The following is a 115,343-nucleotide window of genomic DNA, read 5'->3' on the forward strand; positions in this document are numbered from 1 at the left end:
AGTATTGAATAAGCAATTGTTAAAACCTTTTGTAAAAATTCTTCCGTATTTTCATCTTTAGTAGGAATTGGTGTGATTTTTATTCCATCTTTACCAGAGTATATGTTAAACTTACAACTGATAAAATCTTCACACAGTTCGAATTGAATTCCGTACTGAATATCTTTACAAGTTTCAATCTCAATATTTTCTTTATCAAGTTTTCTTTCAAACTCATCATAAAATTTTCGCAACTTTGAATCATGAAACTGAATGGCATCCTTATGTTTTCCAAACTTGGAATATACTTTTTTAAACTTATCATAAAATTCGTTTACTGAAGAAAATCTGTTTTGTTTATCTAATCTTATTGCTTTCAAGATAAAATCACACAAAAAATATGGAGGTTTTTGCGGGCAGCTAATTAATTTTTTCGATGCATTTTCTTCAGCCTCAGAAATATTGATACGAGAAAACCTTCCTATGCCATAAGGTAACTCGCTTGTTAACAATTGATAAAATGTAATCCCTGTCATAAAAACGTCCCAACTTTCATCACCTCGTCCCATCCAAACTTCAGGTGGTGTATACCCCTCAGTTCCACCAATTGACATATCATGTGTTAGCGGATAACTTTTTATTCTAGCTAAACCAAGATCCAATATTTTAATTGATTCTGGTTTGCCATTAACCCAAATAATATTTTGTGGTTTAATATCTCTATGCCAAGCTACTTTTTCTATCTCATAAAGTCCTTCTAGTATGAATTTCATAACCTGAATAGCTTCAAATAAATCAACTCTTCTTCTTTGAATTATTTTGTCGAGGGTTTCTCCATCTATGAACTCACTAATAATGAAATTATAATGTTCATTGAATGGCATAATATCAAAGACACGAACAACATTAGGATGGTTGACATCCAATAACACTTTAAACCCACGATGTTCTAAGGGAAATTTTTCGGTGGGAATAAATTTAAGTGCAACAGGTCTCTCAAAAGTTCGATCAAAAGCTTTATATACTTCACCGAATCCTCCAAAACCAACTGCTTCAATTATATCCCATCTGTCAAAAACTGTATCACCCTTTATGAATCCTAACTGAAACATTTTATAACTCCATTGCTTATGCTACTAATTTTCTTGTTAACTCAACTAATTCATTCACATCTTCTTCAGTAAAAAGTTTATCAACCGCATCTTTACCAAAGTTTGTAAATGGTTCTTCGTACAAATCTGCCGGTTCAAGTTTTCTTCTTTGCACAAATACATTCTGCACTGCTCTTAAGAAACGGGACTGGTCAGCGTTGTAATTGTGCTCAAGTATAAAAGCATCAAAAGCTTTTTTAACAATGTCCTCATAGCTGGGTATTTTTTCTATGTTCAATGCGTGCTTAAGGAAATCCACAAAGCTTCCGACTTTCACTCCGTAAGCTTTAAGCATATTCTCCTCATCGAGAGAAATTTCTTCTGCTTTAAGTTCTTTGCTTAGTGTGTTTTCAAGATCAAGCAAATCATCAATGCTTAGTTCTTCACCTTTTTTCAGCTTTATTATTGCAGAGTGTTTATCGGCAAGTTCAAATATCTTTTGTTCAACACGTTTCCGGTATTCTTCAATGTAAACTTTTTCATTATCTTTTCTTACTATTACCCATTTGCGGGATTCAATAATGTCATCAAGTCCAAGCTCAATAACCAGTGAAGGTCTTGACTGTTTGTATTTCATTATCGGCGCAAGAGTTTCTTTTATCTCATCAATCTTTGCAAGATCAGCTTCCTGCAAGAATCTATTTGTCAGCACATCATTTATAACACGGATATGCTGTGCAACCTGTGTAAGGTTTGTAGGCAGCAGGGAAATATCTTCTTTAACAGATTCAATAAGCGTGGTAAGATCTTTTCTCTGTAAGAAATGCAGTCCTGCTCTTTCCATTTTGCTGATAAAGAAAGCTTCGTCATTATTTATTCCAGGAACGAATCTTAACAGAGGTGCAACTTTTAACTTCAGGAATTCAATTTTATCTCTTGTAATGTAATTCCAGAAATCATTCTGCCAGGCATCTTTGACCTCTTTATAAACTTTTTTAACCGAGAATGATTCGAGCGGAATATCTGCAATATCAGAGCGTAAATCTTTTATTATTCTTTTCGTGTCGGGATTTTCCTGTTCGCCTAAAAACAACTGCAGTTTTGCAAGTCTTGTATTAAAAATAGTAACCCTTATCGGGATTTGCCTGTTGGTATCATCAATCTTTACTTTTTCAAAATTCTCCCAGTAGTCAATAATCAGGAAATTCTCTTTCTTACCATTTGGCAGCCAGTCATAAACTTTGCAGGCTTCGTTGTTCCTTGTTCCCCTTCCTATCATCTGCCAGAATTTTATCTGGGAGTTGACAGGTTTCATAAAAGCAAGGTTGACTATCTCAGGAATGTCAACTCCGGTATCAAGCATATCAACAGAGATTGCGATACGAGGCATACTTTCTTTTTTGAACTTCTCAAGAAGTGTATCTGCTCTTTCCATTTTTGAATCGATAACCTGGATAAGATTGGGGTATTGAGGAAACATTTCATTAAAAGTTTCAGCAAGTCTCATTGCGTGATTATGTGTAACAGCAAAGACAATAGATTTGCCCGGAAACTGTCCTGATTTATCTTTAAGACAATTATCCATAAACTCTTCCCATTGTGCACGGAGAGTATCTTTGTTGGTTACTTTCTTTTCTAGATCGGTTCCTTCAAAGTTCAGTTCATCTGGATCAATTCCGTTTGTACGGAGGATGGATTTTTCTTCCTCGGTTAAATCAACACCTTTGATCCCTTTTCTCTGGAAATGTGTTTGAGCAGAATACACATCAAAATCTACCAGGTATCCCTCTTTAACTGCATCATCAAATGGATAAAGGAATGTTGGCGATTTACCTTCACAATCGAAAAACTTAAATGTATCACGTTCAATAAACTCAGCAGGAGTTGCAGTCAATCCAATTTGAATTGCATCGAAGTAAGCAAGCACATCAGTAAACTTGTTATAAATAGAACGGTGACATTCATCGGAAATAATAACATCAAAATCTGCAGGAGTGAATTTATCGTAACATAGTTCAAGCGTTTGAAGTGTTGTTACATAAACTCGTTCGTCTTTAGTGATATTGTAAGTTCTTAACCTTGTTCTTGATTCATTAGGTAGATGAGTTTTAAATCCATCTGTCAGTGCCTGGTTAACCAGACTGTCTCGATCTGCAAGAAATAAAATCTTTTGTGCTGCATTTGCCTGAAGCATTACATCAATCAATGCCATTATTGTTCTGGTTTTGCCAGTACCGGTTGCCATTACAAGTAATGCTTTCCGTTTCTTTTTATCATCAACAGCTTCTGCAATTCTTCTGATTGCTTCTGCCTGGTATGAACGGTTTACAATTGATTCCTTTATTTTAATAGAGCCAAGTGGTTTTTTATTTTTCTTGATGTGGAGAAGCCGTTCAAGATTTTTTCTTGAGAAGAATCCCGCAACCTGTCTTTCTGATAAATCAATTGAATCCCAGAAGAAAGTAGTTTCACCGTTGCTCATAAATGCAAATGGTCGGAAGGATTGTTTCTTTTCAATTTCAGTCACATAATCCAGAACCTGCTGTTGTCCTACTCGTGGATCGCGGCTGGTCTTCTTTGCTTCCACAACTGCTAACACTTCGCCGTTAGTTCGGTATAAACAATAGTCAGTAAATCCGGTTACTCTGGTCTTATCATAATTTTGGACCGGGATTTCAAATCCTACCTGGGTATGATCGGCAAGATTCCACTCTGCCTTTTTTAGCAGTGGATCTATAATTGAATAGCGTGTTTCTTTTTCGCTGATGTTAGCTGCTGCCAATTGATACCTGAAATTCTTCAAAGATCATTAACTTATAAATGTACTTAATTGGGAATTCCATGCTCAACCGACTATCATTCAAATGCCCAGTTTAATTCATAGTGACATCATAAAATAAAAAATTAGATTGTTTTATTCTACAAAAACTTAGAATAAAATTATTTCGTCTCTACGGGACTTTGGTAATTGGGGTGTTATCATTTTACTAACAATATTAAATCCCTACGGGATTTTGATGTGGCAGGCATCTGGAATCTTGTACCCGCCTACCGTCAGGCAAGGTCCGGCATCCAGCTTCCCGCATTCATTCAATCAATCAATCATTATACTTCCACAATCGCTCATACTTCGGTGGCAGTGCCACTCAGTATGACACGTTGTATAGCAGTCTTTATTTTCATTATATCATTACGAACTTGATCACGAATCAGTTTACGAAAAGAACCTGAAACAAGTTCAGGTTGACAAATTCAATTGATGAGTAAAGGTATCAGGTATCTGGTATCCGGCATCCTTCCCCAGTATCAACTACCGCACATACTTCGATCCCAATGGCACTCAGTATGACAATTTGTTTTCCAGCATCCGGTATCTTGTACCCGCCTGCCGTCAGGCAAGGTCCAGCATCCAGCTTCCCACATTCATTCAATCAATCTTTCTTTCCATCATACGTCTTCCATCATACGTCTTACATCTTCTCTCATTCTCTCAATCTTCCCCAGCACTTCCTTTGTAAACGATTCAGCATCTATTCCGGCGTCCTTCAGATTTTCACTGATCTCCTCATCCGTATCAAACTCCGGGTTTAAATAGATACTGAGCAGAGTTCTGATCTCCTCATAGCCCATATATCCTCCGTTGACGATTTTTATTTCAGAGCTTTCTGTGCCTTGTATTTAATTCTTCGCACCGCGTTGTTAGCTTCGGCTATACTTACGCCTAAGTACTCGGCGGTTTCATTCACCCCGAAGCCTTCCCTCATGCAGTAAAAGACCAATTCGCACAGATCGTCTCCCTTAATTGATTTATGTACAATTTCCAGCATTTCATTTTTATCCTGCGTTGTTTCAATCTCCTCTTTGGAGATGTGATAAACATCAATATACTTATTATCAAATGAGTCACTCAAAGCGTTGTATTCATCTGTTGATACAAGACGCTTTTCTTTTTTAGCGAGTGAATAAACGTGACTTCGTATGTTGTAATACATAAATGTATTGATATTTATCTTATCCGGTTCCCACCTCCTTTCACCCAGGTGAATTTTTAATATCATATCGGTTACCACATCGTGTGCCGTCGGTTTGAATTTGTCATTCCTGAAAAATACTCTTATAAACTTTACAGCGTAGTTTATCCACACAGCCGTTGCTGTATTGTTGGTTCTGAGTACCTGTTCTATTTCCGGGTTATATACTGCAGGGAGATTTTTCATTGTCTGCCCTTTGCTGTTGTTATTTAATTACTCTCGCTAGCGAGGTTTTTTTTATGCACCCTATAGCATGGCTATTCAGGGCTTTATTCTGTCCGGTTTTTGATGCTTAATAATCCGCTTCTGCGGATAGTTTGACTAATCTGTAATGTGAGTTAATCATTAATACTCTCTTCCCGCCGTTTTTTACGAAAACATTTTATTTTTTTTTCTATCGCAAAATTCACTGCCCCGGGTGTATTAATGACTAATCGGAATTTGAAAAAAATTAAAAATGAAATCAATGACAGGATTAAAAAGAATTGTTCTAACCGTCTCAGGCATTCTTAAAAAGTTATGCGCCGGATGTGATCTACACTTACACTACGCTTATACTACGCTTACTCTGCTCTTACCGAAATCTTATTATCATCCTGAAAGTAACCAAAATAAAAAATTGTGTCATTGGAGATTTTTATTCACTGAGTCATCATCACAGAATAAAGATCCGCCTTTTAATGAATGTTTTTCTCAGTCATTAAACAAAAAATTTTAATAAATAATTTAAAGGAAATTCCCGATGGCAAGTGTAAAAAAAGCAATCCTCGGTCAATTGAACGGCGGCATCGCTGATGTTGTGTTCAAATCAAAAAACGGAAAAGGTTATGTCGCTTCAAAACCGGCTAGTATGAAAGTATCCAATAGTCCCCGCAGTGTTGAGATACGTTCCAAGTTCAGGATAAGCATTAAGTTCGCGCAGATGATCACATCAAACCTGATGCTTAAGGATTTATGGAAATCTGTTAAACCGCAGAATATGTCCGCGGCAAATTATATTGTCCGTGAAAACTATCCATTCATCACCCAGACCGGTATAAATAACGGAGCGCAGATCGTACCCGGGTTTGGCTTCACAGTCGATGGTCCGGTAATAAGCTTAACAGGTGAAAGACTGCGTGTGGATATAAACGCTCTCGGTAATGACACAGGTATTGTTCCCGCCTCCGAACCAAACCTCAGGCTGCTGTCGGTGATCATGCTTACATCACCTGTAAATGTGGGACAAAAACCTGTTGAGTTTATGGCGTTAAGTTCGCCTTCAGTTCCCACTGTGGTTGATGCGGCACTTAATTTTACCGCCGATCTTTCCAACCAGCAGGAAAACTTATTCAGTCTTTACCAGACGAGCAAAGCATTCTGTATAATTGTATCGCTGTCCCCTGAACAAAACATTGTTCACTACTCTTCAACATTTACGGATTAATATGGATACTCCGCCGGCTCAGTGATGGGTCGGCGGAGGTTTTTTTATAACGTCTTAATGTCTCTGATGTATTTCGTCCCTACGGGACTTGGGTAATCAGGGTGTTATCTTTATTCTAACAATATTAAATCCCTACGGGATTTTAATACTAAGGCATCAGGTATCCGGCATCAAGCTTCCCGCATTCATTCAATCAATCATTCATCCATTCTTTGATTTTCCACTCTCTCATTTATCATTTAACACTTGTCATTCAACATTTCCTTTCCCCTTCCCGCATTCATTCAATCAATCATTCATTCTAAATTTATCCACTTCGCACATACTTCGGAGGGCTCAGTATGACACGTTGTTTTTCCAGCATCCGGTATCTGGTATCTGGTATCTGGTATCCAGTATCCAGCTTCCCGCATTCATCCAATCATTCATCCATTCTTTAATTTTCCACTCTCTCATTTATCATTTAACACTTATCATTCAACATTTCCTTTCCCCTTCCCGCATTCATCCAATCATTCATCCATTCTTTAATTTTCCACTCTCTCATTTATCATTTAACACTTATCATTCAACATTTCCTTCCCCCTTCCCGCATTCATCCAATCAATCATTCATTCTTAATTCATCAGCTCCGCACATACTTCGGTGGCAGTGCCACTCAGTATGACACATCGTTCTTACCACTTTCTAAATCCACTCATTCAATCATTCTTTCAATCTTTCAATCTTCCTCACAATTTTTTCCAGTATCCAGTATCTTGTATCCAATATCATCTTTCACCCCATTCACTCTCTCAAATAAAAGTATTAATTTTCGATTATAACATGTTCAAAATATTTAGTTCACATTTTTTTTGAATTAAATCAAGAGATATTTATGCAAGAAGAAAAACTTGGGCACCTTTTAATTTTTATACTCCTCTCTTTGCTCATCGGTTGCGGCAAGAATGATTCACCCAATAATCCCGGCACTACGAATACCGGTGACACCTGGTCAGTCGTCGGAAATCTTAATGCAAACAATTCTGTTTATACCTTAACCTCTGATCCTGCAGGTAATATTTATGCCGCCGGAAGCTTTAAGAATACCGCCGGCTTCTATTATGTTGCAAAATGGAATGGGACTACCTGGACAGACATAGGAATGGAAGCAAACGACAATATCAGAACTCTGTGTTCAGATGTCCTCGGTAATGTTTATGCAATCGGAGATTTTACCGATGCAAACAATCACTACTACATTGCAAAATGGAATGGCAGCAGCTGGTCCAGAATTTATAACACTTTATATCAGTATGCTGAAACAAGACAGTTTCATGCAATCTGTACTGATCTTGCAGGGAATGTTTTTGCATCTAATGGCGATCTGACTACTTCTAATAAGTACTATGTTACAAAATGGAATGGTTCGGTTATGTCACAAATCGGAAGTATAAATGCAAACTGGGGTATCCATACATTAACCGCTGATTTAAATGGCAATCTCTATGCAGCAGGAAGTTTTACAGATAATAGTGGTAATTACTATGTAGCTAAATGGAACGGCGCAGCCTGGTCTGATATCGGTCTGAATGTAACAAGTGATATAGATGAACTCTGTTCTGATAAACTTGGTAATGTATATGCTATTGGAGGATTTAAAAATGCAAACCAAAAATTCTATGTTGCAAAATGGAATGGCAGCAGCTGGAGCGATATAGGCTTAAACGCAAACGCATATATTTATGAAATTTGTACGGATGTAAACAACAATTTATTTGCGGTTGGTGGATTTACTGATGGTTCAGTTTATACCGAAGGCAAAAATTACGTTGCAAAGTGGAACGGTACCTCGTGGACAAATTTAGGCGGTTTGGTAGGAGTTGGTAACGGCGGCGCTCTCTGTACAGCCCCTGATGGTAAAGTTTATGTCAGTGGTTTTAATAGCACAAATGGCGTTCACGTAGCTGTCCATAATTAATTTTTTATAACCTGATTCATTCCTAAAGACGAGCAGTGACTCGTCTTTATTTTTTATAGTATTAATTAATCAGTAAATATTCTATCAATCTTTCAATCTTTCCATCTTTAAATTTTTCAATCATTCATTCTTCCATTCCCTTCGCCTCAGCCTTAGCCTCTTTCCTCACCTCGTGCTCACCACTGCCGGACATACTTCGGCGGGCTCAGTATGACACGTTGTTTTTCCAGCATCCGGTATCTGATATCCGGCATCAAGTTTTCCGCATTCATTCAATCAATCTTTCCCTCTTCCATCACACATCTTCCATCACACATCTTACATCTTCCCTTTCCTGCTCATCAGCTATTATATATCACCGGCATTTTGAATTTCCATTTGTTCCACAACTCTTCATTCATCAATAATTCAATCATAAAATGACTGACATTTATTCTGCTTGTATTTCCTGCATCAAAAATGGGACTGCGTTTCGGCGATTCAATAATTTCATACCCGCTTACTTTCTCTTCGTTCGTTAGTGAGTCCGGCCGCACAGCAGTCCATTCTATATTTGGATTATTCTCAGTAATATTTTCAGAAAGATACTCAGCGGCAGTTACATTATCTTTATGCGGCGGAAGAATAAAATACAGGAGAGACATCACTATCCTATCTGCTAATGAATAGTTCTCTTTTATTTTTATGTTCATGTTTCCTGTTGTATTCATCAGGATCAGTTTCACATTTTCTTTTTTGCTTTTTGTGATTGCCTCACAGATATTTTTTAAAGAATCTGTTACAAGCCTTCTCGGTTTTCCATACAATCCCTTAAAGGAAATATTATGTCCAAGACAGCAAACAACAGCATTGCAATCACTGATCAACTCAAGATTCTTATTTAAATCAAATTCAGAAATGTTCCCGATTATAATTTGTAAAAGATCATTATTCTTTAATTCATTTAGTTTCGGGCTTTCAGCGCGTGCAACAACCTTGACACTAACATTTCTATTCAACAGTTGTTTTACAACCAGTATGCCTGTTGCGCCGGTAGCACCAAGAACTAAAACTTTCATAAATATTCCTCAAACTTTTTTTGTTTTTAATTTAAAGTTATTCTGTTCTAGAACTGTCAAAACATATTATTTAATGACCGGTAAGTTCATAAGTCGCTATTACCATAAGCTGACATAAAATACTTACCGTAAAGAAGTAACCAATATGTTTTAAATCTACCTTGAGTTTGTAACTTGCTCTTATAACGATCAGAATCAAAATTAGATGAACAATTATTGCTGCTGTATATTTTCCAATTCCCATAAGTCTTGATATTCCTGCTTCATCCTGCTGACTAAATCCTCCGAAGACAAGCGAAAAAAAACGGATTTCAAATTGAAAAAATAAAACCGGGTAAGCATACACTGATGAATATTCTTCCAGGATGAAAAGTGAAATCAAAGCCAACAGTATTGTAAATGCAGAACCGCCAATACTTACATATAAATCATCGCTTTCATTCATATAGTGTCCGGCTTTGGGCCAAACATAGTTTAAACTATAATACATATCATTCCCTAATATCTCGCCTATACTCCAATGTCCGAATTCGTGAAAGAGATATGAGAAATAAGCGATTGGAATTAGCAACAAGTAAAGTCTGACTAATATTTTATTTTGAACTAACAAAATTTTATCAATCTTTTATCTCTAAAAAAGTGTAGAAGTCGTTCTCTATATCAGAAAAATTTTTATTATAAATAGATGCAAAGACATTATCATTTTCTTCAATAGACTTCCATAGATTCGCATAGTTATCAATTCCATAGGATGTTATTAAGTATTTTATAAATGCACCGCAAACTATTGCTTTATCCTCATAATCATCATTGCTATTTTCTTTTATTATTTTTGATAACCGGTATGTTTCATCACTCAGTATTTCTTTGGCTTTTTTATAAAAGTCGAACTTAAAGAATTTTGTTTCATCAATATAAAATGCAAAACCTTCCTGCATAAGAAAATCATATTTCTTTGACTTCAGATAACCCCAGAAATGCTGGCTCATAAGATGACCAATTTCATGAGCTCCCGTGGCATTATCTTTATTATAATAAGTTGACCAGTATTCTGTTAACGTATGAGCATTTGAATTAACCTGCGTCTTAAGGTATTTCTCCTTATCAGAATTAAATATCCAGAGATTAATTTTGGGCAGAGTATCAATATTGTTTACAGACATTATTCCGGCTATGTGACTTATATTGTTTTCCTGGCTTTCAATTATTGGCTGGATTAAATCACTGTCCACTTTCTTACTTGCATAGTAAATAAAATGTTTGCTTTCATATTTTTTCCAGAACAATGAATCTTTAAGAAGGTACTTAGGGTTATTCATTTCCATTAATGATGCGGGAAATTTTATTTGCCCATTACAACTTTGTAATAAAGCCGAGAATATAATTACTACTATATAATTGACTGCCTTTCCCACTATTACTCCAAACGAAAATTAAATATCATAATTTATTAAAATCAAATTGAGTGATTTATTCTTTTACTAAAAGCGAATAAAGATCCGCTTAATGCTGAGAGTAAAATTATTGGTGCCAGAACTTTGAAGGAAAAAGGAGTTCCGAAGAAAAAGTACAATGGGAATATCTGCTCTGCGATTAATCGTACTATCAAAAAATAGACTGTTAGTCCAAATGCATATAATACGATTTTCATTACGTTTGTTTTAAAAATAAGCTTTGGTGTTAAACAATAGAATGACCAGTAAAATACGGGAACAGAACCGAGTAGTGATATTACTATTAAATCGAAATTAGTAACAATAATCTCACTGTAGCTTTGCGAGCTGCTTACAGTGATTCCGGGTAGCGAACTTATATCATGTAAAGCCCATTTAAAGTAAAGTATGATTGCCGGGACAGCTGTCCAGAATAAAAGATGTAATCCGGCTTTAGTAATTGTTTTCATAAGATCTCCATTTTTAGTCTAATATTCTATCTGTTGATATTACTTCATTACCACCATTTTCTTTTGATCGCTAAAAGTATTTGTCTTCAGTACGTAAAAATATATCCCGCTTGCTAACTGTTTGCCCCCAATTACCGAATGGAAATTAACTTCATAATTCCCCGCAGGCTTGAACTCATCAACTAAAGTCGCAACTAATTTTCCAAGAACATCATAAACCTTAAGTGTTACGTTTTGTAGAGACGCATCGCGATGCGTCTCTACAGAGGGTATACTAAATTTTATTTTTGTATCCGGGTTAAAAGGATTGGGATAATTCTGAAAAAGTTTATAATCATTTAAACTCTGCAGATCATCCGAAACATCAGTTAATGGGTTTTCAATTTTGATATTGAATGTGCATGATGTTTGAGCATTTGCAGTATCGGTAGCTATGATCTTTATTGAATTGTTTCCTGCTGCTGCCGGTACACCTGATAGCGTTCTGGAAAATGGATCAAAGCTTAACCAGGCAGGAAGCGGACTTCCGTTACTTAAAGCGGCGGAGTATGTCAGCGTATTATTACCATCATCATCAACAAACGTTGTATCCGGAAAAGTGTAACTGAAATTAGCACCAATTGAATCAGTCTGATTAGGAATCTGAAAGTTTAAATACGGTGTGTAGTTTGTATGCTTCAGACTATCAATAATGTTATCGATCCTTATCCAGTAAGTATAATATGACGGCCAGCTTAATCCGCCGGAGGTAAAGAAAAAGTACTTACCATCACTTGAAATGAATTGCCCGTATTCCCAGTTATTTCCAGGGGTATTGATTGGTTCTTCCAGTTTTTTAGGGTTTGTCCATTTCCCATTCTCACTCTTAAAACTTAAATACATATCGGCTGTTCCGCCGTTTGGTGTTCTGGAGACTATTAAATATGATTCGTCGGCGGCAATTAAAAAATCATTTTCCTGCAAAGAACTATTTAATGGTCTGCCTAAATTTTGAAAAACAGTATCACCGTTTTCCATTATTAACTTGCATATCTCGCCGTCTGAAGCAGAACCTTCGTAATATGTAGATATGTAGAAATTATCTGTCTCTGTTTTCTGCAGATAGTGTGTCTTGAGGTTTTGTGATATCAAACGAACCGGAACGCTCCAGCCATTGCTTACTCTTTTCGAGTAGTATGCGTGAAAAGTATTATCCTGCAGGTATATGATGCTGTCATCAGGAGATAATTTCGGTGCCATAAATCCTTCAAATAAATTTTCAGGACCTTGCCACCTGTTATCCTGGTACTTGAAATATTTTATTCTGTAACTGGAAGCCGGGTAAGTATTAAGTTCACCATAATATATTTCCGTTCCGTCAGAAGTAATCGCAATTCTTTCACATGCCCGATGACCTGCTGTAACAGGTAAATTAAAAATCTTAGGAATATTTCCCGGAGGGGTTTGCCCCAGGTATAAACTGTCTTGTGGTATTTCTTGCGGAAATAAATTGATTGATGAGCTAATCAATAGCGTAAAAAATATATTGAAGTATCTTTTCATAATGAAATCCTTTGAAACTATTGTTAAATCTTATACTGGAAAAAACATTAATTAATTCCGGAAGAAAAATAGTTGGGATTACCAGGTTATTTTAGAAATCTCTTGTTAAGTGCACCAGCAGCTTGTGAAGTGCATCTTTGATTTACAATTGAGAAGTTATTTTAGTTGGGATTAATGATTTGATTGTAAAAATTATTCTAAAGATTAATTAAGCATTTGGGTGAGTCTGGTAAATCAATAAACTTACAAGCGGGTACTAAACCATTATCAATTTGAATTATTTACGTTTGCCTTTTTGTTATCCGTCCATCCGGAATTTAGATTTTGCAATATCGATCGAATGCTTATTCAAAAAGATAAGTTTCAGATTCCATTTTGTTTTTAAATATTTTGATGTGTCCTAATTCATTTTTGAGTTGACCAGTTGCTTCATTAAACTCATAATATTCATCATGGTGTATATGCATCAATACAATGTTTTTAGCTTTGATATATTTTTTTGCTATTTCATATCCTTTGCATCCAGGCTTCAACATAAAACCTCTTCCTAAAAATGCGATATCTATATCTTCCTTGTCTAATCTAAAATGTTCATACTCTGTTATTCCATTCTCATCTGAATCACCGGAATGAAATATTTTTATTCCATCTATATTAAATAAGAATCCAACATTTTGGACATTTTGATGTCTGTTAACTTTTTCACCGGATACAGAGTCGCTTGTGTAGTAAGGTCCATGAGCTAATCGATAAACTCTGACTCCAATTCCGTTAATGTTTGTGTCTGAATAGAAAGAATAATCGGGTGTAATTTCAATTAAATTCTTTTTAACCTTTTCATAGTTCTCTTGTTTTTTCAGGACATCAATAGTTTGTTTACAAGAAATAAATTTTCCATTTGTATTATTTATTAAATGCTCAATTACAAATGGCGGGTAGAAATGATCAACGTGTGCATGAGTCGCTGCTATTAAATCTATATTTTTATAATCATCTTCATTTTTTAGTATTGAATTCATTGTTGCTTCAGTTGGAATATCACAGAAACCGTAATCTTTATCCCCAAATAATGCATCGATTAATATTTTTTTATCACCAACCGTTATTAAAAAACCTTCATTGGCTATATAAGTAACTTCAACGTTCTTTACATTATGTTTATTGCTACTTGAATAGCTCATTCCTATGGCAACCGCAATTACAATTATTATTGAAATCTTTTTCATGATTTAATCTTTATCAGTATTGTCAAACTGATAATGTTATACTGTCATTCTTTTGTGTTTAATATACTTTGAGCTTGATTATATTCTTCAATGTATTCTTTGTTTTCTGAATTATTATCATACAATTCAATACACCTTCTTAAATAATTTATAGCCTCTTCGTTTTTATTATCATTTAATAATTTTCCAAATGAATAATTGAGCAGGAATGAATTTGGATATTCCTTAATGCCAAGTTCGTAAATCTTAAACCACTCATTTTTCAATCCCCAATAATTCAATTCTTTACCACCCCAATAATGTAATTCTTTACCAAGCTGATTGAAGTCGTTATCATCTATAAAGTATTTTTTATCTTTTTTAAGTGAGTAATATTTTTTAATAGCTGCATCAATGCCATCATGACCGATGATATAACCCATTTCTTTAGCCAGAGATTTTTTAGGTAGTAAGTACTCTTTACCATAAAGTATGTCAATAATCTCATTTGTTATGAAGTAATCAAACTTAACTCCCAGTTCAGTTCGGTAATAATTGTTTTGACACATGATAATATCGATAGAATCTTCAACAATTCTTGTTAAATAGGCCTTATATCCATCTGTGCTTCCACCATGATTTATAATTGTTAAAGAATCGCCGTTAATATTTTTATTTCTAATCCACCAGCCATAACCATAATATTGCCAATCTTTTATGTAAGGTGTAAACATTTTTTTGTATAAATCTTTTGATAGAAGCTTTTGTGTATTAAAACATTCATCACTGAATTTTGCCATATCTTCAACTGTAGATAGAATACCTCCAGAACCTTTAACGTGGCACATTTCAATATATGATGGATTTATATAGCCTTCTAACAGGTGATACTCATAACCATTTGCCCGTTTTGTATCTATATCAAGATTTTTATCATGTTTCGTGTCTTTCATTTCAAGTGGAATAAAAATTCTTTCTTTCAATAAATCTCCAAAATCTTTTTTGGTTACCTTCTCACAAATTATGGCAAGAATGTTATAGGCAATTCCACTGTACTGAAAACCTGTCCCCGCCTCAAATTTTGATTCAACTTCATTTATTAATTGCAAATATTCGTCTGAACTATAAATCCATCGAACACGCTTCTTCGATAAATTTGGTATAGCACCATGATCAGGAATACCGGATGTATGTGTTAACATCTGATGAATTGTTGCTTTTTTTTTCCCCGGTCCAGAATATTCAGGAATGTATGTGTTTATTGTCGAATCTAAATCTACTAAACCTTCATCTACCAATATCAATGTCATTAAAGCAGTAAAAGGTTTTCCAATAGAACCAATCAAGAATTTAGAATCTATTGTATTTGGTACATTCCATTCACGATTTGCCAGCCCAAAAGCATTCTTATAAATAACATTTCCCCCTTTTTTAACCAGTATTGTCCCATTGAATTGTCCGTTATCGGCATAAGCATTCATCAACTCATGAATTTTGTATTCTATATTTTGCGAGAATAAATTCGGAGTATTTACTAACACGATAAGAATAGCTGCAAATAATTTATTCATTTTTTTCACTCTACTTTTTTTGACAGATGTAAAAAATAGTTTAAGACCAATTTATAGACAAGAAAATCCTTGTGAAGTGCATAGAGAGTTGGTTAAGTGCATTTAATGTTGATGTGAATTGACTTATTGAAATCTAAGAATCTTAATAATTGCGGAATGTAAAATAAAATGAAGCTAAATACCGGTGCTTTTTAACAGGTGAATTTTATGCCGGCTTACCGGCAAACACTCTTTGCTTTTTAATATAACCCGATATTTACCCGCACCAAGTGATTGAAAAGATTCAATTTTATTTCTATCAACAATAAACGATTTGTGAATACGTAAATAGTTTGATGGTAGAAGCGGAATGAGCTGCTTAATTGATTTATCGTAAATAACCACATGACCATTGCTAAGATGCAATTCCACGTAAATGTTTGCCGACTTGAAGTAGTTAATTTCTTCAAGTGGAATTACTTTTACTTCAAATCCTTTTTTAACGGAAAGATACTTTAATGAATGTCCATCTGACGAGTGACTTGATTTCAGTCTGTCGAACGCTGCTTTTAATCTTTCAATGTTATAAGGTTTGGGAATAAAATCTAAAACCCCGTATTCAAATGCTTCGATAGCTCTATTGATGTTTGCTGAGATCACAATGGTGTGGAATGACTGACTCACAACCTGTTTCAATATTTCAAACCCATCTTTGGCATTAAGATTCAGATCCAAAAGTAGAACATCGATAGGTTTTTCTCTAAGGTATATCAACGCGCTGTCAAGAGTAACTTCAATATGGATGGATGCGGATTCTTTTTGAAATAATTGTTCAACAAGAAGCTTTATATCTTCAGCGGTTGGTCGTTCATCTTCAACTATTAATATCCGCATTATGACATCCTTATTTCAATTTCCGATTCCCAGCCTTCATCAGTTTTGTTAGATTTGAAAATCCATCTATCCGGATAGCTTTCTTCTAGCCTGCCTTTAATGTACTTTGCTCCAAACCCGGTTGAGCCTTTTGTATCCGCTGAATTAAATTCACCATCATTTGTCAGAATATATTTAATACGATCCGAAGTCTTTACACATTGAAGTTTAAATGTACCGGAAATTTTGTTATCATACCCATGCGTTAATCCGTTTTCAATAAGGGTATGAAATATCATTGGTGGAATAAAATCACCGGCATCGATGTCAATTGTTTCTAATTTAAACTCAGCTCCTTTGCGGTAACTCATAATACTGAGATGTGTTCTGCATAAATCGATTTCCTGTTCTACTGGAATCAGTTTTAATGTGGAGACCTGGTTTATCATTCTGAATTCATGCGCCAATGCTTCGATCAGCTTAATCGCAGAACCAGCATCTTTTCTAAGCCACGCGATTATTGAAGTTAATGTATTTAAAACGAAATGAGGATTGATATTCTTCTTTAATAATTCATTCTCTAACCGCGCTGATTTTAGTTGTGCTTCTTTTTCGGAGCGTTCTGTTCTTGCAAACTGCCTGGCTATTGAAAAACTTGTGGCTATTACCATGGTCGTTGCCAGGCTGTTAAAAGCAAAATTGAAAAAGTATCCTGTCCATGCAGCAACGATTCCCAAAAAGATAATTAAACTCTCTTCCCTTCGTCTGTATAAAGCCCAAAGGGTGATCAGGCTGCATATTACAAGAACAACAATCGACATTATATTAAATACGTTTCCGATATTCGTGAAAAAGAAAAAAATGATAAGCTCTGATAACGCAACAAGTCCAATAATTTTTTTGGATAAAGAAAACAGGTAAATAAAAAATGCAGGGAATAATATTGAAAATAAAATAGTAATGATTTGATAGATATAATATTGCAAGTAAATAAAGGTAGACCGCATTTCTATAAGCGAAGGAAGCAGCATGGTTGTGGAATCTAGTATTACTATAAAACAAATAAGACCAAACAACAGGTGTTCGGTTCTCCTTTTTCTCGCGAAGTAAAGAAAAAGATTAAACAGGAACGGGATGAACAAAATACCTGCAGTAAAAAATGCCTGGGAATAAAGTTTAAATAATTTTCCTAACAGAGTATCATACTTTCCTATAATGAAATCAGCATAAAACCATTCCCATGATGAATAACTATTGTGGTTTGATATCCGGAGAACAAGAGTGTGTTCTCCTGTTTTCAACAGGTCAGGAAATAAAGGGAGACTAAAATTAAACTTTCCTGCGTCTTCCTCAACAATGTTACTACCAACGACTCCATTTTGAGCTATCTTAATTCCATCCCAATAAATTTCATAAGCAGTAACAAAATTTAATGGAAAAAACCCGAGTACATCTTTAATGTGCAGTGAATCATCTATAATAATTTTAGTCTTTATAAGCCAATTGCCGCCCGTGTGTTCTTCGTCATCCAATGAAGGCTCAAATTGTTTCCATAATGAATCGTGGTAAGTTGAAGGGTGAAGTTTCGGATTTACATCTTCAGTAATCTGCCAGTAGCTTAACCTGATTGCTCTATCGGAGGAAGTTAAAATGTTGGATGTCTGTTCTGCGGCTGACACTTTAATTGTAACTGCCGCAAAACAAATAATCGCAGTTCTAAAAACCGATCGGAAATATTTTTTTCCCACAGCTCAATATTCAATCGTTGCCGGAAAAGAAATTTAATTACTACAACAAACTAAGAAAAACTATTCATTCAGTCACCAGCACAATTTTGATAGTCGATCAAATCCTTCTTAATCCTAAGAACAGGCAACTCATTTCACCGATTTTAATATGATGCAAGAATGTGATAATAAGAAAAGGATTTAATGTGATTACAGAATATCGTATTACAATACCTTTGGCAATTGACCGTGAGTTATTGCTCACACATTATTTCCCGGGTGGTATCTTTTCAACTTTGCCAGCAGGTTTACTCTCGATATTCCAAGTATTTCCGCTGCCCTTGTTTTATTATTATGCGTGAACTTAAGTACAAAATCGATATGATCTTTTTCCATTTCAGAAAGTGAACACGGTGTATCATCCTCACTGTCATCAGGAATTACAGGAACATGATTGCTCTCTACAAAATATCCCGGCAGTGATTTCTTTTTCAGTTCTTCAGATGATTCAACAATAATTGCGCTGTTAATAATGTTCATAAGTTCGCGGACATTGCCAGGGAATGAATATGATTTAAGACTGTTCAAAACCTGTTCTGATATCCTGCATATCTCTTTTGAATATTTCCTGCTGAACATATCCAGAAAGTAATTGGATAATAATTCGATATCACCTTTACGCTCTCTTAATGGCGGCAATGCAATGGAATTAATGTTGAGACGGAAAAAAAGATCCTTCCTGAAATTGCCTTTCTGTATTTCCTCAAATAAATTTTTATTGGTCGCGGCGATTATCCTTACATCTACTTTTATATTTTTTGTAGAACCAAGCCTATAGAACTCCTCATCCTGTAATACTCTTAAAAGCTTAACCTGGATAGGCAAAGTCAGCTCGCCGATTTCATCGAGGAATAAAGTTCCTCCGTTGGCTTCTTCCATAAATCCAGCTTTATCTTTTTCCGCTCCTGTGAACGCTCCCTTCTCATAACCAAAAAATTCAGACGCAAAAAGTTCCTGCGCAAAAACTCCCGCGTTAACCGCGACAAACTTTTTTGATCTCCGCGAACTGATTTTATGAATGGCTTCGGCAATCAGTTCTTTTCCGGACCCGCTTTCTCCCCAGATAAGAACTGAGTTATCTGTTTCAGCAAATTTTTCGACAAGATGAAACAGCTTAATCATTTTTTCGTCCTGTGTAATGATGCTGCTGAAAACATCTTTATATTTCAACAGGTTGAGAGTTGCATGCGCCGCAAAATTATCATGATGATTAAGCTTCTGGTTTTCTTCAACAGCCGCATCAATTATACTGAATAGCTTTTCTTCATCGACAGGTTTTAACAGGTAGTCAAATGTTCCGAGCTTCATTGCAGATATTGCGAGATCAATATCTTCAACGCCGGTAAGCACAATAGTTTTAACCTTGATATCATTTTTTGATATGTGTTTAAGAATATCCAGACCTGAAACGTTCGGCATATCCATATCAAGTAAAACAACGTCGAATGAATCCTTGTCAAGAATTTTAAATGCTTTTGTGCTGTCCTGCAGAAGTTCAATCTCATACTTATTTTTCTGAAGCATGATTATGTTCAGAAAATTCAGTACAGACTGGTTATCGTCAATTGCTAATATCTTTGCCAACTAATTCCCTTTTAATGCCGGAAACCTGATGCTGAATTTTGTACCGGTACCCTTGGGAGATTCAACTTCAATTTTTCCGTGATGATCTTTTACTATTCCGTATGTGATTGACAGACCGAGCCCAATACCGCCTTTGTTCCTTTTTGTTGTAAAGAAAGGATCAAAAATATTTTTTATTATAGTCTCGTCAATTCCGGTTCCGTTATCTGAAATGATAAGTAAAATTTCATTCGTATCAGCATCGTAATCCGTCGTAATCCGTATTAGTCCGTTTCCGTTTTCAATAGCTTCCGAAGCGTTCATCGTCAGGTTAAGAAGTAACTGCTCTATCTTGTTTATATTACCTTTGAAGAATGGAATTTTTTCATTCAATTCTATTTCAAGCTGAGCATATTTTTTTATATGCTTTTGTGTAAGCGTAAGGTTATTCTTTATAATGTAGTTTAGATCAACTGTTTCATTGATCAGCTCTTCATCTTTCTTTGCAAAGTTCCTGAGATCCTCTACAATTTTTTTTGTCCTGTTCGCACCGTTAACCATATCCTTGATCAGTACACTGATGTTATCCCTGAACAACTGGTAATTAAGTCGTGCAACTTTTAATTCATGATTTTTTTCATAATGACTATCAAGAATCGGAAATATATCATCAAACGCTTCCTGGACAATTTTCAGATTTCCAAGTATAAATGTGTTGGGATTATTGATTTCGTGAGCGACGCCTGCAACTAATTTTCCCAGTGATGCAAGTTTATAAGACTGGAACATCTGTGATTCCATTCTTTTGCGCTCGGTTATATCGCGGCATACTTCAAGAACCCTGTCCACTTTTTCAGATGATCCATTATCTTCAAATATGGGATGAGCACTCAATGTAAAAAAGCGGTCTTCAAATTTCTTTTGTCTTACCGAATCAGTTGCAGTTTCAAAAGTTTTTATCGCCGGGCATTCTTCACATACAGAATCCGAATTGAACAGCTTAACATGACATCTGCCCCCTTCACCAATCTCGGTTTTATTGGACATCAGAATATTAAACTCCCTGTCAATCACCACAATTTTATCAGCGATGGCATGTATAAATGTTTTAAGCTGAACTCTTTTCTGACTGCATTCTTCAGTCATTCTGATCAATGCTTCGTTTTTTGCAGTGAGTATTTTTTTTTGTTTCTCCAGGTTCTCAGCTTCTTCGTTCTTCTCTAATATCTTTTTGAACTTATGAGCAATTTCAGTTATTAGATTTTGTTCCTCTTTAAGTATATCCAGTCCCTTCGTCAGATGTATCTTTATTTCACCGGCGTATTTTTTATTTACATTTATATTTGCTTTGATGGTATCAGTGACGTCACCGTGCGACCAATCAGTTCTTCCGTAAACTTTATCGTTGAGAGTTATGATGGCTATTGTCTCTTTAGGGTATTGAAATCCGTCTTCAATAATTCGCGGGCACTTTTCGAAAAAGGATTCAAGATCATTCATCGAATCATATTCACTTGATATTTTATACAGGCATTCGAGTTCTTTTACACGCTCTCCCAGATCATGTTCAATGCGGATGAAGTGGTATATATTTTTGCTTTTGCCGAAGCAGAAATTTTTATCGGAAGTTTGAAAGAGCAGAAAATCTTCTTCAGTGTGATTCAGTTTAACAACACAGGGCTGATGGGAATGATTTATTGAAGAAGCGGCATCCTCTAATTGTTTGAAGAAAGAATTGTTCTTAGAAGTGTCATCAGAGACGTACCCGAGGTCAAGATTGTTCTTGAGTAGTGATCTTTTTAGCAGACTCCCCTGATAAATCAGCTTTAGGTTTTGATCAAGAAGAGCAATGTTATCGTACAGTTCATTGATCGAAGTAAAGTTACTCTCTGTAACCATAACGTTCAAACCAGCTTATTTTTTACACTGCTAAAATAATAATTATCCTGGTAATGTATACTAAGTTTTGTGTTATCTGATGTTGTAAAGTCAACTTTGTGAATTGAAAAGTTCAGTATTTTTTTACTGTAACCATTGTTAAAATATTCTTTCATCCAGGAGTTTTCCTCAGATGAATATTTATAAAACCTGTTTATGTTTTTTATTTCATCCAGTATTTCTGAAGAAGAATTGAATCTGAATCCTTCCGCAAAGCGTGATGCGAAACCGGAAATCAACTGCCAGTTTTCATAATCGTTTACGCCGTTGATAACCTTACTGCTTTTCTGAACATAGTTATCGCATCTTGTATACGTCCCGCTCTGCTCAAGATGATTTGCTGCCGGCATTATTACATCCGCGTTTTCGGTAGTATTAGTATGATAAGCATCTGAAACAAGAAGGAACTCCACACCGTTAAAATATATTTCATTCTCATGTACGTTCAACGGATCTTCTCCGAAGATCAGCAGTCCTTTTATTTCACCCTTTTTTAATTTCAAAGCAAGGTCAACTGGTTTAAAAATGTTTGAAAGGTTTGTATTCCATGCATCACCGATGATATTAACCTGATCGGTTTCATCATACTTTACAAAACCGGGAAGATATTCCGGAAGTACTCCCATATCGATCAGACCGGTAGAGTTATTGTACTCACGCAGTATAATTATTCCGTTCTTATCCTTCCCTGTCCTGCCGGTAAGTGTAAGGAAATTAGAGATTGCTTTCAGATCGTTAACTGATTTGTCTGCCCTTGAATCAATATTATAAATAAAAATAATATTGGAGAAAGTTTTCATGGTTGATATAAAATCATTGAATACATTTTTATCAACACCAGAATAAAGCATCGCTTTTTTAATATCGATTTCTGAAAGACTTGCTCGCAGTTCCTTAAAATTTTTCGTTCTGCTGTTGATGAATGATTCACTTACGTATCCGTCTTCAATTAGAATTTTATTCAAGCTGTCTATTAAATAAGTATTGGTCCCTTTTCTGCTGTCGATCCAAAGGTCTGCATATTTTGTCAGTTTTATTTCAGAGGAATTAATCAAAACCAATTTGGCACCACGCTTCTGCGCCTCTTTGATCTTAAGTTCCATCACAAGGTTTTCTTCGGAAAGGTTCGAATTAATGACAACAATAACATCAGCATCGTTCAGATCATCCATCGATGCTGTTGATGATGTGAATCCCGTCATTGAATCCAGTGCGTTCAATTCATTCCCGTAAATAAGGTTTGAGAAACTTGAAATGTTATTATTCTTCAGACCAACACGGGCAAATTTTTGCAGCAGGTACAATTCTTCATTTGAAAGTTTAGGTGAAGCTAAAACAGCGACAGAATCAGGTCCGTATTTTTCAATCAACCCTTTAATTTTCTTTTCAGAATATTTCATTGCCTCGTTTGTATCTACGAAATCAATTATACCATGCCTTCTTATCTGCGGAAACAGCACGCGGTTTTTGTTCATTAAATACCTATGACCGAACCTTCCTTTAACACATAAATATCCTTTATTATGTGAGTCTTTTATTTCCTCAGTTGTGTTGGAGACATAAAAAATATCATCACTGATTTTCTTAAAATTAATTTTACATCCAACTGAACAGAAACTGCAGACAGTCTCAGTATTCTCCTTAGGAAGAGTACCTAATATTTTGAATGGAAATTTTTCACTTATCGCACCGGTTGGGCATGCATCAATACAATTGCCGCAGGAGATGCAGTTCGTATCCAGCAATGCTTTTTCCATTGCGGGTTTAACAACGGATTTAAATCCGCGGTTAATAAATCCAAGTGCTGAAACTTTTAGTATCTCTGAACACGTTCTTACACATCTTCCGCAATTGATGCATTTATTCGGATCAAGCATTATGAAAGGATGTCTTCCGTCAGCAAGATATTTTTTTGTTTCACCAGTAAATGTGGAAATGTTAACATCATATTCATCGCAGTATTTTCTTAGATCGCAGTCGTAATACTCGGAACATCCGCACTCAAGACAACGTTTAAATTCATCTGCGACCTGCTCTTCAGTTAATCCTTCTTCAACTTCTTTAAAGTTATGTATCCTGTCGGTAACCTCGAGTTCCTGCATCTTTTCACGCGCAAGTTTTTTAACCGTTTCATATTCTCTCTCATTTATCTTTGCGAGGTTATGTTTGAAACTGTAGAACTTTCCATTACCGCTTTTAGCTTTTCCGGTTGTCAGGTAGGACATGATCGCTTTCGCGGCTTTTTTACCCTGCGCAATAGAAGTGATTGCAGTGAATGGTCCTGTAACAACATCACCGCCAGCAAATACACCGTGAATTGAGGTTTCAAAAGTTTCTTTGTTCACACAAACAGTTCCCCATTTTTCAAGTGAACAGTCTTTATCAAACTTTGTGAATCCTGTATCAACAGATTGACCGATAGCACTAATCAGGTAATCACAGTTCACTATGAATTCGGAACCATCGATTGGAACCGGTTTAGCACGTTCACCTGCTTTTCCTTCAACCAATCCCATCTTCAAACATTCTATGCCGATGATTTTATGATCTTCAGTAACAATGTTTTTAGGATTTGTGAGGAATAAAATTTCAATGCCTTCTTTCTGAGCGGCTTCAATTTCTTCAGGGTTTGCGGGCATCTCTTTGATGCTTCTTCTATAGACTATTTTCACATTACCGGCACCGCATCTCAACGCAGTGCGAGCAGCATCAATGGCGGTGTTTCCTCCGCCGACAACAACTACGTTTCCTTTTAACTTTGGAATGAAGCTTAGTTCAATCTCTCTCAGGAAATCTATTCCTCTGAAAACTCCGAATGTTATATCCTCACCATCCAGACCCATCTTGCTTGCTTTGTGCGCGCCGACACCTAAGAATACAGAATCATAACCTTCTTCAAGTAAACTATGGATGCTGAAATCAATTCCAAGTTCAACTCCTGTTTTTACTTCAACACCAAGATTGATGATCCAATTAATTTCCGAGTCGAGAATTTTTTTCGGAAGCCTGTACTCGGGAATACCATAACGCAGCATTCCGCCAAGCATCGGAAGTTTTTCAAATATTGTTACGGAATAACCTTCAATGGTAAGGTAGTATGCGCAGGAAAGTCCCGCAGGTCCGCTGCCGATAACTGCGACTTTCTTTCCGTTGCCAGGTTTAACTTCCGGTGTCCATTTATTCACATTGTCATAGTCCGCGATAAATCTTTTGAGAGCATTAACTGAAACAGGTTCATCAATAAACTTTCTTCTGCATGCGGCTTCGCAATCCCTTACACATACACGACCGATTGAAAGCGGCAGTGGATTATTTTCCTTAACGAGTTTAAGAGCCTCTTTATATTTCCCCATTGATATTAATGCTATGTAAGTCTGCGCGTCAACACCGGCGGGACAATTGTTTGTGCAGGGACCAATGCAATCTGCATAATGATTGGACATTAACAACGCGAGTGCTGTTCTTCTCGATTCAACTATTTTTTCTGACTTAGTATGAACTTTCATTCCCGCACTAACTTTCGTTGAGCAAGCCGGAATAAGTTTGTTCACTCCTTCGACTTCAACTACACACAGGAAACAAGACGTAAAATGTTCAAGTCGTTTATCGTGGCAGAGCGTTGGTATTTCATCTAATTTATTCTGATGAACTGCTTCAAGAATTGTAATATCGAGATTAACAGAAATCTCTTTCCCGTTTATTGTTATTTGTATCTGTTCCATAATATTCTCCCTTTAAACTTTTACTATTGCATTCAGTCGGCATACATCATAACATTTGCCGCACTTGTTGCACAGATCGTAATTGATTTTATGGACTTCCTTTTTCTTTCCCGTCATTGCGCCTGTCGAACATACTTTCAGACAAACCATACATCCTTTGCACAACTCATCAATGATCTGGTAGGTTACTAAAGAAGCACAACTGTGAGCCGGGCATTTCTTGTTGTAAATGTGTTCTTCATATTCCTCACGGAAATATTTTAAAGTTGTAAGTACCGGGTTTGGAGCTGTCTGTCCGAGTCCGCAAAGTGAACCTGATTTTATGTGCTGTGCAAGAGTTTCGAGTTGTTCGATATCACCTTCTTTTCCATTGCCTTCAGTTATTCTTTCAAGAACTTCCAGCATGCGTTTTGTTCCTATCCTGCAGAACGTACACTTACCACAAGATTCAAGCTGTGTGAAGTTCAGGAAATATCTTGCGAGATCTACCATACACGTTGTTTCATCAAGAACGATCAATCCGCCCGAACCCATTATTGCGCCGGTCCGAGTAATTTCATCATAATCAATTTTCAGATCACCCATTGATGCGGGAATACAACCGCCTGATGGTCCGCCTATCTGTACGGCTTTAAACTTTTTATTGTCTTTTATTCCGCCGCCGATCTCATAAACGATTTCATTGATAGTCATTCCCATGGGTATTTCAACAAGTCCTGTACGTTTTATTTTACCGGCAAGAGCGAATACCTTACTTCCTTTACTTTTCTCCGTACCAAGCGCAGCATACTTTTCCCAGCCGTTGAGAATTATCCATGGTACATTCGCGAAAGTTTCCACATTATTAATATTGGTCGGCTTACCCCATAAACCACTTTGTGCCGGGAAGGGCGGACGTAGACGCGGAACACCTCTTTTTCCTTCAATGGATGCCATCATCGCGGTTTCTTCACCGCACACAAATGCACCGGCTCCTTCTTTTATTTTAATATCAAAACTGAATGATGAACCGAAAATATTCTTACCGAGATAACCTCTGCTGTAACACTGACCTATCGCTTTTCTTAATCGTTTTATTGCAAGTGGATATTCCGCTCTTATATAAATATAACCTTCATCGGAACCGATAGCGTAAGCTCCTATCATCATACCTTCAAGTACTGAATGCGGATCACCTTCAAGTACACTTCTATCCATAAATGCACCGGGGTCTCCTTCATCCGCATTACATATAATAAATTTTTTCTGTGATCTTTCTTTGTTAGCCAGTTTCCATTTTATGCCTGTAGAAAATCCGCCGCCGCCTCGTCCTCTTAACCCTGCTTTTATAATTATATCTATCACATTCTCAGGTGAATATTCCTTTAAGACTTTCTGGATCGATCTGTACCCGTCTTTGGAAATGTATTCATCTATTGAAGCCGGATTAATTATACCGCAGTTGCGCAGAACTATGCGAGTCTGGTTTTTCAGGAAAGATTCTTCCGTGCAATGATCTTTACTTTTTATTATCCAGTCTTTAACCGGCTGATTATTAATTATATGTTCATTTATTATTCTGCCGACTTTATCAACCGTCACCTTCGAATAAAGATTACTTTCCCTTTCATCTTCAACTTCAACAAGCACCTCTTCATAACACATTCCATTGCACCCGGTTTCATAAAGTTCCGCATCAATATGATGCACCGCCAGTTCGTGTTTTATCTTTTCGAATACTAATTCACCTCCGGCGGAAATTCCACAGGTGCCGAGACCGACTTTAATTTTTTTCATTGTGTACCTCAGCATTCTCCGTTGTTCTGAATTTGTTGATGGCTTTTTTAATCTTAGCCTGGTCAAGATTGCCGAAAGTTTCATCATTGATCATGATTACAGGAGCTAATGAACAGCATCCTAAACACGCAACTGAAACAAGTGAGAACAACCCGTCATCAGATGTTTCGCCGATTGAGATACCGGCTTCATCCTGTAATACTGATAACACTGTTTTTGCACCGTTAACGTGACAGGCAGTTCCTTCGCATATCCTTATTATATTTTTACCAAGTGGCTTCAACCGGAACTGCGCATAAAAAGTTATCACGCCGTATATCTCTGCAGGAGGAATTCCTACCAGTTCACTGATATAGTAAATTACTTTCTCAGGTATGTAACCGTATGAATCCTGAGCGGACTGCAGCAGCGGAATTAATGAACCGTGCTGATGGCGTTTATTTATTAAGTCAACTTTGAAATTCAGAATTTCTTTTTTCTCTTCACGGATTTCTACATTGATCATTTAATCACCTTGTTGATTTACATTTCGAAGATGTTGATTACTGGATACTCTTTTACTTTCAGTACTCCATCAAGACTGATAATTTTATTTTCAATGATCTTGTCGATTTCGCTGAACTGCGAACCGAATATCATCATTATAATATTGTATTTGCCTGATGTGTAATCGCAGTAAAGAATATTTTCGGTTAAGCGGAGAACAGGATAAACTCTTTCCAACTTTTCCCTGTCAATATCCAGAAGTACATAAGAGTAAACCGCTTTTTTGGAATCTCTTATTTTACTCATCGCAGGGTTATCTTCGAAAAGTGATATTCCGGCTGACTGAACAATCTCTTTTATATTGTCATTCAAAAGCGGAATGCTGACAGGAAGCAGGATGCTTTCACTTATTCCTTCAAGAGTAAGAATTTCTTTTTCATAGATCTCTTTGCATTTCTCCATTGAATCTGATTGCAGCAAAACGAAAATGTCTATATCACCGCGAGTGGCGTCGCAGTAAAGAACATTCTGCATAAAATATATTTTCTGATAAAGTGTGAAGTAGTTCACATCTTCTTTAACCTTTATCAGTGCATAAGCGGAAGTTGTTTTAGCTTCTTCTTTTATTACTTCTTTAGTTTGCCTGGGATGTTTGTTTAGTATCTTATTTATCTCAATGATAAGGTCGTCTGCAGTAAAAGGCTTTTCAAGTAAGCCGTCTTCTTTCAACTCTTCAATTTCCGTAACCTCAAGTTTATCGGCGTAGCCGGTAATGTACATCATTGCCGCATCGGGGTACTTTGATTTGATTATACGTCCAAGTTTTAATCCATTTATATCGGGCAGGTTAACATCAACAACGACGGAATCAAGGTTGACAGAATTTCTTTTATAAAGTTCAAGTTTGTTTAAGGCGGTTAAACCGCTGTCGCAAGGTTCAACATCATAACCAAGCTGGTTTAATGACAATGAAAGTGATCTTCTTATCGAGGACTCGTCATCGATCAGTAAAATTCTTTTCTGTTCATTCCGCGGGGATATTGTTTCGTTTGACATTTTTACTCCTGTTTTTTTGTAACAGCATAATCAATGAACATACCACAAATAAATTTCATTGAATTGAAAGCGCAATCGAGGTTTTGTTAAGTGTTAAATTTTGTAAGTGATAAATAATTTAACAATCTGTTTAAGTATAGCTTAAGACTGTTAAATTATTTTATAGCGGAGTTTACAGTGGATATAGAAATGTAATAACAAAAATGAAAGTGATAGAGAATTAATTCGACGAGCCCCCAAAATGATGAGCATAGGAAAGAAAGACGAATAATTAATTTGAATGGCTAATGTTATTACATCAAATCGATCGTCATTGATGTATCAATTAAATAAGATTGAATCCAGACGGACTATGGACAAGATTAATCTGCATGATAATGTCGTGTTGATACCTGCTGAATAAAAAACCCTCAAAACAATTTGTTTTAAGGGTTTCAAAGAGCTGGCTATGGGACTCGAACCCGCGACCTGCTGATTACAAATCAGCCCGAATGCTTATTTCCCCTCAATTTTCCACACTTTTTTCCCCTCTCCCTACTCAACTCCCTACTGTGTCAAAGGAGGTTTTATGTTTTTAGCACTCACAAAAAAATCGCCCTACTATCAATTAATATATAAAGTAAATGGAAGGCGAACACAAATCTCAACACAGAAAAAAACTCCGGCTGAAGCCGAAAAGTTTATGCAGCTTTTTCAAATGCAAAAAACTTTCCCGGTTTTCAATCAGCCTAAACAACCGCAGCAATCGAATAAATTAATTATACTTTCAAAATTTGAAGATGAATATGTAAAATACATTCAGCTATCAAAGTCTAAGCATTACGTCCGCTCAATAAAACTAAGCTTCAAACATTTCAAAAATTTTGCCGGAGATATTCCACTCACTAAAATTGATCTTAAACAAATTGATCAGTTTATCAGTTCAGTTTATTCCAGATCAGAAAATGGTGCGGCAATGTATTATCGTACTCTTAAAGCTGCATTCAGTAAAGCATTAATTTGGAATTACATCTCAGATAATCCATTCAAAAAAATTAAAGCTCCAAAAGTTTCTAAATCGTATCCCGTTTTTATTTCGGAAAACGAACTTCAATTAATCTTAGAAAAAACTTCACGCCAATTTTTAAAAGATATTTTTGTTATCGCATTTTATAGCGGCTTACGTATCAGCGAAATTCTAAATCTCAGATGGAATTGGATTGATGAATCACAAAACACAATCACAACAAAAATTTCTGATAACTACAAAACCAAATCAAAAAGAGAACGCATCATTCCCATTCATACTAAAATTCAGGAAATATTTTTAAGGCTAAAAACTCCTAAAGTTAAATCATCAAACTTTGTATTCAGGCAAAGAGGTGGTTTTAAATTCAACGAAGATTTTATTAGCAAGCAGTTTAAGGCTTCGGTACGTGCAGCCGAATTAAATGATTCAATTCACTTGCATACATTGCGTCATTCATTCTGTTCAAACCTGGTGCAAAAAGGTGTGTCGCTGTATGTTGTAAAGGAATTGGCAGGTCATCAAAATTTAGTTACGACCCAAAATTATAGTCATTTGAGCCAGAGTAATTTATCTATTGCTATTTCACTTCTATGAAAAATTTGGTTAGCTGTAAATCTAAAAAAAACATTTTTTTTATCAGTTCTACAGGTTATGAATGAAATGGTTTTTGGGGATTAAAATAAAAAAATTATTTTTCCAATTATGTGTATCGAATAGTAGTGTTATCCACATTTTTTACATTGGCTATTTTTTATAATGATTGTACCGGGTATAGATTGGGTTCTATATCGTGAGCAAAAACCAAAATATTCTTCTATAAAGGATTAAATGGTTTATAAAACGGAACTAGAAATGCTGTGGTCTTTCCGTATTTAGTTTTTGAGATTATTAGTCTTTAAACTCCTCTCCATTTTGACATAATCAACCACAAAATAGTTAATACAGTAGAATAAATAACTATTTTTTGCATAAACATCATTGCTCCGAACATTGCCCTAGTCGCTTTAGTTATAGTCTCAACTTCTTCGAGATTTTTTGATTTAGGATTATTAATAATTTTTTGTGGTTTGCTCATTTGTTCAGCAATTATTTGTTTTTTTTTATTTTCCAATGGCTTCAACTGAATTGGTATAAATAACATTGAAATAGCCGAAACAATTACTGAAATAAATATCATTTCAGTAGGGAGATTTGATTGTCTAATTACTGCCCTGAATTCATTTTGTAATTCACTGTTTGAAATTATTCCGGTAATTAACAATCCCTGAAATACTAGAAAATATGACATCGTTGTCCTTGCCTCACTAATCTGTTTTAGCAAAAATGTGGGTTCTCTTCCATAAAAATGCTCGGGATTTAATACATATCCCATATCCCACACAAAAAAAATTGAAATCATAATCCAATACAAAATTGGTGTTTGTGTAGCAAGAATTATTATCAAAAAGCTAAATGAGAGCACATATATTAAAATATTTGACCAGCTATTATAGATATTTTTAATGGATCGATCATTTATCTCTTTAAGTTTTATTTTAATTTTTTCAATCATTTAGATTTCTCCAAAATATGAATCTTTTTTCTATGGTATTAATAGAATAATAAAATATGATACCCAGAATCGAGGCAAATAAGATCCCAGCAAAAACCATCGCTGTCTCAATTCTTAGAGATGACACTAAAATTAAATGACCGATTCCTTCACTAGCTCCAACAGTTTCACCTACAATCGCTCCAACTACACTTAGAGTGCTTGCTATTTTAAGTCCCGCCATAAAAAATGGTAATGCGTTTGGTACCCTCAAATATTTAAATATTTGAAAATTAGTGGCTGAAAAACTTTTTAATAGTTCAATATGTTCATGATCCACATCTTTCAGTCCACGAATCAAATTAACAACGATTGGGAAAAAGGATATTATGGCAGCCATAATGGCTTTACTGAAAATATCTATTCCAAACCATAGTATTAACAAGGGGGCTATTGCTATAAGTGGAATAGCTTTCAACCCAATGAGAAAAGGCAATATTATTCTCGATGCTGTTTTTGAATAGGTAATATAAATTGCGACAATTGTTGACAATATACCTGCAATTAAAAAGCCAAGAAGTGATTCAAATGCAGTTACTAAAGTGTCGTAAATCAATGATTCGAAATTGGTTATTATTGCATTAATTATTTCTCTTAAAGGTGGAATCAAATATGGTGGTATTTTGAAAATATTTATAGTCGCCTCCCACAAAACCAAGATAAGTGCTACAAGAAAAATTACTATTATTTTATCTTTCATTTTTCAACTTAATTTTGTGGATCGTGATCTTTATAATAATTTATAACAAAATTATTGTTGAAACATTCTTCAGTTTTAACTTCTTTCTTTATTCCCCCATACTTTTTCCATATTTGAATTATTTTTTGCCATTTCTCATCATACATCCATCCAAATTTTTCAGGTTTATTTTCATTAATAACTAATTTTTGAATTTCATCCATCATTTGTTTCTCATGTTTATAGTTAAAGTTGGTTTGATATTTCTTTACAGTCATTATAGCTTTTTCTGAATTCTTTAAAGCTTCTATCCAACCAGATAATACACAATTTACAACGTTTTGAACAAGTTCTGGATTTTCTTTTACCATTTTTTCACTAGTAAATAACACATCACCGGGTACATCTAATCCGAGTGTATCCGGATCTAAGGTTACTATCTCAAACCCCTTCTCTTTTGCAGTTAATGGTTGGTTGATTTTATACCCGCCCCAAACTTGAACTTCACCTTTAAAGAACCGACCCATATCCGGTGTTACAGGTACTTCAGTTATCGTCTTCCTATTTATTTTAAATGAATCTAGAATTGCTTTGTACATGTACTCGTGATCGTATCCATAAAATACTGCAATTGTTTTATTCTCCCAATCTTGTACATTTTTAACACTATCCTTTAGCCAAAAAAATACGTTTGGATTCTTTTGAAATATGACAGCAAGTGCAACTACCGGCAATCCCTTATCACGCGCTTCTACTATTTGCCCCGCTCCCGCTATTCCGAAATCTTCATTTCCTGTTGCAACCCCTTGGATAAAATTGACTCCAGGCCCGGAAGTCCTTAATTCTACACTCAAATTATACCCATCAAAAAGTGCAAATTGATCTGCCCAATAAATTCCTGCAAACTGTGTTTGATGTAACCATCTCAATCTTAAGGATATATTCTTGGTGCCTTTTTCATCACCAGCTGTTGAGCGAACAAAGTATATTGTAACTGCTACTAGTATAATTAAAATAGCAAGATAAAGTTTGTCTAAATTTTTCCAAAATTTTTTCATTTTTTCAATAATCATAATTAACTCCCATTATTTTATGTTATTTTTATTTTGACTCAGATAATCTAAAATCTCTTTTCTCATTACTACTAAATCATTTTCAAATCTCGAATTCGCTGTTCTTGGTCGTGGTAGATTTATTAATAATTTTTGAATAATTCGACTAGGCTGAGAAGATAGTATAAATACTTCGTCAGATAGAATTATAGCTTCTTCTATAGAATGCGTAACAATGATTGTCGTTGCACTAGTCTTTTTTAAAATATCTAACAATAACATTTGCATATCTTCTCTTGTCAGAGCATCTAATGTTGCAAATGGCTCGTCAAGCAATAGAATTTCTGGGTTAAAGATTACAGCACGCGCCAAAGCAACACGTGATTGCATTCCCCCAGAGATTTGATGTGGATAATAATCTGCAAAATTAGTTAGACCAACTAATTTTAATATTTCATCAATTTTCTTATCATAACTTCTAGCATCGCTTTCGCTGAATAACAATTTTAGTGGCAAAGCAATATTTTGTTTTACATTTTGCCAAGGCAATAAATTTGGCTGTTGAAACATCAGACTTATTTTTTTTCTTAGATCAATATTTAAGGGATCCAAACCATCAATCAAAATCTCGCCACTTGTCGGTTTTAAGAGGCCTGCCAATAATTTTAAAAGCGTGGTTTTTCCACAGCCTGATGGCCCTAAGAGTGCAACAATTTGTCCCTTTTTTAGACTAAATGACAGATTAGTAAAAACTTCAAGTTTTCTTGGTTCATTTCTTTCAAATGATTTGTTTAGATTTTTAACAAGAATGTAATCGTTGTTCATTAGAAAATATTTAATTCATAGAATTATTGTACCTGTTTGTAAAGCAGTCACTTATATCGAATTTAACGTCACCTAGGAATCCATTTTCTGAGAGCTTATTATACATATATTGTAAAATGTTTTTGTCGATATTACCTATCGCTGCAGTATTCTCCAATCTAATTAGATTCTTTATCATTTCAATTTTTCTAAATTCATTCGCAAAATCAAGATTTTTGTTTTTCCTCAAAACTGAATTAACAGATTCTTTTTGATTTTCATAGACTAACATCCATCCTTTTAGCATCGCATTCACTAGATTATTGATTTTTTCAGGGTTTTTTTCTATGAATGAATCTGTTGCAAAAATACAGTCCGCATAAAAATTTATTCCGTAGTCCTTAGCTTGTATTATGTTCAAAGTCATCCCATGTTCCTCTGCAATTAATGGTTCATTAAAAATGTAACCGTTCCATACATCTATTTTATCTTCAAAAAATAATTGTAGATTATGACTTGTAGGAATCTCATTTATCAATAATTCATCAATTCCCAATTCTTTTAATAATATTGAATATTCAATTTCCACATTTGTGCCGTGTTGAACAGCTACTCTTTTACCAATAAAATCAAAAGGAGTCAATATTTGCTTATTTTTTTTACTGAAAAAGCATACTGGGCTAAATCTGAATATTACAGCTAAACACTTTACGTTTATACCCCGCGATCTGGCAATTAAAATTTGTTCAGCACTGGTGATTCCTATTTGTGCATCACCTGAAGTCACTGCAATTATCTCGTTTTTACCCAATCCACCTGGTAGGAATGTAAGATTGATATTATTGTTTCTGAATAATCCTTTTTCTTCAGCTACATATAAACCGGCAAATTGAGAATGATGAATCCATTTTAAAGCACATTTAACATTTACCACTTCTCTACTATTCGATTTACATCCATTACCAATTATCGATACAATTACTAAAATGATTATTGTACTTTTCAACTCATTCTCCTGACTTTTGAAATCCCAACGTCATGGTAAATCATATCATTATGAATAAGTGGTTTTTGCAATTCAATAATTTTTAGTAAATCATGTTTTGAATAATCAGTTAAGTCATTTAACAACACAAAATTTAAAAAATTAATATCATCTGCAGTTGGTGTTATATAATTAATTGCTCTGAAGCGACTATGAAGTGTTTTATACCGTAAAGTAACATTTAAATGATCTAACGCTACTCTGACTTCTTCATGTGTAAACCAATTTTTAAAGAAGGAAGATTGTGTATTTAATATTTCTTTACTTTGTACTATTATTTGATTTAATCCACGTTTCTCTTGCAGCACTATCCATAATTCACCTTGACTTTTCAAAGTTTGAATTATTTTATTAGTGAATTCTATAAAAGGTGTTTGAATATACTGCAAAACGTGAGATGCTAAAATAAAATCAAAGGTTGTTCCAATGTAGTCTTCAAAAGCAATTTTGTACAACTCCACATTATAGATAGTTTTCATTTTGGGAATAAGCAAATCAATGTAGTCTTTCGATATATCAATAGCGATAATTTTATTATCTGGGAACATTTTACTTAGAAAATTTGTATGTGTACCAAGTCCACAACCTAAATCTAGTATTTTTTTCCCTGTATCTCCTTTTTTAATTGGTAATTCATTATTGTTAAATGCTCTTAGTAATTCTTCCTGCAGCAATAGTTTTTCATTAGTTCTTTCAACATAGGCTAAATAATTTTTGGGAGAAGTAAAGGTATAGTCTTTTATCATAATTTCTGCAAAACTCATTAATAAAACATTTAGTATTAAAATTATAAAATAAAACTACTAAATAAGTTGTTGAGATATATCTTTTATCTTTAATTATTTTTTGATTATTATTTTTCCCTTCCCAAACTCCCTCTCCCACATCTCCCTAAATATCTCATCAGTAGATTTCATCACTGGTTTCTTCTGATTGTATACTGGAAATCTCTGATCTATCCTTACCGTATTCTCATCAATAAACTTTAATATCTCCCTGACTGCAATCTTAGGTCGATTCCCCACTCTCATAATTCCAACTTGCCATCTCTGATCAGTTTCTTTAGCGTATCCCTCCCGATTCCCATTCGTTTAGCAGCCTCACTATAAGAAAGCAAAGCAATCTCATCTGCACTTTCAGGATTACTATTCATCTACTTAACTTTTAATTTGGACACAAGGACGACTTTTATACCTTTTATAAATTACAAATAAATTTATATCAAAATCTCGTCCTCCCGTCCTTTTATTTTACTTCCCCCCTCTCTTTACCAAGTCTCTGCCGGCTTTACGGGGGAGAAGGGTTGGGGTTTACCCGCCTCTGGCGGGGTGAGGTTTTATGCAACCGCCTTCCCCTCCCTAAACTCAATCATCCTCTCCGCTCCCGACTTCGATTCATTCACGCGATAATCATTTATCTTCGCCCAAACCTTCAGCCACTTTGTGAACTTAATCTGTGTTACACTCAACTCCGGATTTTCTTTCTTAAAGCGTTCAAATATTTCTTTCTTATTATAAATTGTATTCGTTGAAAGTTCGGAACAGAACTCATAAAACTCCTCACACGTTTCATTGTACAATTGTTTCTTCTCTATATTAATATGTTTGTATGCCACGAGTCCATTCCCCAAATAGTACTGGCAGTATTCCAGCATCACTTGATAAAACTCATTCCACTGATTTTCATTCCACGATTCAAAAAACCTGTGACCGAATTCGTGTTCCGGCTGATGTCTTTTGTTGTAGTGCCCAGTATATTCGATAGGAAACTGCCTTGCCATTGTTGAATCATCAACCCCTTTAACTGAATAATTTGTCGTGATCGCTATTTTGGGTGACTTAGAGTAAGGCAGGTATATTTCATCTTTGCCTTTTCTTTCGATTGTTATCCCATCGGCTATTGTGGAAAAAAGTTTGTCGAATGGAAATTTCTCGTCCAGATCTTCAAAGGCAATTATGTTTGTATCTATATCCACTCTCTGAAAAGCAAAACTTTTTGTAGGATTAAAAGTCCTTCCATTTATCGGTTCAACATTTCTTAGTTCTGAGATTGCTTTGATAGTAAGTCCTTTACCGCTTCTTCCGGATGCACCTTCTGACATAATCTCATCAATTAATATAACGGCTTTTTCTTCTCCTCCCTTTTTGCATCTGTGCAGCAGAAATCCTATCCCGGATTTTAAAGCGTTCATTCTATCTTTATCATTACCGGTTGCATTAAATAGAAAATCCTCAAACTCACTCCTGTTGTTTGTGATGATATATTCTCTTCTTATAATATTTCGTTCCCATATACATCCCCTCAATTCTTTATAAGGTTTTGTGACTATCGCATCTTTTTTTACTTCAACAAAAACATTCTTAAAGAAAAAATAACTTGTTTCTGCCGTGTCCTCACAAAACTCCAATCCGCGAGTGATAAGGAATTCATAAAACCCATCACTGAATATTTGTGTACTCCCCTTCATCAGTGCATCGAGTACCGCTTCCCTTGTTGTGCCCTCAAAATCATCTGCAGGAATTTGATTTAAATACGCCAGGATAAATTCTTTTACCTCTGCACTTCGCATTTCATTAACAATATTATTTTCTACTTTCACAAAGATGTATTCATTGCCGATTTTAATTTTACCATACCCGTACTCTTCCAGCAGTCTCTTAACTTTAGTTCTTGAAATCCTGGTTATTTTATTATCTCTATACCAGAACTTCAGGTTAGCAGGCTTCCATCCTTTTTCCTTTGCTAAGAAAAAGATTGTGCCCGGTGTTATTCTCCCGTCATATTTTTTTTTAAGATCAGCAAATTTATTTCTTACCTCATCTTCAGTGTCGGTGTAATGGGGATTCCTTTTGCTCAATTGAACAAAAAAATCTTCTCCCGTTTTTTCCAATGGAACAAGTGCAAACCCGATTCTCAGCCAATCCTCGTAACAATTTTCACCAAGACTATCAGCAAGAAACTCTAATGCACTGAATAACTTGTCTTCATCATAGTAAGCATCAGCAGCATCTTTTATTGATTCACTTTCATTTATAACTAGCTTTGTGTTCTCTTTAATAACACAATACTCTTTCAGACATTCAATAAGTACCTGCGGTTCGATCTGAATAGGTTTTTCAAACGGATCATTTCCTAAAAAAGTATAAATCCCTCCGCTCGGATGAGTTGAATACGGAAGTACCGTATAACAATCCTTCCAGCGTAATTCGATATGCTTACAGTAGCCGTCAGTCTTGCTTTTGAATTTAATGACAGCCCGTTCAGAACCTAATAATTTTTCAAGCTCCTCATTCCACTCACAATAAAAATAAATATGATAACCCATTCCGCTTCCGCTTTGAACAAGCCAGTCATACTGTTCAGAAAATTTTAAAGCTTCTCTGAATTTCTCAACTAACTCAAAATTCTCAACACCATCAAAATCAAAACACCGTAGATTCTCTATTCCCATTACTGCACTAACACCGCTGCAGTTCCAGTCCATAGATTCAATATCATTGATTGATTGCTTTTCCGTTTGCCATCTTTCCCATTGAATAGTTGGCTTCTTACCATTTAATGGTAACACATTGAAACCGAAGTTTACAGCGAGCTTACTCGCGAGTTCCTTGAACATTTTTTTCTCCTTCTATTTTTTTATAATAATTTGTTTGTCACACTGAGTGGCAATGCCATCGAAGGGTGACTGTTTATATCTTTCCAGTATCAAGTATCCAGCATCTTCAAATCTTTCAATCTTTAAATTTTCTTCTTTATTTTATCCAGCATCCGGTATCCAGTACCAAAAACTCCCCTTTGCCTATTTACCCGCCTCTGGCGGGCTACCTATTCCCCATTTTCCATCTTCCATCACCCATCAACCATCTTACATTCTATTCACCGCCTCCCTCATACTATCAAGATCAGGATGCAGATAAATACTTAATGTACTTAATTGAGCGTGTCCGCTGATCCGCTGAACTACTGGTAGAGGTGCACCTTTTAAAATCATTCTGCTTAAAGCACTGTGACGCAGATCGTGGAAATGATAAGTATTTCCAAACCCTGCAGCCTTGCACGCACACTTAAACTGCTTGGAAAAATAATCCGGAGTAAAAGCAAACCCGTTCCCCTTACAAAACACAAATCCATTCCTATCCCCTCCTCGCCTCTTTTCTATCCCCTCCTTGGAGGGGATTAAGGGGTGGGTTTTTCCATCTAACATTTCCCATTTACCATTTACCATTATCCGTTTTGCCCTCGCGAGTAAAACCTCCCTCACCTTACTATGCATCGGCACTTCCCGTTGCTTGCGACTCTTCGTCTGAAAACTTTCACTCCCTATCACAATCACATTCCTGATAAAATCCACATCGCACCATTTCATAAAAGTTAATTCACTCAGCCTGCACGCTGTATAGAAAGCCAGCACAATAAAATCTTTTATCATATCGGTAGAGATATGCGAAAGAATTTTTTCAAACTGTTCATCAGTGATAAATTCTTTTTTAACAGACTGTCTCTTAGCTAACCTTATTTTACCCACAGGATTTTCCTGGACATAATTCCATTCCTTAGCTTTATTGAACATTGCTTTAAGCACACGTAGATAAACATAAACTCCCCTTGGAGCTTTCCTTTTTTGAATATCTAAGAACGTTTCTAAATCCTTAAGCATAATTGTATTCATAACACGATCAGCCGAATAATATTTTAACAGCTTTTTAGAAACGAGCATAACCCCGCGCAGAGTTTTAGCTGACCTGTTCATTCGCACAAAAGATTCATACTCATCCAGAAAAGTTTTAATAGTCACAACAGGAAATTGCGGAGTAAGTCTTTCAACTAATTTCTCAATAACCATTCCCGCTATTTTCTCAACCTGTTTCATTTATTTCTTTTTATTCCTTTGTCATATTGGGCTTGTCGAAATATGACAGCAATTCATAACTCATAATTCTCAACTAAAAATTATTTCTGTTTGTCATTCCGAAGGAGTCTGCGACTGAGCTTGTCCGCCTTTCGTGGTGAATCTCAATCATTAACCATTTAGCCTTACGCATTAAACATTCTTTTCAATTTCCTCAATAAGCTTTTCAACATCTCCAAGCCGCTTATTAATCTCATCAACCCGCTGGCTTAACGCACAGTTTACTTCATCTAAGCATTCAAGCTTTTCGATTTTTCTTAGTAAAGCAATCAGGTTTACTTTTATTGATGTTAGTTTGACTTTCATCTGTTTCTCTTGTTGTATATTATTTTCGGAAGGATAAATAAGGAAGAAATATTTTTATTGAAATTGAGAGGCTTAATAGCACGCTTAACTATTAAGGGTATTAACTCTATTAATTATTTTTCGATATTATACTCGCTGATTGTTTTTATAATATTAAGTATTAGTTCTCTATTTTTTGGTTTGCAGTTTTGATAGGTCACTGCAAGACTGCCTGGTTTCATTTCTTTTCCATCTTTACTTAAAAAACACTTGCATACTTTAGCCCAGATCTCATCACCGGCAATACACTTAAATTTTGAAAATGCCATTTCGCCGATGAACGTTACTAATTCAGTATTATTTTTACACCATCGTATTTTTTCTTTATGTGCTGCAGTAAACAAAACTCCGTCTTTATCACAAAAATTACTCATTACTTTTTCTGAATTGCTTTCCTCAATAAAGTGGTTTCCCTTCCATTCATTAATTAATCTTTGAAGAACTTCCTTGCTTGATAACCAAACAATTCTTTCTTTTTTGTTTTCAGCTTTGTCAGGTTTATGCTCAGCCAGCAATAATACATTCCTGTTCCTGAGCCTGGATTTTGGATATAGTTCATCAACATGAAGTCTTCTCATCTGGTGAGTAATCAGATTCTTTACCCGTAAAATGAATAATCGCTCTTCCATACTTAGCTCATCGCCGTATTCTTCTATTCTGTCCACGATACCAAGAATATCCGTCCTTTCATTTCTGCGGGTTTGTTTTAATCTCCACTCTTCTTGATTACCATAACAAATCTTTTCGACAACATAATTTTCAAATTTATAAAGCACATTCAATAAATACTCAAGACTTTCCTTAGCCAATGGAAATGTTAATGCTTTTTCTTCAATGTTATTAAACTGATCTAAATCTTCTTTTGTAAACTTTCGTGCTTGGTATTCATCGTCCATTTGAACTCACTTTTATTTTCCCGCCAATCATTATTAGCGCATTATGCAATAGATTAATTTTTTTTAATTAATTGTTTCGGCTTGCAAATGAGTTCTGATCAAATTCTCAGCGGTACGATTGTTCGGGAACAGAATAAAAGTAATTTTTTTGTTGGTGAGTAATTCTTTAATAGGCTGGGTTTTAAAATTATTTTAAAAATGGGTTTATAAATTAACTCGCCCGGAAGTACAAACCATTCCCAGAAGTTATTTTGGGGGTAGTAAGAATATTCTCTGAAGTAAGTATTAGGCGGGCTTACTTCAATAGAATAATTACTTAAATCTATTTTATAGAGATCAGCCCAAAGCTGGGCAGCCTCTGTTTGCGAGAATTGTTTTATTTCTTTCATTGTTTTCTTCTAAAAAATTAACTAATGGTAGTTTTGAATTATCCTTCATACTATTCTCCTTCAATGATGTGTTTGTAGATGATGTAATTATTTTAGTTTCGATTTTACTTGCTTTCCTGTAATTATTGGTCAGTAGCAATATTTACCACTTTTCTTCGACCTGAATATGATAATATTAATGATAAATAACAACCTATCCGTGGTATAAAATTTGTTTTTTTTATTAATATAATAATAGGTATGTATGAATAAGTTGTATTATATTATTTTCTTTTTTACATTGCTTATGCAAATCTCAATAATTGATGAAATCGAAGGTTTTCTAACTGAATTTAAACAAAAGCTGAAAGTCTTTGACATCGTTTATCATCGCTCTGATGATAACACAGAAGCGGTTGTCGAGTTAGATATAAAACCAGTAAATAGGAATGAAACACTACTTAAGCTGACTTCAAATGATTATTATAAAGGTCCGAATCCGGATCTTCACGATCCTTATGGATCACCCGTTTGGGAATTTGGTAAGGTCGTAAATAACAAGGAGGTCTATATTAAAATTTCACTTGGCTCACCAGGTAAACCGGTTATTTGCAAATCCTTTCATTTACCCAAACGTAAAATTAATTATCCTTATAAAGAAAAGAATATAGAATGAAACGAATTATAGACTGCCCTGTTTGTAATGATAAAGCACAGTTAAAAGCCGAACAAAAAAAACGTACTTATCGAAATGAAAAGTTTGACGTGGTGGAACATTATTACCAGTGCGATAAATGTAATTATTCATTTACTAATAATGAGATTGATCAATACAATTTATACTTACTGCACAACAAGTATAGAGAAAAATATCAGATCCCCTTTCCTGAACAACTTATTGCTATCCGCGAGTCTTACGGCTTAACTCAAACTAAAATATCTGAACTTCTCGGTTTTGGTCCGAATCAATATCGCCTTTACGAAAGTGGTGAACTCCCCTCAAGTGCTAATTCAATGTTGCTTAGGTTATTATTGCGTCCGCAATCTTTCAAAAATATTATTCTTGAAAACAGACAGGATGACCATGAAAAATTATTTGCCGAGCTCGTCAAAAAAATAGATAAGAGAATTAATGAGACTCGTAAAGCAACATTAATTAATATGTTATTCCGTAATGACATCATTCCTAATTCAGCCACCGGTTTCGCAGTTCCTGACTTTAAGAAGTTTGCTAATATGGTCATTTATTTCTTGAACGTAGCTCAATTCAAAACTAAATTAAACAAACTTCTCTTTTACGCTGACTTCACTCACTTCAAATATTTTGGAAGATCTATTTCGGGTTGTGAATATGCGGCTATCGATATGGGTCCGGTTCCTGATAACTACAAATTGATCTTTGGCTTGCTTGAGGAAGAAAATTTTGTCCATTCTAAAATTGAAACCATTAAGGAAAAAGAAGTCGAGAAATTTTTTCCTTCTCAGTCTTTTGATTCATCTCTTTTCACTGTTGCTGAACAGGATACTTTAAATTCAATTTGTTCTGAGCTGGGGAACTTGAATACGCAGTCTTTGATTGACTTATCTCATGATGAAGTAGCATGGCAGATTAATTCTGTTAACAAAATTACAATCGACTATTCATTCTTTGCCCCTCAGTTAAAAGCACTTTAGTCATTGTTTTAAACCCTTTCTAAAATCAGCAGGTTTTTTTGTATTTTTAACCGAATAATTTCAGAATCAGATATACGATGTCTGTGCCCCCTTTACTTTACAGGGTATTGAGTTGGTGGAAACTCTCTTGATGTATAATTAACAAAAATAAAAGTGTGATTATTTTCCACAAATTCTATGATTAAAGAAGCACAAATAGAAGAAAGTTTTATATCAAAGTTAAACGACCTGAAATATGGTTACAGACCGGAGATTAGAGACCGCGAAACACTTGAAAAGAATTTCCGTGAAAAATTTCAACTGCTCAACCGTGTTAATCTTACCGACTCTGAATTTAAACGCTTAAAAGAAGAGATTATCACCCCCGATGTTTTTCTTTCTTCTAAAAAACTGCGTGAAAGAAATACCTTTGAAAGAGAAGATGGTACTCCACTTCATTATACATTAGTCAATATAAAAGATTGGTGCAAAAACGAATTTGAAGTAATCAATCAACTCCGCATTAATACTGAAAACAGCTTTCAGCGTTATGATGTTATTATTTTGATTAACGGTATTCCTGTTGTGCAGGTTGAACTAAAGAGTTTAGAAATAAGCCATCGCAGGGCTATGCAGCAAATCGTTGATTATAAAAACGATACCGGCAATGGTTATACAAACTCACTTCTCTGTTTTATGCAGCTTTTTATTGTAAGCAATCGCACTACTACATATTACTTTGCAAACAATAACAACTCTCATTTTAGCTTCAATGCTGATGAACAGTTTTTACCTATCTATCAACTTGCAAGTGAAGACAATAAAAAGATAACACATCTTGATGATTTCTCAGATAAGTTTTTGAGTAAATGCACCTTGGCTCAGATGATAAGCAAATATATGGTGCTTGTTGTTAGTGAGCAAAAACTGTTAGTGATGAGACCTTATCAGATTTATGCAGTAAAAGCTATTGTAGATTGCATTCACCAGAACAGGGGCAATGGTTATATCTGGCACACAACAGGTAGCGGTAAAACTCTTACTTCATTTAAGGCATCAACTCTGCTTAAAGACAATCCAGATATTGAAAAATGTTTGTTTGTGGTAGATAGAAAAGATCTTGATAGGCAAACGCGTGAGGAGTTTAATAAATTCCAGGAAGGTTGTGTTGAAGAAAACACAAATACCGAAACTCTTGTAAGAAGAATGTTGTCGGAAGATTATGCTGATAAAGTAATTGTGTGTACTATACAAAAGTTAGGAATCATACTTGATGAAAATAGTAAACGCAATCTACAAAAAGCAGATAAAGGCATACCAACATTTAAGAAACGTCTTGAACCTCTCAAAAACGCAAGAGTAGTTTTTATTTTTGATGAATGTCATCGCTCTCAGTTTGGTGATAATCACAAAGCTATAAAAGAGTTTTTCCCAAATGCACAGTTATTTGGTTTTACTGGTACTCCTATCTTTGAAGATAATGCTTCTTACAAACAGGTTGATGGAACAGTCGGCTCGTACAAAACAACAAAAGATATTTTTCAAAAACAATTACACGCATATACTATTACGCACGCAATTGATGATCGAAATGTTTTGCGTTTCCATATCGATTATTTTAAACCTGAAAAGAAAGTTGAACCGGGAACAACACAGCACAAGAAAGCAGCAGTTGAAAAAATTCTTGATAAACACGATGCTGCCACACACAATAAAAGGTTTAACGGAATTTTTGCCACTTCCTCAATTAACGATGCGATTGAATATTATGGATTATTCAAAACAACTCAGGCAGAAAAACTAAAGGAAGATTCTAACTATCAAAGCTTAAATATTGCTTGTGTATTTTCACCGCCTGCAGAGGGAAATAAAGATGTTGAGCAGCTTCAGGATGATTTGCTTCAGGAAAAAGAAGATAATAAACAAGCACCCGAAGAAAAGAAAAAAGCTCTTGAAGCAATTATAAAAGATTACAATAGCCAGTACAGTACAAACCATAAATTAAGTGAATTTGATCTTTACTACCAGGACTTACAGCAGCGTATAAAATTTCAGAAATATACCAATGCCGACTATCCGCATAAAAATAAAGTTGATCTGGTAATTGTAGTTGATATGCTTCTCACTGGCTTCGACTCACATTATCTTAATACTTTATATGTAGATAAAAACTTAAAGTACCATGGTTTAATACAGGCTTTTTCCCGCACCAATCGTATTCTAAATGCTACAAAACCATATGGCAACATTCTTGATTTTCGCCAGCCTCAAAGTGAAGTTGATAAAGCTATAGCTTTATTTTCTGGTGAAGATATACAACGTGCTAAAGAAATCTGGTTGGTTGATCCTGCTCCTAAAGTAATTGTAGATTATGAAAAAGCTGTTGCTGAAATGAGCAAGTTTATGCAGAAGAACAATCTTGTTGCAGAACCGCAGGAAGTGTATAACATTAAAGGTGATACTGCTAAAATAGAATTTATTAACCGATTTAAAGAAGTACAGCGGCTTAAAACACAACTTGACCAGTACACCGATTTGAGCGAAGAACAAAAAACAAAAATTGAAACTGTTCTGCCTGAAGATCAATTGCGTTCTTTCAGAAGTTCGTACCTGGAAACAGCTAAGAAGTTAAAAGAATTACAGCAAAAAGATGGTGATACAAGCTCCGATATTCAGCAATTAGATTTTGAATTTGTTTTGTTTGCTTCTGCTACAATAGATTATGATTACATTATGGCGCTTATTGCTAAGTACACCCAGAACAAGCCAGCTAAACAAAAAATGTCACGCGAGCAGCTAATTAGTTTGTTAAGTTCAAGTTCTAACCTGATGGATGAGCGTGATGATATTGCAGAATACATTAAAAGTCTTGAAGCCGGTAAAGCGCTTAATGAAACTGAAATAAAAAATGGCTACCAGACTTTTAAAGCAGAAAAGTACACCAAAGAATTATCTGCTATTGCTAATAAACAGGGATTAGAAATTACTACACTGCAAAATTTTGTAGATGGCATTTTAAACAGAATGATTTTTGATGGAGAACAACTTACAGAACTTTTATCCCCTTTGGATTTAAGCTGGAAAGAACGCAGATTAAAAGAGCTGTCACTGATGGAAGACTTACTGCCTGTATTAAAAAGTTTAACACAAGGGCGTGAAATTTCTGGTCTTAAAGCTTATGAGTAAAGATGTGAAAAATAAGTTAGAGCCAAAACTTCGATTTTCTGAGTTTAAGGGTGAATGGGATGAAGAACAATTAAGTGGTCTTTTAAATTACGAGAGACCTGACAAATATATAGTTAATGACACTAACTATGTTTTGCAAGGCACACCAGTATTAACTGCAAATAAGAGCTTCATCCTTGGCTATACACAAGAGACTGAGGGGATTTGCGAAAATATTCCTGCAATAATTTTTGATGATTTTACTACTGATAAAAAATATGTCGATTTTCCATTTAAAGTAAAATCTTCTGCTATTAAAATTCTAAGACCTAAAGATGAAAACAATCTAAGGTTTATTCACGAATTAATGACTCTAATAAAGTTTGAAGCCAAGGAACATAAGCGCTATTATATTTCTGCTTACCAAAATTTATTGATTCCTGTTCCTGATCCAAAAGAACAACAAAAAATAGCCGATATTCTTTCTTCATTAGATGATTTAATAAAGGCAGAAAATCAGAAACTTGAAACTCTAAAAGCACATAAAAAAGGATTAATGCAAAACCTTTTCCCTGCAGAAGGAGAAATGGTTCCTAAGCTGAGGTTTAAAGAGTTTAACAAGGGTTGGAAAAAAGTGAAATTAAAAGATGTGTCCATATATTTTAACGGTGGTAGTTATGAAAATGATGTTAAAGAAGAAGGTAAGTATGAACTAATAACGCTAAAATCAATTAACACAAATGGTCAGTTGGTCAGTTCTAAGCGTTTTATCGATATTGAAGTTCCTACTCTAACCAAAGGCACTTTAGTTATGATTCTTAGTGAACAAGCCCCTGGGTTACTTGGAATGACAGCTATTATTCCAACCGATAATAAATATGTATTAAACCAACGTGTTGCTGAAATTCGTCCAAATCAAGAAGTTGAAAGCTATTTTTTATCAATGGCAATAAATAGAAATCAAGCCTATTTTAGTAAGCACGGAGCAGGGATGAAAGTCCAAAATATTTCTAAGCCAAATGTTGAAAAGTATGAATTTTTAATTCCTGAAATTCTCGAACAACAAAAAATAGCTGATTGTCTTTCATCTTTAGATAAACAAATCGAATCACAAAATCAAAAGATTGAAACATTAAAGCTTCACAAAAAAGGTTTAATGCAAAATTTATTTCCAAATTTTAGTGGGTAGAATTTATGAGTACTCTCGCAGAAATAGCACAACAACTTAAAAATAGTAAGGAAAATATCATTCTTGTATATGCTTTTAATTCAACTGGCAAAACTCAACTATCTGTTGCTTATAAAAATGTGACTAAAGCAGCTAATGGTGGTAAGCATTCAGGTGTTTATTACAATGCCTTTAGTGAAGATCTTTTTGTTTGGGACAATGATAACGTAAAACTTACAATTACTCCAAGCAGATTAAATAAATTTCACAACTCATTTACTGAACTCGATATTAGTAAAAAACTAACACCTTATAAGCCTAGATATGAATTCTTCTTTAATCCAAATAAAGATTCTGAAAAAGGTTTTGATTCAATCACCTTTTATAAAAAAGGAGATACAACCACTCCCATTAAAATAGCTAGAGGTGAGGAAAGGATTTTCATCTGGTGCTTCTTTTTAACTCTATTTGATGTGGAAGCCTGGTCCGGTGAACAGAATGCACATTTCTTCATTGATGACCCAGTTTCAAGTTTAGATGATCATAATATTTTTGTAACAGCCTCTACAATTTTTGAATTGCTTGAGAATCAACTTGATAAAAGAAAAATAATATTAACTTCGCACCATTTAGGTATAATTTCAATATTAGATGATTGGCTGAATAAAGGTGAGAAAAAAGATAAATTTAAATCTAAAAATAAAGTCTATATCTTAGAACGTGATGAAGAAGAACATTCATTAATAAATCCAAGAAATAGTGTACTCCTTTATAATTTAAGATTATTGCAATTATTGGACAGTGCGTTTAGGTCAGAAATATATTCTTATCACTTTGCTTTACTAAGGCAAGTGCTTGAAAATATAGCCTCCTTTCTTGGTGTGGGGCAATTTAGTTATGTATTGGAACAAATAGGAATTACACCGGAACAACGAGTTACAGATATTGTTAATGCTTTATCCCATAAAAAGGTTTACTATTTTGAATCAGATCTTTTGGTTGATGATAATAAAACAATATTTAAAGAAGTATATAGTAAATTAATTCAGAAGTATAATTTTGTAATTCATACAGATTAATTATGACAGCAATAGAACAACAAAAACTTGGTAGTACATTGTGGGACATAGCAGATAATCTACGCGGTGCAATGAATGCAGATGATTTCCGTGATTATATGCTTTCGTTTTTATTCTTACGTTATTTATCTGATAATTATGAAATCGCTGCAAAAAAAGAATTAGGTAAAGATTACCCTCAACCTAAAGAAGATAGTAAACTAACTCCGTTAGCACTCTGGTATGAAGCGAATAAAGGTGATGTAGATGACTTCGAAAAACAAATGCGTAGAAAAGTACATTATGTTATCAAGCCGGCTTATTTATGGAGCAACATTGGCGAACTTGCAAGAATGCAAAAAGGTGAGTTATTAAGTACTCTCGAGGAGGGTTTTAAATACATTGAAAATCATTCTTTTGAAAGCACATTTCAGGGTTTATTCTCAGAAATCAATTTAAGTTCAGATAAACTTGGTAGAACATACGAAGAACGAAACAGCAAGCTTTGTACAATCATTCAAAAAATTGCAGAAGGCATCGCAAAGTTTTCTACAAATACAGATATACTTGGGGATGCTTACGAATATTTAATTGGACAATTTGCCGCCGGCTCAGGTAAAAAAGCTGGTGAGTTTTATACACCACAACAAATCTCTACTATACTTTCAAAAATTGTAACACTTGATAGTCAGGATCCAGGTAAAGGCAAAAAGAAAAAGCTTGATAAGGTTTATGATTTTGCTTGCGGTTCAGGTTCTTTGCTATTAAATGTTCGTAAACAAATCGGGTCAAATGGCATTGGTAAAATATTCGGGCAGGAAAAAAACATTACTACATACAACCTGGCACGTATGAATATGCTATTACACGGTGTTAAAGATTCAGAATTTGAAATCTATCACGGCGATACACTTACAAATGATTGGTCAGTACTTAGCGAATTAAACCCCGCAAAAAAATTAGAATTTGATGCTGTTGTTGCAAACCCCCCATTTAGTTATAGGTGGGAAGCAAATGAAAAAATGAGTGAAGATTTTCGTTTTAAAAGTTATGGGCTTGCACCAAAATCCGCAGCAGATTTTGCTTTTTTATTACACGGTTTTCATTTCCTCAGCAAAGAAGGAACAATGGCTATCATCCTTCCTCACGGAGTTTTGTTCAGAGGTGGTGCAGAAGAAAGAATTAGAACAAAATTATTAAAAGATGGGAATATAGATACTGTAATTGGTTTACCATCTAATTTGTTCTTTTCAACTGGCATACCTGTTTGTATCCTTGTACTAAAGAAATGCAAAAAGACAGATGATGTTTTATTTATTAATGCAAGTGAACATTATGAAAAAGGCAAACGACAAAACAAACTGCGCGAAGGTGAGAATGGTGAACCAAATGATATTCAGAAAATAGTAGACACCTATCAGAATCGTCCGGGAAAAATTGAACGATACGCTCGTACAGTATCAATGGAAGAAATTGAAAAAAATGATTTCAATCTTAACATTTCCCGTTACGTTAGCACTTCCATAGACGAAGAAGAAATTGATTTACTGGAAGTAAATATAAAACTTGTAGAAATAGAAAAAGATATTGCTAAAGCAAGGGAAACACATAACAAATTCTTAGAAGACTTGGGGTTACCTCCGGTTTAATTTAGTGCAACTCTCAGTGATAAGGAGAAAATGAATTATTTATTCATAATACTTATAATAGTATTTGCGTTTTATTTTTTTCACAAGTTTAGACATAATAAAAACGTAAAACTTCCCACACAAAAGTTTGATTTTATTATAACGGATGAGATCAAAGAAATCATCAATCTTCTAAAAACCACAAATGAAAGTATATTTATAACTGGAAAAGCAGGGACGGGTAAATCATCCTTATTAAAACATTTTATTAAATCCACCAGGAAAAAATATGTTGTGTTGGCTCCAACAGGTATCGCAGCACTAAATGTTAGTGGTCAGACTATTCATTCATTCTTTCGGTTCCCACCTACTATCATAAATCCTGATCAAATTCAACCTGATTATGTTCGTGCTGAACTATTTAAAAATTTGGGAATGGTTATTATTGATGAAGTATCAATGGTTAGAGCAGATTTAATGAATGGGATAGATATTGCACTGAGAAAAAATCGTAATAGAATAAACGAACCCTTTGGCGGTGTTCAAATGATATTCATTGGTGATCTGTTCCAGCTTCCTCCCGTATTAACTGATAAGGATCGGTATCAAATTATAAGAACTTATGGGGGGCAATACTTTTTTGATGCACCAGTATTTAAATCCTTTAAATACAACTTTAGTGAACTCACAACAATATTTAGACAATCCGAAGAGCAGTATCAATTCAAAACCTTGCTTAATCACATAAGGAATAATGAAGTTTCTTTTGAGGATATGGCTTTGCTAAATTCTCGTCACAAAGATAATAAGGGCGAACATGTTGATTCAATTTTTCTGACTTCAAGAAAAAATATTGCGCGTCAGATTAACAAGGATAAACTTGAAAATCTTCCCGGTAAAAAATATTCATTGGTTGGTACACTTAGTGGTAAATACGCAAAAGATAAAGACTCTGATAATGATAAATTGGATGATAATTTACCTGCCCCTCATAATTTAGAATTAAAAATTGGGGCGCAAGTTATGATGTTGAGAAATGATCCTGCGAAACGATGGGTTAATGGTAGCATTGGCAAAATAGTAAAAATAGATGATAACAAAATTGTCATTAATTTATATGGTAACAGGTATAATGTTGAAAAGGAAAGTTGGAAGGAAGTTGAATTTGTCTTAAACAATAAGACGAAAGAAATTGAAGAAAAAATTATTGCCGGATTCAGTCAGTTTCCAATTCAACTTGCCTATGCAATGACAATTCACAAAAGTCAGGGGAAGACATTTGATAAAATCACCATAGATATTGGCTCGGGTGCATTCGCTCATGGTCAAATATATGTAGCTCTCAGTAGATGTAAAACTTTAGAAGGAATTATCTTAAACAATCCTATTCAGAATAAAGATATTATTGTAGATCCTCGTGTAATAGAATACTATAAAACCAATTCCACTCCAGTTCCAGTTATTAAACCAGAGCCACAAGATTTTCAACCAATCATACTTAACCAATTAAAATCGGCAATAGATAATGGCTCAACCGTAAAAATTTTATATGAGAATTTGAATGGCGAAACTACAGAGCGTATTTTAAGTAATCTTCAATTCACTGATGAGTTCAATACTTATGGCTATAATCATCAACACATAAAAGCATATTGCCATTTAAGAAAAGACGAAAGAAATTTTAAAATTGAAAGAATAAGAGAAATATCGGTTGTAAATCAATAGTAATTCTTTATACAGCTGTTATGCATAATTTCGTGACATCAACTCAACTATTTTAATAAAGTAAAAACACGATGCCAGACATAAAACTCTTTAACATAACTAACAACAAAGCAATCGAACTCGATGGTAGTTCTGTGAAAGTTGAAAAGACACTTCAAACTCTTATCGAAAAAAATCTCGATACTTTTCTTGGAGTGACATTCCTTCAAAGCGAATATTCAACCGGTCATAAAACTACCGGCAGGATAGACACACTTGGTATTGATGAAAACAATTGCCCTGTTATCATCGAATACAAAAGAGAAACTAATCAGAATGTCGTAACCCAGGGCTTATACTATCTCGACTGGCTCCTCGATCACAAAGCAGAATTCCAGCTACTCGTGATGAACAAAAAAGGAAAAGAATCTGCTAATAACATTGAATGGTCTAACTCTCGTCTGATCTGTATAGCGGGTGATTACACCCGTTATGACAGCCACGCAGTAGAACAAATGAACCGCAACATTGAACTCATTCGTTATAAAAAATTCGATAACCTTCTTCTCTTTGAACTTGTATCAGTACAATCAGAGGCATCAAAAGCCAAGAAAAAAACAAAAGAACAAGCTCCGGAAATAAAAAAATATAAAACAGTAGCTGAATTTTACGAAGGCTGTAGCGATGATTTAAAAAACAGGTTTGAAGAACTGACGCAATTTATAAATAACCTTGGTGATGGAATCCAGTTAAAAAAAATGAAATGGTATTTTGCTTTTAAGAAAATCAAAACCTTTGCATCATTTGCTTTTCAGCCAAGAGGTAATACAATACAGATGTGGGTACATGCTGATTTGCGTAAAATAAAATTCGAGAAAGGCTTCACTAAAGATGTATCAAACATCGGTCATCACGGAATCGGAAACCTTGAAGTAAGAATAAATAACTCCGAAGATTTAGAAAAAGCAAAACCCTTAATCCTAAAAAGTTATGAATTAAGCTGATAATACATTTTAATAAATACAGTCAAAAATTATATTAAAGAAGTCCGTTGAAGTGGAGTATCAATCCGTAAAAAACAATGGAATTTCTAAAATATCTATATCTTTAGAAAAAGTTTTGCAGAAGATATTTCTAAATTTAGTGCAGTTGTAAAGCTTATAATTGCGTTATAAATATTAATTTTAATAACTTAATTTTTGTATTATGGATTTGTATTCAACATTTAAGAATCACAACAACTTCAAAATATTTAATTTATCAAACAATTTTTAAAGTATGCCGCTAATCACTAATATCATTCTAATTTTTGCTATAATAATAAGTCTCTTTATTCCCTTTCAGCCTGATCCGAAAATTTATTTTCCAAGATTTCCATTTTTATCTAGATTTGAGAAATTTTTTTTCTATTCCTTACCTTGTTTTTTTTCAATTTATGTTTCGTACCTGTATACTTTTTTTTATCCATTTTTAAGTTTAGTTCTTTCGTTTCTAGCTTTAGTAGCTTCTTTATCATTCTTTTATATGTTTTGGTTATCCTACAATTTCGATTATGACTACAGAATTTATAGGCTGTACAAATGACTCTTCCACGTCAAAATCATATTTTAGGTATAATTATCATTTTTCTTTTCTTCTTTGTTTTCTATCCATTACTATACTTTAATAGATTAAATCAAATAGAAAATGATGATTCAATTCACTCTATATATCATTATAATCTAATCTTAAATAACAATTCGCTTAAATCTGAGCTAGTTGAGTTGGAGAATCAAATTGTTGAAATTGAGGCTTTGCTTTCAACTACACCATACCAACGGAAATTAATTCTTGATAACTATAGCCCAAATATTCTATTCATTATTTTACATTCGTTTGTTGTTGCTAGCACATTAAATTTTTTCTTTGGTACCCGCAGAAGAAGAAAACGCGTAGGGTTTAATGATAACAAATGATCTTTTTTTTGATTTTATTATTCTTTCAATTCCTCATTTGCTTCTCTCATTGCATTTCAGACTACGTAACTATCATGGATATTCAGCGCATCCAAGATATCCGGAAATACCTCCATATTATTTGCCCACACGTGTTGATCAATTTATTATGTTTTTTCTCTTTCCAATTCTTGCTCTACTTTTCTATCAAATACATCACCTTGTTTCCCATATCATATTAATATTTTATTATTTTTTACTTATAACAAGAACCATTTTTATTGAATTAAGTTATAGAAGAAAAAGTGATAAATATTTTTTATATGGTAATTATATAGCAATTATACAAAGATTTTCAATTTATGGGTTTCTTATTTACATATTTCTTCCTCAATCATCGGTTTCTAGTACTAATTATAAAGATCCTATTGCCATCATAGAAACACTCAATTATCAATTTAAAGATGAAATTCCACTTGATTCGTTGAGATATGAATATAATTTATTAAAAAATAATACTGAAGTTTTTAGATCTAAAATAGATTCTCTTTATTCTCAGAATCGGAATTTATTTGATGATATTAGTTCTTATAAGTGGGCAGAGTATGCACAAAACATTCTAATATCTTTGTTCACAGGGATTTTGTCTTTTCTCTTTTTTGCTGGTTATAATGTCAAAAGAAATAATAAAAAAATCTTATAATTAAACTATTATTTTATTTCATTTTTGATTTTATAGTCCTTCCATTAATTTAATTAATCTTCAGGACCTTTATGTCGAAAATAATTGCTTATTTTAGGATTGTAACGACAAACTCCATTACAGTTCTTTTATAGCAATCCAGAATTACAAATTTATTTAATCGTCAGGAAATATTTTTATGTTGAGGCAACCCCATCCATTCGATTCAACTGAACAGCAATTAGCTCACACAGAAATTCTTCAATTGCTAAATCAACAAAATAATTTAAAGCTCGTAAGCAAAAAACTTTTAATCGGTGAGACACTCTTTCAGTCTGATGTCTACTCAGCCTGTCCGCCGGTGTTTTTAACAAAGGCGGAAAAACCCGCCAATTATGTGCGCGATATATTCACGCATTGGCAAAATGAAAGTCGCGCAGCACAACAAGATTTGAAGGACATACTCAAAATGCTTCTTATAGAAAAAATGCAGAACAAAACAATCAGAAAGAGAATTGTATTCGCAGATGCAGAAGCCGCAAGCAGTTTTTCCGGCAGTGAATCCTGGTACTCAAAACTTAAAGATCATTTCAACATAGAAATAATCGTGATTGATATTCCACTTCAACTAAAAGAATCACTCATCAACGCACAAAAACGACAGTACAGATAAGTTTTTTAAATAAATTAAAGAGAATGCATTATGCCGTTAGTTTTGACCCGCCCATTAGTTTTTTTTGATCTTGAAACAACAGGCACAGATATATCACAGGACCGCATTGTTGAGATCAGCATACTAAAATTACACCCCGACAGCCGCGAAGAAACTCTTACCACCAAAGTTAATCCGGGAATTCCTATTCCTACCGGTGCAACTGCCGTTCATGGTATAACCGATAAAGACGTAGCAGACAAACCAACTTTCTCAGCCTTAGCCTCTGCCCTGCTTGAAATTCTTGACGGTTCAGATTTATGCGGTTACAACCTTCTTAAATTCGACTTCCCTCTTCTAAGAATGGAATTTGCAAGATATGGTGTAGAGTTTGACATTACAGGAATTAGATTGATAGACCCTATGCGCATTTTTATGAAAAAAGAACCAAGGGATTTAACATCAGCATTAAAGTTTTATTGTAATGAAGAACTAACAGACGCACACACAGCAGAAGCAGATACAATAGCAGCAAAAAAAATTCTACTCTCACAAACTGAAAAATACTCCGACCTGCCCACCGATGTTGAAGGACTCTCAAACTATACAACAGAAGGACAAAAAAGAAACGCTGACATCACAGGCAAACTCATATTCAACGAAACAAACGAAATAGTTTACAACTTCGGAAAACACATAGGTAAGAAAGTAACCACCCACCCTGACTACGCCGCCTGGATGCTCAACTCCGACTTCCCCGCCGACACCAAAACAATCCTCCGAAACTTACTTAACATCTGATTTGAAATTATTTCATCCCAAAACTTTTTCTAAATAACTCCACCTGCGTGTAATGCTTGTCCCTGTATGTTCTGTTTCATCCCAATGTCAAGCTGTAATGCCTGTCCCTCTGGGAGACCACTACTTACCAATTCCAGGCTGTAAAGGACCACTCCTTTACAGTTCATAACACGCTTAAAAATTCTAACTCATTTTCCAACGTTATACCCAAACCCATTCAACCCCACAACCACAATCAATTATGATTTACCAACAGCTGATTTCGTAACACTTGCAGTTTATGATATTTTAGCAAATGAAATAACAACCCTGGTAAACGAATTCCAACAAGCAGGCTCGCATAAAATAATATTCGATGCCTCAACCCTCTCCTCAAGCATTTATTTTTATATACTCAAAACTCAACAACACACTTCAACACAAAAAATGTTGTATCTAAAATAACTGTTCTTTGTGACAAATGGCTTTACTTCGTAATTAGATCAGTAATTCAAAGAACTCCATTCAAAAGATCGACCTGCAATATTTTTTTTCTTTTTACGGTATTGACTCTTTACTCATTAAAGATGTTATACAACTTTTAGCTTACATTTATTGATATATAATTGCTCCAAAATTCTGGGTCTGATAGAGAATAATCAAATAAATCATCATCATCGTCTCTATATTTTTCAACATACTTTTGTAAATATTTTTCAATTTCATCCATTATAGAAATTGCTTTTTTATTTCTTCGGTTTTCGGTATTCAATTGATAATATCCATCAGCAGAACCAGTTTCGATGAGATTTCTTTCATAAGTCGCATCAAAATTTTTACCTTCAAAAACATTCCACTTATCTTCCTCATCTCGCATATAAAGAAATAAAAATCTACCATACTCATATTCAGGAACGCCAGCCTCTCTAATAATAGTTTTTAAATCGGATATTTTATTTCTTACTTTTTGCCATAATTCTGATTTTTCATCTTCCTTTGAAGATGGGACTGCTTTTAGATTTTTATCTACAACTTCTTTTTTATCCTTTAATTTTTTTAATAATTCTAAATTCTTCGATTGGCAATCTTTGAGTTCAATTTCTAAATCTTGGTTACTACTGGTTAGTTCTTGAATTTGCTTTTTTAAATTATCAAAATGATTTTCTGCTATTTCCACTTTCTTTTCAATAATAACTGTTTTATCCCCAAATTGATATATCTTGGTTAATCCTAATCCCTTCAATTCTACTTCACCTACCATATTCCATTGTTTAGGATATGAGCATTCATTTAGGAATTCAAACGAAGTTAAAATTGTAGAAGGATTACAATATTTTCCAATACGTGCACATCTATCAACGGCTGTTCCTTGTGGATCTAATTCAGAATGTCCTTCATATTCAATTAGATATACGTCTCCATAATCTAATGCCATTTTTATTTTTGTGGCTTCATTTGTTACTTCATATAGATTCTTTTCCATATCTTTTATTCTCATAACAAAACTTAACGCATCATCAATCTTTGTTTTTCTTTCAAAAATTCCCATTAATTCATCTCCGATGTATTTTACAACCTTTCCGCCACATTCTTCAATATACTCTTTGATTATTTCCGAGAACTGCCAAACACGTAATATCCATTTTTCGGGCTCATCCTTTTTTTCAATTTTATACTTTGTAGAATCTACCATATCAACGAATACAACAACTCGTTTTTGAAAACCAGCTCTTATCTCACCAATAATTTTTTCTTCATCTTTAATAAGCTCATCTTTCTTCTGAATAACCTTTTCTAGATCATCTAATTTTTGATTTAAAGGATTTGCTGATTCCTCGTTAAAGACCTTTTTACTCATTATAATTTTCCTTATTACTTTATATAATTAAGTTGTATAACGGCGTGTTATGTTAAAACGCAACGCCGTGTTTATAATTATTTAATAGATTTCCTGTGGGTTTATCCCGATATAATCGGGACACTTTTAACTACTAATTAAACTCTCAACCAACCAAAACGGCTTTTCATCTAACAATTAAAAATTAGAAGTTCATCTGTCGAAGTCATACAATTTATTTGGGAACTTTATTCAACAGATCGACCAAACTATTTTTTTTCTTTTTACTGTACTGTCTCTTCAGTTATTAAAGTTGATTGGCTGTTACACTTTACCAAACTCTGACTCATCAACTTCCACTTCATTTAAATATATTCCATTGGCATCCATAAAGCCATTATAATTACATTTAACAGTGCGGGAAAAACAATCTGAATCAGAACCTGAACCATGGCACAATTCTAAGTGCAAAGATAATTGACCTTTAAACTTTATTTCTTCTAAAGAATCACTTTCATAATTAATATAATCAACATATACTTCATCAATTGTTGTATTGGTAGATAATGAATCGATATAGGAATAAAAATTATAATCACAACTATTCATAGTTATTTTTTCATCAATAACGGACATAATTTGATCATCGAGCAACATTGATTTTCCTTCATCATCAAGGTGTGATAATATCTCAATATTCACGTCAGGTGAGATTTCAAAATTATCAATTATGTATTTAACACAATTAAAAATAATATCTTGCTCTGTCAATTCTCTAATAAGTGTAAGTAAATATTCATAAGCTAAAGAATTCTCATATTCAGCTAGTCTTTCAACAAATAACATAAAAGCTTCGTATTCAATTCCGGGTGTTACATTGGCTGCATTAGAAAAATCTCCAATTGCCAAATATTTATTAATCTTATCAATAATATTTGATGAATCTGAATAAGGCCATACAGCATTTCCAGACGGTAATTCCTTTATTAATACTGTTTCTCTAATAATTTGTTGGATTTTATTATAAGAATCTTCGGGTAGCTTCTTTCTGAAAATACTTAGTGCACCATCTACAGAATCATAGAGTGATAAGTTTCTATAGCTCTCAGGAAGATATTGTTTTGTTATATCTTTAAATTCTTCACGACTTAGATAGCCAACCAACTCTGAATAATCCCAGACTTTGATAAATATTTCTCCTCCCTTTGATATATCGAGGGCTTCTAGTTTTTTCATTAAACCAGAACTTACTACAGTTGTTGTAGCTAACAAATATCCATCTGCTTTATGCTGTTTTACCTTATCCGTAATAGCCCCCACATCATTCTCATTTACAGATTTTCCAGTCTTACTAAAATCTTTACATTGAACTAACCATTTACTGACATTATTGCTAATCGCCCCCTTACGTATTTCTGTAAAAATTAAATCCTTTCCTTCATCCGCACCTCTTCCGGACCAACTTACAGATAAACCAAGTTGCTTGGCAATTTCTCTTATGAGAGCTTCAAAATGCTCTCCCTTCACATAACCCTTTAATTCTGTAAAATCTATTACACTCATATACTTTAACAGCATAACGCCTTGCGCCTAACCCGCTGTCAAGCACGACAACGGTAATCTTAAACAACAAAGCCAAATGTTAACAACTACATTTAATTTGTGATTAATGAATGCAGTATGAAAAATACTTAATTAGAATGGAAACATTATTTTCAGTGTCACTGATAGTGGCTGTCGAATTATTAAAGAACTCTAGTCAAATGTTCGAGCCACACTATTTTTTTTCTTTTTACTGTATTGTCTCTATAATTATTAAAGATGTTATAAAACATCATATAATAAAATCACTTTTATCAGTATCATAATTCTTAAAATATGCTTGAGACATCTCTCTTACACAGGAATTATGATATCTTTTTAACCACTTATATTTTGGTAGAACACTATCATCTTTATTATATAGCGCTAAATTAGCTTTTATATTATTTTTATGAGTCATTAAAAACGCTAAATAATCCTCTGGTTCGATTTCGCTTTCACTCGCTTTCATATAATCAATAAAATAAAAGCCAGCCACATCATATTTTAACAATCCATTAATATATTCTAACTCGTCATCAACTCCGTGATGAAATGCTTTCAATGCTGGTACATTCTTTACCATTTCCACAAGCTCTTTCGGCACTACAATTCTCGGATATATTGCTACTTTACTTTCTAATTCATAAGCTGATACTAAACCAGGTCCAAAAATAAAATTGTCTTTGTTATAGATTTCACCTATTGTAAGTCCGCCTCTTATAAAAATACCTTTATGAACTAATTCAAACTGCAAATGCAAAACATCAATCAATTCGTAGAATAGCAGTCCAACTGGCCTTCTTTTGTTTACTCTGCTTAATATTTTGGTCGTTCTAACTGCACAATCAGAAAAGTTAAAAAAACTTTGCTCATAGTCTTTAGCTATTTCGTGGTCAGGTTTTGAAAAAAATCTAAATTTGTCCAATATAGAATAAACATCATTTGCTTTATGACCTCGATTTACAATATTCTTAAAACCTAGTATATCGAAATAAGCAATTATTGAAATATCATATTTCATTTTTAATCGAGTGATTTATAGCTTATATATATCCTGCACTCTGGGACTTACATACGCACGCGGAAGCATACTTGTCCGCTTTTGTTGACTCAATCAACCAAATAACTTACACTATTAATTTCTCCCGAACTGCTTTTCATACGATCATAACCTGTACACCTGCCATCAAGCACTGCCCCGGGATATTTACGGTACTAACAAAGGGGCGTATAAAATCAACTCTAACTTATATTAATTCATAAGTACTTTCAATATTTAAAATAAAAATGCCCGGGACGCCGGGCAGGAACGTCACCGGGCTATGGGGGGGTTTACAGCAATTCCGCATTAAATGATTTAGTCAGTATTGGGGGGTTTGCAGAACTGCTATCCAACAATAAATTAATTCCAAACAAACGGCAACTATTTTTCTTACTTTGCGTTTATCTACTTATTGTGTCAACCTGAACTCGTTTCAGGTTCTTAAAATTATTTACCCGCCCTTCAAAAAAAATTCCCTGCACAATTCAAACTCATTAACACCAAATCCGGTTTTGATATCAGTCTTAACAAAATGGTTTCTCAAAATACCGGAATAACTATCTACATCATCTAAAATCAAAAAATTTTTCACATCAATACTTTTCTTTAACCAGGAATTTATTTCCTTATCTCTTTCATTTGCGCCAATCAAATCGGTCTTCCAGTTTTTATGCAGATACTTTTTCAAAGAATATCTGTTCAACTCTCTGTTAAGCATTTCGGCAGCACCAAACCTCCACGAAGAAGTTATAACAAGCCTTGCGTCAAACTCATCAAGCAATAACTTTAACAATCTCACAGACTCAGGATCAAACCGCGCCCAGTCCGGCGCTTTCATATTCACCCTTCTGTAATACCTCTCTGAATTCATAACCCCATCAATATCAAGAAAAATTATATTCATATAGCTTAATTAAAAACTCAACATTCATAATTCAAAATTAATCCTGTATGGTATTTCCTTTAATTTAACAGAACCATACATTTGTATGGTATGGAAAGAAAACAATTTAGATCAAGATTATTCAAACGAAAGATCGAACCGGAAAATGTCGACTACTGGTATTTACTGTATGCGGAAGTACTATTCAGAATGAATGAAATGGATGATTACAACTGCCCTTGCAGCTTCTGCCGGCAAGAACGTACACACCTTAAATATATGTTATTCAAACTTGTAAAAGACGGACACATCAAGCCCAACAGAAAACCAAATTTCACAGGCTACGGTGATTGCGGAAGAAGACTAAATCCCTTCATTGGCTAAGATCAACCTTGGCTGTAGAGGACCACTCCACTACAGTTTCTAATTATTAACAATCGGTTTAAAAAATGGATGCCCGCAACGCCGGGCAGGAACGTTACGGGCGGAGGTTCCAGGTAACTTTTTTATGACTGTCGCACGGGTAAGCGAGCAATCAGTTACCAAATAAAATCTAATTCATAAAATCATAAATATCAATCACTCTTAACTCATAACCTGTCTGCGGTCAGGCAGGCTTTAATCTCACAACTCTACAAGTGAGGGCTTCACAATGTTTCCCCACTCAAAGCAAATCAAAAAACTTTTCCTGCACTCTTCACGTCATTCTGAAAAATGTCATCCTGAATTCATTTCAGGATCTGTGCTCTTTTCAGAATCTTCTTTATGTTTCATTGTACATTATAAACTGTACATTATAAATTGTTCCTGCTTTTGCCATTAGCTCCATTTCGTTACGCTGACACTTCACTCCGTTACGTGACAGCTTCACTACATTTTGCTAATCGCCCGGTTTGCTGGTAAAGGTTGCTTTCTTTTATCATTGTAAATCAGTTCAACCAGTGTCATCTATGTGCCATTATTTTTCTTTTGTTAAGCAACCCTTACCTAATTTCGCAAACCTAAAAGCTGCTCAACTCTGGCGGGACTGCTTCAACGGTAAAAAGTTTTTCCAAATTTGCTTTCACAACACTCTTCATACGTAGCCCAATTATACTTTTATACACAAAACAACTATATTTAAATCACAAAAGTCAGGGAATTTTTCTCAATCATTCTGCTATAGTTTTTCTTTTACTCATCCCATTAAATGGTGTACAATCAGCTCATCCAAAAGCTGCTAATTAACATTTGTTTAACTTTACAAGGTGTTATACAATGTCACCAGTCACAAATGAAATTCAAATTGAAGACGATGGTTTAATAACCACCAAAAAAGGATTGACACTGTCTTCAATGGCTTTACTCATCTGGCTTCTTACAGGAATTCTTTACAAAATCATCAGCCTATTTTCTACTCCGGACTATGTCATTTTTTGCTTTCTTATTTCCCTTTCACTTTCAATATTGTTCGGTATTTATATCACGAACAAAATTATTAAGAAAACAAATTTTGTTACAAAGTTAATACTGATAACAGCCAATATTTTGTTATTGTATTCTTCTGCAAATGGAATACAATCCGGTGTATGTTTTGTTTACGGTACAGAGCCGAATGAAAAAATTCAAACCTCATCATTTCTCTCTTTCTTTGAAACCAAACCCTGGTTGCCGGATAAATATCAGTTTACTAAGATTCAAAATCTAAATACTGAAAAGAAATCGCTTCTGATAAGAATTGATAGACTTGAAAGTATTCCATCTGATAGATCAGAATTATTAAATCAAATACAGAAATACAGGACTGAAAATGACAGCTTACGCAGTTCATTGAATAAAATAAAAAGAAATGTTGAGTCAAGGAATGAACTTCAGAGAAATTGGAACAGCAGGATCACTTCGGATGAGAACCATAGACAAATTGAAAACCTGATTAAAAGATATTATGGCACTGAGTTCTATCAACAATATTTTAGAACACAAATTAAAACAGAATAAGTCATCCTGAGCGCAGTCGAAGGATCATTTTAACCTTACATTGGAAGGACTCAGTTAAACGGGACATTGTCAGCCAGATGTACATAACACACATTATGCAACTAACTAAGAAATTCTATCATTTACTTTGTAGTTCTATCTAAATCGCATAATGTGGGGTTATGCAAACTCGGCACAGAACCTTGTCAGTTAATCAACGTTCCGCTTGGGGATGCATGGCACTTCGTGCACCGCACCCCAAGCTACACTTTCATTGGTAGTGGAAAAGAAACCCGAAAACCAAAAACAAAATTATGTCTTTACATTTTCATCATTAACAAAACGACAAAAGAAGAAATGTCATTCCGAACCCCGCAACGCTATTAAATCCAGGGGTGAGGAATCTCATTCATAACTCAAAACTAGTAACTCATCACTACCCAGGGGGTGGCTCGCGCTCTCGCACACCCCCCACAATGTCACACTGAGCCTGACGAAGTGTGTCGATCATTCACCCATTCAAACAATCAGTCATTCCGAATAATGTCATCCCGAACTTGTTTCGGGATCTACGTTCATTTCAGAATCTTCTTTCATTTAACATTTATCATTTAACCTTCACCATTAATCATTCGCTCCCAGCGAGAAGTCCGATTCCGTAAGGTTATATCTCTTCTTAAAATATTCCTTCGTAAACTTCACACCAATTTCTGATAATATCTTATCCCGCTCCGCACTCTCCTCAATCACAGCCTCTTTTTTATTAAGCCTTATCTTTGGACAACTCACATCTCCATAATTCAACTCGCAGTAATAACGTATCAGTTTATTCAAAGTAGATTCAACAAGTTTCTTGTCACTAACACCTAAGTAAGACAACATCTCTCTATGAATATCACTTGCCTTATAAGAACCAGTTTTTTCAATCTCTGTTGTAAGCGTAACGGTTAAAACCGCCTTACTTATTTCCCGGTTATGAAACTTTACAAGATTTTCATACAACTGCCCTATATCGTATTGCGGGGATTCTTTAATATCAATCAAAAGATTTTCTTCAAAGATTGTAATGTTATCCTTTACCATATCCTGAAGCTGCTGCAGGAACTCATCTTTCTGCGGCTGAGTAAATCCAGTTGGATATTTGCCAATAAGGTAAGGCATACCATAACGCTCCATCATAAGCTGCCAATACTCAACTCCGCCTTTCTTTAACTGCACAGCCCAATAACACCGGCTCAAAATCTTTTCGCCGTAAGGATTAGTGAAAGTAGGTTTATGTTGCGTTAGTATAAATTTATACGGAGGTAATTTTTCACCTTCTTCAAAAAGATAAAAACCGTGCTTCATTTTTCTTAATCGTATTTCATTCTTCTTATCAAAGATAAACCACTCTTGAGGTTTGCCAATTATATCACACGGAAATAATTTATTCTCTTTCTTAACCCAGTTAATTTCCTGCACAGCAAAACCAAAAAAGATTGCGTCCATTATATCGCTTATAAGTTCGGAGAGATTCAACCTCACAAAAACATTTTCAATATCCGTTTTTACTTTAACGTCACCCTCATAGTCGATTTGATAATCCATTTGCATCACCTGCATCTTTCGCTGCTGAATGACAGAAATAAGGTGAGGATCATTTAACAGATCACGATAAATTTTATAATCATTATCATTCTCATTAAATATTGTATCCGGGTCCGGCAGAAAAGAATACATTTTACTCAAATCATCAAACCGTTCCCGAGTCGCTACCGGGTGCATCAAACTTCTATTCATCTTTTTTCCTTTTCCTTTCTGTCATTCCGAAGGAGTCCTCGACTGAGGAATCTGTTACATAAATCGATATTAAAATCCTCTGTGTCTCCGTGCCTCTGTGGTTAAAAGTTTTTCGCTCTTAACCTGTTCTTTATCTTACTTATAATCTTACTCTTCATCGCAATTCTACCTACGTGCCTTATGCTTCCATAATCTCCCGCACTCTTTCCCTTAATCGAATTCAAAAACTGACTAACCGAATCCACCACATCGTCAAACTCACCGCCGGGAAAATCCTCAGTCTCTGATAAAAAATACTCAAGCCAATGCGCAGACTCAGGCAGATAAACTTTCCCCGCTTCAATAACCGGAGTGACAGAATGCACACGCGCAATCTTATCACTTTCAACCTTAATAGGTTTAATAGGTAGTGAAGTATTCCGCTGTAACTCTTGTATTAAACTTTGTCCGCTTGCTTTATCTTCGATAAGAATTTCATTCACATTATGGATCTTCGCAAGCTCAACAACTTTACGTTTCAGTTCCGGGAACTCAACTCGTCCGCGCCATACATCAAGCAGATAATAACCGCCAAGAGCATAAAGCCAGGTAGTACAAACAGAAAAATCATTCTCCTGGTTTTTCTTAAAAGCAGTATCCCAGCTTTGAACTTTTTTATAAACAGGTTGTGTATAAAGATCATCACTTTGCTTATAATATCTCCACCACTCTCTTTTTATTATACCGGAAGATTCCTTATCAACAAACTTTCCAAAAATTTCCTGGTCTCTTAAAGCAGGTGAAATTTGTTTTACGAGTTCATCAATATCATTCTTATCCAATATCGGATTATCATAACTCGAATAATTGAAAGACCGCCATCCTTTCCCCTCTTGAGAGGGGAACAAAAGGGGTGTGTTGTTTTCCGTCTCACGTTTCACATTTGACATTTCACCCCTTTGAAACAGCTCATAAAACAAATGCTTCTCTCCAGTCCGCTTAACTGCCTTGCCCTTCGGAGTTCCACCAATCAGAACGTCCGCCTTATAATCAAGAATCATCGGCAGGATAGACTCATTCCACAAAGAACGATTCTTAAGAACAATACCCGCTTCATTGATAATGATTAACGCATAACCAAACCCCTCAATGTTTTCAGGATTATCAGCGCTTCTAAAATCACAAACGGAATTCCCAATACGCAATTCATTCCTGTTCTGTCTATACCGCCAACTCTTCTTAGGTAACTGCTTCAACACCGGATGAAAATATCTTTCGACATATCGATCAATGTTCCCATAAACAGTATCAACCCACAACACTGGAGAAACACCATTAAGCATCGACTCAATCACATACAAAGCAAACCCTCGGGTAAGTCCAAATCTTCGTCCTTTAGCAATTACCTTAAACCGGGAACTATCCTCAAATATCTCCCTCTGCTTCTCGTGATATGTTATATCTACTTGTATTTGTTTCTTCATTTGCCTATTTATCCGCCTGTGGTGGACTGCCTATTGCATACTGCCTATTTTCCCGCAGTCAGTTCTTTTCTATTGATAACGATTTCATACTCTCCATTCTCATCAAGTTTTTCAGCCTGCCCTAAATACTGTTTCCCAAGCCAGATAAGCATAGTCACATTTCCGCCCATTGCTACATCAATCTGTTTTCTCTTTAATCGTTGTTTGAGATTCATTCTCCCTTTTGTAAGAAAAATCTCAAATTTTCTTTTTAGGGTGTTGTCATCGTATCCCAAAGCTTCGGCAATTTCTTTATTCGTTAACCCGAACGTAGCCAGCTTCTCTATTTGCTTCTCTGTTGTAATTTCTTTCTTACTCATAGTCTCTTACCTAATTAAATAAGGAAAATAGTCTTCAATACCTAAGATTATAAGGTAATATAATAAATTATCTTGACATTCTAAAGTTTTATGCTTTTATTACCTAATAAGATTAAGATTTTTATTTGTTTAGCCTTAATTATTTATGTGAAAGGATTCGATACGATGAAATTTGAAGTGTTCAGTACAGGTACGCATACCAGCGACAAAGGAGTAACTAAAGACTACTCTCTCGAAGATTTAAACTTCATAGCACAGAACTACAAACCCGAAACAGATGAAGCCCCTCTTGTAATTGGACATCCACAGGATAACTCTCCCGCCTATGGCTGGGTATCATCTCTCGAAGTAACCCCGCAAGGAAAACTTGTTGCGGATGCACCTGATGATAAACTCCACCCCGATTTTCTTAACGCAATAAAAGAAGGTAGATACAAGAAAAGAAGTATCTCATTAACTCAGGATGGAAAGTTAAGACATATTGGTTTTCTCGGTGGTGCAGCCCCAGCCGTTAAAGGTCTTGCTGATATTCAATTCTCTCAGCCATCAAGTACAGTCTATGAATTTAACCTGGAGAATGAAAATGACTCTTCAAACATTTCTAAAACAAATGATACTCCTGCTAATGTCCCTGATACTACTCAGTTTAATTCTCTGATCTCAAAGCTTGATGAGTTAAAAACATCTATCTCCAATTTTAGCGCAACTGACAAAGACTCAAAATTCCAGTCTCAGTTAAAAGAAATTAACGATCAGCTAAACAGACTTCAGACAAAAGTAACTAAGAACGAACTCGATACTCTTCTGGATGAGAAATTAACTGAAGGTTCATTAACCCCAGCCGTAAAAGAAAAGATTCTGAACATATCAAACTATATGGAAGCTCAGAATTTCAGTGAAGGATTTATGCAGGAAAAGTTCTCTAAAGAAGTGAATGCATTAATGAAAGATTTGATCTACTCATTTCCGAAGTTAATTTACTATGAAAACTTCGCGGAGAAACCGGAGCAGGAGCACAATATATTAACAGATGAATTCGCCGGATATTCAGTCAATGAAGACTCAAAAGCATTACACAAAAAAGCACTTGGACTTATGAAAAAAGATAACCTTACATACGTCGCAGCTATAAAAAGACTGTCTGTAATGTCACCCTGAACAATGTCATTCCGAACTTGTTTCGGAATCTAAAATATGATGCGACATAACCAATTGAAAACTAAATACTTAACATTAACCATTTAACTTTGAAAATTTAACATTTACCATTATTTACCGGAGTTCCGATGTCTACTTTACTAAAGAAACGAATTGTTGACCCAGTTCTTACGAACATTGCCAGAGGCTTCACAAATGCTTCACACGTGGCAGTGAAACTCTTTCCAATTGTTACAGTTAGCAAAGAAGGAGGTAAGATACCTCAGTTCACAAAAGAGGCTTTCAAGATATATAATTCTGAAAGAGCCATACGAGCAAAGTCGAACAGGATAAATCCTGAGAACCGGACAGAGATTGATTTCGTCCTTACCGAACACGACCTCGAATATCCCATAGATTACAGGGAGCAGGAAGAAGATGTGTTCCCCTCAAGACTTCACGCTACTACTGTTGTCACTGATGGAATATCTTTAAGACTCGAAAAACTTGCCGCAGATATTGCACAGAACCTTGCCACATATCCCACGGGGAACAAGGTTACACTTGCTGCGGGTGATAAATTTACTAACACGTCCTCAAACCCATTTGTCATTTTTGATGCTGCTAAAGAAGCAGTAAGAGGTAAGATTGCTCAAAGACCTAATGTTTGTGTTCTTGGTCCTTCGGCTTTTAACGCTCTTAAAAATCATCCTGCGGTTCTTGAAAGAATCAAATACACTCAGCAGGCAATCATCACAGCAGAACTGTTAAGAGCATTGCTTGATTTTGATGAGTTGTATGTTGGTGATGCAGTCTATTCAACTGATGCTGGTGTATTCACTGACATCTGGTCTGATAATGCGATTGTTGCTTACGTTCCCAAAGCTAACACAGATGTTCCCCGCTCATATTACGAACCAGCTTTCGGATATACGCTCAGGAAAAGAAATAACCCGATGATTGACTCATATACTGAAGGTGGAAAAGTTGAGATCATCCGTAACACAGATATTTTCATTCCTAAAGTAGTCGGCTCTGATGCAGGTTACTTGATAAACGATACAAATGCTTAAGGAGAGAGAATGAAGACATACATAATTAAAGATACAGACCTTATGATTAATGGTTCGATAGTTCCTGAAGGTTCTAAGATCGAATTGAACGATGAAGATGCAAAATCTCTCTCTCCTTATTTAACCCTGCACGGTGACAATGTTGTTCAACCTGTCATTGTCCAGGAAAAGAAAAAAGTAAAAACTGAAAGGACAAAATAATGTTAACCGAACAACCAATTTTAATTGCTTCAATACAAGCAGCAGCTAACCTTGCTAAAAATCTTTTCATAGGTTTTGACGGGGATATTTGCGGCAATGGTGTTAAAGCCTTAGGAGTCTGTAACGCTGAAACAGATGAATTAGAACAAGCTCCGGTTATGTCAAAAGGTATTGCACTCGTAACTACAGGTGATACAGTCACAGTTGGTGATAAAGTTCAATCCAATGCAGAAGGTAAAGCAGTTACGTTCGCATCTGGTGAAGCAAATGGTTTTGCAATGGACACCTCATCCGGTGCTGATGAACTAATCCGTATTCTTTTAGTCTGATGTCATCCCGAATCCCCTCAATGCTATTGCAGTCAAGGGATGAGGGATCTCTTAATAGTGTCATGCTGAAAAATGTCATCCTGAACTCGTTTCAGGATCTTCATCTGTTTCAGCATCCTTTTAACATTTACCCGCCTATGGCGGGATAAAGCAATGTAACAATGAAACAATTAATCATCACAATCATTATAATACTCACAGTGTCTATTCCGTTGTACTCTCAGAACTCCGATAAACACGGAACCTTCCTCAACTTCAACCAGTCCACCTATGAAGCCTATATGACATCTCCCCAAGCATTCAGGTACTTTGAAGTTCCAGCACAGAAACAAAAAGGATTTACTTCAGTTGCATCAACTTCAGCGGACACTCTAAGCAGAAAAATATTCACAGGCTCAAACTCAGTTGATTCAGTATTCTCCTTCTGGTATCAATTCAGCATCCTCACTGATGACACTTTACAGATAAGCCATTCCGCAGCTTTTGGTTCCGCTGATATTATTATTGTTTTACCGTCAATTCCATTTACTTCTGTAAGATTGGATGCGACTCAGGTAAACAATCTTTATTACAAAGTTTATGGAACAGGCACACCATCAACGATATGGAGTTTATTCGGCTACTGATGAAACTACTTATTATAATCTTTGCGTTTTCATTTCTAAGTCACTGCCAGGACTTTAGAAATTTTGGTTATCAGAAATATCAGTCCTTTGTTCCTCCTTCTCCTCCCGGTTGCCCTGTTGAACTTGTAGGTGATATGTTCGCGTACGGCGCTGAAACAGGTGATGAATCTGAAATAAGTTTTATATTCAATGACGTCACAGCCTCACAGGATGTTGCATACTGCGGTGATTGGTCCTTCAAATGCTTTGTACCAACAAGCGGTTCTTACTACTCAAAAGGAAGTGATGGTTTTGCTGTTGACAGCCTCTACGCAAGCATTGCGGTTTACTTTCCTTCTTCAGTTGGTTGGCTTCCAAATACATCTTACTATTTCTTCTCTATTGCTGATAACACTTACACTTATCTTGCCGATATTCAGTTCAACATTGATGAATTCGGAATGTTCGAGAAGTTCATTTACAGCACTCAAGGCACATTCTCATTAGCTGATTTCTTTTTCTCATTCGATACCTGGTATCACTTTGAAATATTCTTTCGCAGGGATTTAGGAAGCGGTTCACATTGCATAGTCTGGAAAGACGGAGAAGAAATTTACAATGCTATAGGCACAGCCTCAGAAGAACCCCGCGAAACATTCTGGGGATTGGAACACAACCCCGGTGGTGTCCCCTCATTCGATGCCTGGCTCTACATAGATCAGGTACAGGTCAGCACCCAACGCATCGGAAACTGAACTCTCTTTTACATTATCATCTGAACATAACATTAACAACTAAACTCAAAAATAAACCTGTAAGCATTTGAATTAAAATTTTCTTTTGTACTTACAGGCTAATTTTTTACATCAGTCCAAGTTTAGGCAAACGCTCAGCCAAAATGCTGCGCCTTTTGAAATCGCTATTGCCCAAACTATTTGTCATATTTTTTAATAGTTAATAGGCCTTAAAAAAAATTAATTGACAACTATCCATTAATTTATTATTCTTAATTAGTTAGTTCATTAAACTTGAATATTATATGCTTCTTTTGGAAGGTTTCTATTATGTCTACAAAAATAGTCTTACCTCGCACAATATTATTCTTCTTATTAATCATATTTTGTTCATGTACAGCAAAGATAGATTTAAACGAAGAAGATACTTTAGTAATCAGAAAAAGCTTTGAAGACCTTAAAGCTGGTATGGAAAGCATTAGTAAAGTGGATCCTTTCGCATTAAATAAAATCCTTGATGAAAATAATACTCTTCGTCAGCAGCTTGAGTTATATCAAAAACAACTTAATTCATTTGGCGCAATTGGTGGCAGCGTAATTATTAATCCACAAAATCGTGTCTTTTTTAAAATTGTTGGTTATAGCGGTTCTTTTAGAATTGATGCTTGGGTAAATGATTCATCAAATAAGTTTATTAAAAATGGATATTTACTTGATACAGATAAGCACTTAGATTTGAAGTTTGATTTAGCCACCAAAATGATTGAAGTAGCGGGGATTGATGCTTGGCGGGAAGCTACAGGGAAGAGTATGGACGGTTGGTTATGGGATTGCAGAGACGGCTGTCAGGGTCATACTCAGGATAAGATTTTTGATGCCAAATCTCGCTTTACGAGTAAAGTAAACAATGTACGTCATTCAATAGATAATGAATATGAGACTAAAGTGGATGCAGCATTTACTCAATTTTTAAAATCCCCTTTTCCACTTCCATCGGGTTCACTTTCAGTTCCGCAAGCTATAGATAGGCGTTTGCAAAATTCTGGTGGTTATCATTCCATTTTTGTGCAGCTGACACCCACTGAATTAGATCGCAAACAAATGTGGGCAATTGAATTTGAAACTTATGTTTTAATTAATAACGAACGTTCTGAACTTATAGGCTTTACTCGGATAGATAGTTCCACAGATTCGAGTTGGGTTCTAAATACACCTTCAAACCCTGTAAATGTATGTACGTTTTTTGTCAAAGTAACCGAGTAAAATTTTTAGCAGTATTAAGGCTTTATCCCATTACAGTGTTTTCAATTTATCTCTTATTATTTTTATTTTTTTATTCTTTTAGCCAATCCAACTTTAATTTCCTACTTCTCCTCTTTATTATTCATTTTTCAATCTTGCGTTTTTTTATCAATTATAACAACACCAAAAATGTTTTTGCCCCTTACATACAATTTGTTATTAGGCAGTCCCAACTTAACATCTGTAGTTAGCGGCAGTCGTCATTCTAACCGAACCTGGTAAAGGCAAAAAGATAATACCAACCACTTTGTTCACCGGCATTACTTTTCGCCTTTACTTCTCTCAGTAAATCAAAAACAAAGGAAATGGTTAAGGGTCAAAAACAGTTTTTTTTGCACGGGTGAAGTGCACCCTTGCGGCGTTATCAACAAATAAAAAGGAGTGAGTTATGATGGAAGTAAAAGAAACAAAAAACACAGTTGATGAGAAGGAAATACCTTCTCACAACTGCAAACAGCACCGCAGAGTTTTAGAGGAAACCCACGGTTTAAATAGTTTGCACAATATCACTGTTGCGCGTGTTTGGCAGTGTGAAATCTGCGGGAAGAAATATGAACAGTATGATCCGAAGGGTTTATAATATGAAAGTTTATGAATCATCAATAGCCAAAAACATCGGGGACTTTAAAAAAGTCCCTGAGATTAAAATCAAAAATATTAAGCTGCTTAATTCCGGTTTTGAAATCGGGAAAGAGTATCAGGTAATTTATGAAGAAGGTAAAATTATTCTGGTGTTAGTTGTTACTCATCAGGAAGTGAAGTAATTTCAGTTTAAGTTTATGCAAATCAATAAATCACATATTTTAACAATAAAAAAAATCGACACAGTTAGGGGTTACTCCCTACTCACTCCCTACCCTGTCAGCCCGAATTTTCAAATTCTCAAAAATAAAAAACCCTCAAAACAATCTGTTTTAAGGGTTTCTAAGAGCTGGCTATGGGACTCGAACCCGCGACCTGCTGATTACAAATCAGCTGCTCTACCAACTGAGCTAAGCCAGCATTTTTGTGTGCCAAAACTAATATAATTTGTTGTGCTTTGCAAGAATCCGGTTTGGAAAAATTATTATTCCTTTACACTCTCGCTAAAATTTTTTGTGGTTGAGTAAACTTTAAATTGAACCATCTTCTGCCTCAATTTTTTTATCAGTTCAAAATTTAGTTCTTCGAATTCAAGTTTATCACCAGGATTAAGTATCCTGCCGCTTCGATAAGCAACAAAACCGGAAACAGTATTATACTCATCAGATTCAGGCAGGTTAATATTAAATACTTCATTGAAATCTTCTATGAACATTGATCCCAACACATAGTATTCGCCGGTTTTTAGTCTATTATATTCTGGTAGTTCTGATTTTGTATTATCACCTAGCTTGCCTACAATTTCTTCGATGATATCTTCCATTGTTATTACTCCTTCTGTACCGCCGTATTCATCTGTAACAATTGCAAGACGTTCACCACGCTTTTGCATCTCTTTCAGTATCTCAGATATCAGTTTTGTTTCCGGAATAAAATATACAGGGCGAATTAATTTTTTAAAATCGATTTCGTCTTTACTCAAAATTACTTTCATCAGATCTTTTGTGTGAATTGAACCCACGATATTATCGCTTGTTTCTTCAAATGCAGGAATCACAGAGTGACCGGATTTAAGAACTTCATTTACAAGATTTTCATTTTGCTCAGAAATATCAATCGCTATCATATCTGTGCGAGGTATCATAACTTCATTAGCACGCAGATCAGTGAACTCAAAAATATTGTTAATGATTTCATGTTCTGTTTTATCTATTGCCCCGGACTTAACTCCTTCGGATAAAATAATCCGTATTTCATCTTCTGAAAGTCTTGATTGTGAAAAATTTGTTCTTTCACGGAACAACATCAAAAATAAATTACTCACAAAGGTTACATACTTTACAGGCAGGTACATTAAAGCAGATAATAGCAGAAGGGTTTTTACTGATTTTCTTCCTATACTATCTGAGTATTTAAATCCAAGCGCTTTAGGGATCAGTATTCCACAGGTAAGAATAAAAAATGATGAAATTGAAATCGAAATAAAAAAGGTTATAAGCAATTGGTTTATTAATCCTATACCGTAATCAGATAGAAATGTTTCAGAATAATATCCCGCTAACAAAAAAGTTATAACAACATTGATAAGATGAAGCAGTGTTGTACTTACCTGAAGCGTTCCGAAAAATGCTTCGGGGTTTGCCTGAATTTTTTTGAATGAAACTGTTAACTTTTCTCCCCTCTCTTCCATTTCTTCAATTTTATTTGCACCGAATGATGCAATGGCAACTTCAGATGCCGATAACATTGCTATGGCAATAAGATCAATTACAAAAAATATTATAAGCAGGGTTGTATCCATCTCTTTGACTGATTATTTAAATATCTGCAGCAATAATAATGAATTTTTTCTTTTGTTTTAATCTCATTTACGGCTGATTGATTGACTTCCATTTATTAAATTCAATTATCAAAAATAAATTTTGTTATAATGTGAAACCTATACAGATAAAAATTGAAGAAAAAAAAATTCTTATCATTAAATGGGATGAGAGTTTACAATCGAAAATATCTTTAAAATACCTTAGGGACGAATGTCCCTGCGCCGGTTGTAAAGGTGAAACAATTTTATTACACACATACCGCCCGCCTAAGCCGACTATGTTTTCACCGGAAATGTACCTGATAAAAAATATTGAAGTCGTTGGTGATTACGCAGTGCAAATAACATGGAAAGATGGTCACAATACCGGAATTTATACCTGGGATTATCTTCGTCAGCTTGAGAAAGACCAGGATGACAACAAGAATCAAAACTATGATACTTTACTTTGATGCTAACAAATAATGAAATTAAATATTATTCATCACTGCTTCAGAAAAAATTCCGGCAGCAGGAAAAAAAATTTATTTTTGAAGGATTAAAAATCGTTGAAGAAGGACTGAACTCTGATTTCAAATGTGAGGTTGTTTTACTGACACATGCTTTTGTTGAAAGTAATCATGAAATTTTATCCTCACTTTCAAAAAAGAAAATTCGCGCAGAAGTTTTAAAAGAAGAACAATTCAGGAAACTTTCTGATACTGAATCCCCGCAAGGGATAGCTGCTGTATTTAATTTTTTCAAGCCTGATTATTCATCAGATAAAATCCTAAAAGAGAACTTAATTATTTACCTTGATAACATTTCAGATCCCGGCAACCTGGGAACAATTATTCGTACAGCAGATTGGTTTGGTGTAAAAATTATTTTATTAAGCCCGGATTGCGTTGAACTTTATAATCCAAAAGTTATAAGAGCAAGCATGGGTTCAATTTTCCATCTGGATATAATAGAAGATTTTAGAATACCCAAATTAAAATCACTTTCAGAAAAATTTAAAATTATCCTGACTGACACCTTCGGAAAGAACTTATATGAGGTCAATTTTCCCGAGAATAAAATCTTAGTATTCAGCAATGAGGGAAACGGACCTTCACTCGAAATTCAGGAAATTGCTTATGAAAGAATAACTATACCAAAGTACGGTAACGCCGAATCATTAAATGTTGCAAGTGCCGCAGCGGTAGTGCTGAGTCAAATATTGGGTACGAACTGATTGGAGGATTATTTTTTAGTTCTTTACAATTTGCATTTCACAATTACAATATCTCTTTAGCCCGCTTTAATGCTTCATCTATATTCGAGTGAATATTTTTTTCACCGATCATTTTCAACAGACCGGAATTTTCAAAAGCGATTAATGGTTGTGCATGTACTCCTGAAAAAATTACTTCAGTTCCATTTTTTCTTGATGAATGAAGAATATCTTCAAGTACATGTAAACCTGTTGAATCAATTGCGGGAACATTCCGCATCCTTATGATCATAATCTTTGGAGGATTTTCTATTTGTACGACTGCTTCTTTAAACTTCTCTACTGCGCCAAAAAAGAATGGTCCGTTAATTTCATATACTTCAACACCGTCTGGTACATTCTTTTTGTCAATTGCCATGTTGTCTGTTACTTCATCTTCATCATTAAGTTCACGAGTAACAACACCGACATTTGTAACCATTGCCATTCTTCGCATAAATAAAAATACTGCGAGCACCATTCCGATTTCAATCGCAACGGTCAAATCAATAATCACAGTTAAGCCGAATGTAGTAAGTAATACAACGACATCACTTCTTGGACTTTTCAATAAACTCCTGAACGTTCTCCACTCACTCATATTGTAAGCAACAATAACAAGTACTGCAGCTAGAGTCGCAAGCGGAATTAATTCGGCAAGTTTTCCAAAGAATAACATTATTAATAATAAAACTATTGCGTGAACCATTCCCGCTACAGGGGTTCTTCCGCCGTTTTTAATATTAGTCGCAGTCCGTGCAATAGCGCCTGTTGCAGGTATTCCACCGAACAACGGTGTGACAATGTTTGCTACACCCTGTGCAACAAGTTCCATATTTGATCTGTGTTTGCCGCCTATCATACCATCCGCTACAACTGCAGATAGAAGTGATTCGATTGCTGCTAACAATGCGATTGTTGTTGCCGGTTGAATTAAATTTTTAATTGTTGCAAAGTCAATAGTAAATCCGGTTGGTGCAGGTATTGATGACGGGATTGAATCAAACCTGCTTCCGATAGTTTCAACGGGCCAATGAAAGAAATATACAATTGCGGTTGTAACAATTAAGGCGACCAATGAACCGGGAATTTTTCTTGATACTTTCGACCAGAACATCATTATAAATAATGCAATGACGGCTATACTAATCGAATAATAATTTATAGTTCCGAAGTGATTAGCGTATGCGAAACATTTCTCAATGAAGTCTGCTGGAACTTCCTCCATTGTTAAGCCGAAAAGATCTCTTATTTGTGATGAAAAGATTATGACAGCTATGCCGCTTGTAAATCCTACTACTACTGGATGAGGAATGAATTTTATTACAGAGCCAAATCTTACCAACCCCATAATCACAAGTATGACGCCTGCCATTACAGTTGAAATGATCAAACCATTCAATCCATAATTCTGAACTATGGAATAGACTATAACAACAAATGCACCGGTAGGTCCGCCAATTTGTACGCGGCTTCCGCCAAGTGCGGAAATAATAAAGCCGGCAATTACGGCTGTGATTAATCCTTTTTCCGGTGATACTCCTGAAGCTATCGCAAACGCGATTGCAAGAGGTAGTGCAACAATTCCAACTATAACTCCGGCAGTAAGGTCGGAAAGGAATTGTTGTTTTGTATAGCCTTTAAGAGTTGTTAGCAGTTTTGGTTTTAACATTTTTAATTCACCACTAAGACACTAAGTTCACTTAGATTCACTAAGAGTAATTCAAAAAAAAGACGCTCATATGAGCGTCTTAAATTTAACTTAAATAGTAATACAAAATCAGTCTTCATATTTTTTGAAAATGACAGATGTATTATGTCCGCCAAATCCGAATGCGTTACTCAATGCAATTTTGATATCACGTTTTTGCGGTTTGTTAAACGTATAATTTAAATCACACTCAGGGTCAGGATTTTTGAAATTGATCGTAGGCGGAACCATTCCATTTTTAATTGCAAGTATTGAAGCTATGCCTTCAACAGCACCGGCTGCACCAAGTAAGTGTCCTGTCATACTTTTTGTTGATGATAAATTCATCTTGTAAGCATTCTCACCAAAAAGTTTTTTGATTGCTTTTGTTTCAGCAATATCACCAAGAGGTGTCGATGTACCATGCATGTTTATATAATCTATATCTTCCGCTTTTATATCTGCAGTCTGAATTGCCATTTCCATAGCGAGCAAAGCACCGATACCTTCAGGATGAGGTGCAGTGATATGATGGGCATCTGCAGATAGTCCGAAACCAATAACTTCCGCATAAATCTTTGCACCACGGTTTAAAGCATGTTCAAGTTCTTCAAGAACAACAGTTCCGGAACCATCACCCATTACAAATCCATCTCTTGTTGAATCGAACGGACGGCTTGCTGTTTCCGGTTCATCATTTCTTTCTGATAAAGCTCTTGATGCATTAAAACCAGCGATACCAATTTCATTCACACCAGCTTCACTTCCGCCGCTGACAATTACATCTGCTAATCCATTTTGAATTAATAAACATGAATCTATCATGTTATTATTTGCTGTTGCACAGGCGGATACTATACAATAATTCGGACCGCGAAATCCATACTGCATAGAAATATGTCCGGCGGCAATATCGGGTATCAACATCGGGATAAAGAAAGGTGAAACTCTTTTCGGTCCATCTTTATCATTCACTAAAGATTGTTCATAGAAAGTCTGCATTCCTCCAATACCGCTTCCGAAAATTACTCCGATTCTTGATCGCTCACTGTCGGATAAAGTATCGGTTTTTATTCCTGAATCTTTTACTGCTTCAACTGTAGAAGCAAGGGCGTATTGTGCGTATGGGTCTAGTCTTCTTGCAGTTTTTTTATCCATATAATTTGCCGCTTCAAAACCTTTAAGCTCACAGGCAAATTTTGTTGTTACTCGCGATGTATCAAATCCTTTTATCAACGCACAGCCGCTTACAGAATTCATCATGCTGTTCCAGAATTCATCTGCTGAAAGTCCTATTGGAGTCATTGCACCGATTCCGGTTATAACAACTCTTTTTTTATTTATGGGCATACATTTTCCTTCTGTTTGAAAATTATCGTGTCAAAAATATGGAATAAGCGTATAAGGTCAAAAGCAGTTTAGGGGTAGAAATAAGGAGTAAGAAGAAAGTAGTCAGAAGTAAGCAGTGATTAATTTTAGGGAAGTTTTTGAATATTAAAATTTATCTTCCGTTAATCTGAATACTATCCAGTCATTCATAGGTTTTGCGTCAAGTGATTTATAAAAATCAATTGCACTTTTATTCCAGTCAAGTACAACCCACTCCACCCGTTTGCATTTTCTTTGCTTAGCGATTGAGATAACTTCTTCCAAAAGTTTTTTGCCAATACCCTTTCCACGAAATACAGGACGAACGTATAAATCTTCAAGATAAATTCCGGGACTTGCCTTGAATGTTGAAAAGTTATGAAAGAAAATTGCCTGTCCAGCCGGTTGATTTTCATATTCAGCGATTATCACTTCGGCATATTTGTGTTCTCCAAAAAGAACTTCTTTTAAATTCGTTTCATTAGTAGTAACCTCATCAAGTAACTTTTCATACTCAGCCAGTTCATTAATAAGTGACAAGATCAAAGGTACATCCGCAGCAACTGCATTTCTGATTTTTATTTTCGGTTCATTCATAAAAAACTATTCTACATCAAAAGGAAGATTTGGTTTCAGGTACTCCTTAATTTTATCGAAAGCAATTTGAACTTCAATTTCACCCATTGCGTATGAGGCTATTTCATAAGGATCAAATTGAAGTACAAGATAACCGGGAACTATAAAAAAATCCTGCTCAGGTAAAATATAAATTGAATCTTCAAACATCCCGACATCAACCAAAGTTTCTGCTTTAAAATCTTCTAATATTTGAAGCCGCGTTATCTCAGACAGTTCACTCAGTTTTTGTTCATCAAAAATATTTGTAAGTGATATTACCTCTCCTGTAGAGGCACTTATGTTGAAAGAATATAATGCATAATTACCATGCGCTCCGCCTGTGTATTCGTAAATAAACTGCTGAATACAAATAAATTTTTGTGAATTGTACCTGACATTGAAACTGCATTCATAAGTGAACCCGATCTCCTTGTCACAATCATCAATATTTAGCCATTCAGGTGAATCAAGGAATTCAATTTTAAGAAAAGAGTTTATCTTTTCTTGCACCGACTTATTATTCATTCCTTGAATTACAGGATACTTTATGGAGACTGTGCAAAGTGAATCTTCTGAAGAGTAAAATACAGCTTCACTTTTTATAGTTAATGAATCTGAAATCACACCTGCTGCAGCACTGAGCCGGCAGGCTGCTATCAGTGTCATGATAGTCATGATCCATACTGATTTAATAATTATTTTCATTTGAACCTCACAAAGAGATTATTTTTTTTTCATCTTACGCTGTTTTTTTCTTGTTGATTAAGACTTCAAGTTTCAGCAGCCCAATCCCGAACAGGTAACCAAGGGCACTTCCGATTACAGCTCCGCCGATTATATCGGAAGGATAATGAAGACCAAGATACACTCTTGACAGAGCAACCAGCGACGCAGTAACAAATAGAATCCATTTCAATTTTGGAAATAATAGATAAAAGAAAAATGCCGCGGCAAAGTTATTTAATGCATGGTTTGAAGGAAATGAAAAAGTTCCTGTACAGCCAAGCGGCGTTATAACATCGGTAAGAATATCACAAGGTCGCGGACGTTGAAAAAATTCTTTTAGTATTCTGTATCCAAGCTGATCTGAAATGACGATGAGAAGTATGATCCCCACGACGGCAAGTTTACCTTTGAGTCCTCCTTTGAAGAACGAAATTCCCAATAAGACTACATACGCGATATACCAGTTATTAACATTCGTAATTATCGAAAAAAATTTATCCAGAAATCCAGTGGACAATGAATGATTAAAAAAATAGAAGACTGTTAAGTCTGCCTGGTATAAAAAATCCGTCATAAAATTTTCCTTTAAGCATGTGCAATCTATATAAAAATCAGATAGAGGACATAAGTTTTTTTCGATCTCTAAGTTGAAAAAGAATTCTGTAATTAAACCCGATTTTTTCTTATGTTGTACATGAAAATTGAGGCTCTGAATAATGTCAAAGACGCAAAGTAAATCAGTAGTTGATTTCCTGTATCGTAATAATATTCCTTTTGCAGCGCGTCATTATGAACGTGTTAAAAAAGAAGCGCGTGAATTTCTTATTTCACCTCTGAAAGTACTTGCTTTACTTGTTGCCATTGCAGGATTATTTGCAATGGTTTTTGAGGTAAGATATTTCAGTGAATTCTCTATTCAGATATATCTCACACGACTGATAGCAACTCTCATCGCATTTATTGTACTGGTACTTCTTCACACAAAGTTTGCGGAAAATAATTCTCTCACACTTGTTCACATTCTTTTGTTCACGATCATAATCTCATCAGGATATATGATCTACCTTCTTCCCACAACACTTGTCTTAAACTCACAAATAGTTGCTTTGATAATTTTTACCTCTGCACTTTTTTTAAGCTGGGATGTACGCAACCAGATCATCGTTGCCATCTATTATAATATTGTTTTTGCCACAGCAATACTTTTAAATGACAGGACGATCTATTTTCTTCCTAACCTGTTTGAATCAGTTTTATTTGTTCTATTCCTGAGTCTTATTTCTGTAGTGGGAAGTGCGGTTAATTTCAGGATACGTGTTCATTCCGCAGAAAAATCTTTCCAGGTAGAAATATCAGAAAGAAAGTACAGAGCAATATTTCACAACTCAGCAGAAGGAATTTTTCAATCAGGCGAAGACGGACATTTTATCACCGTTAATCCTGCTATGGTTAGAATATTAGGTTACCGTGATGACGCAGAACTTTTAACAGCAAATATCCAGGATGATGTTTACAAATTCAGTGAGGAGAGAAAAATACTTGTTAAAGAGCTTAAGGAAAAAGGTGAAGTAAAAAACTATAAAGTCACTTTAAAAAGAAAAGACGGAACAGACGTAATCGTACGGTTAAATGACAGGTTAATACGCGATGAAGAAAACAACAGGTTTTACTTTGAAGGTAATTTACAGGATATAACCGAACAGGTTACAGCGGATGCAAAACGCCGCGAAGCTGAGATAGCACTTAAAGAGGAAAAGAACCGTGCGGATAAACTTGCTAAACAGGCTATGGATGCTAACCAGATCAAGAGTCAATTCCTTGCAAATATGAGTCACGAAATCCGCACACCTATGAACGGTGTTATTGGTTACCTGACTTTACTTGAAATGGGTGCATTTGAAAATCAGGATGAACAAAAACAATTTATTTCCAGCGCAAGGCAATCGGCGGAATCACTGCTTGATATTATAAATGATATACTCGACCTGTCAAAGATTGAATCAGGCAGGATGAAACTTGAGGAAGTGAATTTCAATCTTAACACAATTATTGATGATGCGGTTGGCGTACTGCTTGCAAAAGCCTCTGAGAAAAATCTTATCATCACTAAGGATATTGATGCGGAAACTCCGGTTAGTCTTATTGGTGACCAGACAAGAATAAGACAGATATTTGTAAACCTTTTAGGTAACGCAATAAAGTTTACTGATTCAGGACATATCAACATTAAAATAACCTCATCAGTACCGGATGATGACGTGATAATTGTAAATGCTTCGGTACAGGATACGGGTATGGGCATACCAAAGGAAAAGATGAAAGATCTTTTCAAATCATTTTCACAGATTGAAGATATGTTCACACGAAAATTCGGAGGAACCGGGCTAGGACTTGTTATCTGTAAAGAATTCATTAATATGATGGGTGGTGACATTCATGTTGAAAGTAAAGTTGGCTCGGGAAGCAGATTTTACTTTGATATAAAACTTAAACTTCAAACTCCGACTGAAATCACTGCACAGAGAATTTACAGAACTTATTCCCTGCCGGTACATACAGCAGCTGCAAAGCAAAGTAAAGAAGCATCACGAAGACAAAGACTAAAACATAAAATACTTTTAGCTGAAGATAATCTCATCAATCAAAAAATAGCATTAAGAATGCTTAACGAAGCCGGATACATCGGGGATTCAGTTACAAACGGAGAAGAAGCTATCGATGCTGTTGTTGGAGGTAATTTCAGTCTCGTGTTAATGGATGTTCAAATGCCGCAGGTTGACGGATACCAGGCAACAGCCAGAATAAGAAAACTGCCTGAACCGAAAAATCAAATACCTATTGTTGCAATAACCGCGCACGCCCTGCCGGGAGACAAAGAAAAATGTATTGAAGCAGGGATGAATGATTATTTATCCAAACCAATCATTGCTGAAGAACTGATTAAGATTGTTGACGCGAATCTGGGTATTGTCAATGAAACCGAAACACCTGTTTCCGAGAAAGAACAAAAACAGGATGGCTTATTTGATTTTCTCCATCTTGAAAAAATCAGTGCAGGCAGCGCGGATTTTAAAAAAGAACTTTTAGGCGCTTACCTCGATGATATGGTCAAACGATACAGCAATCTTAAAAACTGGCTTGTTAATGACGATATGAATAACCTTATCAAAGAAGCACACACTATAAAAGGTGCAAGTTATTCTGTCGGTGCAGTAAGGATCGGAGAAGAAGCGCTTGCGGTTGAAATATCCGGCAAGCACAATGATATGGACAATCTCCGTGAAAGAATGATACTACTTGAACAGGCTATTGATGATACAAGATCATTGCTTAAGGATTTTGTGGTTTAATATCTTAGTAATTCCGGAATAATTTTACACAATATTAATTACTGTGCTATGATTTGTTAACTGAATTATGAAAAACATAGTTGGAATTTTACGCGAAGGGAAAAGTAAAAAGGGGGAAAAAAGAACTGCCATTACTCCTGCTGCTGCAAAAGAAATTGTTGAATGGGGACACAAACTAATTGTTCAATCGGCATTTCATCCTGAAACCGGAGAAGAAAAAAGAGCTTTCAGGGATTCAGATTATCGTAAAGCCGGAGCGGTAATAAGCGAAGATCTTTCCTCAGCAAATATTATTTTTGGTTTAAAAGAATTATTTCACACTAGAATTTTAAAGGGCAAAGCATACTTTTTTTTCTCTCATACTCACAAAGGGCAAATAAAAAACCGGCATATGCTTAAAATGCTGGTTGAAAACAAGTCAACTCTTATCGATTATGAATTAATAACAGATGAAAAGAATGAGAGACTGATTACTGCTTTCACATATAACGCAGGTTATGCAGGGATGGTTGATTCACTCTGGACGTTGGGTAAACGTCTTCAAATTTCCGGAATCCCAAATTTTTTTGAGTCCATTCCGCAAGCAGTTGAGGGACAGGATTTACAGTCCGTTAAGAATTTAATAATTAAGGTTGGTTCAAAAATCAGGAAAGATGGGACACCAAATACAATACCTCCGGTTATTGTCTGTTTCCTTGGCAGAGGTAAGACCGCATTTGGTGCGCGTGAAATTTTCAACCTTTTGCCATATCAGGATATTACAGTTGATGAGCTTGAGCAAGTATATAAATATGGCAGCAGAAAAAAAGTCTATGTTCTTCAATTAGGAACGGAGAATATTTACAAGTTAAAAAAAGATATAAATTTTAAATTCGGTGAATATGAAAAACTTCAGAAAAGAGGTAAGCGAAATTTTTATATGGAACACCCGGATTATTTTGAATCAAACCTTGACTTAGTTCTTCCCTTCATAACAGTTATAATGAACTGTGTAACCTGGTCTAATAAATTTCCCAGATCACTTACAAAAGTTATGGCTAAAGAAATCTGGATAAAAAATCCAACTTTAAAAGTAATTGGCGATATAACCTGTGATCCCAACGGATCAATAGAGTTTTCTAAAGAAACATGGATTGATAATCCCGTATATATCTATAACCCTTATAATGAAACAATCGAAGATGGTTTTAATGGTAAAGGAATTGCAGTTATGGCAGTGACAAATTTACCTTGTGAATTTTCGGCTGATGCATCAATTCAGTTCAGCGAAAATTTGCTGCCTTACCTAAGAAAAATAATCAATGCAAACTACACAGGTGCTCTAGCAGAATCAAATCTGCCGGAAGAAATTAAAAGAGCTGCGATATTATGGAAAGGTAATTTCACGCCCGGATTTTCTTACATGAAAAAATACATTTCCTGAAGAACAAATTGACGAAAGACAATTCTAACTTTCGGTGTCTATCTGAATTTTTATTCACCATTTCTTTAAACAGTTATTTGAGAAGTCTCTTCTCTAAATGTAATTCCCAGTTCAGCCAGTTCATTTAGTGCCGGTTCATAGATATCAGGATAAACCGGGATGATAACTCCCCTTTCGCTGATTTTATTATTGAGGATGAGTTTAACTCCTACACCCAATGGTAATCCTACTGTAGCTGACATAGCAGTATTAAAATTTTCTTTTCCGTAAATCACTAAAGTCGAAGTCATTCTTTCACCCGAGTCTTCAACAATGTATTCAAGCTCAGTATGCAGTATAACCATATCCTTGTCGTTCTCGGTAAACTTCCATTTTTTTTGCAAAAGTTCCAGAAGAATGTCAGCAGGAGTTGAATTATTTAATTCAATTTTTTCCTCAGAAAGTAATCCAAGCCATTCAATTTTTTTAATCAGTTCACCTGGTTCAGGTTCATTTAAAAATTCAGCAAGTTTTTCTTTTGTTGTCTTTCCATTACTGTGAGAAAGATAAAATGAAAGCCACTCTTGATATGTTAATCTGTCTGCGTCAGGAACAATATACCTGTTATCCGTCAAACCAATTTGAGTTAATGCATTCCACGCTTTACAGAACCCCGGCTTTCTTAATGACCCCCTGAATACATTAGGAATTCTGGGAACATTATAAATCCGTCTGTACTTGATTGAGTCCCTGTTTGGGTATGCTTCAAAACTTCCTACGCCAGGAATTTCTACAGGATAAGTATGAAGGAAAATTCTGTTATAAGGAACAATTCTTAATTTACCATCCTGAACATATCGCGCACCAGCCATACCAGCTGTAACCACATTCATTGGGTTCCATGTAATTTTATAACCCCACGGATTATCATCACTCGCAGGAGACACTAATCCACCGCCAAATGAGCGCAGTGAAACTATCTGCCCGCCTTTGTTTTCTATTTTAGAAATCAAACGCAGTGTATCCATATGATCAATACCGGGATCAAGTCCCATTTCATTTAAAAAAATAAGTCCAGCGTTTTTCACCTGAGCATCATATGAAGCCATCTGCTGAGAAACATATGAAGCTGTAACCAGGTGAACTCTATTTAATATACAATCCTTAACTAATTGGATATGCAACGCTTCCGGAAGTAACGATACAACAATATCATTTTTAGATATCAGCGATGCGCGTTCAGCTTCGTTAAAAATATCGAACTGAATCGCTTTAGTACGAGGATGATTCCTGGATTTACTTAAGGCAAGATCGGGTGATTGATCCGCAATTGTGATAAACCAGTCCTGCTCAACTGATTTACCGATAAGGTAATTGATCAACGATGTTGAAGTTCTTCCTGCCCCGATTATTAAAATATTTTTCATTACTAAAAAGGTTAAAAGATTATAGATAAAATAAACAGAATATATTTTAAATTCTTTTTACAGATCATAATATTGAAGTGTCCAATACGTTATCGATTAAAAGAGTTCAAATTATTTTTTTCGTACAAAAAAGTCTGTACCAATATCATGTGCACTCTGATCAAATTTCATAGAATCAGGGTGAGAGAATTTCAAAAGAGATGTAGATAAACCAGATTCAATAATTGTCGCAAACTCCGGATAGTCGGGGTGTATTTTATGTTTATAAATTTTATAATAAAAAGTCGCCTCGAGTTGATTATCCTTGTAGTACTGTAATACACTATCTGCATCAAAATTCATTTGTATAGTATAACCAACAGAATCGGGTGTAACATAAGCGTAAGGTCTTGCGACAATCGAATAAATCCACTCCCATTCTCCGGCTATCAATTCTTTTATTTCCTCAACACTTAGACTATCAAAGACAAATGGTTCGGGTGTCGGAGTAATTTCTTCAATAGGGTCAACATTATTTTTTACGCAGCCCGTGAGTAAAACAGAAATTGTGATAATAGTTAGGAATAGATCTCTGTAATTCATAAATCCTCCAAACCTCACTAATAATGATTCAGTGTACTAGTGATGTACTATTCTAGATTGACAGATTTTTTTTAGTTCGTAATTAAACAATAACGATCAAAGATATTTTCTCTTTATAATTGAATCCTGTATAATTCATTGATTAATATCCTTAAAACTCTACTGTTTTGAATTCAGTCTTTTTCCATAAATCTTTTTCTGTCTTAGCCAATTCGTATCATATATATTAGAATTAGAATCAGAATCAAAAAGATTTTTGTGTTTTCATTTTAATAACCCCAAAAGGTTTTTACCTAACAAAAATATTTTATTTACTAAGATGCAATTTGTTCCCGCAACACCTTCTCCTTCATCCATGCAGGTAAACACCCTCAAGCCATTTGGAACCTAGTTTATTACTCGGTCATTTTCAATACAAAAGAATAAACAGGCAGTTGCAGAAAATTGTTAGTTAATCTTTTTCTTATCCTCCGGTATCAAAGAGTATTATTGAACTGTCGATTAATATTTCACTTAAACACCAGCATCTGTTTAGATAGATGAATTCCTTTTATTATTCCCACTCATTGCCACAATGCTGACAGTCATAAAAATTTTTTCTCCCGCCGGTAGGTGTACTTGTTGATGAGATGAACATCATAAAAACTGCTTTCCAGTTTGTCTTCGATTTAACAAAGATGTTTGAAGAACCGCATTCAGGACAAACTGCTTTGTCCCCTTCTGGTTCATCAAAAGTTTCAGACCGAAGGACTTTGATTGCATCTTCATAATCCTCTTCGCGGACCATTAGTTTTATTCTTCCGACTGCAGTTGTAAGCACGGGATTTGTGTAAGCAATATTTTCATCGAATAAGCATGATTCGATTCCGTTTGATTCCAATAAACCTTTTATGATGTGTGCATCAATAGGATTATTGAATGACTGTATTAACACTAACCTGTCGTTCAATTTAAATACACTATAAATTTTGCTTTAGAAAAATATTGCGACACCCAGATTTACTCCTAGACCTCTTATCAAAAGCCTATCTCTTTCACCAGATTCCTTATAAATTCTTTCTGGACTTCCGTCTCGATAAATATTCTTTTCCAAGCGCTCCAAATCAGCTTTATCTTTGGATATTGATAATCCATATTCGCCTGAAACCACAATATTATCAAAAGGATTATACTCAACTCCGAGAAGCAGATCTAAACCATAACCTGTTCTGTCTTCTTTATCAAAATAAGTGTTGATATAATTTGTGCCAACATATCCCCCATTCCATTCATATTTGCTGAATGAAATAAACGGACCAGCCCCGACGATTATAGAAAAATCTTTATAGCTCAGAATGTTGTGAAGATATTGAAGTGAAATTTTGAAGTTATTGTTGTCATAATTTTCAGACGGATTAAATATAATGCTATCAAGCTGCAAGGTTGGTTCATATTCAGAATTCTCGACGGCTATAAGAATCCCAATTCGCAAACCTGATTTTTCATTTATCCTATATCTGTATGAAAAAGTGTACCCGCTGAAGTTTGTAAATTCCAACAAACTTCTCACCTGGAATTGAATTCCGTGTTTGAAGTGATTACAATTTGTTTTGGATGTATCCTGCGCAAATGAAAAATTGATGACAACGAAGAACAGAACGAAAGATAGGAAGTACTTCATGATTTCACCCCGATTATATATTGTGTTAATTTGCTGTTGTACTCCAATTCAAAATTTTTAATTTGACTGCGCACAACAGATTTCTTTTCAAAATAAAATTCAAAGAAAATTAGTTTTCCCGATACGCTCTCATACAACCTCACCCTGTACAACTGCCATCAAATAATGCCCCGGGGATTTAAAAAAGACATAAGGGGCACATAAAAACAATAGTAACTTAAAAACCTATTATCGACCGGAACAAACCATAAATCTTAGAGAGATTTGCATTATTCATATTACATTTTATTACTATCCACAGTCTGCTTCTAAAACGTAACACCAATCACTACTAATAAAACAGAGATAGGTACATCGGCAGATTGACCGTTTTCCGGATTAGTTTTGATTTTTGGAGTTCCTGTCAGATAACGAACACCTGCATTTACAAAATGATATTGGAATCCCGCACCAAGGCCAAATCCTAATGCTAAATTAGATTTGTATTCTTGTGTTGCCGTTTCCTCCTGGTATCTTATAGTTATATCAGGAAAACTTGAAAACAGTAACCCCAAATTTCCGGAGAGATAAATCCTGGTGTTTTCAAATGTTGCATGACTTAATTGAAGTCCGGGCAAAACCCACGTCGTATAATAACTGCAAGAGTTCACAAAAACCGGTGAGATAAATTGTGAGAGTGACTCTTCAATTTTATAAACATTCAGACCGTTATGGGCGACAGCTGTTAGCAATGTTAAATCTAAAATTTCAGACATCGGTTGTGTCAGTTCCAGCATTCCTAATAGACCGGGAGTTGCAAGCCCTGCTTTCTCGCCTGAAACAGATGCAAAATCACCCATCGGAATGGAAAGCCCAGTGGATAACCTCAATTTTATTTGAGAATATTCCCTCTCATGCTGTGCAAATAATGTTATGCTGATTATGCAAGTGAAAAAAAACACTAATACTAAATTTTTCATCATAACCCCTTTATTTTATTTCTTGTTTTCGACAGTTATTTCTTTTTAATACTTAGTTATTCGATTTTTCTCCATTCACTCTATAATAAGTTACAATGTCATCCCAACCATCAGGAGTAATTCTGAATTTGGTAATATTGCTTTCCCGGATTTAAATATTCCATTGCCGGTAATTTTTTGTGAATATTTTGCTGTACCTGTTAAGTAACGGATCGAAAAATTGTAATCCTTGTATTGAAAGCCTGTACCTATTCCATATGCAACTGCAATATCAGATTCAAATATGTTGACCAAAGTGGTGTCCCCATAACTATATTTAATATCGGGTAAACTTGAAAAAAGTAATCCAATGTCAGCTATACAGTATAATCTGGAATCATCGGATAGATATGAACCAATCTGAAATCCTGTTAAAAACCAAGTTGAGTAATAACTTCCGGATGAAGCACTATAAGGCACTACATTTTTAGTCAGTTCGGAAGCGTTCAATTTATTTATTGAAACATTTGAAAGCAGTTCCCATTCAACGTATTTAGAAAGCGGGACAGAACCTTCAAGTGCAACAAAAAATCCGAACATTGCATATCCCGCAGTATACCCTGAAGTTGAAGCAAATTCTCCTAGTGGAATTGCCGCACCTGTAAACAGCTTAATTTTAAATTCTGATGAATTTTTATTTTTTGTTTGTCCAAATGATGCTGTAAAAGAACAGAACAAGATTAAACCCCAGATCATAGAACATTTATTGATAGCTTTCACAAACACCTGCAAAAAATATTAATTGAATCGTATACTTTACCCGAATGATACTCCAAGCATAAGTAATAAAATTCCTAAAGAGGAGGCAGCACTTGTGCCTGGATACAAGATATTTCCAGTACCTGAGTATTCAGGAAAACCATGCAAATATCTTATTCCAAAGTTTAATCTTTCAAACTCCACACCGCTACCAATACCAAAAGCGAATGCAACAGTATTTTCGCTTGTATGCTTAATATTATTAACGATGAGTTCAGGAAAACTCACATACAATAATCCTATACTTGCAGAGAAAAAAATTTCAAAATTACTTTCACGTTCTGGTCCACCTTGTAAACCAGCTAACAACCAGGTTGAATAGTAACTTTCCGTTGATGCAGTGAAGTTCCAGGTTCTTTTGTCAAGTGTTTCAACATCTAACTGATTTATTGAAACCGCCAGGGAAAGCATCAGATTTAAATTTTCGTTTAGAGATTTCAGCCCTTCAACCGAACCAAAGAAGCCTGTATTCGCGTAACCGGCTGAATTGCCGGAACCGGATCCAAAGTTTCCCATCGGTAATGATAGACCTGAATAGAACTTCATTTTGATTGAAGGTTTAAATGGCTCATAATCCTGAGCAAGTAAAATAGTCCTGCCGCAAAACAGTATCGCAAATAATATCACAAATTTTTTCATATCAGCCCCAGGTTATTTTTATTAAATCCTGAACTATTATCAGTTGGGATTATCGTTCACTGAAATAATCTGTTTGAAACGGGGAATGGACAGTACTCAAGAATTTTTATGACCAATCCATCAATTACCATTGCCCAACTATCTTTTGTCATTCCAAATGGTATGGCGCATTCTTCATTTATTCTGCCATAAGAGGCAAGTTTTTGATTTTGATTATCCCAAAGTGCAAAGGTTAGCTCATGAAACAAAGTAGCGAAAGAACCGCCAGAATGTTGATTCCCTGTCCAATATCCGCTACTGCCGGAAATCCTTGACACATTAAGATTGTCGATGAATAAAATAAATTCCGCAGTTAGCGAATCGCTTTTAATTCCTTCATTCTCTTTGGGCAATAGAATTTTTAATTTTTCCTTATCAGAAACAACAAGTGTTTGTTCAGTTAAATCTGAACCGGAATATCTACCAAAATAATTTACTTCAGAGCAGCAGTTACTTGTGTTGAATGAATTAATAAAATTCTGTTTAAAGAATGAGATATAAACTTCTTCAGGAATGCCTTCACCTAAGTCATCCAGAACATCATCTTTATTTGATATCAAAGGTTTTTCAAAAAGCTGAACAATAGAAACAGTTTTATCACTTAGCTTTTGATTTGAATATTCTTTTGTTAAGATAGCTGTCGGTGCGCCGCAACCGGTTAAAAACAAAACAAATGAAATGACTGCCGTAAACAAGTAACCCTTCATGTAAACCCCTTATTATTTACAACTCAAACTTATATTGAATTGTTTTATGAATCAATTAAAAAGTTTAAAACAGTAAAGATGTGATATTGTATGTCCGGTTGTCTGAATTAATGAGAGTAAAAAAAAATTAGTCATCCCCTTAGTGCCTCTTAGTGTACTAAGTGTCTTAGTGGTAAAATCTCTTCATCATTTCTACATTCGTCATTGCTAGTTCGATATTCAAAATTAGTTTCAACAAAAAAGGCGATCATTCCTGATCGCCTCATTAAACATTTAGCATTAAGCCTTTAACATTATTCTTACTCCATCATCAGCACTTTTTCAATTCGTTCCATTGCCCAGTCTATTTCTTCTTTCCTAATTACAAGTGGAGGTGCAAAACGGATTACGTTGTCGTGGGTTTCTTTACAAAGAATTCCGTCCTTCATCAAAGCTTCACAGAATCTTCTTGCACCTTTTGCTTCAGGTTTAAGTTCAACACCAATGAACAATCCTTTACCTCTTATCTCTTTTACGTGAGGCGATGCAACTTTTTTTAATTTATCACGGAAGTATTCACCGAGCTTGTCAGAGTTTTCAATTAACTTTTCTTCAACTAAAACTTTAAGACTTTCTCTTGCTATAGCAGCACCGAGAGGATTTCCGCCGAATGTTGAGCCGTGGTCACCGGGATTAAATACACCCAGTACTTCTTTACCTGAAAGAACTGCTGATACAGGATAACATCCACCAGACAATGCTTTACCAATAATTACTACATCAGGTTTTATTCCTTCATGTTCGAAGGCAAAAAGTTTTCCGCTTCTGCCAAGTCCTGATTGAATTTCATCAGCGATGAAGAGCACATTATTCTTTTTACAAATGTCATAAGCTTTCTTTAAATATCCTGCAGGCGCAACAACAACTCCACCCTCACCTTGAATTGGTTCAACGATAAACGCGACAGTATTTTTTGTAATAGCTTTTTCAAGTGCGTCTGCATTTCCGTATTCAACTATTTTAAATCCTTCCGTAAATGGCCCGTAACCATCTCTGTACTGAGCTTCTGTTGAAAAACTGACGATGCTTATTGTTCTTCCCGCAAAGTTATTTGTGCAGGTGATAATCTCAGCCGAGTTTTCTGCAACCTTCTTTACTTTGTATCCCCATTTTCTTGCAGCCTTCAATGCTGTTTCAACTGCTTCTGCACCGGAGTTCATCGGTAGTGAAATTTCATATCCGGTAAGTTCACTTAGTTCTTTGTAAAGAAGAGGCAGCTGATCATTCCTAAATGCACGTGAAGTTAATGTAACCTTTTCAGCCTGCGTTTTCATTGCCTTGATAATTCTTGGGTGACAATGTCCCTGGTTAACTGCGGAATAAGCTGCGAGACAGTCGAGATATTTTTTCCCTTCAACATCATAAACCCAGACTCCCTGTGCTTTTTCTATAACAACATCAAGCGGGTGATAATTATGTGCGCCGTATTTTTCTTCAAGTTCGATATATTCTTTTGTAAGCATTTTTTCCTCAATAGTGATTTGATTTTTGTTGTTCAAAGTTAAGGAAAAAGATACAGAGTAGGAAAGCGATTCAGGCAAAGGTTGAGGCTAAGGCTAAGTGACAGCCTAACTGTCAGAGACAGTTCCCTTCATAAAATTGTTACAGATTTTTGACCGGAATTTCTGATAATCTTCACATAGATTATTTATAAATTAAGGCATTAAATTTTGTAAGTATACGATTAGAAAGGATAACAAATGTATTTAAGGTTACTGATATTATTTTTAATAACAGGATTTACATTTACGCATTCTCAGGTAATTGTTTCTGTGCCTGAATTCCCTACTGAAAATGATTCCATAAAAATTATTTTTAATGCGCAGGAAGGTGCCAACACTCCGGGTTTGCGTGGCTATACAGGAACTGTATACACTCACACCGGTGTTATAACAAGTACGTCAAACGGACAGTGGGCGCACGTAATTGGTTCATGGGGAAATAACACCACACAGCCAGCATTAACCAGGATTGGAACTGACCTCTATGAACTGGTTATCGGAAAACCAAGACAGTTTTATTCAGTAACTAATCCTTCTGAAAAAATACTAAAACTCGCTTTTGTTTTCAGGAGTTCAAACGCATCTCAGCAGACAGAAGATATTTTCCAGGATATGTACGAACCGGGTATTACTGTTATTGTAACTCAGCCAAATGTTATAACAAGTTTCGGTGATCCGCTGCGTTCGCCTGTTTTTGCAAACTCAATTGACACTATTGATATATCAATCGGAACCGCAGCAATTGGTACTGCAGTTGAATCATTAACACTTTTTGTAAATGGATCACAGGTTTCTCAAACAACTTCTGCTACACTTGACTATTCCTTCATTGCGGCTAATCACACAGCAGGTGTAAATTATGTTGATGCGGTTGCTGTTGATACTGCTTCTAACTCAGATACAGTTTCATTCGCCATAATGTTAAACCCGCCGGTGACAAACGCTTTACTTCCAGCGGGAATCGAACATGGAATTAATTATATAGATAACAATTCGGTCACACTGGCTTTGTACGCGCCATTTAAAAATTTTGTTTATGTGCTTGGTGATTTTAATGACTGGAAAGTTGACACAACTTATTTTATGAAACGTCACCAGCAAACATCCGATAGTACTATTTGGTGGCTGACTATCGATGGACTTACACCATCACAGGAATATATTTTTCAGTACCTTGTTGACGGAGAGATAAGGATCGCAGATCCTTACTCAGAAAAAGTAAGTGATCCATGGAATGATCAGAGTATTTCACCAACAACATATCCTGATCTTATAGATTACCCAACAGGAAAAACTGAACAGCCTGCAACAGTCATTCAAACAGCGCAGCAGCCCTATCAGTGGCAGGTAGCATCATTCCTAAGACCCGCTAAAAAAGATATGGTGATTTATGAATTACTGATACGCGATTTCCTTTCATTGCATGATTATCAGACACTTGAAGACACTCTCAACTATTTGAAGACACTTGGTGTAAATGTAATTGAACTTATGCCAATAATGGAATTTGAAGGAAATGAAAGCTGGGGTTACAATCCAAGTTTTCATGTTGCGGTAGATAAATATTACGGACCAAAAAATTCTCTGAAAAGTTTTATTGATAAAGCACATCAGATGGGAATGGCTGTAGTACTTGATATGGTTTTAAATCATGCTTACGGTCAATCTCCTTTAGTAAGATTGTATTGGGATGCGGCAAACAACAGACCTGCAGCAAATAATCCATGGTTTAATGTTACATCGCCTAACCCGGTTTTTTCATTCGGATATGATTTTAATCATGAAAGAAATGCAACAAGATATTTTGTTGATCGTGTGAATAAATTCTGGCTGGAAGAATACAGGTTTGACGGGTTCCGTTTCGATTTTACAAAAGGCTTTACAAATGTTCCCGGTGATGGAAGTAATCATGACCAATCCAGAATTAATATTCTGCAGAGGATGAATAACAAAATCCGAGAGTACGATTCCACTGCATACGTTATACTTGAACACTTTGCGCCAAACTCGGAGGAAACCATTCTTCAGAACAGCGGTATGATGTTATGGGGTAATATGAATTACAACTATAACGAAGCAACAATGGGTTATGCGTCGGACCTTACGGGAGTTTCATACAAAAGCCGAGGCTGGACTGAACCAAACCTTGTTGCGTATATGGAAAGTCATGATGAAGAGAGATTGATGTTCAAGAACCTGCAATACGGAGCTTCGGGTCCAAACGGATACAACATTAAAAATTTTAACGTTGCAATAAACAGGATTAAACTCGCAAGCGCGTTCTACTTCCCTGTTCCCGGACCTAAAATGATCTGGCAGTTTGGTGAACTCGGGTATGATATTTCAATTGATAATCCATGCCGTGTCTGCAACAAACCAATTCTCTGGAATTATTTTAATGATGACAGAAGATTGAAACTCTATAAGGTTATGTCTGAACTGATAAAACTTAAACATACTTATTCGGTTTTCAGCACTACTGATTTTACCGCGATGTTAAACGGATATGGAAAAAGAATTAATCTAAACAGTGATTCAATGGATGTGACGATAGTAGGTAATTTTCATGTACAGGATGTTTTCGTTAATCCATCATTCCAGAAAACAGGTATGTGGTATGAGTACTTTACAGGAGACAGTATAAATGTAACAAACCAGGTAGAACCGCTTCCGCTTACACCCGGCGAGTTAAGACTTTACACGACAGTCAGGCTGCCGGCACCCGAGCCTGATCTTTTAACTGATGTCGAAACTTTTAATAATGGTATCGTTGAAGAATTTTATCTCGAACAAAATTATCCGAATCCTTTTAATCCTTCAACAGATATAACATTCAGTATAAGAGACAGAGGAATTGTAAGTCTTAAGATTTATGACATACTCGGCAGAGAAGTAAAAACACTTCTTAATGAAGAGAAGGATAACGGCATTTACCAGGTAAGATGGAACGGTGATAATAATTCCGGTTCGCTTGTTAGCAGCGGTGTTTACTTCTTCCGTTTGGAAAGCGGATCATTCATACAAACACGTAAAATGTTGATGATTAAATGATGCAATCATTTAATCAGAAATCCCGCTTTGCGGGATTGATACTTGACGATTTAAACAATATAACAGAAATCCTTCGGGAATATTAATGAAGTAAGTAACCTATGAAATACTGTTTTATTTTCCTCGCTTTGGTCGCTTTAAATTGTACAACATCACAAAATTCAGGGTTATATGAAAAGTATAACCCTGATGACTTTTTATACTGGTCAGCAGATAAAACCCTGAAGTGGAGCGATTTTCATGGCAGCCCTTCTACATCAAATCAGAATTTACCTTCTGAGATTTTCATTTATAATCCTTCAACAATTGAAAAGTCAAACGTTCTAAGCAAACCCGCAATAACAAGTTTAATTGTGATGGATAAAAAGAAATCGTGGTGCAGAAAAGAAAAAATGACGGAGAAGTATCTTTTATATAACCAGGTCATTTTTGATCTGTATGAATTGAATCGAAGAGAATTTGAAATAAGATTTTCGCAGACAGATTTTTCGACTGAAGGATACAGGGAAGAATTCAAGAAACTTTCTGACGAGAACAATAAAACACTTCTTGCACGAATCGAGCAGTTCAGGATTGAAAGTAATCTTGGTGACGACATTGATGTCGTAAAAAGCTGGAATACAAGAATCAGGCTGGAGATTCTTACATTAAATTAAACCCATTTCGGGCTGTTGAAAATAAACTCTTTTCTGATATTGCCTTTAGAAAATAGTTGAACTAATTTTGTTCTTAGTAAAGGCAGGTGAAAGTATGAAAAAGTATTTGGTCGTAATTTTTATTGCAGTAATTAGTTTGCAATTAACAGCTCAGAATAAACTCTCTTTACTTTCTGATATTAGTGACATAAAACCCACCAACTATGAAGACATAGAAAACAATTATGTCGGATATTCTTCTTCAAACGCACTGGGACAAATTTTTCTTACACCATTAAGTGCGATAATTTTTGCTTTGCCTGGTGTTACAAGTTTAAATGACAACGGTGGAGGGATGACTGGTGCTCATGGCCCACAGGATGGCAATATAATATTGTCATATACACTTTATGTTATTGGTTCGGCTGTAGGCGCATTTACAATAGCTCAAATTGAAAATGACGATCTTTCATTCTGGAAAACTCTTGGTGCTTCAGCTATCGGCGGAGGTATTGGAACAGTGACTATACTTATAACATCTGTGATGAGCGAAACCAATAATCTTTATTTGCTTGCACTGTTCCCTCCGGTGATTGCGTCCGTTGCTTATACTCTGGGTATTGCAGATTTCACTCCGGTTACAAACAAGCCGCAAATGGATACATCAATTGAAATGAAAATTAAATCTCAGCAGGATTTAATTAATTTTGGATCAATGAAGGTTGAATTGTTCCGTATAAACTTGTAGCAGTAATAATTCTTTAACAGATAAGGGGAAGAAGGGGTTCATTTATGAAATTGCTGGCAATATTTTTATTCACTTCTACTTTAGTCTTTTCTCAGGGTGAACACGTTTGGAATGATGGCATAGGCATAGGATTGGGTTATCATTACGGTTATGCCGAAAACTTTTCTGGTAACGGTTTTAATATTGGATTATCTATTCTTGGAATTGCGGATCTCGCTTATAGCAATATGAGCGGCACAAATTCCACCACATCAGCAGGTGATAAAAAAAGTTCTTCCAGCACATATCATTTAGGGCTCAATCTAAAAACAACAGGAACTAATACCAAACTCATAATAGGTTATGCTACAGCATCTCTCAGACCTACTTATGACAGAGGCAGCAATGCTTCCGGAATGATCTTTGGATTAAAATTTAATTTCAAAGCGTTTGATGATAAATATGTTTTCCTTATGCCGGGTATTGGATTTACATACGGCTCATTGTCAAATTCAGGAAACAGTGGTGCGAGAGAAAAGGAAAAGTCAGTTGATCTGTGGAGTTTCGGAATAGAATTTAATATTGATATTCAGCCATCTGATTCTTTTAAATTTATTATTTCTCCAGCTCTATCAAAAGAGTTGCTGCATAATGTAAGTCCGGTAACAATTGGGATTAGTTTTGGTTTACTACTCAATCCGCGATTGGAAACTCAGGAATATGAATAGTCTTAATCAAAAACCTACTTTCAGCAATATTTGTAATGATATATCTAACGAATATCAGTAATTTTTTATGAAGGATTTTCTGATGAAAATTTTGACGGTCTTTTTATTCACTTCTGCATTAATCTTTTCTCAGGGTGAACATATCTATGATAATTCATTCGGGTTTGGTGCAAACTATCTTTATTCCGGCGTTGATAATGTCACCGGAAGTGGAGTAGCATTGGGTCTATCTGTGCTGGGGAAATTTGATGTTTCATTCTCACATGTTACAAGTCAATATGAAACCGGATATTCCGGTGAGAATTTTAAATCCAGTTCGAATACAGTAATGGCGGGATATAATGCAAAGTTTAAAGAAAAAGGTAATCTGAAAATTATGTTTGGTTATATGACCATTTCCACATCAGTACCCTACTCCCCCGATATCAGTGCGGATGGAATTGCATTTGGAATAATGTTCAACTATAAGGTTTTAGATATTAACAAATTTGTTCTTATGCCGGGGTTGGGAATTGTCTATGGATTTCTCTCTTCTTCATACGATAACAGTTCCACTTCGTCTACATTTGATCTTCGAACTCTTGGAGCGGAAATTAATTTTGTATTTACACCGGTGAGAGAATTCAAACTAGTATTTGCACCGTCTGTATCCGTAGACTTGAATGGAAAAGAAAATACTGCGACGACAGGGTTTGAAGCGGGCGTACTTATAAACCTGACTTCAAAATGAAATGCGGAAAAATTTATAATGAATAATGAAATTGAAATAATCGACATTACGGAAAACAACATTCTTAACTACGGTATCTGCGGATATAAAAGTCTTAAACGTGAAGGCTTTCCCGAAAAAGTTTCATGGATAAAGGAAAATTCTGCGAATGGACTTAAGATAAAATCAATACTGACTAATAATGATGGCGTTCAGGGAATGATTGAATATATGCCCGCAGAGTATGCCTGGCGCCCCGTTGACGCGAAAGGTTATATGTTCATTCAATGTGTGTTTACAGGGTTCACAAGTAAATATAAAAACAAAGGGTACGGTGGAAAGTTAATTGATGAATGTATTGCTGACGCAAAAGCACAGAAGAAAAACGGTGTTGTGGTTGTTACAAGGCAGGGTTCATTTATGATCGGTTCAGAAATTTTTCTCAAAAAAGATTTTAAAGTTGCTGATAAAGCTGAACCTGATTTTGAATTACTCGTACTTAAATTCAAAAAATCTGCGGATGATCCTAAATTTAAAAACACTGTTGAAGAAAATCCCGCGAAGTATAAAACAGGATTGACTATACTTCGTGCAAATCAATGTCCTTATACCGTCAAGAATGTAAATGAAATTGTCGAAGCTTCGAAATCACTTTTTAAAATCACTCCAAAAGTTATAGATATTAAATCTGCCGCCGAAGCACAAACTAATCCGTGTGCATTCGGTGCCTTCAGTATTATTTATAAAGGGGAAATAATATCTCATCATCCCGTTAGTAAAACTCGTTTTATCAACATCATGAATTCTATTCTTAATTAAATGCCTGTTGTCAATAATTTACAGCAGGATTTTGTACTGCTTTTCTTTGAATACATTTCTATTTTTGTAATGAATCATTATAAAAATCGGGGGTAATTGTTATGAATAAAAAATTATTAATAAACGTTTTTTTATTTGTCCTGGTTTATTTCAATTCTGTTTTTCCGCAGGAGCAATTAAAACAAAAATTTGTTTTACTTCCCTTCTATTCTATTGGTGTTGATTCAATCACATTGATTACGGCTGAATCAATACTCAGGACAGAAATCAGCAAGTTATCTTCAATGGAAATGGTCTCATCAAAACAAATAAAAACGGTTCTGGATGATGAGGCATGTAATGAAACAGAATGTATGCTTGAAGCAGGAAAAAAATTAAACGCTGATAAGGTATTATTGTGCAGACTTTCATCATTAGGTGAAAAGATTATCACACAATATTTTCTTATCGATGTTAAAACTGAAAATGAAATTTTAATTGATCAGATAACTGCTCTTAATGTGGAAGAACTCGAGATAGTCATGAAGCGGGTAGCTTCAAGTGTTGTAAAAGTTGAATCTGCTGTATCCAGTGCCGAAGTAGGAAACATCATTGAACAGGAATCCTTAGAGCCACTAAGAAGAGGTTCAAGAAAAAATATCGGGTTAGCATTTGGTTACCTTTTCCCGATGAGCGGTTATGACGGCAAGGATGAAAAAACAATGGTGTTTGATTTTCGTGCTGGGTATGAGCTTGAAGATGCAACAGTAGGAATGATGCTTGGTATCCGTAAAGGATTTGCTATGAATATTTATGGTTCATACTTGTTGACCAAAACCGATGTTTGTCCCTACATAGGCGGTGCTTTCGGGTTTCACTGGGTTACACACAACAACTGGGTAAACTATGGAGGTTTTCAGGATACTAAAAAGGATGATGGATTTGAGTTAACACTTCATTCGGGTTTAAGATTATTCAGGACATATAATTTCCAGGTAATGATTAATCTTGATTTCATTTATACACTCAATGATTTTAATGACAAGGCAGTAGTGCTGACAATCGGAATTCTTTAAAATAATTTCCCGGCGTAAAGCTGTTAAAAATCACGACTTTCTTTACCGGAGAAAAAGATTTTTAACAGCAAAGCCGGCTGTTTAAATTCTATCCGCCATTTATCAATTCATTCTTTCACCTTTAATGATTTAATTTTATTTTTGTTTCAATTACAAAACAGAGGAACAAATGAAAAATTTTCTTGCCGGTTTTATTTTTATAGTGTTGATGTCTAATAATTTTTATGGGCAGATCGAAAATCATCTCCTTAGGAACCCCGCTATCAGCCCCGACGGTTCGCGTATTGCGTTTTCATACCAGGGCGATATCTGGGTAGTATCAGCATTCGGCGGTAATGCCGACAGACTTACAATACATGAAGGTTATGAAACTTCTCCATGCTTTAGTCCTGATGGCAGTATGATAGCATTTTCAGGCGCGCGCTATGGAAATAGTGACGTCTATATAGTTAATGTCCTTAACGGTTCACCTGAACGATTAACCTATCATTCCGCGAATGATAATGTTACCTCATGGCATAAGGATAAAGGAATAATCTTTACAACTGTAAGAGACTTTAATCAGCTTGAACGGGAAGCAGAAATATTTTCAGTTTCACCTTACGGCGGAACGGAGTCAAGAATATTAAATTCACTTGGCTCAGATGCAGTAGTTTCACCTCAGGGAAGATTCATTGCCTTTACAAGACATTCAAATTCAATTTTCAGAGAATCATATAAAGGTCCTGCTAACAGGGATATCTGGGTGTATGATACACAGTCAGATAACTATCATAAAATTTCCACTTCAGATGCAAATGATTTCATGCCAAAGTGGAGCGGAGAAAATCAATTATATTTTATTAGTGCCGAATCCAATAAGTATAACCTGTATAAAGTATCAATCACCAGCGGCGGTGAACGATCCGGTACTCCCGTTCAGGTTACTTCTTACAATGATTATGGAGTGCGTTCATTTGATATAACTGCAGATGGTTCCAAAATAATTATGGAACGAGGGATCGATCTGTTGACCTTAAACACAAATGATAATTCCGTATCTCCGGTAAACATAAATGTTACTTCTGACTACAGGTTCGACCCGGTTGAGTTTAAATCTTTTTCAAAAGATGCTTCTGAATATGTTGTATCACCGAATGGAAAACTCCTGGCTTTTGTTGTTCGGGGAGAAGTTTTCATCAAAGAAGCTGACAAAGAAAAATCAAGAAGTGTAAATGTTTCTGATAGTCCGTTCAGAGACATGAACCCTTCCTGGCTTAGCGATTCAACACTTGTATTTATTTCCGACAGGGACAGCAGTCAGTATGATATTTTTATGGTAAGATCGGCAGATAAAAATCAATCAAACATTTTCAAATCTTTAAAACATGAATTGATCAAACTAACGAGTACAAGTTCTGACGAATCGAATCCATCCGTTTCACCTGACGGTAAAAAAATTATTTACACAACCGGCAATGCAAAAGTAATTGTCGCTGATATTTCCGCCGACGGTAAATTATCAAACGGAAAAATTCTTAACGCTAACTGGGCTGCATTCAACAATATTGTTTGGAGCCCCGACAGTAAGTGGATTGCTTATTCACAGGAAGATCTCTACTTCAATGAAGAAGTATTTATACTGGCGGCAGATTCTTCTAAAGGACCAATTAATGTGAGCATGCATCCTCGTTCAGATAATTCACCATTCTGGAGTAAGGACGGAACAAAGCTTGGATTCATTTCAGCCCGTAACAACAGGAACAATGATGTCTGGTTTGCATGGCTGACTAAAGAAGACTGGGAAAAAACGAAAGAGGATTGGGAAGAGAAAGAACCCGCGGCTGAAGATAAACCGGATAAGAAAGATTCAAAGTCTGAAGACAAACCAAAAGTAAAAGAAATAAAAATAGATATTGAAGGAATACATAACAGGCTTTTACAGGTTACTTCATTCCCCGGTGATGAAGGAAATGTAACCATCTCAAAAGACGGAGAAACATTTTATTATACAGCAGTTTCCAGTAATGCAAAAGGTCGTGATCTGTTCAGCATAAAATGGGATGGAAAAGATCTTAAAGAAATAACCAAGGGAGGTACAAATCCATCAGGAGTCTCAATCGATGCTGAAGGAAAATATTTGTACTATTTTAAACAGGGTGGTTCAATCAACCGTCAGGATTTAAAATCGGATAAAAGTGAATCAATCCCCTATTCCGCAAAAATGAAAATCGATTATGTAACGGAGCGTCATCAGATTTTTGATGAAGCCTGGCGGGCGATCAGAGACAATTTTTATGATCCGAATTATCATGGAAAAGATTGGTCATCATTAAAAGATAAATATGAACCATTGTGTATGGCTGCATCCACAGAAAATGATTTCAGAGATATGTTCAACTATATGCTTGGTGAATTAAATGCCAGTCATATGGGAATGTATGGAAGTGACCGGTCAGAAACTCAAAAAGATGTAACCGGAATGCTTGGTGTTGAACTGGTTCAGACTTCTGCCGGGATGAAAGTGATCCGTGTTATTCCTGATTCACCTGCTGATAAGATTTCAAGTAAGTTGAATGCTGATGATATAATTACTGCAATCGACGGTACTCCGGTTGATAGTCTTGAAAATTTTTATCAGATGCTGCAAAACTCAGCCGATGAAAAATTAGTGCTGACTGTTAAGGATAAAGAACTAAAGGAAAGAGAAATTGTTATACGACCTTCTTCAAATGTTCGTTCTTTGTTATATGAAGAATGGGTATTGAACAGGAAAAAGCTTACGGACCAGTATTCAAACGGAAGACTCGGTTATATACATATACAGGGAATGAGCATTCCAAGTTTTGAAGTTTTTGAACGCGCTCTTACCGAAGCTGGAAATGGGAAAGAAGGTTTGGTTGTTGATGTTCGATATAACGGAGGCGGATGGACAACAGATTATCTTATGGCTGTTTTGAATTACAAACAGCATGCATATACGATACCTCGAGGAGCTTCTGATAATCTTGAAGCCGACAAACTGAATTTCCGGAATTACTACCCGACCGGGGAAAGATTAATATTTGCGGCATGGCTTAAACCCTCGATCGCTATGTGTAATGAAGATAGTTATTCTAACGCTGAAATATTTTCACACGCGTATAAGACACTCGGCATCGGAACACTTGTTGGCAAACCGACAAATGGGTCAGTCATCTCTACAGGCGCAAAAGGTTTAATCGATGGTTCTTACGTCCGTCTTCCATTCAGAGGCTGGTTTACAAAAGCGACCGATAAAAACCAGGAACTTGGACCTGCAGTTCCCGACATCATCATTGAAAATAGTGCAGATGCAAAATCAAAAGATGTTGACGAACAGTTAAAAGCTGCTGTTGATCAACTTCTGAAAGAAATTGACAGCATGAAATAAAAGTTAGGAGTATTTCATCATATCTGCGTTGTGATTTTAAAAAGACTGCAACTGGTAAGGTTGCAGTTTTTCTTTTCTAAGTACAAAAAGTTTAAGTTATCTTAAAAAAGCAGATACGAGGCTCATCGTTTCAGAAAAAGCAAAATCAACTATCTGATTTATCTCTTTCTTCAACGGGAAGGGATTCTCATGTGTGTAGCTATAATTATAATCTTTGATTAATACTTTTCCAGATGAGTTATCAGGAAAAGTCTTTAATAAAGCGGATGGACTGAATACTTTATCTTTTGACAGGATTAATGTCTTAAGTCGATTCTTCATTTGCGATAACCGTTCTTCTCTGAACTTTTTGAATTTCTCAATACTCAGCATACTCATAAATGACAGCCCGCTGTCGTCAAGTTGTTTTAACCTGTCGGACAAAAGTTCATCGCGTTCAATATCTTTTTCAAACTCAGTGCTGTAATACTCTTTAAGTGTTGTGTCTGCCTCACTATCCATAATAGCTTTTGATACCGGCATTGTCAGATCCAATGTTGAGCCGCCGCAGAAATTAAAAAGTCTTGACCCTGAATAAAGATTATTATAGTCACACATAAAGAGTATTTCTGCCAGAAACGCGCCGATTGAGTAGCTGAAAAAATCAATCTCAGCATCTTTATCAACAAGATAGTTGTTCCCTGTTCGTATCTGTGAAATAAGTGAATTAATATCTTCGAATGTTTGAAGTCCGGACAGTAAAAATCTTTTGGGCAGAAACTGGATTCGCGTGCTCAATGCAGCATTTGCAAATGAAGAACACTGTATACCTGGAAGCAGGTTTGCTCTTTCAATCGAAACCTGCTGCATCAACCTTGGATCACTCCATTCTCTCGGAGCCCTGTTCATGTGGAACGCGAGCGGAAACATCAGGATTGATTTTCCTGTTTGACGATGAAGTTCAAAAGCCCATGGAAGATATTTGTCCCAGCTTCTTTCATTTAGTCCGTGAAGCAGTACAATCACAGACTTTGATTTCACCAGCTCATTTCGTCCTAATAAAAAATATCTGAACCGGTTATTCTCCATAACTGTTTCATCAGCTTTGTTGAGCACATTAAAAATATATTCTTTCGAAAACTTATTCCTTCCCAGGTAGTAATTAAGCAAAGAGTTGAACAGCCTTTTGCCGAATTTTTTTTCTTCATTTAACGGATTAAACAAAGCACTATTGGAAACAAATTCTACTGAGCTGATATGCAGTTCATTTTCGCCAATGACAAAATTATTGTTCCCAGCTTCATTTTCTTTTTTAAGAACTGAATAAAGATTTTCGTAAGTCACTTTTCACCTTTTTGTGTTTCTGCTTTTTATTGCGGCAATTTCTTTTTTCTTTTTCTTAAGAAGTTCTTCCCAGCGTTCAATCCCCTCTTTAAGCTTTGATGTTTTTACAAATAGCTTTTCGATTTCAGTTTGGATCAGTTCAAGTTTTTGGGACACATCATCCTTTTGATAAATCTCAAGACTATTCTGGAATGAAAGAAAATCCCTGAAATAATCGGAGATAACTTTTATTTCATCAAGGCTGTAACCGAAGTTTTGCAGATCAAGTATCAGATTGCAAAAGAAAACATAAACTTCGGAGTATAACCTGAATCCTCCTTCGCTTCTCATATCTGATTCAATTATCCCTTTGTCCTCCCAGTGTTTAATTGTCCTCGGTGATACTTCTATTTTTAATGCAAGCTCACCGACTGTTAAATATTTTACTGCGGAGTTTTTTATTTTTGAATCCGATTCAACGGGAAGCCCGACTTTCTTTATAATCTTCGAGATAGATGCAATTTCATAACCAAGTTCCATCAGCTTAAGTATCTTTTCACATTCATTATAAGTCTCCTGCGTATAGAAAGGGATTTTATCCTCATCCACGCCAGCCGGTTTAATAAGTTTTTCCTTTTCCCAGTCTAACAGTTGGGGTAATGATATATGAAGTTTGCTTATCAATTCTGCCTGAAGGTATATTTTTTGGTTCATCCTGTTCCTTAACGTTTGATATTACATAAACTATACGTTAACGTATAGTAACCTATAATTAATTAAGTATTTTGTCAATATGTAAAGTTTTTCCCCATAGTCTGAATTAAAATACCGGATTTTCCTCTTACAACTGCCATTCTATTTAATGGTCAATCCGATACTGTCTGTTTAGGTACAGCATTCCTGCTTTTAAGGTTAATTCGTTTTGTGGATTTTTAATGGTAGATTTGCAAGCCGGAATTAGTCCGGAATATAATCTTACATTATGTCAGGAAATTGATGAAAACGTTTAGTGAGTTAGGACTCGAAATAAAAATACTTAAAGCGATTGAAGAACTCGGATTTGAAACACCAACTCCCGTACAGGAAAAAGTAATACCTCTTTTAACTGCTGACGCAGGAAGTGATATAGTAGCGTTAGCACAGACTGGTACAGGTAAAACAGCGGCATTCGGACTGCCCATAATTCAGAACACAATTACTTATCAAAATGGAATTCAGTATTTGATATTGAGTCCCACACGCGAATTATGTCTCCAGATATTTGATGATCTTTCCTCATTCGCAAAATATATTGATGGAATTAAAATAGCCGCAGTGTTCGGCGGATCGAGTATCGAAAGGCAGATTCAAAAAATCAAAAGCGGAGTACATATTATCTCTGCAACACCCGGCAGGCTGGTTGACTTGATAAATCGAAATGTTGTAAATTTCTCTTCTGTTAAAACATTAGTGCTTGATGAAGCAGATGAAATGCTGAATATGGGATTCAGAGAAGAACTTGAAGCAGTATTAAAAGAAACTCCGAGATCAAAAAATACCCTTTTATTCTCTGCAACTATGCCGAAGGAAGTCGCCGCAATCGCGGGCAGGTACATGAAAAATCCAGTCGAAGTAACTATCGGCAGAAAAAATGCCGGCGCAGAAAATATTGAACATCTTTGCTACCTTGTTCATGCAAAAGACCGGTATCTTGCTCTTAAACGTATTGTTGATTTTAATCCCGACATTTTCGGAATAGTATTTTGCAGAACACGTAGAGAAACTCAGGAAGTTGCTGATCTTCTTATGAAAGATGGTTACAATGCCGATGCCTTGCATGGAGATCTTTCACAGGCTCAACGCGATACTGTAATGAATAAATTCAGAATTAAACATCTTAAACTTCTGGTTGCGACCGATGTTGCAGCACGCGGACTTGATGTTGATAATCTTACACACATAATAAATTATAATCTTCCCGAAGAGCTTGATTTATACACACACAGAAGCGGCAGAACAGCACGTGCAGGCAGAAAAGGTGTATCAATCGTAATCGCGAATTTGAAAGAGAAAGGAAGATTAAACCAGATTGAAAAACACCTGAACAAAAAGTTTTCTTTTGTTGATGTGCCTTCCGGAAAAGAGGTATGTGAAAAACAATTATTCCATCTTATTGACAGAATGGAAAAAGTGGAAGTTGACTACACTCAGATCGATCCACTGCTTCCCGATATTTTCAGAAAACTTGAATGGCTCGACCGTGAAGAACTTATTAAAAAATTTGTGTCGGTAGAGTTTAACAGGTTTCTTGATTATTACAGGAATACCCCCGATCTGAACTCACCATCAGATAGAAAAAGTACAGGCAAACACAAAGACAGTGTTGAAGGATTTACACGGTTCTTTATTAATCTTGGCAGAACTGATGATCTTAAACCCGGTTCATTAATGGGACTTGTAAATGAGTTCACAGGAATTAAAGATATAGAAATAGGTGACATCGAAATTCTTAAAACATTTTCATTCTTTGAGATAGATTCTGAATTTGAAAAACTTGTGATCAGTTCATTTCAGAATAAACAATTCAAAAAACGACCGATAGTTCTTGAAGTAGCTGAATCTAAAAGAGGTGAAAAGAAACGCGACAGGTCTGAAAAGTCTGAAAGAAAAAGATTTAAACACGAATCAAAACCATTCAAACACAGAGATAAAGAAAGAGTATTCGCGAAAAAGAAAAAGAAGAGAAAATAATCTCAGCAGGCTTAATTCCCTATGATTTGTGGTTTCATAATTCTATCTTTCGGCTAAATAAATTCAGCAAATGATCCTGCGGTAGATTCCACATTAATTATCTATCCTGCTGATTTCCCCGGAATCAAATTCACTGTAAATAGTTAAGGAACTGAATGGATATTATAGTCCCCAATAGCAACAACCCTGTTAGTGAAACTTTGGCAAAATCTGAAGCGTTAAGTTTCCTTGAATCAAAAGTTAAAAACTGGATTGATGCCCACATCTCAAAAAGAAAACTATGGTACTCGAGTGATTTTCTTCCGTCAGATGAAAAAATGGATGATGATAAAATATCCAATGCGATAAAGTTAAAAGAAAGAGCGCGAAGTCTTCATGATTCCGTTAGAGTTGCGCTCGCTATAAATCTGCTTACCGAAGAAGGTCTTCCGCATTTTCACAGACTGATTTCAAAATATCTTGGCGACGACAGCTTCTGGGCTAAGTGGACAAACATGTGGACCGCGGAAGAAGACAGGCACGGAGGTGTGTTACGGGATTATGTACGTGACAGCAGGATTTTTAATTTCAAAGAAATAGAAATCATGCAGTATCATTACCAGGAATCCGGATTTAATCCTGACTGGGATAATGATCCATATAAAGTTTTTGTTTACACAACACTGCAGGAGCGTGCGACTCAAATCTCACATAAAAATACCGGAAAGCTTGCCGGTGATAATGAACCATTACTCAATGGTATCCTTACCAACATTGCATCTGATGAAGCAAAACATTTTTCATTTTACCGCAACGCGTTTAAAGAAATTCTTGAAATTGATCCAAACCGGGCTATGCTCTCAGCCGCATCAGTTATGCCTGCGATTGAGATGCCGGGCATTGCAATGAACCACTTCAAAGAAATGGCTGATGTAGTTAGACGTGTTGGTATTTATGGTCCGTGGGAATATAAATCTATCGTTGAAGAAGCAATTAAATTCTGGAATATTGATCTTGTCACAGGTCTGAATGAAATTGCGTCACGTGCCCAGGAAAAAATTATGGCAATACCTGAACGACTTAAAAAAATTGCTGAGTACGTTGACCGGAAAACAATCAGCAAAACATTTTCATTTGACTTCGTTTATAACAGGCTGCTTTCATTTGATGTTTAAGATATCAGATCAGAACTGATATTATTGTCGAAACACTACTGAATTCAATTATTATACTCACCATTTGGTTTGATAATTAACCACATCCCCGTAAATTTAAAGTGCGAATTATATTTTTAATGTTGAAAAGATATTGATATGAAAAATTTTTACCGTTTGTGTTTATACTTAGCCGCACTAACAATCATTTCACCCCCTGTAGATACCTTTAGTCAATCATATAATGAAAGCTGGAAAATTTTCAGTGATAGTACTATTGCACGTGTTGATATTACCGTTGATCCTGCAGCAATCGCATATATGTATCAGAACGTAGAGAGTGATTCAGAACATTATGCTGCATTCCGTTTCAGAAATAGTTTCATTGATGAAACTGTTGATTCAATCGGTTTCAGGTTAAGAGGAAATACTTCCCGCCATTCACAAAAAAAATCATTTAAAGTTTCATTCAATACTTTTGTCGCGGGAAGAGAATTTTATGGTCTCGACAAAATGAACCTTAACGGGGAACACAATGACCCGTCAATCATCAGAAGTAAAATATGTTTCGATCATTTTAAAGGAGCAGGGATAACAACAAGCCGTTCAAACCACGTTCGCGTTTATATCAATGAACAGTATTATGGACTTTATATAAATGTTGAACACATCGATGATGAATTCATACAGAAAAACTTTGCAGATGATTCGGGTAATTTGTGGAAGTGTCTCTACCCTGCCGACCTTGACTATCATGGTAGTAATCCGGTTATCTATCAGCAGCTTAACAGCGGCGGAAGACCAGTTTACGAACTAACAACAAACCAGGCGCAGAATGATTTTTCAAAACTGGCGAGATTTATCACGATACTTAATAATACCCCATCAGGTATCCTCCCTGATTCTATTGAGTCGGTTATAGAAGTTCATGAGGTACTAAAATATTTCGCGATGAATATTCTTCATGGGAGCTGGGATGATTACTGGTCATTAATGAATAACTATTATCTGTATCACGAACCCGCAAAAGATATAATTCATTTCATTCCTTACGACTATGATAACACGTTTGGTGTTGACTGGTTTAACATAGATTGGGCATTTGCAAATCCTTATAACTTTCCTAAAGTATCGGATGGACCACGACCGCTTGCTGAAAAGCTGCTCGCCGTACCGCAATACAGGAATCTTTACACGCACTTCCTTCAGTTTTATAATGATGAAGTATTTAAACTTGATTTGTGGAGAACCCGACTGGATGATCTGACTGATAAAATAACTACCGCGGCAATTGCGGATACATTCAGAACAAAAGATTATAATTTTACGGTACAGGATTTTTTTGATTCATACTCAGAAACAGCGTATAACAATCAGCATGTAAAAAAAGGATTAAAACAATTTGTCAATGTGCGAAGTAATTCTCTTCCTTCACAGCTTTCATTTGTAACAACAATTCCAATGGTTTACAGGATTGATTGGCATCCGAAAAATCCGGCACCCGGTGATTCAATTTTTGTAATTGTTTCAGCCTTCAGCAATACGGGTCTTACTGATGTGACGATTCAATATACACCTGACGGAGGTTCCCCCCAGAATTATGCTATGAGTTTCAATCCTGTTGAGAACACAAAAATTGTTGATGAAGCTGACAGATGGATAGGGACTATTCCGCCGATTGGCGCAGGTCAAAGCGGAAAATTTTCTATCATTGCAAAAGATAATTTAAACCAGACTCAGACATATCCACGTAAAAATCCTATCGTCCTTCGTACCCCGGCTGCACTTGGGAATGATCTCGTTATAAATGAATTCATGGCAGACAATGAAACAACCATTCCTGATCCATCGGGTGAATATGAGGACTGGATTGAATTATATAATCCGACTGCATCACCAATACTGTTAACAGGCAGATACATAACAGATAAATCTGATAACCTTACAAAATATTTATTCACGCAACTTGATCTGTATGTAAATCCCGGCGAACATCTTGTTATATGGTGTGATGAACAGCAATCCCAGCCCGGAATTCATACTAATTTTAAATTAAGTAATGATGGTGAATACATTGCGCTCGTGGAAACTGACGGAGTAACAATAATTGATTCAATATCGTTTGGTGTGCAAAAAGCCGATACATCATTCGGTCGTTCACCCGATGCTTCGGCAAACTGGGCATTTATGGGACCAACCCCCGGCACCGCAAATTTAATTACAAATGTTGATGAAGAATTTATTCCAGTTGGATTTGAACTATCGGCATATCCTAATCCATTCAACCCTTCAACTACTATCAGGTATTCAATTCCGGAAACATCTGATATAACATTTACAATATTCGATATACTCGGTCGCGAAGTCTGGAGTACATCAGAACAAAATAAAACTCCGGGCACTTACGAATTTAAATGGAACGGAAGAAATAATTATGGAAATGAATTGAGTTCCGGTGTTTACTTTCTGAATTTTCAATCACCGCAAATAAACAAATCAATTAAAATGTTATTGATGAAATAAAAATAAAAATGCCGCACCGGGAAGCAGTGCGGCACCTCATCTCCTCATGCACCATGCGGTGCAGGATTGTCGGAGGTTTTTATTTTGTTAGAATCATCTTCTTAGTCTGCGAGAATTTTGATCCGTCAATTCCTGTTGCATCGATCTGATAAAAATACACACCACTGTTAAGTCCATCAGCATTAAAGTTAACACTCTGTTCCCCGGCTGCTATTCTACCATTGATAAGAGATGCTACTTCCTGTCCAAGAACGTTAAATATTTTCAACGAAACATCTGAATCCGATGCAAGGCTGAAAATTATTTTTGTTGAAGGATTAAAAGGGTTTGGATAATTCTGTGATAACGAATATTCCTTCACAACATTAACATTCACTTCAACTTCATTTGAATACTCAAATGTTCCATCATAGTCAATCTGTTTTAACCTGTATACATATTTCCCAGTATTCAAATCTTTATCTCTGAATGAATAATTCCGAACTTCAGAAGTTGTTCCAAAACCCTCAATAAAACCAATGGTTACAAACTCATCCGCGAATTTTCTTTGTACTTCAAATCCCCGGTTGTTTACTTCTGTTGATGTTACCCAGTTCAGAGTAACATTATTTCCTTCAATGTTAGCAGTAAAGGAACTTAACTCCACAGGTACAACGCCTGTGTTAAACTGTACAACAGTACCATTTGCAAGTACGGCAAATATTCCGAAGGCCGGGCCATTCTGGTTAGCCGCCGGATTAAGGAAACCTGATGCAAAAACAGTTGCAGCACCACCGCCAAGCCCTGCTAGCGGAGCAATGAATGAATTGACTAATGTAGTTCCATTAGCGAGATATAGATCAAGTGTGTAATTCGCTGGCGGTACTGATAAATAAGCTGTTAGATCTGAATAGGCAGCATCATTAACGAGAGTAAGATTGCCTGCTTCACGCGCCTTAACATCTACAGTCGGTGCATCTGTTGAACCATGCAAAACAAAGAAATCAACATCACTGCCGGTTGCAATTTCTCTTGCCATTGGTTTTACAAAAAGTGTGAAAGCAGTATTCCTGCCGTCAGGGTTAGCCGCATAAAGTGCAGGATTAAGAACACCGTTTGCAATTACAACATATTTTTCATTAGCTGTCAGAATAACAGGAAAATTCTTCAACGTATCATTTACTGAAGTACTGGTTTTTGGCGCTATACCAATATTCAGGGTAACACCTGCAGCTAAATCAATGAAAGGTGTTGCAGTTCTGAAAGCAAAATTATTTATTGCAAGCGCACCGTTTATATAAACATCAACTGAATCCGCAAGCACATCAGATGAATTATGAATAACCTGCACCCTAGCATTTGGAGCCGAAGCCGCCGGTAACTGAATAACTGTGCCGTTAGGTAATGCAGCAAATAATCCAAAGGCAGCACCGTTTTGATTTCCCGTCGGGTTCAAAAACCCTGATGCAAAAACTGCCGCAGCACCACCGCCTAATCCGGAAAGCGGAGCGGTGAACGAAGCAACATAGTTAACTCCATTACCTAAATATAAATCAAGAGTATAATTCGCAGCCGGAACAGATAAGTAACCTGTTATGTCTCTGTATGCAGCATCATTTACCAATGTAGCATTACCTACTTCCCTTGCTTTAACATCAACTGTCGGAGCATCTGTTGAACCATGAAGTACAAAGAAATCTACATCACTTCCCAAACCGACTTCTCTCGCCATAGTTTTAATCAGAAGTGTGAATGCCGTATTTCTTCCGTCAGGATTTGCAGAATAAAGTGCAGGATTTAAAACTCCATTTGCTATCACCGTATATTTTTCACCCGCAGTCAGAACTACTGGAAAATTCTTAAGAGTGTCATTAACTGAAGTACTGGTTTTAGGTGCTATACCAATATTAAGAGTGACTCCTGCAGGAAGGTCGAGGAAAGGAGTTGCTGTTCTGAAAGCAAAATTATTTATTGCAAGCGCACCATTTATATAAACATCAACCGAGTCAGCAAGCACATCAGCAGAATTATGAATAACCTGTACCCTTGCTGTTGTAGCTGCAGTTGAGCTTAATACTTCGAGCAGATCAATTCCTATAAAATTAGAATATGAGCCTGAAGGTCCTCCGTTAGTATGGTAATACTGAATAGCAAATCTGATAGTTCCGGTATGATTAAAAGTTCCTGTCCAGCGTGCCCATCCTGATTCACTCACAAGATATCTTCCCCAGGTAACATCAAATGCCGCGGGAGTAATTCCGGCTGTTGTTGAGTAGCGCACAAAAATCGAATCATCAAATGTGTTGTTATCCGGCGATCTGTGCCAGAAACTTAAAGTATCACCTGCTGTAACATTTATGGGCGGAGATATGAGCCACTGATCGATAAGAAATCCGTTAGCTCCCTGGTAGTTGGAGGCAACATAACCATTGGTCGGACCTTCGTAAGCAGTTAATACAGTTGGGTTCCCCTGAAAAAATGGATCTGCCGTTCCGCCGCCATCCTGGTTAAGTACAACATAACCGCGTCCGGTTAACCCTGTAACGGTATTATCCCCGTTAAAGTTATCAAAGAATAGAGAACTTCCGTCAAACAATTGTTGGGGAAGTGATTTCCAATTATCCGCAAATTGTGTCCTGGAAACACCTGAAGCAACCTGAGCGTTCACAAAGGCTGTCAAACATAAACATACCACACCAGCTAAGAAGGTTTTCTTCATAACGATCTCCTTTTTTATTGATTAAGAATTTAGGTGAGTGTCAAAAGTGAAAACCAAAATTGTTTTTAAAAAGTTCCCGCTGAAAAATTTTTTTTTAGTGAACTACATGTGTAATCAGTTAAGTAAGAATTAATAGCATTTAATTCTAAGGTTAATATTAGATAATAACTGCTGTGTTTCTTTCATACTGAGTTGATCTAAACATCGAATTAACACGATGTAGTGCAACTGTATTTATCCAATACACGTTTTATTTTGACTTTCATCTGACTATCGTATAAGTTTTAGGCAGAGAAATATAAAGGGTTAGTTATGAGGCAGATAAAAAATATTATTAATGCTATCA

The 115,343-nt window shown here is 35.4% G+C and carries 99 protein-coding genes and 1 tRNA gene (2 of these 100 only partly in view); 42 read left to right on the forward strand and 58 right to left on the reverse strand.

Going from position 1 to position 115,343, the window contains the following annotated elements:
- The 4 genes from rnhC to IPM56_10775 all read right to left on the reverse strand — a co-directional run.
- A protein-coding gene (gene rnhC / locus IPM56_10760; protein ID QQS34742.1) for a ribonuclease HIII crosses the window boundary here: on the reverse strand, nucleotides 1-1,091 show its 5' portion. It extends 1,003 nt beyond the left edge of the window; the window shows 1,091 of its 2,094 coding nt (coding positions 1-1,091); it begins with the start codon at nucleotides 1,089-1,091; its stop codon lies off the left edge, out of view.
- Nucleotides 1,092-1,107: 16 nt separating this feature from the next.
- Nucleotides 1,108-3,852, reverse strand: coding sequence for a DEAD/DEAH box helicase family protein (locus IPM56_10765; GenBank protein QQS34743.1), 2,745 nt, complete (start codon nucleotides 3,850-3,852; stop codon nucleotides 1,108-1,110).
- Nucleotides 3,853-4,517: 665 nt separating this feature from the next.
- Nucleotides 4,518-4,700 (reverse strand): hypothetical protein, encoded by a 183-nt coding sequence (locus IPM56_10770; GenBank protein QQS34744.1) that lies wholly within the window; start codon nucleotides 4,698-4,700, stop codon nucleotides 4,518-4,520.
- A 20-nt stretch (nucleotides 4,701-4,720) separates the two neighbouring features.
- The gene (locus tag IPM56_10775) at nucleotides 4,721-5,287 is read right to left on the reverse strand and encodes a sigma-70 family RNA polymerase sigma factor (GenBank protein ID QQS34745.1); all 567 of its coding nucleotides are present in this window, start codon (nucleotides 5,285-5,287) and stop codon (nucleotides 4,721-4,723) included.
- 556 nt (nucleotides 5,288-5,843) lie between these two features.
- Between IPM56_10775 and IPM56_10780 the strand changes: the two genes are divergently transcribed.
- Together IPM56_10780 and IPM56_10785 are read left to right on the forward strand one after the other, a co-directional pair.
- Nucleotides 5,844-6,527, forward strand: coding sequence for a hypothetical protein (locus tag IPM56_10780; GenBank protein QQS34746.1), 684 nt, complete (start codon nucleotides 5,844-5,846; stop codon nucleotides 6,525-6,527).
- Between the two features lie 877 nt (nucleotides 6,528-7,404).
- Complete coding sequence (locus IPM56_10785; GenBank protein QQS34747.1) at nucleotides 7,405-8,487, forward strand: hypothetical protein; 1,083 nt, start codon at nucleotides 7,405-7,407, stop codon at nucleotides 8,485-8,487.
- Nucleotides 8,488-8,828: 341 nt separating this feature from the next.
- Here the strand turns inward: IPM56_10785 and IPM56_10790 are convergent, their stop codons facing one another.
- From IPM56_10790 to IPM56_10860, 15 genes are all read right to left on the reverse strand, one after another.
- Entirely contained in the window at nucleotides 8,829-9,545 is a 717-nt protein-coding gene (locus IPM56_10790; GenBank protein QQS34748.1) for an SDR family oxidoreductase, read from the reverse strand.
- Between the two features lie 70 nt (nucleotides 9,546-9,615).
- A complete protein-coding gene (locus IPM56_10795) occupies nucleotides 9,616-10,035 on the reverse strand; it encodes a hypothetical protein (GenBank protein QQS34749.1) in 420 nt (139 codons plus the stop codon).
- A gap of 127 nt (nucleotides 10,036-10,162) precedes the next feature.
- Complete coding sequence (locus tag IPM56_10800) at nucleotides 10,163-10,960, reverse strand: hypothetical protein (GenBank protein ID QQS34750.1); 798 nt, start codon at nucleotides 10,958-10,960, stop codon at nucleotides 10,163-10,165.
- A gap of 41 nt (nucleotides 10,961-11,001) precedes the next feature.
- Complete coding sequence (locus tag IPM56_10805; GenBank protein QQS34751.1) at nucleotides 11,002-11,448, reverse strand: hypothetical protein; 447 nt, start codon at nucleotides 11,446-11,448, stop codon at nucleotides 11,002-11,004.
- 39 nt (nucleotides 11,449-11,487) lie between these two features.
- Nucleotides 11,488-12,990 (reverse strand): putative Ig domain-containing protein, encoded by a 1,503-nt coding sequence (locus IPM56_10810; GenBank protein ID QQS34752.1) that lies wholly within the window; start codon nucleotides 12,988-12,990, stop codon nucleotides 11,488-11,490.
- Between the two features lie 344 nt (nucleotides 12,991-13,334).
- Entirely contained in the window at nucleotides 13,335-14,216 is an 882-nt protein-coding gene (locus IPM56_10815) for an MBL fold metallo-hydrolase (protein ID QQS34753.1), read from the reverse strand.
- Nucleotides 14,217-14,260: 44 nt separating this feature from the next.
- Nucleotides 14,261-15,766, reverse strand: coding sequence for a beta-lactamase family protein (locus IPM56_10820; protein QQS34754.1), 1,506 nt, complete (start codon nucleotides 15,764-15,766; stop codon nucleotides 14,261-14,263).
- Nucleotides 15,767-15,940: 174 nt separating this feature from the next.
- Nucleotides 15,941-16,639, reverse strand: a complete 699-nt coding sequence (locus tag IPM56_10825) for a response regulator transcription factor (GenBank protein ID QQS34755.1) — start codon at nucleotides 16,637-16,639, stop codon at nucleotides 15,941-15,943.
- Nucleotides 16,639-18,297, reverse strand: a complete 1,659-nt coding sequence (locus tag IPM56_10830; protein QQS34756.1) for a histidine kinase — start codon at nucleotides 18,295-18,297, stop codon at nucleotides 16,639-16,641. Before IPM56_10830 ends, IPM56_10825 begins: the two co-directional genes overlap by 1 nt.
- 309 nt (nucleotides 18,298-18,606) lie before the next feature.
- Nucleotides 18,607-19,989: a sigma-54-dependent Fis family transcriptional regulator gene (locus IPM56_10835; GenBank protein QQS34757.1), complete on the reverse strand. Its 1,383-nt coding sequence runs from the start codon at nucleotides 19,987-19,989 to the stop codon at nucleotides 18,607-18,609.
- The gene (locus tag IPM56_10840) at nucleotides 19,990-21,867 is read right to left on the reverse strand and encodes a hypothetical protein (protein ID QQS34758.1); all 1,878 of its coding nucleotides are present in this window, start codon (nucleotides 21,865-21,867) and stop codon (nucleotides 19,990-19,992) included.
- A 5-nt stretch (nucleotides 21,868-21,872) separates the two neighbouring features.
- Nucleotides 21,873-25,628 carry a molybdopterin-dependent oxidoreductase gene (locus IPM56_10845; protein QQS34759.1) on the reverse strand — a complete coding sequence of 1,252 codons (3,756 nt, stop codon included), beginning with the start codon at nucleotides 25,626-25,628 and terminating at the stop codon, nucleotides 21,873-21,875.
- Nucleotides 25,629-25,640: 12 nt separating this feature from the next.
- Nucleotides 25,641-27,404, reverse strand: a complete 1,764-nt coding sequence (locus IPM56_10850; protein ID QQS34760.1) for an NADH-quinone oxidoreductase subunit NuoF — start codon at nucleotides 27,402-27,404, stop codon at nucleotides 25,641-25,643.
- Nucleotides 27,391-27,909 (reverse strand): NADH-quinone oxidoreductase subunit NuoE, encoded by a 519-nt coding sequence (gene nuoE / locus IPM56_10855; GenBank protein QQS34761.1) that lies wholly within the window; start codon nucleotides 27,907-27,909, stop codon nucleotides 27,391-27,393. Before nuoE ends, IPM56_10850 begins: the two co-directional genes overlap by 14 nt.
- Nucleotides 27,910-27,926: 17 nt before the next feature.
- On the reverse strand, nucleotides 27,927-28,946 hold the full coding sequence (locus IPM56_10860) for a response regulator (protein ID QQS34762.1): 1,020 nt from the start codon (nucleotides 28,944-28,946) through the stop codon (nucleotides 27,927-27,929).
- A 568-nt stretch (nucleotides 28,947-29,514) separates the two neighbouring features.
- Between IPM56_10860 and IPM56_10865 the strand changes: the two genes are divergently transcribed.
- Complete coding sequence (locus IPM56_10865) at nucleotides 29,515-30,549, forward strand: tyrosine-type recombinase/integrase (protein ID QQS34763.1); 1,035 nt, start codon at nucleotides 29,515-29,517, stop codon at nucleotides 30,547-30,549.
- Between the two features lie 301 nt (nucleotides 30,550-30,850).
- On the opposite strand, the gene IPM56_10870 is transcribed toward IPM56_10865, so the two are convergent.
- The 13 genes from IPM56_10870 to IPM56_10930 all read right to left on the reverse strand — a co-directional run bounded on the left by IPM56_10870 (nucleotide 30,851) and on the right by IPM56_10930 (nucleotide 41,665).
- A complete protein-coding gene (locus IPM56_10870; GenBank protein QQS34764.1) occupies nucleotides 30,851-31,507 on the reverse strand; it encodes a hypothetical protein in 657 nt (218 codons plus the stop codon).
- Nucleotides 31,500-32,246 carry an ABC transporter permease gene (locus IPM56_10875; GenBank protein ID QQS34765.1) on the reverse strand — a complete coding sequence of 249 codons (747 nt, stop codon included), beginning with the start codon at nucleotides 32,244-32,246 and terminating at the stop codon, nucleotides 31,500-31,502. The genes IPM56_10870 and IPM56_10875 overlap by 8 nt, the downstream gene beginning before the upstream one ends.
- Before the next feature lie 8 nt (nucleotides 32,247-32,254).
- Complete coding sequence (locus IPM56_10880; protein QQS34766.1) at nucleotides 32,255-33,298, reverse strand: ABC transporter substrate-binding protein; 1,044 nt, start codon at nucleotides 33,296-33,298, stop codon at nucleotides 32,255-32,257.
- Nucleotides 33,299-33,310: 12 nt separating this feature from the next.
- The gene (locus tag IPM56_10885; GenBank protein ID QQS34767.1) at nucleotides 33,311-34,102 is read right to left on the reverse strand and encodes an ABC transporter ATP-binding protein; all 792 of its coding nucleotides are present in this window, start codon (nucleotides 34,100-34,102) and stop codon (nucleotides 33,311-33,313) included.
- A gap of 10 nt (nucleotides 34,103-34,112) precedes the next feature.
- On the reverse strand, nucleotides 34,113-35,087 hold the full coding sequence (locus tag IPM56_10890; GenBank protein QQS34768.1) for an ABC transporter substrate-binding protein: 975 nt from the start codon (nucleotides 35,085-35,087) through the stop codon (nucleotides 34,113-34,115).
- Complete coding sequence (locus tag IPM56_10895) at nucleotides 35,084-35,872, reverse strand: class I SAM-dependent methyltransferase (protein ID QQS34769.1); 789 nt, start codon at nucleotides 35,870-35,872, stop codon at nucleotides 35,084-35,086. The genes IPM56_10890 and IPM56_10895 overlap by 4 nt, the downstream gene beginning before the upstream one ends.
- A 93-nt stretch (nucleotides 35,873-35,965) precedes the next feature.
- Entirely contained in the window at nucleotides 35,966-36,151 is a 186-nt protein-coding gene (locus tag IPM56_10900; protein QQS34770.1) for a hypothetical protein, read from the reverse strand.
- 2 nt (nucleotides 36,152-36,153) lie between these two features.
- Complete coding sequence (locus IPM56_10905; GenBank protein ID QQS34771.1) at nucleotides 36,154-36,279, reverse strand: excisionase family DNA-binding protein; 126 nt, start codon at nucleotides 36,277-36,279, stop codon at nucleotides 36,154-36,156.
- Nucleotides 36,280-36,462: 183 nt separating this feature from the next.
- Nucleotides 36,463-38,742, reverse strand: coding sequence for a bifunctional DNA primase/polymerase (locus tag IPM56_10910; protein ID QQS34772.1), 2,280 nt, complete (start codon nucleotides 38,740-38,742; stop codon nucleotides 36,463-36,465).
- A 249-nt stretch (nucleotides 38,743-38,991) separates the two neighbouring features.
- Nucleotides 38,992-39,996: a site-specific integrase gene (locus IPM56_10915; GenBank protein QQS34773.1), complete on the reverse strand. Its 1,005-nt coding sequence runs from the start codon at nucleotides 39,994-39,996 to the stop codon at nucleotides 38,992-38,994.
- A 171-nt stretch (nucleotides 39,997-40,167) separates the two neighbouring features.
- Nucleotides 40,168-40,341, reverse strand: coding sequence for a hypothetical protein (locus tag IPM56_10920; GenBank protein QQS34774.1), 174 nt, complete (start codon nucleotides 40,339-40,341; stop codon nucleotides 40,168-40,170).
- 113 nt (nucleotides 40,342-40,454) lie between these two features.
- Entirely contained in the window at nucleotides 40,455-41,276 is an 822-nt protein-coding gene (locus IPM56_10925) for a hypothetical protein (GenBank protein QQS34775.1), read from the reverse strand.
- A gap of 98 nt (nucleotides 41,277-41,374) precedes the next feature.
- Entirely contained in the window at nucleotides 41,375-41,665 is a 291-nt protein-coding gene (locus IPM56_10930; protein ID QQS34776.1) for a hypothetical protein, read from the reverse strand.
- A gap of 244 nt (nucleotides 41,666-41,909) precedes the next feature.
- On the opposite strand from IPM56_10930, the gene IPM56_10935 reads away from it, so the two are divergent.
- The 12 genes from IPM56_10935 to IPM56_10990 all read left to right on the forward strand — a co-directional run bounded on the left by IPM56_10935 (nucleotide 41,910) and on the right by IPM56_10990 (nucleotide 56,533).
- Entirely contained in the window at nucleotides 41,910-42,320 is a 411-nt protein-coding gene (locus IPM56_10935) for a toxin (protein QQS34777.1), read from the forward strand.
- Nucleotides 42,317-43,318, forward strand: coding sequence for a DUF4065 domain-containing protein (locus IPM56_10940; GenBank protein QQS34778.1), 1,002 nt, complete (start codon nucleotides 42,317-42,319; stop codon nucleotides 43,316-43,318). Before IPM56_10935 ends, IPM56_10940 begins: the two co-directional genes overlap by 4 nt.
- Nucleotides 43,319-43,495: 177 nt before the next feature.
- Nucleotides 43,496-46,483: a type I restriction endonuclease subunit R gene (locus IPM56_10945; GenBank protein QQS34779.1), complete on the forward strand. Its 2,988-nt coding sequence runs from the start codon at nucleotides 43,496-43,498 to the stop codon at nucleotides 46,481-46,483.
- Nucleotides 46,484-46,829: 346 nt separating this feature from the next.
- Entirely contained in the window at nucleotides 46,830-47,651 is an 822-nt protein-coding gene (locus IPM56_10950) for a restriction endonuclease subunit S (protein ID QQS38286.1), read from the forward strand.
- Nucleotides 47,652-47,656: 5 nt separating this feature from the next.
- Nucleotides 47,657-48,709 carry an AAA family ATPase gene (locus tag IPM56_10955; protein QQS34780.1) on the forward strand — a complete coding sequence of 351 codons (1,053 nt, stop codon included), beginning with the start codon at nucleotides 47,657-47,659 and terminating at the stop codon, nucleotides 48,707-48,709.
- 2 nt (nucleotides 48,710-48,711) lie between these two features.
- Nucleotides 48,712-50,337, forward strand: a complete 1,626-nt coding sequence (locus tag IPM56_10960; GenBank protein QQS34781.1) for a type I restriction-modification system subunit M — start codon at nucleotides 48,712-48,714, stop codon at nucleotides 50,335-50,337.
- A 30-nt stretch (nucleotides 50,338-50,367) separates the two neighbouring features.
- Nucleotides 50,368-52,041, forward strand: coding sequence for an AAA family ATPase (locus IPM56_10965; protein ID QQS34782.1), 1,674 nt, complete (start codon nucleotides 50,368-50,370; stop codon nucleotides 52,039-52,041).
- A gap of 71 nt (nucleotides 52,042-52,112) precedes the next feature.
- Nucleotides 52,113-53,024 (forward strand): DUF91 domain-containing protein, encoded by a 912-nt coding sequence (locus tag IPM56_10970; protein QQS34783.1) that lies wholly within the window; start codon nucleotides 52,113-52,115, stop codon nucleotides 53,022-53,024.
- 937 nt (nucleotides 53,025-53,961) lie between these two features.
- Complete coding sequence (locus IPM56_10975) at nucleotides 53,962-54,657, forward strand: hypothetical protein (GenBank protein ID QQS34784.1); 696 nt, start codon at nucleotides 53,962-53,964, stop codon at nucleotides 54,655-54,657.
- Between the two features lie 178 nt (nucleotides 54,658-54,835).
- Entirely contained in the window at nucleotides 54,836-55,309 is a 474-nt protein-coding gene (locus IPM56_10980) for a hypothetical protein (GenBank protein ID QQS34785.1), read from the forward strand.
- A 30-nt stretch (nucleotides 55,310-55,339) separates the two neighbouring features.
- On the forward strand, nucleotides 55,340-56,089 hold the full coding sequence (locus IPM56_10985; GenBank protein ID QQS34786.1) for a 3'-5' exonuclease: 750 nt from the start codon (nucleotides 55,340-55,342) through the stop codon (nucleotides 56,087-56,089).
- A 165-nt stretch (nucleotides 56,090-56,254) separates the two neighbouring features.
- Entirely contained in the window at nucleotides 56,255-56,533 is a 279-nt protein-coding gene (locus IPM56_10990; GenBank protein ID QQS38287.1) for a T9SS type A sorting domain-containing protein, read from the forward strand.
- Nucleotides 56,534-56,669: 136 nt separating this feature from the next.
- Here IPM56_10990 and IPM56_10995 read toward each other — a convergent pair whose 3' ends face one another.
- The 4 genes from IPM56_10995 to IPM56_11010 all read right to left on the reverse strand — a co-directional run bounded on the left by IPM56_10995 (nucleotide 56,670) and on the right by IPM56_11010 (nucleotide 61,435).
- On the reverse strand, nucleotides 56,670-57,926 hold the full coding sequence (locus IPM56_10995; GenBank protein QQS34787.1) for an adenylate/guanylate cyclase domain-containing protein: 1,257 nt from the start codon (nucleotides 57,924-57,926) through the stop codon (nucleotides 56,670-56,672).
- A gap of 303 nt (nucleotides 57,927-58,229) precedes the next feature.
- A complete protein-coding gene (locus IPM56_11000) occupies nucleotides 58,230-59,468 on the reverse strand; it encodes a restriction endonuclease (protein QQS34788.1) in 1,239 nt (412 codons plus the stop codon).
- A 271-nt stretch (nucleotides 59,469-59,739) separates the two neighbouring features.
- The gene (locus IPM56_11005) at nucleotides 59,740-60,510 is read right to left on the reverse strand and encodes a hypothetical protein (protein QQS34789.1); all 771 of its coding nucleotides are present in this window, start codon (nucleotides 60,508-60,510) and stop codon (nucleotides 59,740-59,742) included.
- A gap of 472 nt (nucleotides 60,511-60,982) precedes the next feature.
- Nucleotides 60,983-61,435, reverse strand: coding sequence for a hypothetical protein (locus IPM56_11010; protein ID QQS34790.1), 453 nt, complete (start codon nucleotides 61,433-61,435; stop codon nucleotides 60,983-60,985).
- Between the two features lie 90 nt (nucleotides 61,436-61,525).
- Here IPM56_11010 and IPM56_11015 point away from each other — a divergent pair, with 90 nt between their 5' ends.
- Both IPM56_11015 and IPM56_11020 read left to right on the forward strand, forming a co-directional pair.
- Nucleotides 61,526-61,798: a hypothetical protein gene (locus tag IPM56_11015; protein ID QQS34791.1), complete on the forward strand. Its 273-nt coding sequence runs from the start codon at nucleotides 61,526-61,528 to the stop codon at nucleotides 61,796-61,798.
- Between the two features lie 873 nt (nucleotides 61,799-62,671).
- Complete coding sequence (locus IPM56_11020; GenBank protein ID QQS34792.1) at nucleotides 62,672-63,391, forward strand: hypothetical protein; 720 nt, start codon at nucleotides 62,672-62,674, stop codon at nucleotides 63,389-63,391.
- A 603-nt stretch (nucleotides 63,392-63,994) separates the two neighbouring features.
- Here the strand turns inward: IPM56_11020 and IPM56_11025 are convergent.
- The 3 genes from IPM56_11025 to IPM56_11035 all read right to left on the reverse strand — a co-directional run bounded on the left by IPM56_11025 (nucleotide 63,995) and on the right by IPM56_11035 (nucleotide 66,971).
- Nucleotides 63,995-65,149 carry a DUF935 family protein gene (locus IPM56_11025; GenBank protein QQS34793.1) on the reverse strand — a complete coding sequence of 385 codons (1,155 nt, stop codon included), beginning with the start codon at nucleotides 65,147-65,149 and terminating at the stop codon, nucleotides 63,995-63,997.
- Between the two features lie 101 nt (nucleotides 65,150-65,250).
- Nucleotides 65,251-66,612: a phage terminase large subunit gene (gene terL / locus IPM56_11030; protein ID QQS34794.1), complete on the reverse strand. Its 1,362-nt coding sequence runs from the start codon at nucleotides 66,610-66,612 to the stop codon at nucleotides 65,251-65,253.
- 44 nt (nucleotides 66,613-66,656) lie between these two features.
- Nucleotides 66,657-66,971: a hypothetical protein gene (locus tag IPM56_11035; GenBank protein QQS34795.1), complete on the reverse strand. Its 315-nt coding sequence runs from the start codon at nucleotides 66,969-66,971 to the stop codon at nucleotides 66,657-66,659.
- A 165-nt stretch (nucleotides 66,972-67,136) separates the two neighbouring features.
- On the opposite strand from IPM56_11035, the gene IPM56_11040 reads away from it, so the two are divergent.
- From IPM56_11040 to IPM56_11080, 9 genes are all read left to right on the forward strand, one after another.
- The gene (locus IPM56_11040) at nucleotides 67,137-68,129 is read left to right on the forward strand and encodes a hypothetical protein (protein ID QQS34796.1); all 993 of its coding nucleotides are present in this window, start codon (nucleotides 67,137-67,139) and stop codon (nucleotides 68,127-68,129) included.
- A 128-nt stretch (nucleotides 68,130-68,257) separates the two neighbouring features.
- Nucleotides 68,258-69,181 (forward strand): major capsid protein, encoded by a 924-nt coding sequence (locus IPM56_11045; GenBank protein QQS34797.1) that lies wholly within the window; start codon nucleotides 68,258-68,260, stop codon nucleotides 69,179-69,181.
- 9 nt (nucleotides 69,182-69,190) lie between these two features.
- On the forward strand, nucleotides 69,191-69,382 hold the full coding sequence (locus IPM56_11050; GenBank protein ID QQS34798.1) for a hypothetical protein: 192 nt from the start codon (nucleotides 69,191-69,193) through the stop codon (nucleotides 69,380-69,382).
- On the forward strand, nucleotides 69,382-69,711 hold the full coding sequence (locus tag IPM56_11055) for a DUF2190 family protein (protein QQS34799.1): 330 nt from the start codon (nucleotides 69,382-69,384) through the stop codon (nucleotides 69,709-69,711). The genes IPM56_11050 and IPM56_11055 overlap by 1 nt, the downstream gene beginning before the upstream one ends.
- Before the next feature lie 161 nt (nucleotides 69,712-69,872).
- On the forward strand, nucleotides 69,873-70,337 hold the full coding sequence (locus tag IPM56_11060; GenBank protein QQS34800.1) for a hypothetical protein: 465 nt from the start codon (nucleotides 69,873-69,875) through the stop codon (nucleotides 70,335-70,337).
- On the forward strand, nucleotides 70,337-71,071 hold the full coding sequence (locus IPM56_11065) for a hypothetical protein (protein ID QQS34801.1): 735 nt from the start codon (nucleotides 70,337-70,339) through the stop codon (nucleotides 71,069-71,071). The genes IPM56_11060 and IPM56_11065 overlap by 1 nt, the downstream gene beginning before the upstream one ends.
- A gap of 309 nt (nucleotides 71,072-71,380) precedes the next feature.
- Nucleotides 71,381-72,313: a hypothetical protein gene (locus IPM56_11070; GenBank protein ID QQS34802.1), complete on the forward strand. Its 933-nt coding sequence runs from the start codon at nucleotides 71,381-71,383 to the stop codon at nucleotides 72,311-72,313.
- Nucleotides 72,314-72,740: 427 nt separating this feature from the next.
- The gene (locus IPM56_11075) at nucleotides 72,741-72,932 is read left to right on the forward strand and encodes a hypothetical protein (protein ID QQS34803.1); all 192 of its coding nucleotides are present in this window, start codon (nucleotides 72,741-72,743) and stop codon (nucleotides 72,930-72,932) included.
- Between the two features lies 1 nt (nucleotide 72,933).
- Nucleotides 72,934-73,116 carry a hypothetical protein gene (locus IPM56_11080; GenBank protein ID QQS34804.1) on the forward strand — a complete coding sequence of 61 codons (183 nt, stop codon included), beginning with the start codon at nucleotides 72,934-72,936 and terminating at the stop codon, nucleotides 73,114-73,116.
- Between the two features lie 165 nt (nucleotides 73,117-73,281).
- On the opposite strand, the gene IPM56_11085 is transcribed toward IPM56_11080, so the two are convergent.
- Together IPM56_11085 and IPM56_11090 are read right to left on the reverse strand one after the other, a co-directional pair.
- Nucleotides 73,282-73,354 (reverse strand) — tRNA-Thr (locus IPM56_11085).
- A gap of 64 nt (nucleotides 73,355-73,418) precedes the next feature.
- A complete protein-coding gene (locus IPM56_11090) occupies nucleotides 73,419-74,735 on the reverse strand; it encodes an HlyC/CorC family transporter (GenBank protein ID QQS34805.1) in 1,317 nt (438 codons plus the stop codon).
- 131 nt (nucleotides 74,736-74,866) lie between these two features.
- Here IPM56_11090 and IPM56_11095 point away from each other — a divergent pair, with 131 nt between their 5' ends.
- Both IPM56_11095 and IPM56_11100 read left to right on the forward strand, forming a co-directional pair.
- Nucleotides 74,867-75,208, forward strand: coding sequence for a DUF971 domain-containing protein (locus tag IPM56_11095; protein ID QQS34806.1), 342 nt, complete (start codon nucleotides 74,867-74,869; stop codon nucleotides 75,206-75,208).
- Complete coding sequence (locus IPM56_11100; protein ID QQS34807.1) at nucleotides 75,208-75,972, forward strand: RNA methyltransferase; 765 nt, start codon at nucleotides 75,208-75,210, stop codon at nucleotides 75,970-75,972. Before IPM56_11095 ends, IPM56_11100 begins: the two co-directional genes overlap by 1 nt.
- 43 nt (nucleotides 75,973-76,015) lie before the next feature.
- On the opposite strand, the gene sulP is transcribed toward IPM56_11100, so the two are convergent.
- From sulP to IPM56_11125, 5 genes are all read right to left on the reverse strand, one after another.
- Nucleotides 76,016-77,662 carry a sulfate permease gene (sulP, locus tag IPM56_11105; protein QQS34808.1) on the reverse strand — a complete coding sequence of 549 codons (1,647 nt, stop codon included), beginning with the start codon at nucleotides 77,660-77,662 and terminating at the stop codon, nucleotides 76,016-76,018.
- A 108-nt stretch (nucleotides 77,663-77,770) separates the two neighbouring features.
- Complete coding sequence (fabF, locus tag IPM56_11110) at nucleotides 77,771-79,024, reverse strand: beta-ketoacyl-ACP synthase II (protein ID QQS38288.1); 1,254 nt, start codon at nucleotides 79,022-79,024, stop codon at nucleotides 77,771-77,773.
- 150 nt (nucleotides 79,025-79,174) lie between these two features.
- Entirely contained in the window at nucleotides 79,175-79,645 is a 471-nt protein-coding gene (locus tag IPM56_11115) for a GNAT family N-acetyltransferase (protein QQS34809.1), read from the reverse strand.
- Between the two features lie 6 nt (nucleotides 79,646-79,651).
- The gene (locus IPM56_11120) at nucleotides 79,652-80,371 is read right to left on the reverse strand and encodes a DUF3298 and DUF4163 domain-containing protein (protein QQS34810.1); all 720 of its coding nucleotides are present in this window, start codon (nucleotides 80,369-80,371) and stop codon (nucleotides 79,652-79,654) included.
- Nucleotides 80,372-80,405: 34 nt separating this feature from the next.
- The gene (locus IPM56_11125) at nucleotides 80,406-80,966 is read right to left on the reverse strand and encodes a phosphatase PAP2 family protein (protein ID QQS34811.1); all 561 of its coding nucleotides are present in this window, start codon (nucleotides 80,964-80,966) and stop codon (nucleotides 80,406-80,408) included.
- 142 nt (nucleotides 80,967-81,108) lie between these two features.
- Here IPM56_11125 and IPM56_11130 point away from each other — a divergent pair, with 142 nt between their 5' ends.
- The gene (locus IPM56_11130) at nucleotides 81,109-83,742 is read left to right on the forward strand and encodes a response regulator (protein ID QQS34812.1); all 2,634 of its coding nucleotides are present in this window, start codon (nucleotides 81,109-81,111) and stop codon (nucleotides 83,740-83,742) included.
- Nucleotides 83,743-83,809: 67 nt separating this feature from the next.
- Nucleotides 83,810-85,165: a hypothetical protein gene (locus tag IPM56_11135; protein ID QQS34813.1), complete on the forward strand. Its 1,356-nt coding sequence runs from the start codon at nucleotides 83,810-83,812 to the stop codon at nucleotides 85,163-85,165.
- Between the two features lie 65 nt (nucleotides 85,166-85,230).
- Here IPM56_11135 and IPM56_11140 read toward each other — a convergent pair whose 3' ends face one another.
- The 9 genes from IPM56_11140 to rocD form a co-directional block, all read right to left on the reverse strand.
- Nucleotides 85,231-86,571 carry a saccharopine dehydrogenase NADP-binding domain-containing protein gene (locus tag IPM56_11140; GenBank protein ID QQS34814.1) on the reverse strand — a complete coding sequence of 447 codons (1,341 nt, stop codon included), beginning with the start codon at nucleotides 86,569-86,571 and terminating at the stop codon, nucleotides 85,231-85,233.
- A 111-nt stretch (nucleotides 86,572-86,682) separates the two neighbouring features.
- A complete protein-coding gene (locus IPM56_11145; protein ID QQS34815.1) occupies nucleotides 86,683-87,153 on the reverse strand; it encodes a hypothetical protein in 471 nt (156 codons plus the stop codon).
- A 553-nt stretch (nucleotides 87,154-87,706) separates the two neighbouring features.
- Complete coding sequence (locus IPM56_11150; GenBank protein QQS34816.1) at nucleotides 87,707-88,102, reverse strand: DUF2007 domain-containing protein; 396 nt, start codon at nucleotides 88,100-88,102, stop codon at nucleotides 87,707-87,709.
- Between the two features lie 24 nt (nucleotides 88,103-88,126).
- Nucleotides 88,127-88,813 carry an outer membrane beta-barrel protein gene (locus tag IPM56_11155; protein QQS34817.1) on the reverse strand — a complete coding sequence of 229 codons (687 nt, stop codon included), beginning with the start codon at nucleotides 88,811-88,813 and terminating at the stop codon, nucleotides 88,127-88,129.
- 308 nt (nucleotides 88,814-89,121) lie between these two features.
- Nucleotides 89,122-89,772 (reverse strand): hypothetical protein, encoded by a 651-nt coding sequence (locus IPM56_11160; GenBank protein QQS34818.1) that lies wholly within the window; start codon nucleotides 89,770-89,772, stop codon nucleotides 89,122-89,124.
- 90 nt (nucleotides 89,773-89,862) lie between these two features.
- On the reverse strand, nucleotides 89,863-90,531 hold the full coding sequence (locus IPM56_11165) for a hypothetical protein (protein ID QQS34819.1): 669 nt from the start codon (nucleotides 90,529-90,531) through the stop codon (nucleotides 89,863-89,865).
- Between the two features lie 36 nt (nucleotides 90,532-90,567).
- The gene (locus tag IPM56_11170; GenBank protein QQS34820.1) at nucleotides 90,568-91,209 is read right to left on the reverse strand and encodes a hypothetical protein; all 642 of its coding nucleotides are present in this window, start codon (nucleotides 91,207-91,209) and stop codon (nucleotides 90,568-90,570) included.
- Between the two features lie 56 nt (nucleotides 91,210-91,265).
- Nucleotides 91,266-91,955, reverse strand: a complete 690-nt coding sequence (locus tag IPM56_11175; GenBank protein QQS34821.1) for a hypothetical protein — start codon at nucleotides 91,953-91,955, stop codon at nucleotides 91,266-91,268.
- 299 nt (nucleotides 91,956-92,254) lie between these two features.
- The gene (gene rocD, locus IPM56_11180) at nucleotides 92,255-93,457 is read right to left on the reverse strand and encodes an ornithine--oxo-acid transaminase (protein ID QQS34822.1); all 1,203 of its coding nucleotides are present in this window, start codon (nucleotides 93,455-93,457) and stop codon (nucleotides 92,255-92,257) included.
- Between the two features lie 237 nt (nucleotides 93,458-93,694).
- Between rocD and IPM56_11185 the strand changes: the two genes are divergently transcribed.
- The 8 genes from IPM56_11185 to IPM56_11220 all read left to right on the forward strand — a co-directional run bounded on the left by IPM56_11185 (nucleotide 93,695) and on the right by IPM56_11220 (nucleotide 104,611).
- Nucleotides 93,695-96,547, forward strand: coding sequence for a T9SS type A sorting domain-containing protein (locus IPM56_11185; GenBank protein QQS34823.1), 2,853 nt, complete (start codon nucleotides 93,695-93,697; stop codon nucleotides 96,545-96,547).
- A 101-nt stretch (nucleotides 96,548-96,648) separates the two neighbouring features.
- The gene (locus IPM56_11190) at nucleotides 96,649-97,203 is read left to right on the forward strand and encodes a hypothetical protein (protein QQS34824.1); all 555 of its coding nucleotides are present in this window, start codon (nucleotides 96,649-96,651) and stop codon (nucleotides 97,201-97,203) included.
- A gap of 94 nt (nucleotides 97,204-97,297) precedes the next feature.
- Complete coding sequence (locus IPM56_11195; GenBank protein ID QQS34825.1) at nucleotides 97,298-97,930, forward strand: hypothetical protein; 633 nt, start codon at nucleotides 97,298-97,300, stop codon at nucleotides 97,928-97,930.
- Between the two features lie 44 nt (nucleotides 97,931-97,974).
- Nucleotides 97,975-98,637 (forward strand): hypothetical protein, encoded by a 663-nt coding sequence (locus IPM56_11200; protein QQS34826.1) that lies wholly within the window; start codon nucleotides 97,975-97,977, stop codon nucleotides 98,635-98,637.
- 82 nt (nucleotides 98,638-98,719) lie between these two features.
- Nucleotides 98,720-99,367 carry a hypothetical protein gene (locus IPM56_11205; GenBank protein QQS34827.1) on the forward strand — a complete coding sequence of 216 codons (648 nt, stop codon included), beginning with the start codon at nucleotides 98,720-98,722 and terminating at the stop codon, nucleotides 99,365-99,367.
- 18 nt (nucleotides 99,368-99,385) lie between these two features.
- Nucleotides 99,386-100,165, forward strand: coding sequence for a YoaP domain-containing protein (locus tag IPM56_11210; protein QQS34828.1), 780 nt, complete (start codon nucleotides 99,386-99,388; stop codon nucleotides 100,163-100,165).
- Between the two features lie 101 nt (nucleotides 100,166-100,266).
- Nucleotides 100,267-101,220: a hypothetical protein gene (locus IPM56_11215; protein ID QQS34829.1), complete on the forward strand. Its 954-nt coding sequence runs from the start codon at nucleotides 100,267-100,269 to the stop codon at nucleotides 101,218-101,220.
- A gap of 169 nt (nucleotides 101,221-101,389) precedes the next feature.
- Nucleotides 101,390-104,611: a PD40 domain-containing protein gene (locus IPM56_11220; protein ID QQS34830.1), complete on the forward strand. Its 3,222-nt coding sequence runs from the start codon at nucleotides 101,390-101,392 to the stop codon at nucleotides 104,609-104,611.
- A 96-nt stretch (nucleotides 104,612-104,707) separates the two neighbouring features.
- On the opposite strand, the gene IPM56_11225 is transcribed toward IPM56_11220, so the two are convergent.
- Both IPM56_11225 and IPM56_11230 read right to left on the reverse strand, forming a co-directional pair.
- Nucleotides 104,708-105,934, reverse strand: a complete 1,227-nt coding sequence (locus IPM56_11225) for a hypothetical protein (protein QQS34831.1) — start codon at nucleotides 105,932-105,934, stop codon at nucleotides 104,708-104,710.
- 3 nt (nucleotides 105,935-105,937) lie between these two features.
- On the reverse strand, nucleotides 105,938-106,627 hold the full coding sequence (locus tag IPM56_11230) for a MerR family transcriptional regulator (protein ID QQS34832.1): 690 nt from the start codon (nucleotides 106,625-106,627) through the stop codon (nucleotides 105,938-105,940).
- 282 nt (nucleotides 106,628-106,909) lie between these two features.
- Between IPM56_11230 and IPM56_11235 the strand changes: the two genes are divergently transcribed.
- The 3 genes from IPM56_11235 to IPM56_11245 all read left to right on the forward strand — a co-directional run bounded on the left by IPM56_11235 (nucleotide 106,910) and on the right by IPM56_11245 (nucleotide 112,299).
- Nucleotides 106,910-108,643, forward strand: a complete 1,734-nt coding sequence (locus tag IPM56_11235; protein QQS34833.1) for a DEAD/DEAH box helicase — start codon at nucleotides 106,910-106,912, stop codon at nucleotides 108,641-108,643.
- Nucleotides 108,644-108,798: 155 nt separating this feature from the next.
- Nucleotides 108,799-109,797, forward strand: a complete 999-nt coding sequence (locus tag IPM56_11240; protein ID QQS34834.1) for an acyl-ACP desaturase — start codon at nucleotides 108,799-108,801, stop codon at nucleotides 109,795-109,797.
- Nucleotides 109,798-109,935: 138 nt separating this feature from the next.
- Entirely contained in the window at nucleotides 109,936-112,299 is a 2,364-nt protein-coding gene (locus IPM56_11245) for a CotH kinase family protein (protein ID QQS34835.1), read from the forward strand.
- 79 nt (nucleotides 112,300-112,378) lie between these two features.
- On the opposite strand, the gene IPM56_11250 is transcribed toward IPM56_11245, so the two are convergent.
- A complete protein-coding gene (locus tag IPM56_11250) occupies nucleotides 112,379-114,997 on the reverse strand; it encodes a DUF4397 domain-containing protein (protein QQS34836.1) in 2,619 nt (872 codons plus the stop codon).
- Between the two features lie 312 nt (nucleotides 114,998-115,309).
- Here IPM56_11250 and IPM56_11255 point away from each other — a divergent pair, with 312 nt between their 5' ends.
- Nucleotides 115,310-115,343, forward strand: partial view of a carboxypeptidase regulatory-like domain-containing protein gene (locus IPM56_11255; protein QQS34837.1) — the 5' end (the start) only. It continues 881 nt past the right edge of the window; 34 of the gene's 915 nt are visible here — the first part of the coding sequence; its start codon is at nucleotides 115,310-115,312; its stop codon lies beyond the right edge, outside the window.

It is taken from the genome of Ignavibacteriales bacterium (assembly GCA_016700155.1).
Taxonomy (GTDB): domain Bacteria; phylum Bacteroidota; class Ignavibacteria; order Ignavibacteriales; family Ignavibacteriaceae.

Coding starts and splice junctions, on each gene's coding strand:
- IPM56_10780 (QQS34746.1), top strand. CDS start 5,844: ATGGCAAGTGTAAAAAAAGCAATCCTCGGTCAATTGAACGGCGGCATC.
- IPM56_11045 (QQS34797.1), top strand. CDS start 68,258: ATGTCTACTTTACTAAAGAAACGAATTGTTGACCCAGTTCTTACGAAC.
- IPM56_10925 (QQS34775.1), bottom strand. CDS start 41,276: ATGGACGATGAATACCAAGCACGAAAGTTTACAAAAGAAGATTTAGAT.
- IPM56_11240 (QQS34834.1), top strand. CDS start 108,799: ATGGATATTATAGTCCCCAATAGCAACAACCCTGTTAGTGAAACTTTG.
- IPM56_10950 (QQS38286.1), top strand. CDS start 46,830: ATGACTCTAATAAAGTTTGAAGCCAAGGAACATAAGCGCTATTATATT.
- IPM56_10985 (QQS34786.1), top strand. CDS start 55,340: ATGCCGTTAGTTTTGACCCGCCCATTAGTTTTTTTTGATCTTGAAACA.
- IPM56_11220 (QQS34830.1), top strand. CDS start 101,390: ATGAAAAATTTTCTTGCCGGTTTTATTTTTATAGTGTTGATGTCTAAT.
- IPM56_11185 (QQS34823.1), top strand. CDS start 93,695: ATGTATTTAAGGTTACTGATATTATTTTTAATAACAGGATTTACATTT.
- IPM56_10815 (QQS34753.1), bottom strand. CDS start 14,216: ATGAAAAAGATTTCAATAATAATTGTAATTGCGGTTGCCATAGGAATG.
- IPM56_11190 (QQS34824.1), top strand. CDS start 96,649: ATGAAATACTGTTTTATTTTCCTCGCTTTGGTCGCTTTAAATTGTACA.
- terL (QQS34794.1), bottom strand. CDS start 66,612: ATGAAGAAACAAATACAAGTAGATATAACATATCACGAGAAGCAGAGG.
- IPM56_11065 (QQS34801.1), top strand. CDS start 70,337: ATGAAACTACTTATTATAATCTTTGCGTTTTCATTTCTAAGTCACTGC.
- IPM56_10840 (QQS34758.1), bottom strand. CDS start 21,867: ATGGTTACAGAGAGTAACTTTACTTCGATCAATGAACTGTACGATAAC.
- IPM56_10935 (QQS34777.1), top strand. CDS start 41,910: ATGAATAAGTTGTATTATATTATTTTCTTTTTTACATTGCTTATGCAA.
- IPM56_11130 (QQS34812.1), top strand. CDS start 81,109: ATGTCAAAGACGCAAAGTAAATCAGTAGTTGATTTCCTGTATCGTAAT.
- IPM56_10910 (QQS34772.1), bottom strand. CDS start 38,742: ATGTTCAAGGAACTCGCGAGTAAGCTCGCTGTAAACTTCGGTTTCAAT.
- IPM56_11055 (QQS34799.1), top strand. CDS start 69,382: ATGTTAACCGAACAACCAATTTTAATTGCTTCAATACAAGCAGCAGCT.
- IPM56_10805 (QQS34751.1), bottom strand. CDS start 11,448: ATGAAAACAATTACTAAAGCCGGATTACATCTTTTATTCTGGACAGCT.
- IPM56_11020 (QQS34792.1), top strand. CDS start 62,672: ATGTCACCAGTCACAAATGAAATTCAAATTGAAGACGATGGTTTAATA.
- IPM56_11080 (QQS34804.1), top strand. CDS start 72,934: ATGAAAGTTTATGAATCATCAATAGCCAAAAACATCGGGGACTTTAAA.
- IPM56_11035 (QQS34795.1), bottom strand. CDS start 66,971: ATGAGTAAGAAAGAAATTACAACAGAGAAGCAAATAGAGAAGCTGGCT.
- IPM56_10995 (QQS34787.1), bottom strand. CDS start 57,926: ATGAGTAAAAAGGTCTTTAACGAGGAATCAGCAAATCCTTTAAATCAA.
- IPM56_11135 (QQS34813.1), top strand. CDS start 83,810: ATGAAAAACATAGTTGGAATTTTACGCGAAGGGAAAAGTAAAAAGGGG.
- IPM56_10955 (QQS34780.1), top strand. CDS start 47,657: ATGAGTACTCTCGCAGAAATAGCACAACAACTTAAAAATAGTAAGGAA.
- IPM56_10790 (QQS34748.1), bottom strand. CDS start 9,545: ATGAAAGTTTTAGTTCTTGGTGCTACCGGCGCAACAGGCATACTGGTT.
- IPM56_11245 (QQS34835.1), top strand. CDS start 109,936: ATGAAAAATTTTTACCGTTTGTGTTTATACTTAGCCGCACTAACAATC.
- IPM56_11145 (QQS34815.1), bottom strand. CDS start 87,153: ATGAATTACAGAGATCTATTCCTAACTATTATCACAATTTCTGTTTTA.
- IPM56_11000 (QQS34788.1), bottom strand. CDS start 59,468: ATGAGTGTAATAGATTTTACAGAATTAAAGGGTTATGTGAAGGGAGAG.
- IPM56_11010 (QQS34790.1), bottom strand. CDS start 61,435: ATGAATATAATTTTTCTTGATATTGATGGGGTTATGAATTCAGAGAGG.
- IPM56_11175 (QQS34821.1), bottom strand. CDS start 91,955: ATGAAGGGTTACTTGTTTACGGCAGTCATTTCATTTGTTTTGTTTTTA.
- IPM56_10970 (QQS34783.1), top strand. CDS start 52,113: ATGCCAGACATAAAACTCTTTAACATAACTAACAACAAAGCAATCGAA.
- IPM56_11235 (QQS34833.1), top strand. CDS start 106,910: ATGAAAACGTTTAGTGAGTTAGGACTCGAAATAAAAATACTTAAAGCG.
- IPM56_10885 (QQS34767.1), bottom strand. CDS start 34,102: ATGAACAACGATTACATTCTTGTTAAAAATCTAAACAAATCATTTGAA.
- IPM56_11040 (QQS34796.1), top strand. CDS start 67,137: ATGAAATTTGAAGTGTTCAGTACAGGTACGCATACCAGCGACAAAGGA.
- IPM56_11230 (QQS34832.1), bottom strand. CDS start 106,627: ATGAACCAAAAAATATACCTTCAGGCAGAATTGATAAGCAAACTTCAT.
- IPM56_10775 (QQS34745.1), bottom strand. CDS start 5,287: ATGAAAAATCTCCCTGCAGTATATAACCCGGAAATAGAACAGGTACTC.
- IPM56_11215 (QQS34829.1), top strand. CDS start 100,267: ATGAATAAAAAATTATTAATAAACGTTTTTTTATTTGTCCTGGTTTAT.
- IPM56_11120 (QQS34810.1), bottom strand. CDS start 80,371: ATGAAAATAATTATTAAATCAGTATGGATCATGACTATCATGACACTG.
- IPM56_11015 (QQS34791.1), top strand. CDS start 61,526: ATGGAAAGAAAACAATTTAGATCAAGATTATTCAAACGAAAGATCGAA.
- IPM56_10850 (QQS34760.1), bottom strand. CDS start 27,404: ATGAAAAAAATTAAAGTCGGTCTCGGCACCTGTGGAATTTCCGCCGGA.
- IPM56_10795 (QQS34749.1), bottom strand. CDS start 10,035: ATGTATTATAGTTTAAACTATGTTTGGCCCAAAGCCGGACACTATATG.
- IPM56_10975 (QQS34784.1), top strand. CDS start 53,962: ATGATAACAAATGATCTTTTTTTTGATTTTATTATTCTTTCAATTCCT.
- IPM56_10880 (QQS34766.1), bottom strand. CDS start 33,298: ATGATTATTGAAAAAATGAAAAAATTTTGGAAAAATTTAGACAAACTT.
- IPM56_10980 (QQS34785.1), top strand. CDS start 54,836: ATGTTGAGGCAACCCCATCCATTCGATTCAACTGAACAGCAATTAGCT.
- IPM56_10770 (QQS34744.1), bottom strand. CDS start 4,700: ATGGGCTATGAGGAGATCAGAACTCTGCTCAGTATCTATTTAAACCCG.
- IPM56_11125 (QQS34811.1), bottom strand. CDS start 80,966: ATGACGGATTTTTTATACCAGGCAGACTTAACAGTCTTCTATTTTTTT.
- IPM56_10905 (QQS34771.1), bottom strand. CDS start 36,279: ATGAATAGTAATCCTGAAAGTGCAGATGAGATTGCTTTGCTTTCTTAT.
- IPM56_10860 (QQS34762.1), bottom strand. CDS start 28,946: ATGTCAAACGAAACAATATCCCCGCGGAATGAACAGAAAAGAATTTTA.
- IPM56_10785 (QQS34747.1), top strand. CDS start 7,405: ATGCAAGAAGAAAAACTTGGGCACCTTTTAATTTTTATACTCCTCTCT.
- IPM56_11050 (QQS34798.1), top strand. CDS start 69,191: ATGAAGACATACATAATTAAAGATACAGACCTTATGATTAATGGTTCG.
- IPM56_10945 (QQS34779.1), top strand. CDS start 43,496: ATGATTAAAGAAGCACAAATAGAAGAAAGTTTTATATCAAAGTTAAAC.
- IPM56_11025 (QQS34793.1), bottom strand. CDS start 65,149: ATGAATAGAAGTTTGATGCACCCGGTAGCGACTCGGGAACGGTTTGAT.
- IPM56_10825 (QQS34755.1), bottom strand. CDS start 16,639: ATGCGGATATTAATAGTTGAAGATGAACGACCAACCGCTGAAGATATA.
- nuoE (QQS34761.1), bottom strand. CDS start 27,909: ATGATCAATGTAGAAATCCGTGAAGAGAAAAAAGAAATTCTGAATTTC.
- IPM56_11195 (QQS34825.1), top strand. CDS start 97,298: ATGAAAAAGTATTTGGTCGTAATTTTTATTGCAGTAATTAGTTTGCAA.
- IPM56_11155 (QQS34817.1), bottom strand. CDS start 88,813: ATGAAGTACTTCCTATCTTTCGTTCTGTTCTTCGTTGTCATCAATTTT.
- IPM56_11060 (QQS34800.1), top strand. CDS start 69,873: ATGAAACAATTAATCATCACAATCATTATAATACTCACAGTGTCTATT.
- IPM56_11205 (QQS34827.1), top strand. CDS start 98,720: ATGAAAATTTTGACGGTCTTTTTATTCACTTCTGCATTAATCTTTTCT.
- rocD (QQS34822.1), bottom strand. CDS start 93,457: ATGCTTACAAAAGAATATATCGAACTTGAAGAAAAATACGGCGCACAT.
- IPM56_10810 (QQS34752.1), bottom strand. CDS start 12,990: ATGAAAAGATACTTCAATATATTTTTTACGCTATTGATTAGCTCATCA.
- IPM56_11070 (QQS34802.1), top strand. CDS start 71,381: ATGTCTACAAAAATAGTCTTACCTCGCACAATATTATTCTTCTTATTA.
- IPM56_10845 (QQS34759.1), bottom strand. CDS start 25,628: ATGGAACAGATACAAATAACAATAAACGGGAAAGAGATTTCTGTTAAT.
- IPM56_11100 (QQS34807.1), top strand. CDS start 75,208: ATGCTAACAAATAATGAAATTAAATATTATTCATCACTGCTTCAGAAA.
- IPM56_10875 (QQS34765.1), bottom strand. CDS start 32,246: ATGAAAGATAAAATAATAGTAATTTTTCTTGTAGCACTTATCTTGGTT.
- IPM56_11210 (QQS34828.1), top strand. CDS start 99,386: ATGAATAATGAAATTGAAATAATCGACATTACGGAAAACAACATTCTT.
- sulP (QQS34808.1), bottom strand. CDS start 77,662: ATGTTAAAACCAAAACTGCTAACAACTCTTAAAGGCTATACAAAACAA.
- IPM56_10965 (QQS34782.1), top strand. CDS start 50,368: ATGAATTATTTATTCATAATACTTATAATAGTATTTGCGTTTTATTTT.
- IPM56_10895 (QQS34769.1), bottom strand. CDS start 35,872: ATGATAAAAGACTATACCTTTACTTCTCCCAAAAATTATTTAGCCTAT.
- IPM56_11115 (QQS34809.1), bottom strand. CDS start 79,645: ATGAATGAACCGAAAATAAAAATCAGAAATGCAGTTGCTGCGGATGTA.
- IPM56_11160 (QQS34818.1), bottom strand. CDS start 89,772: ATGAAAAATTTAGTATTAGTGTTTTTTTTCACTTGCATAATCAGCATA.
- IPM56_11250 (QQS34836.1), bottom strand. CDS start 114,997: ATGAAGAAAACCTTCTTAGCTGGTGTGGTATGTTTATGTTTGACAGCC.
- IPM56_10940 (QQS34778.1), top strand. CDS start 42,317: ATGAAACGAATTATAGACTGCCCTGTTTGTAATGATAAAGCACAGTTA.
- IPM56_10820 (QQS34754.1), bottom strand. CDS start 15,766: ATGAATAAATTATTTGCAGCTATTCTTATCGTGTTAGTAAATACTCCG.
- IPM56_10930 (QQS34776.1), bottom strand. CDS start 41,665: ATGAAAGAAATAAAACAATTCTCGCAAACAGAGGCTGCCCAGCTTTGG.
- IPM56_11140 (QQS34814.1), bottom strand. CDS start 86,571: ATGAAAAATATTTTAATAATCGGGGCAGGAAGAACTTCAACATCGTTG.
- IPM56_11170 (QQS34820.1), bottom strand. CDS start 91,209: ATGAAAAAATTTGTGATATTATTTGCGATACTGTTTTGCGGCAGGACT.
- IPM56_10870 (QQS34764.1), bottom strand. CDS start 31,507: ATGATTGAAAAAATTAAAATAAAACTTAAAGAGATAAATGATCGATCC.
- IPM56_10920 (QQS34774.1), bottom strand. CDS start 40,341: ATGAAAGTCAAACTAACATCAATAAAAGTAAACCTGATTGCTTTACTA.
- IPM56_11005 (QQS34789.1), bottom strand. CDS start 60,510: ATGAAATATGATATTTCAATAATTGCTTATTTCGATATACTAGGTTTT.
- IPM56_11090 (QQS34805.1), bottom strand. CDS start 74,735: ATGGATACAACCCTGCTTATAATATTTTTTGTAATTGATCTTATTGCC.
- IPM56_10960 (QQS34781.1), top strand. CDS start 48,712: ATGACAGCAATAGAACAACAAAAACTTGGTAGTACATTGTGGGACATA.
- IPM56_11200 (QQS34826.1), top strand. CDS start 97,975: ATGAAATTGCTGGCAATATTTTTATTCACTTCTACTTTAGTCTTTTCT.
- IPM56_11075 (QQS34803.1), top strand. CDS start 72,741: ATGATGGAAGTAAAAGAAACAAAAAACACAGTTGATGAGAAGGAAATA.
- IPM56_10865 (QQS34763.1), top strand. CDS start 29,515: ATGTTTTTAGCACTCACAAAAAAATCGCCCTACTATCAATTAATATAT.
- IPM56_10915 (QQS34773.1), bottom strand. CDS start 39,996: ATGAAACAGGTTGAGAAAATAGCGGGAATGGTTATTGAGAAATTAGTT.